The organism is Pseudomonas sp. GV105 (assembly GCF_003058185.1).
Lineage (GTDB): Bacteria > Pseudomonadota > Gammaproteobacteria > Pseudomonadales > Pseudomonadaceae > Aquipseudomonas > Aquipseudomonas veronii.
In genome coordinates this window covers 1-115343 of the sequence record NZ_QBUF01000018.1, presented here as the reverse complement: position 1 = coordinate 115343, position 115343 = coordinate 1, and the positions used below count along the sequence as shown (strand labels likewise).

The following is a 115343-nucleotide window of genomic DNA, read 5'->3' as shown; positions in this document are numbered from 1 at the left end:
CGAAGCCGACGCCAATCAACAGCTGCAGGACATCCGCAACGCCTTGATCCAACTGGCCGCCGACCTCAAGGCCCAGCAAGACCGCCAGCACACGCTGCACGCCGAACAACACGCGCTCGCGACGCGCTTGGGCGAGTGGCGCGCCCTGCACCCCGACCTGGACGACGCCGGGCTCAAGCGCCTGCTGGCCTTGGACGAGGCCCATGCCAGCGCACTGCGCCAGCAACTGCACAACAGCGAAAAAGCCGTCGAGCAAGCCCGGGTTCTGCTGCAAGAGCGCGAACAACGCCTGGCCGAGCACCAGGCGCTGCACAACGGCAACCTCGACGCCGAACAGCTGGACGCCCAACTGGCCACGCTCAACCAGCAACTGGCCGAGGGCGAAAAACACTGCGCCGAACTGCGCGCGCGGCAATCCGAAGACCAGCGCCGCCAGGACGCCAACCACGCCCTGGCCGAACAGATCACCAAGGCTTATGAAGAATGGCAACGCTGGGCGCGCCTCAACGCGCTGATCGGCTCGGCCACCGGCGACACCTTCCGCAAGATCGCCCAGGCCTACAACCTCGATTTGCTGGTACACCACGCCAACGTGCAACTGCGCCAACTGGTGCGCCGCTACCGCCTCAAACGCGGCGGCAGCATGCTCGGCCTGCTGGTGATGGACACGGAAATGGGCGACGAACTGCGCTCAGTGCATTCGTTGTCCGGCGGCGAGACGTTCCTCGTCTCCCTGGCGCTGGCGCTGGGCCTGGCATCGATGGCCTCGAGTACCTTGAAGATCGAGTCGCTGTTTATCGACGAAGGTTTCGGCAGCCTCGACCCGGAATCCCTGCAATTGGCCATGGACGCGCTGGACGGCCTGCAAGCCCAGGGCCGCAAGGTGGCGGTGATTTCCCACGTACAGGAAATGCACGAGCGCATTCCGGTGCAGATCCAGGTCAAGCGTCAGGGCAATGGTTTGAGCACCGTGGAGGTGAAGTGAGCGAGGCGCTGCTGTACTCGTTTCGCCGTTGCCCCTACGCGATGCGCGCCCGCCTGGCCCTGCGCTATTGCGGCGTGCCGGTGCGGATTGTCGAAGTCAGCCTCAAGGCCAAGCCGGCCGAGATGCTCGCGCTGTCGCCCAAAGGCACGGTGCCGGTGTTGAGCGTCGACGGTCGGGTGATCGACGAAAGCCTGGACATCATGCGCTGGGCCTTAGCGCAAAACGATCCGCAAGACTGGTTGCTACAGGGTGATCCCGCGGTGCAGGCGCTGATTGCCGAGAATGACCTGGGCTTCAAACATCACTTGAATCGCTACAAGTATGCCGAGCGCTACCCGGAGCGGCCGATGGAAGCGTATCGGGCCGACGGTGAGGTGTTTTTGCAGAAGCTGGAGGCGTTGCTGGCTGACCGTGCGTATTTGCTCGCCGATCATCCAAGCCTTGCGGATATGGCTGTGGCGCCGTTTGTGCGGCAGTTTGCCCATGTCGATCGGGAGTGGTTTGCGCGCACCTCATATCGACGGGTGCAGGCGTGGTTGCAGTGGTTTCTGGACTCGCCGCTGTTTATCGCGGTGATGGCCAAGCCTGAATCTGCCTGAATCGATGTGGGAGCGGGCGCGCCGGCTCCCACAGGGCGCTCAGTACTGGGTTTTGTGATCCAGTGCGGCGTAGAAGTTGGCACTCTGTTGCAGGTATTTCTGGGTGTAGGCGCTGGTGCTGGATTGTTTGCCGATGATGTTCACGCTGGCCGCAGCTGGCAGTGCAACAGTGGCGGAAACAGCGGAGGCGGCGATGATCGAGAAGAGATTGAAGTTCATGTCGGTAACCCTTGTGTTCGTTTGGTTGAGTGGCCGGGGAGGCCTTGGAACTCAACTTACGCCCGAGGGTTGGACCTTAGAAATGCTTTGAAACAGTAGCTGTTATTAATCGAATTAATAAAGAGGATCAGGCCCCGCTGTGCGGGGCCTGTGGCTTATTGACGCACCAGGAACTTGAGGTCGCTGGGCGCATCGATCGGTAGTTTTTGCACGGTTTTGCCGAGCAGGCCGGTGTGTGGATCGCGTTCGATCACCACGATTTCATTGCTTTTCTGGTTGGCGACCAGCAGGAACTTGCCGCTCGGGTCCAGGCTGAACTCGCGCGGATGGTCGCCGTCCACGGAACGGCGCTGCAGTTCCTTGAGATGCGCGGTCGCCGGATCAATGCTGAACACCAGCAACTGATTGGCGGTGCCGCGATTGCTCACGTACAGGAACTTGCCATCGCTGGAAGCATGCAGCGCCGCGCCGGCCTTGTCGGACACCGGTTGCCCGGCGGCGAAGTCCACCAGCTGGGTTTGGTTGAGCGTGCCGTCGTGGTAATCGAACACCGCGACCTGAGCGCTCATCTCGGTGGTCAGCCAGGCATGCTTGCCGTCCGCGCTGAACAGCAAATGCCGCGGGCCGCTGCCCGGCGGCAAAGGCACCGATGCCGGGTTGGCCGGGGTCAGGGGCTGCTCAGGGTTGGCCTTGGGATCGTAGCGGTAGGCAAACACCTTGTCCGCGCCGAGGTCCTGCACAAACACATACTTGCCATCCGGCGCCGGCACCACCGAATGCACATGGTTGGACGCCTGGCGTTGCGGGTTGACCCGGCTCGCCGGGTGCCCGCTCAACTGCACGGGCGCCGCCAGTTTGCCTTGGGCGTCCAGCGGCAGAATCGCCAGGCTGCCGCCCGGGTCTTCAAGCACCGAATAGTTGGCGACGAACAGGTAGCGGCCATCGGCGGCCACGCTGGAATGCGTCGGCTCGCTGCCCAGGCTTTGAACCTGATTGATCAGCGTGAGCTGATGGTTCTGCGGGTCGATGCGGTAGCTGCTGACGCGACCGACCGCGTCCTGTTGGCCGGGGCCGTTTTCATTGACGACAAACAGATGCTGCTGGTCCTTGGAGACCGTCAGCCAGGACGGGTTGGCCGTTTTTGCCGCCAATACCGGCTTGCCCTGGAACCGCCCGGTGCGGCTGTCGAATTGCAGGCGATAGATCCCTTCGCTGCTGCCGGCGGTGTAGCTGCCGACCAACAGTTCATGGGTGTCGGCCGGTGCGGCCTGTGCCGACATCGCCCCGACGCTGCCCGCGATCAACAAGGGCCAGAATTTACGCATCAGCATCCGCTTCATCCTCTTCATTATTATTGGCGGTGATTGCGCTCATGCAGACCAGACGGTGCTCGCCCACATCACCGGTCAGCGTCCAGCTTTGCAGAGTCTCATCGAAGACCGCGGCCTGCAGCTGTTCCAGACTGAAACTCCAGCGTTTTTGCGCACGGCCATCCATGGCGATGATCAGCAGCTTTTTTTCATCCAGTGCGAACTCGAAGGCATGCAGCCCGTCGATTTCAAGCATGTCGCTGGTGGCAAGGACGGCCGTCAAAGTAGTAGTCATCACAGTCTTTCATCAGGTTCAAAGGGCTAATGATAGGCCACTTTGCCGCCAGGACCTAAAACCATAACCGGCTACCGCATCGGCGCCACACCGCGGATTACCGTGCAAGGGCACGTCTTTATTCAACGTAAAGGAATACCCATGCCAGACCGCAATCCCCCCCTCGCCGCCGACCCGCTGCGGGAAGCGCTTGAAGCCCAGTTTCTCAAGCGTCCGACACTGCGCGCAGTCACCGCGCAGATGCTGGCGCGCAACCTGGCGGAGAAATATCCGCCGTTGACACACCCCCTCGCCGACCTGCGACTGGCCGTACCCCGTGACGGTGGCGGGCGGGCGTTGCTGCCGTTGCTGGAGGTCGCGCTGAACCATCTCGCCGACGGCAGCTTTCCCGATGTGTCGACGCGCCACGGCCTGGATAGCTACTTGAGCGATGCCAGCGGCACGCGGCTCGGTTATCCGGCCAATGGCGCCCACGCCTATGATCTTGACGTCATCGAAGCCGTCATTCGCGAACTGCCGTCGCTGCTGTTTATCGGCTTCCAAGACGCCATGGCCACCTATTGGGGCGAAGACAGCGACGCCGGCGGTAGCCGCTGGAAATGGCTGGCCGACGTGCTGCAAGGCACGCTGCTCGACGCCGCCGCACGCCACGCCCAACCGCTGGACATCCTCAATACCCTGGCGCGCTACCCAGACCGTGCCACCCGCGCACGCCGCCCGGCCCCCGACAACGCGATTCATGCCTATACGCTAGAGGCGCACCTGACGCGCGCAGGCAGCCTGCTCACGCTGCAAGCGAGCGACCTGCTGGTGGTGTGCCGCGAGCAGGTGTTGCTGTGCCGTCTGTCCGGCGCAATCGAGGCCTACCCTGACCTGGACGCCTTCGGCCAGGCCTGGGCCGACCACCTGCAACAGCGCTTCAGCGTCGACAGCATCACCTGGCAGCAGTACGAACCCGACGGCAATATTTTCGAGGTCCAGGCCGCGCTGATCCTCAACCAGCAATTGGAGGACCTGGCCGCCCTGCAACTCCCGGCCAACAGCACGGTGCAGGCCTTGGAACAACAGTTTGCCGCCATCACCCAACCGGCGCGGTTTTTCGCCAGCGCCCGCGGCACGGCGCTGGTCACCCTGGCGTCCCTCCAGGCCGCCCTGCCCGACTGGCTGCAACGCGCCAGCGCCGCCGACCGCCTGGCTTACCGCGAATGCCTGCTTGAACAGGCCGGGATCAAGCGCCAGACCCTCGGCGATTCCGACTTCGATGGCCTGGAAACCCTGCATAGCTATGCCGCCGAGCACTTGAACCATCAACTGTGCCTGGATCGCGCTGTCGCCCTGGGCGGCCAGCGTACCTGCAACGACGCGGCACGCGCTGCCGGCTACCGGGCCGACGAGTTGACCCTGACCTTTCATGTCGCGGTGGGCAGCCTTGCAGGTGGTTACCTCGCGCCGGTATCCATGAGCCTGGTGGACCTGGCGCTGAAGAACCTGTCGGGAAGCCCCAGAGGCCGCATGACGCTCAGCCATCGCAGCGGCCGGGCGCTCGAAGCGTGGTTGACGCCCGCCTACGTGCTGCAACTGGTCCAGCGTGTGGACATCGGCAACAACTATCCCGCCTACCTGCGCCGGGAACTGATGGGCGACACCGCCGCCGCGCGCAAACGCCAGCGGCTGTTCAACCAACAGCGGCCCCTGCACCTGAAAACCCAGGCGCTGGAGCACGCGCTCCGCGGCGAAGCCGGCCTGACCGCGCGCGGCGCGCGCTGTGTGCGGGCACTGCTCGCAACCAACCCGCTGGCACGCCGGGTCGATGGCGACGAAATAGTCATCCGCCCCCTGGCCTTTCTGCGCACGCCGGCAGCCACGGCGGACGTGGCGCAGAACATGTTCATCATCGAACCTCTCGACACCCGGCTGGGGCCGCACCTGCTGTACCGTCCGGCCTATCGCGACGCGCTGCTCGAGTTCAGCAGCCGCGAACACCTGCTGGCGGCCATTGTGCAACCCGGTGCGCTACAGGACAGCGTGCTGACCTGGCTGCCCGACCCGGCCAGGGCGATCTACAGCAACGGCGGGTTCAGCCAGCCGCACATCCTGCGCATCGGCATCGGTTCGGAGTTCGACCGGCTGCCCGAGGTGCCCAAACCCGCAGAATTGGCGCCAGCCGGCGATGCGAGCGGCGACGAAATCCTGCAAGCGCTCAACCACGGCAGCCTGATGGACTATCTGTTCGGCTGCGAAACCCGCCAGTTGCTGGACCAGGCCGAGCGCGAATCGACCTCGAATGCGCAAAGCCGCTGGGCGTTGATCCTCGAAGGCATGCAATTGGGCTTCAACACCTTGTTGATGGCCGTGCGCGGCCCCCTGGCGACGATCGGCTGGCTGATCCAGGCGACGCAAAGCCTGACCCAGGACCTGCCGGCACTGGAGAGTCCTGACCCTACGGCGAAAGAGCTGGCGTGGGTCGACCTGCTGCTCAACATCGGCATGCTGCTGGTGCATCAAGGCCCCCTCAGCGCGCACAGTGCCAGCCCGCCGCTCGACGAACAGCCCGTCACGCGCACGCCCTTCCGACGCCCGCCCGGCCTGGCAACCCGCCATGCAGCGGCGGTCGAACGCGGCGTCATCGGCCTGCCCAGCGAACCACCCGGCGGTGGCCGCACGCCGTTGGACTTCGACCATTCGTTGGCCGGCGACACCGCCGCGGCCGCGCTGCTGGAGAAACTGCGCGCCGTCAACGTGCCGTGGCCCGTGCCCGCTCCCGCGCCACTCGACACCGGGCCTCACCAAGGCTTGTACCGCATCAACGGCCTGTGGCATGCCTCGGTGGCCGGGCTGTTATTCAGGGTCAGCATCGTCCCGGGTTTTGCTGACGTGTTCATCGTTCATCCGCAAAAACCCGAACATCCCGGGATTTTGCTGAGAACCGATGGCAACGGCCATTGGTCGCTGGACCGCGGGCTCAAACTGCTGGGTGGCGGGCCCAAGCGCCTGGCCGCCTTGCGCGAAGAAAACCTGCGCAAGAAACAAGAAGTGCTCGCCCGGGTGCAAGTGCTCAGTGAAGACATGCAGCACCTGATGGCGCCATTCCAGGCAGCGAGCACGCAGATATCACCCGCCCTGGACGCCTTGGTCAAACAACGCAAAACCGCGCAGTTGGTGTGGAACCTGCTGCAAAAAGCCAGCGACCAGCAAAGGCCCGCCCTGGAAACACGGCATCAGCGCGAAACCCTCAAGCATCAGCAATTGCGCACCGAATTCCAGATTCTGCTGGAGAACCTGGAATTGCTGTTTGCCCAATCACTGGCCCCGCGCCTGGAGATGGTCAAGCTCGGCGTAGAACTGGAAAAAGTCGGCGGCGCCGGCGTGCATGTGCATGACCGCGCAAAAATCCTCAAGACGGTCTGGGACCAACAACTGTTTATCCACGAGATGCTCCTGGGCCGGTTGAATGCCATGCGCTTTTCCGGCGCGGGCGAACCCATGGCACGAATGGCGCGCCGCATGTTCGTGAATAACTTGCTCGGCGACTCGACGGTCTACGACGAATACGTGCGCAACGCCACCGAGTCAGCAAACATCCGCCAGCACATGGCCGAGGTTTCCGTTGCGATGGAAACCACCCTGGAACAGCTGGAAAACGATTCGCTGGCGGGGCGCACGATACGCCAGGAGTTGCTGGCACAGATCGAATACCCGCAGAACTTTTTCCCCGACAACCTGCGGCTCAACGCCCTCGACTACCTGGCCGTCAGCAGCGTGGAGATGACCGATGTACGCCTGCCACCGCAGGAAGAGCTGTACGTCAAACGCCTGGAGCAAACCGACCTGAGCGCGGCGCTGCTGTCTCACGTCGAAGTGCGCAGCAGCACCGAATACACCCTGGTCGAACAACGGCAGGTGTACGAGAGCGTGCTGAAAAAGTACCGCCGTTATGAAGAGGCGATCCGCGTACTCAAGGCGCTCAACCCGAGCCGCCTGCGCCCGCAGGCCGAACGTCTGCTGGCGGGCCTCGAATACGCCCAGGCGCTGGCGAACAGCGAGCTGGAATCGGTGGTGCGCAAGCAGGAAGCGTTGGAGGTGGTGCTGCCGCTGTCGAAAACCCTGCGCGCCAAGGCGCCGACAAAGCGCGTGTTCAAGACCCGCAAAAAAGAGTATTTGATCGGCGAACTCAAGCCGGCCGATGCGCAGAACGCCGAGGAGCACTTCACCCTCACCGATACGCTGACCGGTGAAGCCGTTGCCTCTTTCAACAAGCACGCGGACGGCTGGGCGACCACCGCCGAACCGCCTTCCCAAGCCCCCACGCAGCCCCCGCGAGGCCGCACGCTGGCGACCCTCAAAGGTTTGGCCCAGACGCTGATCGAACAGCGCCGCGACATTGAACGCGTCATTACCGCCGACCGGCAAAAGCTCGATTCGCCGCGCACACGCCAACAGGTCAACCCGGGCGACTGGGATGAGCTGCTCAGCGGGCACGCGGACAAGCTCACCGCGCTGGCCGAGGAAATCCAGCGCGACCACCTCGACAAACCCTCGGCCCAGGACCTGATCGACGAGTACCAGGCCCAGGCCCGCGATATGCTGCGGCTGGCGGAACGGGTGTGCAGCGAGGGCTACAAGCGTCAATGGCCGACCCAGGAGAGCCTCGAGTATCTGTGGCAACACCAGCAGATCGATATCAACCTGACCAGCCTGGCCGACCCGCAACGGCCGACCCTCAGTGGCGATTTCTTCACCGAATACGCGGTGTATGACAAAGCGAAAAAACCGCCGACGGTGCTGTGGTATGCCCACTTCCATTACGCCAGCGCCGACGCCCCGCCCGCGCGCTATACCCGCGCCCATCTGAAACTGGCGGAGCAGCGCAAATACACGCAGAAGGATTTGCTCAAGCAACACGTCCAGAGCAGCTTGCGCAACCCCCAGGAGCCGGGCGCCGAGCCGATCAGGCGGATTGTCTACGTATTGATCACGCCGCCGGTGGATCAGTTGTTCCTGGCGATCGCGCCCATACCGCGCGCAACCCGGTGAGCGCAGTGTGACGTTGCAGGTGGGGGCGCAACCGCCCCCACCGCTGCACTCAGTGGGCGAACAGCGAATTGCCTTTCTGCCCGGCCAACTTCTCCGGTTTGATCAGGAACCGCGCCAGCGCCGGCAGCAGCCACAGCGCGCCGAACATGTTCCACAGCAGCATGAAGGTCAGCATCAGGCCCATGTCGGCCTGGAACTTGATCGCCGAGAAGATCCAGGTACACACGCCGATCGCCAGGCACAACCCGGTGAACAGCACCGCCTTGCCTGTGGACTTGAGCGTCTGGTAGTACGCCTCTTGCAACGGCAGGCCAGCGCGCAGGAAACTTTCCAGACGGCTGTAGATGTAAATGCCGTAGTCCACGCCGATGCCCACGCCAAGGGCCACCACCGGCAAGGTCGCGACCTTGACGCCGATGCCCATGAACGCCATCAGCGCGTTGCCCAGCACCGAGGTCAGCACCAGCGGCAGCACGATGCACAGGGTCGCCGCCCAGGAGCGGAAGGTGATCATGCACATGGTCGCCACGCACAGGTACACCAGGATCAGGATGGTCAGCTCCGACTCCTTGATCACCTCGTTGGTGGCGGCCTCGATCCCGGCGTTACCGGCGGCGAGGATGAACTCCAGGCCGTCCTTGTTGTTTTCCTTGGCGAAGTCCTGCACCGCATGCACGGCGCGGTCGAGGGTTTCGGCCTTGTGGTCGTTGAGGAACACCAGCACCGGCGCCAGGGAGCAGTTGTTGTTGTACAGGCCATCGGCGCGGGCGATGGAGTTGTTCAGCACATCCGGGTTGCGCGACAGGGTTTCCCATTTCAGGTTGCCCTCGTTCATGCCCTTGATCATCTGCTTGGACACGGTCACCAGCGAGATCGCCGACTGCACGCCCTCGGTGTTCTGCATCTTCCACATCAACTGGTCGATGGGCGCCATGGCTTCATAGCGCGAGCAGCCTTCGGCCTTGGTCTTGACCATCACCACCAGCACGTCGGAACTGGTGGAGTAGTTGTTGATGATGAAGTTGTTGTCCTTGTTGTAGCGCGAGTCCGGGCGTAGCTCCGGCGCGCCCTGGTCCAAGTCGCCGATCTTGAGGTGCTGGCTGTACCAGAGGCCGCCGCTGAACGCGACCAGCGCCAGGGCGACGGAAATCGGCGCGACCTTCGGGTTGGCGAAATTCGACAACAGGCGCCAGAACGGGTGTTCGCGATTCGCGTCTTTCTTGCTCCTGGCCACGGCGCGCTTGCTGATGCCCGCGTAGGAAATCGCCACCGGCAGCAGGATCAGGTTGGTAAACACGATCACCGCCACGCCGATGGACGCGCCGATGGCCAGTTCCCGGATCACCCCGATGTCGATGATCAGCAGGGTAATGAAACCCACCGCATCCGCCAGAATCGCGATCATCCCCGGCAGGAACAGTTGCCGGAAGGTACGCCGTGCGGCAGTCAGCGCATTGTCCGCGTCGCTCGATTGCAGGGCGATACCGTTGATCTTCTGCACGCCGTGGGAAATACCGATGGCGAAGATCAGGAACGGCACCAGCATCGAATACGGATCGAGCCCGAAGCCGAAGAAGTGCATCAGGCCGAGTTGCCAGACCACCGCCACCAGCGTCGTGCTCAACACCGCGACGGTGCTGCGCAGGCAGTTGGTGAACCACAGCAACAGCACCAGCGTGATGACGAAGGCAACGCCGAAGAACAACACGACCATCACCAGCCCGTCGATCAGGTCGCCGACCTTCTTGGCGAAACCGACGATGTGGATCTTGACGTTGGGGTTCTGCGCTTCGAACTTGGTGCGGATCTTGTCTTCCAGTTCATGGGAGAACTGCCGATAGTCCAGCGCCAGCAACTTGCCCTGGTCCTGCGGGTCCGGGTAGGACTCCAGCAGCGGGATGTCGACGATGCTCGACTTGAAGTCGTTGGACACCAGGCGCCCGACCTGGCCGGACTTGAGCACGTTGTTGCGCAGTTGATCGAGGCTTTGCGGCGAGCCGTTGTAGCTCTGCGGGATCACTTCACCGCCGGCGAAGCCTTCCTCGGTGACTTCGGTCCAGCGCACGCTGGGGCTCCACAGCGACTTGAGGCCCGAGCGGTCGACGCCAGAGATGTAGAACACCTCGTCGTTGATCTGCCGCAGGGTCTCCATGTAGTCCTTGGTGAAGATGTCACCGTCCTTGGCCTCTACCGAGATACGCACCGTGTTGCCCAGGTTGGCCAGGTCGTTGCGGTGTTCCATCATCTTTTCGATGAAGGGGTGCTTGAGCGGGATCATCTTTTCAAAGCTGGTGGAGGGGCGAATCAACGTCGCCTGCCAGAACAGGAAAATACTCACCAGCAGGCAGATGACGATCACTGCCGGGCGGTTGTTGAAGATCAGGCGCTCAAGAAAGGTCGCTTTATCGTTGTGATGACTGCTCATTCTTTCCCCGCCTTCTTATTGTTTTGTGGGTTCGGCGCCGGTTGGCGTAGCAACACGAACACCCCCCTGCCCGACCAGAATCAAGTTGCCATTGCCCGCCGCCGTCACCGCCGAGAGTGAAATACGGTCCGGGCGATTGAATACGCTGAAGGTCTGGCCGTCGTCATGGCTGACCACCACGCTGCCGCCGTTACCGACCACCACCAGCGCGCCGTCATCGAGCAAGGTCGCCCCGGACAAGCCGAACTCCAGGGCGCCGCGCGCCGCATTCAGTTCGACCTGCTCCCAGGTGCTGCCGAAATCCGTGGAGCGGTACAGGTTGCCACGCAAGCCGTAGGCCAACAGGGTGTGCGGCTGGGCGGTGCCGATCACGCCGAACAGTGAACCCTCGTAGGGGCCTTCGAGTTTTTCCCAGGTCTGGCCGTCGTCGCTGGAGCGGAACATGCTGCCCTGCTCACCGACGATAAACAGGCCGGCGTCCTTGATCTGGGCAATAGCGTTGAGGTGGAACTGGTCTTCGTTGTCGAGGCGTTCGCTGACGTCTTCCCAGGTTTTACCACCGTCGGTGGTTTCGATCAGCGCCCCGTAGGCGCCGACGGCCAGGCCGTGGTTGGCGTCGTTGAACCAGACGTCGAGCAACGGCGCTTCGCGCTTGAGGTCCTGGTATTGCTGGGCCCAGGTGGCGCCGCCGTCGACGCTGGCGAGGATCTGCGCATCGTGGCCGACGGCCCAGCCGTGTTTGTCATCGACAAAAAACACCGCCGTGAGCAGTTGGCGGGTGGGGACTTTGGCTTGGGTCCAGGTGCTGCCCTGGTCATCGGAATAGAGGATGTGCCCGCGATCACCGACCGCCACCAGGCGCGAGCCCGCGTGGACCACGTCGATCATCAGGCCCTTGGCGGCCTTGGGGGATTCAATTGCAAACACCGGCTGTGCGGCGGTATCGCTGGCTGCCAACAGCGGTGGCGACAACGCGGCACCGGCCAGCAACGAGAGCGCTGTGGCCAGCAACGCAACCCTGCGTGCGGCGCGTGGGCGGCAAACAACCCAACCCATGACAGGCTCACTCATAGACCTTTCTCCCATTTATTATTGTTAGGTCGTCTTACCTTCCCGGGCTCTGAAACCTGCAATCTAGAGCGCCTGGAGGAAGTAGGGGCCATCCTATCGGGCTTTCGAATCGTCTGACAATCGGCGCTACGTTATCTTTTGTTAACTGGCGGCTTTTAACCCTGCGCTGAATATAACCACATCAACTGCAATGATATCGCCGCAGAAATGAATTATTTTTTCCACATATTGAATTATAAGAATTTATATTCCATTAATGGCCTCCCTGAAAACAATAATCCAAAGGAGCACGGCTATGCGCAAACTCGGAATCGGCCTGATCGGCACAGGCTTCATGGGCCGCGCCCATGCCCTGGCGTTCAATAACGCCCGCACGGTATTCGAGCTGCCGGTCAGCCTCAAACTGGCCGCCCTGGCCGATGCCGACACCGAACGCGCCCAGCGCTGCGCCGATGCCTGGGGATTTGCCCAGGCCCATGGCGACTGGCAAGCGCTGGTCAACGACCCCACGGTCGATGTGGTAGCGATCACCACACCGAACCATTTGCACTACCCCATGGCCATGGCCGCGCTCGCCGCGGGCAAGGCGGTGTACTGCGAAAAACCGCTGGCGGTCAGCCTGGCGCAGGCCGACGCCATGCGCCACGCCGCGAGTGCGGCGGGCGTGGTGACGCGGGTCGGCTACAACTACCAGCACAACCCGATGATCGGGTGGGCAAAGCAGATCATCGCCAACGGCGAATTGGGCGAAATCATCAGTTTCCAGGGTGAGTTCAGCGAAGACTTCATGGCCGACCCGGCTTCACCCTGGTCGTGGCGCTGTGAGGTGGAACATGCCGGTGGCGCCCTGGCAGACCTGGGCAGCCACTTGCTGTCGATGGCACGCTATCTGGTGGGCGATGTGGTCAGCGTATGCGCCGATACGCAGACCGTGCATGCACAGCGCCCCGCCGTCAAAGGCGGCGACACACTCAAGTCGATTGCCGTGGACGACCAGGTACACGCCCTGCTGCGTTTCGCCAACGGCGCGCGCGGCACGGTGAGCAGCAGTTGGCTCAAGCACGGTTACAAGAACCACCTGGCGTTTGAAATCAGCGGGACGCAAGGCTCATTGGCCTTCGATCAGGAGCGCTTGAACGAACTGCGCCTGTGCCGCAAGGGCCAGGACGGCTTCCAACGCCTGCTGGCCGGCCCCGCCCTGCCCGGCTACGCGGCGTTCAGCCCGGCCGCCGGCCATCAGTTGGGCTACAACGAATTGAAGACGCTGGAAGTGCACGAGTTGATTCTGGCAGTGACCGGCCAGGGCGCGGACGGCAGCGACTTCGACGCGGCGTGGGCGGTCGAGCGGCTGGCGACGGCGATTCGCGTGGCGGCTCGCGAACAACGCTGGGTCAATGTGAACTCGGTCTGAAATGTGGGAGGGGGCTTGCCCCCGATGGCGGTGGATCAGTCGATAGGCTCGGTGACTTCAACTCCGCTATCGGGGCAAGCCCCCTCCCACATTTAGATCACCTAGAGATTCAAGTTAGCGCAGCGCGCGGAGCAGCACCTTGCCCACTGTGGTCTTGGGCAGCTCGGCGGTTTCCTTGGGCCGCGTGGGCGGTCGAGCGGCTGGCGACGGCGATTCGCGTGGCGGCTCGCGAACAACGCTGGGTCAATGTGAACTCGGTCTGAAATGTGGGAGGGGGCTTGCCCCCGATGGCGGTGGATCAGTCGATAGGCTCGGTGACTTCAACTCCGCTATCGGGGGCAAGCCCCCTCCCACATTTAGATCACCTAGAGATTCAAGTTAACGCAGCGCGCGGCGCAGCACCTTGCCCACCGGGGTCTTGGGCAGCTCGGCGGTTTCCTTGGGCCGCGTGGGCGCTCAAGCGGCTGGCGACGGCGATTCGGGTGGCGGCTCGAGAACAGCGCTGGGTCAATGTGAACTCGGTCTGAAATGTGGGAGGGGGCTTGCCCCCGATGGCGGTGGATCAGTCGATAGGCTCGGTGACTTCAACTCCGCTATCGGGGGCAAGCCCCCTCCCACATTTAGATCACCTAGAGATTCAAGTTAGCGCAGCGCGCGGAGCAGCACCTTGCCCACTGTGGTCTTGGGCAGCTCGGCGGTTTCCTTGGGCCGCGTGGGCGGTCGAGCGGCTGGCGACGGCGATTCGCGTGGCGGCTCGCGAACAACGCTGGGTCAATGTGAACTCGGTCTGAAATGTGGGAGGGGGCTTGCCCCCGATGGCGGTGGATCAGTCGATAGGCTCGGTGACTTCAACTCCGCTATCGGGGGCAAGCCCCCTCCCACTTTTAGATCACCTAGAGATTCAAGTTAGCGCAGCGCGCGGCGCAGCACCTTGCCCACTGTGGTCTTGGGCAGCTCGGTGCTGCGAAACTCCACGTACCTGGGCACTTTGTACCCCGTCAGGTATTCCCGGCAATGGGCCAGGATCTGTTCCTGAGTCAGGTTCGGGTCTTTGCGCACCACGATGATCTTCACCCTCTCGCCGGTCACGCCATCTTCCACACCGATTGCCGCCACTTCAGCAACGCCGGGGTGCAGCGCCACCACGTCTTCGATTTCATTGGGGTACACGTTGAAGCCCGAGACCAGGATCAGGTCCTTCTTGCGGTCGACCAGGCGGATATAGCCGCGCGTATCCATCACCCCGATATCGCCGGTCGACAGCCAGCCCTCGGCATCCAGCACCTCGGCGGTTTCCTTGGGCCGCTTCCAGTAGCCCTGCATCACCTGCGGGCCGCGCACTTGCAATTCGCCCTGCTCACCGAGGTCAGCCAATTCGCCGTCTTCGCGCATGAAACGCACCCAGGTCGACGGCAAGGGCACGCCGATGCTGCCGGTGAATTCCATCTCGCGCATGCGGAAAATGTCGATGGGGCTGATGCTCACCACCGGCGAACATTCGGTCAGCCCGTAGCCTTCGATGATCGGCAGCCCGGTGACTTCCTTCCAGCGCTTGGCCACCGCCGTGTGCGTGGCCATGCCACCGGCGATCACCATGCGCAGGTCGGAAAAGTCCCGCGCACAGAACTCCTGGTTCTCCAGCAAGCCGTTAAACAACGTGTTGACCCCGGCAATCCCGTTGAAGCGCTCCTTGCGCAGGATCATCTGCACGCGCTTCACGTCCCGTGGGTTGGCGATCAGGATGTTGCGCCCGCCCAGGCACATGAACATCAGGCAGTTCACCGTCAGGGAAAAGATGTGATACAGCGGCAACAAGGTGACGTTGGTTTCCTGCGTGTCCTGGTCCAATTGGTTGCCGACCCAGGCCTTGGCTTGCAGCAGGTTGGCGATGATGTTGCGATGGCTGAGCATCACGCCCTTGGCGTCACCCGTGGTGCCGCCGGTGTATTGCAGGAAGGCCAGGTCGTCGAGGTGCATGTCCACCGGGAAATGGGTCAGCGCCCTTCCTTGCTTGAGCGCCTGATTGAAGCGTACCGAACCGCGCAGGTTGAACCTCGGCACCTGTTTCTGCACGCGGCGCAGGATGAAGTTCATCGCCGCGCCCTTGAAGGTGCCGAGCAAGTCGCCGATGGCCGCCACCACCACGCGCTTGACGCTGCTGCCGGGCATGGCTTTTTCCAGGGTGTGGGCGAAGTTCTCGAAGATCACCACCGTCTCGGCGCCGCTGTCCTTGAGCAAATGCTTGAGTTCATGGGCGGTGTACAGCGGGTTGACGTTGACCACCACCGCACCGGCCAGGATCGTTCCCAGCAGGCAGATCGGGTACTGCAAGCAGTTGGGCATCATCAGCGCCACGCGGTCGCCGGTCTTCACACCCTGGCCTTGCAGCCAGGCGGCAAACGCGATGCCCTGCATGTGCCAGTCGGCATAGGTCATTTCGGTGCCGATGCTGACGTAGGCCACCCGTTCGCGGAATTTTTCCAGGTGCTCCAGGAACACCTCGCGCAGCGACGGGTAGTCCTCGATACCTGCATCGATGTCCGCCGGGACGCCAGGCAGGTAGGCGTTCAACCAGATGCGTTCGGTGTGTTCCAGGCTGATAGCGTTCATGGCAATTTCCTTGTTGTTGTTTTGGATAGCGCTACTTTTCGACGATGGCGGTAATGCCCAGCCCACCCGCCGCGCAGATCGAAATCAGGCCGCGCCCGCCGCCACGCTCGTGGATCGCCTTGGCCAACGCTGCCAATTGCCGGCCCCCGGTGGCGGCGAAGGGATGCCCGCAGCCCAGGGAGCCACCGTTGAAGTTCATCTTGGCGCGGTCGATGGTGCCCAGCGGTGCGTCCAGCCCCAGCCGTTCGCGACAGTAGTCGGCGTCTTCCCAGGCCTTGAGCGTGCAGAGCACCTGGGCGGCGAACGCTTCGTGGATCTCGAAGAAATCGAAGTCGGCAAAGCCCAGGCCCTCACGCTTGAGCATGCGCGGCACGGCATAGGCCGGCGCCATCAGCAGGCCTTCGCTGCCGTCGACAAAGTTCACCGCCGCGGTCTCGCCGGTGCGCAGGTAGGCCAATACCGGCCAGCCGTGTTCGGCGGCCCACGCTTCACTGGCCAACAGCACCACCGAGGCGCCGTCGGTCAGCGGTGTGGAGTTGCCCGCCGTGAGCGTGCCGTTCTGGCGGTCGTAGGCCGGGGACAGGCTGGCGAGCTTCTCCAGGCTGGTGTCGGCGCGCAGGTTGTTGTCCCGCGCCAGGCCGCGATAGGGGCTGATCAGGTCGTCGAAGAAACCGCGTTGATAGGCGGCATCCAGGCGCTGGTGGCTGCTGAGGGTCAATTCATCCTGGGCCAGGCGCTTGATCTGCCAGCGCTTGGCCATTTCTTCGCAGTGCTCGCCCATCGACAGACCGGTGCGCGGTTCGCCATTGCGCGGCAGCAGCGGCTTGAAGAACATCGACGGACGCACCTTCAGCAGCGCCTTCACCTTGTCGCCCATGGCCTTGGCGCGATTGGCCGCAAGCAAGGTGTGGCGCAGCGCTTCATTGAGGCCGATGGGCGCGTCGGACGTGGTGTCGGCGCCACCGGCGATGCCCACGTCGATCTGGCCGAGGGCGATCTTGTTCGCCACCAGCAAGGCCGCTTCCAGGCCGGTGCCGCAGGCTTGTTGCAAGTCGTAGGCCGGGGTTTGCGCAGACAGCGTGGTCGATAACAGCGACTCACGCGCCAGGTTGAAATCCCGCGAGTGCTTGATCACCGCGCCTGCGGCGAACTCGCCCAGGCGCTGGCCGTGCAGGTTGTAGCGGTCGACCAGGCCTTGCAGCGCGGCCACCAGCAAATCCTGGTTACTGTCGTGGGCGTACACCGTGTTGGAGCGGGCAAACGGAATGCGGTTGCCGCCGATGATCGCCACGCGGCGGGTCGGGGCCGGGTTGAAGCTGTAGTCATTCATTTAAGGCGCTCGTTCCAGATAAAAAGCCCGCGCATGTGCGGTTTGTCACCGGCGAAGTTGCGCACTTCGAACTCACGCCGCGGGCCGCTCACGGGGCGGCGCCACAGCGCGACCTGGCCGGGCAGGAAGATCGGCAGCTTGAAGTCGCAGTGCGCTTGCGCCTGATCCAGGCCGCCCGGCGGTTGCTCGGCGGCCAATGCGCGGCCCAATGTCCACATGCCGTGGGCGATGGCGCGGCGAAAGCCAAAGAGTTTTGCGCCGATCAGCGAGGTATGAATCGGGTTGAAATCCCCCGAGACCTTGGCAAACCGCCGGCCCAGGTCGGCGGGCAGCACCCAGCGCTGGGTGCGCAACAGGCCTTCTTCCTGCAAGGGCAGCACGTCCGCCCATGGCTCACCCACCGGGTTATTCACGTCACGCCGCAGGTACAGGCTGTCGCTTTCCCACAGCAGCGCGTCCGCACCGTAGGCCCGGGTGGCGATGCTCAGCGCCTGGCCCTTGGGGTGCGCCACCCAACGCTCGCAATACACCTCCAGGCGCAGGGCCTGGCCTGCGTGCAAGCGCTGGTGCTGACGAATGCGATTGGCCAGGTGGACCATGCCGCTGGCCGGGTACGGGAAACTCGGCCGGGTCAGCAGCATCAGGTGCAACGGGAACGCCAGCACCTGCGGGTGGGACAGCGGCACGCCCTGCTCATGCCGGAAACCACAGGCGCGGCCATACGCGGCGATGCCGGTGGCCGACAATTCCACCGCCGAACGCACCAGACGCGCCTTGGGCAACTCAGGCGCGCCGTCGAGCTTGGGTTTGCGCAAGGCGCGCAGGCCGTCCAGCAACAACTGGGGCTGCGACGGCGGCGGGTCGATGATCTGCGTCACGTAGTCCATGGCTCAAGCTCCCAGCAGGCTTTGGCCGCACACGCGCACGACTTGGCCGTTGACGCCGCCGGACGCCGGGTGGGCCAGCCAGGCGATGGTCTCGGCCACGTCGATCGGCTGGCCGCCCTGGGACAGCGAATTCATGCGCCGCCCGGCTTCGCGGATCAGCAGCGGGATCTTCGCGGTCATCTGGGTTTCGATGAACCCCGGCGCCACCGCGTTCACCGTGACCTGCTGCGCCGCCGCCAACGGCGCCAGGCCGTGGACCAGGCCGATCACCCCGGCTTTGGAAGTGGCGTAGTTGCTTTGCCCGAGGTTGCCGGCGATGCCGGAAATCGACGACACACAGACGATACGCCCGCCCGGGTTCAGGCCCTGGCATTCCAGCAGCGCGTGGCTCAGTTGCAACGGCGCTTGCAGGTTGACCGCCAGCACATTGCGCCACGCCGCTTCGGTCATCTTGGTGATGGTCTTGTCGCGGGTGATCCCGGCGTTATGCACCACCACGTCGAAGGCGCCGGATTGGCTGACATGGGCCTGCAACAGCGAGGCCGCATCTGCTGCGGTAATGTCCAGTGGCAACGCCGAGCCACCGACGCTGGCGGCGGCATGTTGCAGCGCGTCCTCGGCTTGGGGCACATCCACGCACACCACATGGGCGCCGTCGCGGGCCAATACCTGGGCAATCGCCAAGCCGATGCCACGGGAGGCACCGGTAACCAGCGCGCGGCGGCCGGCGAAGGGGGTGTCCCAGTTGACCGTGACAGGGCCGTCCAGCGGTTTTTCCAGGCGCACCACTTGCCCCGACACATAGGCCGAACGACGCGACAGAAAGAAGCGCAGGCTGCTGTCCAGGGCGTCTTCGGCCCCCGGCGCGACGTAGATCAATTGCACGGTGATCGCCCGGCGCAGTTCCTTGGCCAGCGAACGCACCAACCCTTCGAGGGCGCGCTGGGCGATGGCCTGGGGCAAATCCCGACAGTCTTCGGGAGCAGTGCCGAGCACCACCACGCGGCCATGCTGGGCGAGGCGCTTGGCGTTGGCGTGGAAAAATACGTAGAGCTCATCGAGTTGCTGCAGGTCGACGACGCCAGTGGCATCGAACACCGCGCCCTGCACCTTGACCGTAGACGGCGCCTTGAGGGTCGCCGCAGTGGCGGCAACCGTGTCGGTGGCGCTGAAAATCTGTTGCACTTGCACAGCCAGGCGCCCTGCCCCCGCGACGATCACCGGGTTGGCCAGGCCTTGCTGGCCACGGTGATGACGTTGCAGCAGCAACGGTTGCGGCAGGCCGATGGCCTGGGCCAGGCGTCGGCCCCAGGGAGAATTGACGAACGATAGGTAGCTGTCACTCATATAAACATCCACTCACGATGCGGTATCGGTATGAACGCCCGAGCCATGTAGGCGCGTTCATTCAGTGCCACTCAATTGACCGAAGCATTCTCGCCCTGGCTGGTACGACGCTGGGTAGACGGTTGCAACACGTGCTTACGCTGCTGCAACGCCTCGAGCAGACCGAAGTCCTGCGGGAAGTCGTCGACCTGGATGCCGTGGTCGGCATATTCCACATAGCGCGCGAGCAAGGCGTCTTCATCGCTGCTGATCAAGTCCAGCGCCCGCGCCTTGACGCGCCAGGCGGCAAAGGCCGTGGCGGCGATCGGCATCGCTTCGAGCAAGCCCTGTTTGATCGCAGGCTTGAGCCGTGCTTCGATCAGCTCCACCTGCGGCAACAGGCGGAAAGCCAATTCGCCGTAGGCCAGCTTGTCGATTTCCGGACGTGGGATATAGGAATTGGCCAGCAAGCGCTCACGGGTTTCGCCGGGGGTCTGCACCACATCCGCCACCTGGGCCAACAGCCGGTCCGAGGGTTTACGCAGGGGAATACCGAACGGAAAACTCAAGCCGCGCACCACCGCCGCAGCGGCTTTCGACGGATAGTTATCGAGTGTTTCGGCGAGGGCTTCATGGGCGCGCAGCAACGCATCCTGGGCCGACCAATGCACCAGCGGCAAATCCGCCTGGGGCCGGCCGTCATCTTCAAAGCGCTTGAGCACGCAAGACAAGATGTACAACTGCGAAAGAATATCGCCCAGGCGCCCGGTGATACTTTCCTTGCGCTTGAGCGCACCGCCGAGCACACCCATGGAAACGTCCGAGATCAAAGCCAACACCACCGACAGTCGATTGGCCTGACGGTAGTAGGACGCCAACGCCGGCTCGGTCTTGGCGGGTGCGGAAATCAGGCGCCCGCCAGTGAGCGAATGCACTGCGGCGCGCACCGTATTGGCCAGCACAAAGCTCATATGGCCGAACATTGCGCTGTCAAACGCTTCAAGCGCCTTGCGCCGATCGGGGTTGCGCGCCGCTTCCATCTCGCGCAACACATAGGGATGGCAACGGATCAGGCCCTGACCAAAGATGATCAGGCAGCGGGTCATGATGTTCGCGCCTTCTACCGTGATCGCAATCGGGCTTTGTTGATAAGCGCGGGCCAGGAAGTTGTTGGGGCCCATGCAGATGCCCTTGCCGGCGACGATGTCCATGCCGTCGTTGACGATCACCCGCGCGCGCTCGGTGACGTGGTATTTGGCGATGGCGGAGATCACCGAAGGTTTCTCGCCGGCATCCAGCGATGCCACCGACACCTTGCGCACCGCGTCGCAGGCATACAAATGCCCGGCCATGCGCGCCAACGGGGCCTGCACGCCTTCGAACTTGCCGATGGGCAGGCCGAACTGTTTGCGCATCGCCGCATAGGCACTGGTGCCGCGTACTGCGACCTTGCCCAGGCCGACGTTGGCCGACGGCAAGGAAATCGCCCGACCGGCCGCCAGGCATTCCATCAGCATGCGCCAGCCGTTGCCGACCTGTTCGCGCCCGCCGATGACCCACTCCAGGGGAATGAACACATCCTTGCCGGTGGTAGGACCGTTCTGAAACACCGCGTTGAGCGGCCAGTGCCGACGACCGCTGTTCACGCCCGGATGGGAGGTTGGGATCAACGCGCAAGTGATGCCCAGCGAACCCGGCTGGCCGAGCAGACCTTCCGGGTCTTGCGCACGAAACGCCAGGCCAAGCACTGTGGCAATCGGGCCAAGGGTGATGTAGCGCTTGTCCCAGGTCACGTTGAAACCCAGCACTTCCTCGCCTTCGTGCAGGCCTTTGCAGACGATGCCCAGGTCCGGAATCGCCCCAGCGTCGGAACCGGCATACGGGCTGGTCAGCGCGAAACACGGGATGTCTTCGCCACGCGCCAGACGCGGCAGGTAGTAATTGCGCTGGGCATCGGTGCCGTAATGCAGCAGCAATTCCGCCGGGCCCAGGGAGTTGGGCACCATCACCGAAATCGCCGCCGCCGAGCAGCGTGTCGACAGCTTCATCACCACTTGCGAATGCGCGTAGTGGGAGAAGCCTTTGCCGCCGTACTGCTTGGGAATGATCATGCCGAGGAAACCGGCGTCCTTGGTGTACTGCCAGCCCTCGGGGGACATGTCTTGCCAGACCTGGGTGGTTTCCCAGTCGTTGGCGATGTCGCACAGGGTTTCGACTTCGTTGTCGAGGAAGGCTTGCTCCTCGGCGCTCAGGCTGGCCGGCGCGGCTTGCAGCAGGCGCTGCCAGTCGGGTCGGCCGCTGAACAGTTCGGCATCCCACCACACGGTGCCGGACTCGATGGCCGCGCGCTCGGTGTCGGACATTGCCGGCATAACTGTACGAAATAGGCTCAGAGCCTTGCTGGTCAACAGGCGGCGACGCAGCGGTTTGATTGTCATCAGCAACGCGGGCAAGACCACTAGCAGCGCCACGACGGTGGTGCCGAAAACGGCGACCGCGTTGAACAGGTAGCCGGCCGCCAGCCAGGCCAGGCCGGCGCCCAGCCAGTGGACAGCGGCGGCTTGTCGATACGCCAGGGCAATCGCGGCTGCGAAACCCACCAATAACCAGATCACCATGGGGATACCTCTACTCGATTCAGGGCGTGGCGAACGCGCGGATCAGTCGAAATGACCTGCGGTGCAAAACCACGCTACAAACTCAGAAAACCAGATTAAAATTTTATTTTGAAATTTTTATTTAATGCTTTGATGAAAACATTCGAAGCTGAGCGAGTCAGCCGTGTTGAGCCCATGTGAAAGAGAGTGGAACGGGTCGCCTGCGCGACCCGTCGATGCCATGCTGGGACAAACCGTGCAGAAAGATGCGCTGACTGCTCGTTTCCAGCGTCGCGGCAAGGCTAAAACGATGAATCAGAACTCGTAGGTTGCCGACATGCTGACCACTTCACCCTTTGCTTCAGACTTGCCATCCAGCGAACCACCACCAAGGCGATCCACATTCTTGGTTTTGAGGTTGACGGTTTCCACGAACTGCCGAGAGTACGCCCCATCAATGCTCAACCCAGGAATCGCACGGATCTTGTAGCCAAAGCCCAAGGAAGCGAACGTCCGATCACCATCCGGAATACGCGGGTCACGCGTGGAGTTACGGGTTGGCGTCTGGTCAAAGGCCACGCCGGCGCGCACGGTTAAATCATCGGTGAGTTTGTAGTCTCCGCCGAGCGAGTACATCCATGTGTTTTTGTAGTTATAAGGAATCGACACAATGGTGCTGCCATTGGACTTCAAGGTCAGGTCCTTGAACGACGACCACTCGGTCCACGTGACGCTCGCACCCAAACTCAAGCGATCAGAGAACTGATGTACCCAGTCAATGGATGTATTGGCCGGGATGTCCAGTTGCGTCGTAGCGTTGGCGCCACCGGGATAGAGGTGCAAGCCCGGGTATGCCAATTCCACCAGGGTTTTGCCATCAACCACCGGTGTGGTCATCAACGCTTCCGATCCCGGATCGGCGTAGATATTGTATTTGCCCTCCAGTTTGTTCTTGATTTTGGCGTGGTAATTCAGGCCGAGCGTGTCGAATTCCGTGGGTTTCCAGACGACACCGGCAAACCAGCCAAGGGAGTTGTTGTCCACCTTGACCCGCATCAGCGCATGCCCCATGCCTGCCGGAAATGGAATACCCCCCAACCCTGGCGACTGAGCGGCGGCGGCATAGAGATCGACGTTCTGACTTACAAAACCTTTGGTGTGCTGAAGAATGGTACCGCCACCCACGGAAAACTGATCATTGACCTTGAACGACAGAGAAGCGGTCAAGCCAACCGTTTCGATTCGGGTATCCACGGCAAAATCACGGCCTTTCCAGTCCGGGTCCCAAGTCGTGCGTGCGCCCATGGGCACCACTTGGCTCAGGCCAAAACTGAACCGGTCATTGATGGGGATCACCATGAAACCGGTAGGCACCCAAGCCTCGAAACCACCCTGGCCACCGTCCCCGGTGCGGTCGTGATAGACCGGCGAAAAGTTTTCATCAAGGGTGGTATCCGACATCGGACGGCCTGAATAATCGTAAGCCGAGCCTTTGTACTTGATGTTGATGTCCGCGTAGTTGATGGTGAATTGCGAGATGGTTTTATCAATGAACGCCATCGCCGCCGGGTTATTGAACGCCGATGATGGATCGTCCTTGAACATCGAACCACCACCGAATGCCCGGCCCCACCCGGCTGTGTTAGCGGTAGGAGTCATGAAGCCACCTGCCTGAGCCGCCCCTGCTGCCACCAGACATCCCAGCAATGTCAGGCCGATGAATGCGTGTGCCTGCTGTTTCTTATTATTCATGCTCCACTCCTTATTGTTTTTATCCGTAACGCTCAGCTGATACGTCGGGCTTTTGCGCAACAGACGCCTCTGACGAGGCGCCTGCCTTTGCACGGGTGATCAGTCCGTTGTTCTTATTGCATGTGCAGAGTCGGCGCCTTGACGGACAACGACTGAACAGCACAACTGCCCGAGAGCGACTGGCTGGAAGTCGTCGAGAGCGTTTGAGTGACTTCATCCCAAACCAGATTCAGCGTGCCTGGGCCACAGTTGGAAGGCGGGAAAGCAACGGTCCAGCCAACATTGGTCACAGTAGCGGTGCCCTTTTTGGTGACTGGGTCGTAACTGGTTGCGCTTAATACCCAACCTGGAGACGGAATGTTCTTCAGGACAGGCAAGCCACAGAGTCCGCCGCCAGAGAGAGTTGCCGCAGTGATGGTGACCACACCGCTAGTCACCGTGCCGCCAAAAGTGACTCCGCACGTGATAGGGGCGCCCGCAGACGAAGGAGACGTCACCACAATGGTGCCGGCACTAGTAGTGAAAGGTCCCGCAGGCGTGATCGTCGCCGCGTTGGCCATCGAAGCCGCGCCAAAGCACAGAGCAAGCGAAGTTGCACAAACGAGGGTTTTCAAACTTTTCATTATTTTTCCTCACATGTTATGGCGAGTCATTCGCCAGGGGTAATGGCCATGAACGAGAGGTCACGGAGAAACTGCAGAACTTCCCTTTCCAGCCAAATTTCAATTCAATTACCGCTGCAACTATCGGATATATCTATTCGACAACTTTGAAGTTGGCCGGCATCTTGATCGACACCGTCTTGATCTTGCAGTCTTCGCCAATCGGCACATTGACGGCTTCCAACTTGCCGGTGGCGTTATCCCAGGTGCCGTCGGCCGTGGAAGGGCCGCACTTGCCGCCCAGGCCGAAGGCGTGGACGTCCACGCTGATCTTCGACATCGAGCCGCTTTGGGTGTCTTTGGCCACCAAGATCCACGGCAGGTTGATCGCTTCGACCCGGCTGCACTTGAGGCCGCCGTCGAATTCGACCTTGTCGACATTGACGGACGAACCGTCGGCGGCAACCTTGCCCGCCACCTTGATGGTGCAGTCGGCACTGATCAGCTTGCCTTTGGAAAAACTGATGGGCCCTTGGGCAGTAAACGCACTACCGGCAGGTTCAATACGGGCAGCCTGGGCTTGCTGATAGACAATCAGACCCAATGCCGCCAATAAGATATGGGCGGTGAACTTGGCAGGTGTTTGCATGGTGAACGTCCTTCCCTTGCTTTTATTTTTTTGGGGTCAAACAACTCTCTTGCAATGAAATCGATAAACGCTGGGCGATAAGAAACCGCGCGAGACAAAGATCCCGAGCACGCCAGGTAACTTTTTCAGTTCATCTCAGAACGTTTTGCTATTGCCGCCGTATTGTTTCAGATAGTGCAGACGCTTGGACGGTTGAAGATTGGTCAGGGTGATATCCCCGGCATAATGCCTGAGCACCCGATGGTCCATCCGTCGTCGCCACAAATACGGCACGTAAGCCCAGACAATCATGCTTGCATAACCGTAGGGAAGTTGCGGCGATTCATCGAAGTGACGCAACGATTGATAACTGCGCGTCGGATTGGCGTGATGATCGGAGTGCCGTTGCAGTTGGAACAGAAAGATATTGGTCACGATCCGGTTACTGTTCCACGAATGTCGCGGCGAGCAACGCTCATAACGGCCGTTGGGCAACTTCTGGCGTTTAAGGCCGTAGTGTTCGACGTAGTTCACCACTTCCAGCAGCGAGAAGCCGTAGATGCCCTGGATGATCAGGAACGGAATCACCGCCGCCCCCAACCAGGCAATCATCGCGCCCCACAACACCACGCTGTACAGCCAGGCGCTGAGCACGGCGTTTTTCCAGTGCCAGGCCGGCAGGCCGAGTTTGCGCAGGCGTTCGCGCTCCAGGTTCCACGCCGAGCGGGCGCTGAACCACACCGAGCGCGGCAGGAAAGCCCAGAAACTTTCCCCCAGCCGCGAGCTGGCCGGATCTTCCGGGGTGGCGACACGGACGTGATGGCCCCGGTTGTGTTCGGTATAGAAGTGCCCGTAGAACGTCGGCGCCAAAGTGACTTTGGCCAGGAACACTTCCAGCGGCTTGGGTTTGTGCCCCAACTCGTGGGCGGTGTTGATCGCGATGCCAGTCGCCGCGCCCGTGGACATGGCCATGCCCAGGTACGTGAAGGCACTGACCTGGCCGTGCAGTTGGGTGCGCGAGGTGAGATAGGCGGCCGTTTTCGCCAGCCAGCTCGAAGGTTCCAGCGCGGCGGTGGCCTGGAGCAAACCGCCGTTGATGATCCAGTCGATACCGCCGGCAGCCAGCCAACCGGTGATCACCACCGAAGCGATGACGAACAGCACGCCGGTGTAGATGATCCAGCGGTAGTAGCGTTGCGATTCGAGGTGGTTGACGGCGGACTCGGGCGGGTTACTCACGTCTTCGCCCAACAGGCCATCGATCAGCGGGATGAGGCCGAAGATCACCAATACGCCAACCCACCACAGTTGTTGCACGCCGCTGGTGATTGCCAGTGTGCCGGCGAGTAAAGGCGTTGCCAGGGGCAGGATGCCGAGCCACCACAGGTGGCGTTTGCCGTCGGCCCAGACCTGCGGGGTGGCCAGGGTCTGATTCATGGCAACCTCCGGACGGGGCAGGTGCAAAACAGGTTCAAGGAGCGCGGAAGGCTCCGGGAAATCAACCATGCGATAAAAGACGTTTTTTTCATTGTTATTCGCTCTTAGGCATTTCAAAAATCATTTCAAAACAAACATTGAAATATTTTTTTAAATAAATAACGCGGAATCGTTAGGTCGTCAACTAGTTTATCGAGCCCTTTTTTGCGTGACCGAGCAGTCTCTTTTTCAGCTGGCTGGTCAGGTGTCTAGAGCGCGCATTGACGCCGTTGTGCCGCGACTCGGATGGCCCGATTATTTGTTCGCCAGGGCCAACGGTGGATGCAGGACGGTGGTGTTTTGCGGTGATCGGGCCCGTTTGGCCACCTGTTCCACCACCGCCACAACACGCTCCGTCGCGGTGATCGGCAACATATGGCCGCGCCCCTCCACCAGTTGCAGCTTGAGGCCGGGCACCCGGCTCGCGAGGGCCTGGCCGTGCTTTTGAAAGTCCAGCACCTTGTCCTTTGCGCCGTAGATCAAGCCGATGGGCAGGGTCAGTTGCGGGTAGCGCTTGACCATGCCCGGCAGGTGATTGTTGACCTGGTTGATCTCGGTGGAGGCCGCATAGAAGTTGGCCGGGCGCATGCCGAGCAGCCCGCCGCCGCGTGTGGCGAAGTCCGCTGGTGCAGGATCGGGGGCGAACACGCCCTTGACCACCGAGCCTTTGGTCAGCAGGCCGATCGGCATCGTCAGCGTGTGCGACAGCCAGCGACGCAGCCACGCCGGGCGCACCGCCAATGACAGGAACACCAGCGGCAACAGGCGCTGGGGATGGGTCAGCGGTGCCACCAGGATCAACCCGGAGACCGCGTGGGGATGGTCGAGGGCCAGCGCCAGGGCCACCGCGCCACCGAGGGAATGCCCCAGCACCAGCGGTCGATCCAGGCCCAGCGCCTGGATAAAAGCCGCGATTTGCCGGGCCTGGGCCGGCAGGTCCGCCGCCGTGCCGGGATGCCGGGTCGAATAGCCCGAGCCAGGCCGGTCGAGCGTGATGACCCGGAAATGCTCGCGCAACTGCCCCGACAAGGCGTAGGTCAGGTTGCGACTGCTGCCCATCAGCCCGTGAATCATCACCAGCGGTGGGCCCTTGCCCTCGTCGAGAAAATGAAAGCGCTCGCCATCGACGTCCACAAAGCGCCCGTTACTTGGAACGGCCGCTTCGATGCGCCGTGTCATCCAGGCACTGAAGCCCCATGCCACCACGCTCGCACCGACCAGCACACCCGCAGCAATAACCCATTCGACAGCCATAGCTCGGTCCTCTGCTTCCCTGCTGCCGACCGCCCGACCGGAATTGATCAAGGCCTCAGCCATCGCCCACACCCTGGACCTAAACTTCGTGCATACCGTCGCACATGAGGAGCCAGGGACTAGCCTAGGCGATATTTTCAGGTAGATTATTTAAAATCTTTTTTAAAATAAGTAATTCAATTTTCCTTTGCAATGGTGTTCTATCTAAAAAGACAAAACAAAAACAGGAGCACATCCGATGCCCACGCAGGCCCGCCTATGAATGCCCACAGTGATTCCATCGACATCGCCATCATCGGTTCAGGCTTCGCCGGCCTGTGCATGGCGATCAAGCTCAAGGAAGCCGGCTTTAGCGACTTCTTTATCGCCGAACAGGCCGCGACACTCGGCGGCACCTGGCGCGACAACCACTACCCTGGCTGCGCCTGCGATGTGCAGTCCCACGTCTATTCGTTTTCGTTTGCGCCCAACCCGGACTGGACCCGCCAATTCGCCGCGCAAGCGGAGATCCGCGCCTACCTGGAGCAATGCGCCCGACGTTTCGCGCTGGCGCCGTATCTGCGCTTCGGCATGGGCCTGCAACGTGCGGTGTTTGATGAGCAGCAACAACGCTGGCAACTGAGCTTCAGCAACGGGCGCCAGGTCAGCGCGCGGGTGCTGGTGTCGGGCATGGGCGGCTTGTCGCGCCCGGCGCTGCCGGATATCCCGGGGCTGGACAGCTTCAAGGGCCAGCGCTTTCACTCCCAGCAGTGGGACCACGCCTATGCCCTGAAGGGCAAGCGCGTGGCGGTGATCGGCACCGGCGCCAGTGCCATTCAGTTCGTGCCGCAGATTGCGCCGCAGGTCGCTCATTTGGACCTGTTCCAGCGCACCCCGCCATGGATCATGCCCAAGCCCGACCGAGCGATTTCCCGCGTTGAGCGCTGGGCATTCAAGCACCTGCCCTTCACCCAACGGCTGGTGCGCGGCGCCTTGTATTGGGCGCTGGAAGGCCGCGTGGTGGGCTTTGCCCGGCACCCACGGCTGATGAAGATGGTGCAGAAAGTCGCCCTGCGCCACTTGCACAAACACGTCACCCGCCCTGCCCTGCGCAAGGCGCTGACGCCGGACTACACCCTCGGTTGCAAGCGCGTGCTGATCTCCAACGACTATTACCCAGCGTTGTCGCGCAGCAATGTGCAGGTGGTGACCGACAGCGTGCTGCGCATCGAAGCCGATGGCGTGATCACCGCCGACGGCGTCAAGCACCCGGCCGATTGCCTGATCTTCGGCACCGGGTTCCAGGCCACCGACCCGCTGCCCCGCGACTGCATCATCGGGCGTCACGGCGTCGACCTGATGGACGCCTGGCACGACGGCGCCCATGCCTACAAAGGCAGCACGGTGCCGGGCTACCCGAACCTGTTCCTGATCATCGGCCCCAACACCGGCTTGGGGCATAACTCGATGATCCTGATGATCGAAGCCCAGGTCGCTTACATCCTCGATGCGCTGCAACAAATGCAGCGCCACCGCATTGCCACAGTGGAGGTCAAACCCGCGGTGGAACAAGCCTACAACCACCAATTGCAGGACAAACTCACGCGCACCATCTGGAACACCGGCGGCTGCCGGAGCTGGTACCTCGACCCTCGCACCGGCAAGAACACCACCCTGTGGCCCGGCTCAACCTGGCGCTTCAAGCAGATCACCCGGCATTTTGCGCTCAAGGATTATGTCGCCAGCATGGCACCGATTGACGCGGCGCCCCGCGCAATGGCTGCGCCACATTCCACCGCAGAAGGGAGCCTGTCATGAAGTCATTCAACGGCCGCGTGGCGGCGATCACCGGCGCGGCATCCGGCATGGGCCGCGCATTGGCCCTGGCCCTGGCGCGCGAAGGTTGCCACCTGGCGCTGGCGGACAAGAACAGCCAAGGCCTGGACCAGACCGTGGCGTTGATTCAAACCGCCACCCTGGCGCCGGTGCGGGTGACCACCCAGGTGCTGGATGTGTCCGACCGGCACGCCATGCAAGACTGGGCGGCGCGTTGCGCTGCCGAGCACGGCCAGGTCAACCTGATCTTCAACAACGCCGGAGTGGCGCTGTCGAGCACCGTCGAAGGCGTGGACTACAGCGATCTGGAATGGATCATCGGCATCAATTTCTGGGGCGTGGTGTACGGGACCAAGGCCTTCCTGCCGTATCTCAAGGCCAGCGGCGACGGCCATGTGGTCAACACGTCCAGCGTGTTCGGGCTGTTTGCCCAGCCCGGCATGAGCGGCTACAACGCCAGCAAATTCGCGGTGCGCGGCTTTACCGAAGCCCTGCGCCAGGAGTTGGACCTGCAACGTTGCGGCGTTTCGGCCAGTTGTGTCCACCCCGGCGGCATCCGCACCGATATCTGCCGCAGCAGCCGCATCGACGCCAACATGACCGGCTTTTTGATCCACAGCGAACAGCAGGCCCGCGCCGATTTCGAAAAGCTGTTCATCACCGACGCCGACCAGGCCGCCAAAGTGATCCTGCAGGGCGTGCGCAAAAACAAACGCCGCGTGCTCATCGGCCGCGATGCGTATGTTCTCGACCTGCTCACCCGCTGCCTGCCGGCGGCCTATCAAGCGCTGGTGGTGTTCGCCAGCAAGCGCATGGCCCCCAAACGCCCAACGCCGCTGTTTGACAGCAACGACGAGAGCCGTCTCTGAACAGGAGCAAGCCCCATGCTACCGATCCGTCGCGATATCCGCTTTGCCTTGCCGGCCGAACGCATCAAGGACTGGCACGAACAAGGTCCGTTCATCACGCATTTTTTCAATGCGTTGTCGCTGCTGTTTCCCCAGGGCGAGCTGTTTTTCATGGACAGCGTGCGCCACTACCGCCAACGCATCGATGACCCGGCGCTGAAACAGGAGATCCAGGGTTTTATCGGCCAGGAGGCCATGCACAGCCGCGAACACCTCGCCTATAACGACTTGCTGCAAGCCGCAGGCCTGCCGGCACATCGCCTGGACCGGCGCCTGAAATTCTTCCTCGACCTGCAGAAAAAACACCTGCCGCCGGCGTTCAACCTGGCGGTGACCATCGCCCTGGAGCATTACACCGCGATGCTCGCGGAAATCCTCCTGAGCGACCCTTCGCGCTTCGGCGATTCACTCAAGGGCTACCAGCAGATGTGGTACTGGCATGCCCTCGAAGAAACCGAGCACAAGGCAGTGGCGTTTGACGTGTGGAACCGCGTGATCAAGCCGGGCCCCCTGCGCTACCTGCTGCGCACCGGAAGCATGCTAACCACGACGCTGCTCTTCTGGCTGGTGGTGTTCGACTTCCACCTGCGCCTGCTGATTGCCGACCGCAAGGCCGGCGGGCATGTGCAAGGGTTCTGGCGCATGCTCAAGTTTTTGTATGGACCCAAGGGCGTGTTCCCGCGGATGCTGCGGCCGTGGCTGCACTACTTCAAGCCGGGCTTTCATCCGTGGGACCACGACAACCGTGCGCGCCTGGCGAGGATCGAGGGCTTGGTCGAAGAGATCGAACAGACCCAGCGCGAATACCGATCGGCCCAGGCCTAGACCCGCCGCGCACGCAACCTGGTACAGCACCACGACCACCCTGATCGCCGTGGGTGCTCGGGTCGGCGTCGAGGCGCACGCCGCCGACGCCGAATAACACACAGCGCGCCCTCGCGGCCGGCGCGCAGCCCCTCGAAGACAGGGCCGGGAACACACCGGCCAACGCCACACATGACCAGGCGCGGCACGAAAAGCCGTTGCGGTCGCCCAGTTGATTTTTCAGGTTTCTCAGCACGCTCATGTGCGCGCTTGCGCTTTAGCGACGGAACTTTCTGATAAAAACCAGCCCCTAAGCCTGTTTCAAGATGTAATATCTGCGACTTTTTCAGGGTTCCCGGATCGCGCAGCAAGGGGAACACGCTGAAATCGCCAGCAGCAAGGAGCTTGGCTTGAGATGCAACACAAACGGTCTAATACTATGCACCCACTGATGTTTAACGCACTGCTGTGGTTATGTGGGGTTGCCTTGCTCTACCTGGCCAAGGCGGTTATGGAGCTGTTTTTAGGGCCGATCAGCGAAACCTGGATCGACCTGACGCTGGTGCTGACCGCGTACCTGTTACTTTTCGTCCTCGACCCCATACGCACCCGGATAAACCGCCGCATGCGCAAACGCGCCCGGCGTAGACAGGCTTGCCAAGACACCGGCGCAGATGCCTGACTTTTTTTCGAGGAACCCACCTGTGTCCCAACCCGGCGATACCCATCAACTCGCGCTGGACCGATTTCTGCAGGCACACCCGGATGTCCTCACCCAACTGGACACTCTGAACCCGCTGGCCGCCCAGGCCAAAGGCGAAACCCTTGCGCAATACCGCGCCGAACGCCTGCATGAGGCGTTCGAAGCCGAAGCCGAGCGCCTGGGGCTGTTTGCCTGGGAGCTGACCCTCAAGCTGACGGCCGAATCCGCCCAGGCATTCGAAGCGCAACGCCTCGAAGTGCATAAGGAAGTGGCGCAGATGGCGGGGATGAGCTGGGACGAATACTGCGAGTTGCATGGCGTGAGCGGCTGACGCGGCACGCCCCATGCTGGTTTTATCGCCTCACACCATCGCCAGCGGATGCTTGCGCTTGGGCGCTCCGAACACCCGGTCGATGGCGTCGAGGTCGTGTTCGTCCAGCACCAGTTGAGCGGCGGCGGCGTTGAGCCGCACATGCTCTTGCGTGACGGCCTTGGGGATGGCGATCATCCCGTCCTGACGCACTACCCAGGCCAGCGCGACCTGCGCGGGCGTCGCCTGATGCCGATGGGCGATCTGCTTGAGGGTCGGGCTGGACAGTAATTCGCCGCCTTGCGCGATCGGACAGTAAGCCATCAACGGCAAGTGATGTTGTTGCCACCACGGCAGCAGGTCGAATTCGATGCCGCGCTCCTGGATGTTGTAGAGCACCTGGTTGGTCGCGCAGGCCGGTGACGCAAGTTCCTGCAGGTCGGCCACATCGAAGTTGGAAACACCCCAGCGGCCGATCTTGCCGGCTTCGCGCAAGCGCTCGAACGCCTCGACGGTTTCTGCCAGCGGGTACTGACCGCGCCAGTGCAGCAGGTACAGGTCAATGTAATCGGTGCCCAGGCGCTGGAGGCTGGCATCGCACGCGCGCGGTACGCCCCGGCGGCTGGCGTTGCGGGGGTAGACCTTGCTCACCAGGAACACCTGCTCGCGCTTGCCGCGAATGGCCTCGCCGACCACGCTTTCGGCGCCGCCTTCGCCGTACATTTCGGCGGTGTCGATCAAGGTCATGCCCTCGTCGATACCGCACTGCAACGCCGCGACTTCGGCGCGGCGCCGGTCCGGGTCTTCGCCCATGCGCCAGGTACCCTGGCCGATGACAGGGACCGGAACACCGGCCAGATCGATGGTTCGCATGACAACCTCCTGATGCGTTCGCGGGTTAACAGTGTGGCATTCACCGGACAAACGGGTTCAATCGAAGTATGGTTGCCTTTTGCCAAATCGCCGGAAGGGCCTGCAATGCTGTTTGTCGTGATGCTCGGGGGCAAGCACCCACGGGCCAGGATCGAAGTCCATGACGTGGTATTCGCCGTGGCGGATACGCTGGAAGCCACCTACCCACAGTTACGCGATGCCTGGTTTGGCAGCCCCAAGGGCGTGCATATCGATTCGTGGATGGCGGTCGATGGCGTCGACGGTTGGAAAGTCGAACTCAGCCACCTGGCACCCCAGGCTGGCGCGCAGCGCCTGTACTTCATCAACCTGGGCGGCTACGAGACCAACCGCTTTGGCGAGGCGCATCACTACCTGCTGGTGGTTGCCCGCGACAAAAAGGAAGCGACGGGCAAAGGCAAGCAACAGCTGCTGCGTCACTGGTCACAGGCCCACACCGACGGCGTGCTGGACATCGACGACTGCCTGCCCATCGATCTGGCCGACGGCCGTTACCTTCACCTCGTCCAAGCCCCGCACCGGCCGGTGCTCCAGCAGAACGACTACATTGTGCTGGCGTGAACCGGCTTTAGCCGCTCCGCCGACGCTCAACCGCCGGCACCGGATGAACCGCTGCCGGAACTCAATTTACCCTATGGGCACATAGACGATGCCCTGCATGATCGGCTCCACGCTCCCGGTCAACACCACGCCGCCCTGCCCGTCCCACTGCACGGTGACTGTGCCGCCGTCGCATTGCACCTCGACGCGGTCGTCGAGCAAGCCGCGGCGAATCCCATTCACCACCGCGCCGCAGCAGCACGAGCCGGACCCGAGCGGCACGCCGCCGCCGCGCTCCCAGATCCGCAGGCGAATATGCCCACGATCGATGACCTCGACAAAATGCACATTGGTCCTGGCGGGGAACAGCACGTGGGTTTCCAGGGCCGGGCCCAGGGTTGCCACGTCGACAGCGCCGAGGTCCGCGACAAAGAAGGTGCAATGGGGGTTGCCCATGCTGCACGCCGCCGGGTCGCCTTCGAGGGGCAAGTACAGTGTGTCCATCGACTCGGCCAGCGGCACCGCGGCCCAGCCCAGCGATGGCGCGCCCATATTCACCGACACCCGCTGCCCCGACTCACGCACACAGGTCAGCAAACCGCGGTCGGTACGCAGCACGATGGAATCGGTGCCGGCTTCATGCATCAGCCGCTCGGCCACACCGCGCGTAGCGCTGCCGCAGGTTTGCAGGGGCGTGCCATTGGGGTTCCAGAATTTGATCCGTGCGGCAGCGTCTGCGCAATCGAGCACCACCGCCAACTGATTGAAGCCGATGCCGGTGTGGCGATTGCCGAGACGGCGAGCGACCTGCGCGCTGATCGGATCATCCAGACCACGGCGATCGATGATGAGGAAGTCGTCGCCGTGGGCGTGCATCTTCACGAAAGGCAGCGTCATGGCGTGTGCTGTGGGCGGTGACAAATCAGAGCACGCTCCCCATGGCTTTCATCAACACGGGGTCACGCCCGTAGATATCGGGCGCATACACCAACTCGCCCTGGCGATCCACTTCCACGGTCCAGTACCCGAGCAACACCGGCACCGGCGTCGCCAGGCGGAATTCATGGGTCACGCCGGTGGCCAGCAATTCATCGGTGCGAACGCGCTCCGCCGGGCTCACCAGCAGGTCGCGCAGCAGCAACGGTTGTTCGACCCGCACACAACCCGAGCTGAACGCACGCGGGCCTTTGGTGAACAGCGGTTGGCTGGGCGTGTCGTGCAGGTACACCGAGTACGGGTTGGGGAAACGCAGCACGATCTTGCCCAGCGGGTTGCGCGGGCCGGCTTCCTGGCGCAGCAGGATGTTGCCAGGGCGGGCCCAGTCGATGTGTTCGGGCGCCAGCGGGCGGCCCTCGGGGTCGAGCACTTGCAGGTTCTGCTGGCGCAGGTATTCGGGGTTGAGGCGGATGGCCGGGAGTTTGTCCTCGCGCATGATGGTGGGCGGCACGGTCCAGGTCGGGTTGAGGGTCAACCGGTTGATGCGTGATTTGAGCAGCGGTGTCTGGCGTTCGGCGCGGCCGACCTGCAAGCGGGTTTGCCACACCGGGATGCCACTCTGATAGACACTCAATTGCGCGGCGGCGACGTTGACCACCACGCCTTCGGGCTCCAGGTCCTGGCTCAGCCAGCGGAAGCGCTCCAGGTTGATGCGCAACTGTTCGCGGCGCACCGCCGGGCTGATGTTGAGTTCGGCCACGGTGCCGGCGCCGATCACGCCGTCGGATTGCAATGAGTGACCGACCTGGAAGGCCTTGACCGCCTTGACCAGTTCGTCGCGGTACAGCTTGCCGTTGTCCTTGGGTTCGCTGGCGAGATAACCACCACGGTAGAGGCGCCGCGCCAGTTCCGGCACGCGCGGGTCTTCCATGCCGGGGCGCAACAGCGGCCCGCCGGCGACCGCGTCCCAATGCGGTAATGGCTGCTTACGCAGCGTGGAATAGACGTTGCGCAGGCTGCGATATAAATCCGCGCTGGGCCGGGCCTGGTCGAAGGCTTGCGCCATGTCGTGCAGCCCGGTGGCGGCGAAGGCCAGCACCTCGGTGTCCAGGTCGCGGGTGGGCGGCTGGAAATGCCACAGCGGTTCGAAGCGCGATTGCTGCAGGCGTCCGTAATGCAAATCCTGCAGGGCTTGCAGGTACTGTTCGCTGCTGCCGATATCGCTGCACAGCACGTTGTCCGTGGCGTTCGCCGGGGGCAGGCTATAGTGGGTGGGGTCCAGGCCGTCGTCGGCCAGCATCAGCAACTGCGCTTGCAGTGCCTGGCGGCGTTCGGCGACCCACAGCGGCACATCGCCCTGCTGCCGATAGAACGCCTGCAGACGCGCCAATGTCGCCGCGTCGATGCGCGACGCAAGGCTGGGGCACACGCTGGGCAACTGCGCGAGGGCCTGTTGGACCGGGCTGGCTGGAATCACCGGTAACGTGCCCATCGGTACTTCGTCGGCTGTAGCGACCAGCGGTGCAACGAGCAAGCAAATGCTCAAGTAACATGCGTGTTTTTTGAACAATAGCTTTGCTCCAATCCACAGTGGGGGGATGTACTGTAGATGCTGACTTTTATGTGCCGCCTCGGCCTGATGACCTTGACCGTGGCTACGCTGAGCACCGTTGTGCTCGCCGCCGACGGCAACCCTGTTTCCTTGTATAGCAGCCTGGCGCGCTCGGCTCCAGAACTCAATCCTACTGTACTCAAAAGCGCGCTGAACGCGGTGCAGTGCGCGGTCAATAATGGTGAAGAGCGTTCCGAGCGCCTGGCCGTGATTGACTATTCCCAGCCTTCGACCGCTCGTCGGCTATGGATTTTCGATTTACGCAAAAAGACCCTGGTGCTGCGCGACCTGGTGGCCCACGGTGCGAAGTCCGGGGAAAACTTCGCCACCCAGTTCTCCAATCGTGAAGGCAGCCACCAGTCCAGCCTGGGCCTGTTCCGTACCCAGGAAAGTTACCTGGGCACCCATGGCTATTCGTTGCGCATGGACGGCCTGGAGCCTGGCTTCAATGATCAGGCGCGCGACCGTGCCCTGGTGATTCACGCCGCCGACTACGTCAACCCATTGTGGAGCAAGCGCGAAGGCCGTATCGGCCGCAGCCAGGGCTGCCCGGCAGTGCGCCCGCAGGTGGCGCGCCAGGTGGTGGACAAACTCAAGGATGGGCAGTTCATGTTCTCGTGGTACCCGGACCAGCGCTGGTTGAAGTCTTCGACCTACCTCAACTGCAAACCCCAACAGGTGGCGAGTAGTCGTACAATCCGTGGCGGTTAGCCTGTCCCCACCGATAAAGAGAGCGTCGCATGCTTCTACATAAGTCCACCTGGATCGAGATCGGGCAGTTTCTGGAGCGCAGCCGCACGGTGGTGATCCCGATCGGCTCGAATGAGCAACACGGCCCCACCGGCCTGCTGGGCACCGACTGGATGTGCCCGGAAATCATCGCCCACCAAGCGCAGCTACACGCAGACATCCTGATCGGCCCGACCTTCAATATCGGCATGGCCCAGCACCACCTGGGTTTTCCCGGCACCATTTCACTGCGCCCTTCCACCTTTATTGCCGCGATTGGCGACTGGGTGCGTTCGCTGGCCGGGCATGGTTTCGAGAAGATCCTGTTTCTCAATGGCCATGGCGGCAACATCGCCACGATCGAAGCGGCGTTTTCCGAGCTGTATGCCGCCGCCAGCTTCGCCCGCCAACCGGCCGGGTTTGCGCTGAAACTGGTGAACTGGTGGGATCTGGAAGGCGTCAACGAGCTGGCTCACCGGCAGTTCCCGGTCGGCCACGGCAGCCATGCCACGCCGTCGGAAATTGCCGTGACGCAATGGGCTTATCCGGAGTCGATCAAGTCTGCCGATTATTCGCCGCAGATCGCCAACACCGGGCCGATCCGTGAAGCGTTGGACTTCCGTGCGCGCTTCCCCGACGGGCGCATGGGCTCGGACCCGGCCCTGGCGACCGTGGAGAAAGGCGCTGAGTTGGTGGCGTTGGCGGCTCAAGGGTTGGTCAAGGTTGTCGACAGCTTCAGCCACGAAGCAACCCCTTGAGCCAACCCTCGCGCCCACCGAGTTATGGGTGGCCTGCGGTTACTTGCACTCTTGCGCCGTCAATTCCAGGCGCGACGGCGTGATGGTCGACGCGAGCGGCTTGCGCTCATACAGGAACACCTTGGTGCCGTCCTGGCTCTTGTAGGCCTCCAGTACATCATCGGCGGCAACCTTGCTGGTCAACACCACCTTGGCGTGGCGCGAATTCTGCGTCACGGTCGAGGTGAGGTTGTGTTTTTCAAGCTTGGGCAACACGCATTGCATATAACCTTCGGGGGTCTTGGCGGTATGCAGGGTCAATGTCGGAGCATTCGGAGCGGAAACACAACCGGCCAGTAACAAAGAAGCGACAGCCAGGGCCGGGGCAAAAAAAGAGCGCATAGAAATCCTGAATATATAAAAGGAAAAGTTCACATCAACCCGCTCGGACTAATGCCTTGAGCGACGCATCAAATTGTTTCAAGGCATCGAGCTGTACATCGCGCTGCTGCTCGATCTGCGCGGCAATCTCCGGGGCCGCCTTGTCATGCGCCCACACCGACGGCACCTGCTTCTGCACCGAGCCTTCGGCCTTGGCGATGTACTGCAGGTCCGCGTCATAGAAGCGCGCGATAAAATGCGCCTCGACCAGGTCGTTACGCGGGGTCAACAGTTGGTTATGGGTGTCGAGCATCACCACCACATCGGGGTGAGCCTGCACGAGCGCATCCAGCGTGTCGTAAACGGTCACCGACAAAAACGTGCCTTGCAACGAATTCATCAACCAGTCAATCGCCAACTCCGGGTCGGAACTGTTGACGAACGCCGCACGGATGCGCCCATCAAGGGCATCTCTGGCGCCATTCAAGGCTGTGGCGTGGTAGCGTTCAAGGTAGCTGAGGTTGTCGACCGTATTTTCGCTGTACAGCACCCCCACTGACTGCTCGTGCCGCAGCGAGTCTACGCTACCGCCGAGTGACAGCAAATGGCCTGTACGCAGTTCATCGGCGATTACCGGGTTGATCATGACCACAGTGCTCATCATCAGGGTCATTAAAGCCAGTTGAATAAACGTCCTCATCGCGCGATTTCCTTGAACTGCGTCTCGATGGGGAGATTTTCCGCCTTTGTGGAAAAAACAGAACTTGCAATCTTTGATGCTGACTATTATCTGAATCAATAGTGCTTACATAAAATCTATAAGGACCACGCTATGAAACCCCACCAGAAAACCTTCGACCGCATCCGCGAAGCCGTATTGCCGGATTTTCGCGATCGGGTCGCCGATTACCTGGTTGTCTATGAAGACGTGCTGCTGGACGAGGCCGCCGACCCGGACCAGGCCTACGCCATCGCCCAGCAATTGCTCGGTTACCTGCGCGGTTTGAACACCACCCGCGTGCTGGGCATGGCGGACTGGGAAGAGCTGGACCGGCGCGTCGCGCAGGAATGGCCTAAAGCGCGGGCCTTGGCAGATTGACCCATTCCTGCACCGATGGCCGCTGCCATTGGCGCTGCGCATAGCTCACCAAGTCGGCCGGCACAGGGTCGCCGTTGAGGATCAGGCGGTTGAGCATCACCGCCAGGTCCACATCGGCAATTGACCACTCCCCGAACAAGTACGCCGGATTCCCCGCCAACAGCACCTGCGCCGCACCGATCAAGCGATGGGCGGCAGCTTCGGCCAATGGCGACAACGGCGGCATCTTCTGCCCATAGAACACCACCAACGTCGAACGCTCCTGGCGAATCGGCAGCAAATCGCTGCGCAACCACGCCTGGACCTGCCGCGCCCGCGCCCGCTGCTTCGGATCGGCCGGGTACACCGCCGTTCCGGGGTAGGCCTCGTCGAGGTATTCGCTGATCGCCGAGGACTCCGACAGGGAGAAATCGCCGTCCACCAGCGTCGGCACGCGTTGGGTCATGGACAGTTGGGCAAAGCCCGCCGTCTGGTGTTGCGCGGCGTCGAGGTCGAGGGGCACGGTGTCGAACGCCAGGCCTTTTTCGCGCAGGGTGACGAACACCGACATCGCGTAGGGGCTGGTGAACAGCGAATCAACGTAGAGGCGCAGCGCAGCTTGGTTCATGGTGGATCTCCTTGAGTGAAACCCCACGCTACGAGATCGGCGGCGATAAAGACAATGCGCAGTTTTTATGGGGGCATTCCCCGGCGGAATAGCGCCTCAACCGGCAAACCCGCCCTGCTCCAGAAAGGCCCGTTCCGCCTCCGTGGTCGTCCTGGCCAGCACCTCATTGCGGTGGGGAAAGCGCCCGAAACGTTCGATGATCCGCGCGTGTTCCTTGGCCCAACGGTAAGTGTTGGCATCCAACTGCTGGTTGAGGAGCAGGGAGCGTTGCTGGTCTTGCGCGTCTTCGGAATGTTCAAACGGCAGATAGCAAAACGCACGCAATGCCGGTTCGACCAATTGATCCAGCCCGGCGTCCACCATGCGCCGCGCATACAGGCGCGCCAACGGGTCCGTGGCAAACATATGCGCCGTGCCGCGAAACGCGTTGCGCGGGTACTGATCGAGCAGGATCAGCAAGGCCAGCGCACCTTGCGCCGAGTCCAGCCAGCCCTCCAGCTCACGCCGCGCCGCTTGCAGATGAGTTGCGTTGAAGGTGTCGCGAAACGCCGCGTCGAACGCGGCGTCTTTGGCGAACCAACGCTTGGGGCCGGCCTGCGTCCAGAAATCGACGACGGTGTGCGGGGTGTCGTTGTGTGGCTTGCTCATGATCAGCCTCTCCCGATGCCAGGCGCGAACCTGTTCGCTCTCGATGACTTCGCGCAGCGGCGCGCGCATGCGTTATAGGATAACATTCGCTTTTAATCCTGCCCTTGTGATCCACGCCCATGACCGACACTGCTCCCCTGCGCCAACGCCTGCTTTCCATCGACGCCCTGCGCGGCCTGGTGATCCTGTTCATGCTGCTGGACCACGTGCGCGAAACCTTCCTGCTGCACCGTCAGGTCAGCGACCCGATGAGCCTCGACAGCACCGAGCCCGCGCTGTTTATCAGCCGTACCCTCGCCCACCTGTGTGCGCCGGTGTTTGTGTTGCTCACCGGGCTGTCCGCCTGGTTGTACGGGCAAAAATACCAGGGCCGTGGCGATGTGTCGGCCTTTCTGTTCAAGCGCGGGCTGTTCTTGATCGTGCTGGAGTTCAGCCTGGTCACCTTCGCCTGGACCTTCCAACTGCCGCCCAGCGTCATCTACCTGCAGGTGATCTGGGCGATTGGCCTGAGCATGATCGCCCTCGCCGCGCTGCTGTGGTTGCCGCGCCCGCTGCTGATCAGCTTGGCACTCGTGATCATGGCCGGGCATAACCTGCTGGACGCGCTGCACTTCGCTCCAGGGACAGCGCTGCAGACTGTGTGGGCGCTCCTGCATGAGCGTAGTTGGATCGAGGTGTCCGATCACCTGCGATTGCGCATCACGTACCCGGTGTTGCCATGGATCGGTGTGATCGCGCTGGGTTACGGCCTGGGCCCATGGTTTGCCACGGCCATGGCGCCTGCCCTGCGCCAGCGTTACCTGTTGCGGGCGGGATTTGGTGCATTACTGGGGTTCGTGGTGTTGCGAGCGGCCAATGGCTATGGCGAGCAGCCGTGGCACGCGTATGACAGCGGCGTGCTGACGTTGATGAGCTTTTTCAATGTCACCAAGTATCCGCCGTCGCTGCTGTTCCTCGCGTTGACGCTGGGCATTGGCCTGTTATTGCTGCTGGCGCTTGAACGCGTGGGGCAGCGGCGCTGGATCGGCGTGCTCGCGGTATTCGGCGCAGCCCCGATGTTCTTTTATCTGTTGCACCTGTATGTGCTGAAGATGCTCTATGTCGCGTGCGTGGCGATGTTGGGCCTCAACCATGGCGCCTACTTCGGCTTCGACGGTGTTGGCGCGGTATGGCTGGTCGCGCTGCTCTTGCCGATGGCGCTGTATTGGCCGGTGCGCTGGTTTGCCGGGCTGAAGGCGCGGCGGCGGGATGTGGCGTGGCTTAAATACCTGTGACCGGTCACTGCGCCTGCGGTGAAAGGGCGCAAGCGCCCTCCCACCTTGTCAGGCCGTGTTACGCCAGTTCGGCGCGCAGTTGCCGCGCCGCCGCGACCATATGGATCAGGGCCGCTTCCGTCTCCGGCCAGCCGCGCGTTTTCAAGCCGCAGTCGGGGTTCACCCACAAGCGTTCTGCCGGAATGCGTTTGGCGGCCTTGCGCAGCAGGTTGGCCATTTCCGAGGCGTCCGGCACCCGTGGCGAGTGGATGTCATAGACGCCCGGGCCGATGTCGTTCGGGTAGGCGAAAGCTTCGAACGCGTCCAGCAGTTCCATGTCCGAGCGCGAGGTCTCGATGGTGATCACGTCGGCATCCATCGCCGCGATGGACTCGATCACATCGTTGAACTCGCTGTAGCACATGTGCGTATGGATCTGGGTTTCGTCACGCACGCCGCAGGCGCAGAGGCGGAACACTTCGGTGGCCCAGTCCAGGTAGTGCTGCCACTGCGCCTGGCGCAACGGCAAGCCTTCACGGAACGCGGCTTCATCGATCTGCACGATCTGGATGCCGGCGGCTTCCAGGTCGACCACTTCGTCACGGATCGCCAGGGCGAGTTGACGCGCCTGCACTTCACGGCTCACGTCTTCACGCGGGAAGGACCACATCAGCATGGTCACCGGGCCGGTCAGCATGCCTTTCATCACCTTGCGGGTGAGGCCTTGGGCGTAGCGGATCCACGCCACGGTCATCGCCTGCGGGCGGCTCAGGTCGCCGAAAATCACCGCCGGTTTCACACAGCGTGAACCGTAGCTCTGCACCCAGCCGAAGCGGGTGAAGGCGTAGCCGTCCAATTGCTCGGCGAAGTACTCGACCATGTCATTGCGCTCGGCTTCACCATGCACCAACACGTCCAGGCCGAGGTTTTCCTGCACCTCAACGGCGTGACGAATCTCGCTGTGCATCGCCTCGACGTATTCGGCTTCGCTCAACTTGCCTTGTTTGTAGGACTGACGCGCCAGGCGGATCGACGCGGTTTGTGGGAACGAACCGATGGTGGTGGTCGGAAACAGCGGCAACTTGAGACCGGCGCGTTGTGTCTCGATGCGCTGGGCAAACGGCGACTGGCGCTGGCTGTCCTGAGCGGTGATTGCCGCCACGCGGGCTTGCACCGCCGGTTTATGAATGCGCGGCGATGCGGCACGGGCCGCCTGTACGGCGCGGCTTTCGGCGAGTGCGGCGAGCACATTCGGCGCGTCGGGCTGGTCGACGGCCTGGGCCAGCACGGCCACTTCGGCGCACTTCTGGACGGCGAACGCCAGCCAGCTTTTCAACTCGTTATCGAGCTGGTCTTCACGGCCCAGGTCGACCGGGCTGTGCAACAACGAGCAGGACGGCGCCACCCACAGGCGATCGCCCAATTTTTCATGGGCGTGCCGCAAGGTGGCCAGGGCATTGTCCAGGTCGCAACGCCAGACGTTACGCCCGTTGACGACCCCAAGGGACAACACCTTATAGGCCGGCAGGCGGTCGAGAATGGTCGGGTACTGCTCCGGTGCGCGCACCAGGTCGATGTGCAGGCCATCCACCGGCAGGTTGGCGGCCAGGCCGAGGTTTTCTTCCAGGCCACCGAAGTAAGTCGCGACCAGCTTTTTCAGCGGGTCACGCTGGATTAGGTTGTAGGCACGCTCGAAGGCGTTTTTCCAGGCTTGCGGCAGGTCGAGTACCAGAATCGGCTCGTCGATCTGCACCCACTCCACGCCCAGGTCAGCCAAGCGCTGGAAGATCTGGCCGTACAGGGGCAGCAGGCGGTCGAGCAGCTCGAGTTTGTCGAAATCGCCGCCCTTGGCCTTGCCCAGCCACAGGTAGGTCAGCGGGCCGATCACCACAGGTTTGACGGTGTGCCCCAGGTCAAGCGCCTCCTTGACCTCGTCGAAGAGCTGGTCCCAGCCGAGGTGGAAGTGCTGGTCGACGCTGAACTCAGGCACCAGGTAGTGGTAGTTGGTGTCGAACCATTTGGTCATTTCCTGGGCGTGCGCCCCGCCGCAGCAATTGTCACTGACGCCACGCGCCATGCCGAACAAGGTCTGCAAGGTGGCTTTGCCATCGGCCGGGCGAAAACGCTCAGGGATCACACCGAACATCAGCGAATGGGTGAGTACCTGGTCGTACCAGGCAAAATCGCCGACGGGCAACAGCTCGATGCCAGCCTGTTTTTGCAGGGCCCAATGTGCCTTGCGTAAATCGCGGCCGACAGCGTGCAGGCCGGCTTCGTCGAGTTCGCCCTTCCAAAACGCTTCCTGCGCTTTTTTCAGTTCACGATCGCGTCCAATGCGCGGAAATCCGAGGGAATGAGCGACTGCCATGACTTACAACTCCACTGTAGGTAGTAATGGCAGCCATTGTCGGCAGATGACGATAGTGAGACAAACTCATTTTATTCCTGATGATCACAAGATCTACTCATGTTAATACCGCGCTCACGGCGCCTGAACACCTGACCCTTGTAGGAGCGAGCTTGCTCGCGAAGAACCCAAGTGCGCCGCGTACCGTCAGGCAGCCCGCATGATCGTTGGCGTTCTTCGCGAGCAAACTCGCTCCTACAGGCTGTTACATCAATGGAATCGAATAGCTCACGAACAGCCGATTCTGATCCTGGTCCCGCGCGACCTCACTGCGCGACATACCGTTGCGCCAGCCGAACCCGACGTTCTTGAAGGTGCCGCTCTGCACCACATAATCCAACGAGATATCCCGTTCCCACTCGCTGGCGTTGTTCCCGCTGGCGGTGAGGATATGGTCGCCTTTCAAATACATCATCGACGCCTTCAAGCCCGGCACGCCCAACGCCGCGAAGTCATAGGCGTACTGCGCAAAGGCCGTGCGTTCGCCGGCCTGGATAAAGGTTTGCACCGTCCGGTCGGTGTAGAGGTACAGGCTGGAGCCGCCCTCCCCTTTGTTCACCAGGCCGCCCTGGTTGAGTTGGGCAAAGTTGCTGTCATCGGACACTTGCTGGTAACCGGCGGTAATCGCGTGAGACCCCAGGGAGTAGATGAAGGCCGCACTCCAGGTGTTGTTGTCGATTTCACCGCTGCCGTTTTTGGTATAGCCGCTGAACTTGTAGCCTTCGGCGCGCCCGGCGGCGCTGCTGTTTTTGCCGTCGGAGGTGGTCTTGAAGTAACGCAGGTCGGTTTTCAACGAACCGTAGTCGCCCAGCGGCAATACATGAATCAAGCCGGCAAAGTGTTGTTGGTAATAGTCTTCGAGGTTGGCGTAGTAGTACTGGACCATCAGGTCCTTGGTCAGTTGGTAGTCGGCACCGGCGTAGGTGAATTTATTGCTTTCCTGGGTGCCGCCCGCCGCCGCCAGGCCGCTGCGGTCGCTGGAGCCGCGCCCGGTGGTGTGTTGAAGCTGACCGCCGATCAGGGTCAGGTTGTCGATGTCTTTGCTGGTGACCTGCCCGCCTTCGAACGATTGCGGCAACAGGCGGCCATCGTTGCTCACCAGGATCGGCAGGTTCGGGCGCAGGTAGCCGTAGCGCGCTTCTGTCTTGGCGAAGCGTGCCTTGGCGGTGGCGCCGCCGCGAGCCCAGTTGTCCACGGCCTTGCCGTCGTCGGTAGGGATCATCGAGCTGCCCACATGGCGCCCAGCGCTGCTGTCGAGGGTCATGCCAAGCATGCCGACCGCGTCCAGGCCAAAGCCAACGGTGCCGTCGGTGAAGCCCGATTGGTAATTGAGTATGAACGCCTGGCCCCACTCTTCAGTCTTCGACGGTGCGGCGCTGCCGTCACGGTTGTCGTTGTTGAAGTAGAAGTTGCGCATGCTCAAGTTGGCTTTGCTGTCGCTCAAGAAATCGGCCGACGCCAGGGGGCTCAGGGCGATGCCCAGGCTGCCGGTCAATAGGCTTAATACATTCAAAGTAGCTTTCATCAGGACGAACTCCGGCGCGGAATCCAAGTTCCGGGCGCTAAAAATGGACAGCAGGAAGCACACGGCCACACGTGAGTTGGCCGTTGCGTTAACTAACGTTCAGTTACTTGGTTGGGTGAAGTGAACCTCCGTAAAACCTCAGTCAATCAATCCATGAGCGTCATAAAACGGATATGGCCCCGGGTAGTCCCCGAATACGCCGTTGTGGCTGACCAACCCTTGTTGCGCATCCCAGCGATGCAACAAGTAACCCGCCGGTTCCAGGTTGAAATGCGCCGGTGCGGCGTCTTGCAGGTCCAGCACGATCTGATGGGACGTGCCAGGGCATACACAGCTCAAACTGCCGCCGAAACGCCGCTGCATCGACCGGTGCAAATGCCCGCACAGCAAGCGTTCCACCTGCGGGTGGCGCGCCACGACGGTTTCGAGGGCGGCGGCATTGATAAAGCGCTCGCGGTCCATATGGCCGATGCCGCTGATAAACGGCGGGTGATGCAGGATCAGCACGGTCGGCGCTTGCGGACGCAGTGCCAACTGTTGGTCGAGCCACTGCAACTGGCTGTCCAGCAGTTGGCCGCCATGGCCGCCGGGGATGGTGGAATCGAGGCCGATCAGGCGCAGGGGGTGGGCGTCGACCACCCAATCCAACGGGCCCGCCGCCGAACTCGGCAAGTAGGTGTGATCGCGGAACGCATCCAGCAATGGCCCGCGCGTGTCATGGTTGCCGGGCACCAGGTAGCAAGGCATGTGCAGGCGCGCCAGTTCAGGGTGCAGCACGGCGTATTCATCGGCGCGGCCGAAGTCCACCAGGTCGCCGCTGATCACCACGATATCGGGGCGCGGGTGACTGGCGTTCAGATGGTCGACGGCACGGCGCAGCGCGCCCAAGGTGTCGACCACGCCGTAAGTCAGGCGCTGGCCGGCTTTAAGGTGCAGATCGCTGATCTGTGCAACAAGAAACGGACGGTTCACAAGGCAACTCTCACGCATTCAGGGTGAACAACATGTGCGGCGCGATGGCCAAGGCAATCGGCGCGCCGACGGCGTACAGCTGGTTGTCGCTGCTGTCGACCAGCAACGGTTGCGGGCCGCCGACATCCACCAGCAGGCGGCTTTGCGCGCCCTGGAAAAACTGCGCCAGCAGATGGCCGTGCAGATGCCCTTCGTGTTCCATCACCCGCAAGTGTTCGGGGCGGCAGTACACGGTGCCGGGCAACTGCGCTGCATGCCACGGCAATTCGCCGCCGCAGACTTTCAAACCATGGGGCGACGACTCAATGACCTGGAAGGCATTCAGGTTGCCGACAAAGCCTGCGACGAAGGCGTTGGCCGGCTTCTGGTAGATGTCCCGCGGGCTGGCCAGTTGCGCGACGCGGCCGTGTTCCATCACCAGGATGCGATCCCCCAGGGCCATGGCTTCGCCCTGATCGTGGGTGACAAACACCGAGGTGATACCGAGGCCACGCAACAGTTGATTCAACTCACTGCGCAGGCGCTCACGCAATTGCGCATCGAGGGCGGCCAGGGGTTCGTCCAGCAACAGCACCTTGGGGCGCGGCGCCAACGCACGGGCCAAGGCCACGCGCTGGCGTTGCCCACCCGACAGTTCATGAATGCTGCGCTTGCCGTGGTGTTGCAAACCGACCAGTTCCAGCAGTTCCTCGCAGCGCTTGTTGCGCTCCGCTGGCGACACGCCGCGAATCTTCAGGCCATAGACGATATTCCCGGCCACATCCAGGTTGGGAAACAGCGCATAGTTCTGGAACACCATGCCCACATCGCGACGCTCGATGGGCAGGCGCGTGACCTCCTGGTCGCCAAAGAACACCTGGCCCACATCCGGGCGTTCCAGGCCGGCGATCAAGCGCAACGTCGTGGTTTTGCCACAACCGGACGGGCCGAGGATGGCCAGGGTTTCGCCGCCTTCGACGGTCAGGTCCAAGTCATGCACGGCGACGGTGCCGTCGGCGAACGCCTTGCGGCAACCTTGCAGGCGGATAGTGATAGCGGTCATCGACGCTCTCCACGGGACAAACGGGCACTGATGGCCTGCAACGCAATCAGCAGCGGCACGATCATCAGCAAAAAGATAAGGGTGTAGGCGCTGGCGATTTCCAGGCGCGCCGAGGCGTAGCTGTCGGCCAGGCCCACCGGCAGGGTCTTGGTCATGGGCGTATGCAGCATCCAGGTCAGGTTGAATTCACCCAGCGACAAGGTGACCACCATCAGCACACCGGCGAGAATGCCTGCCCGGCAGTTGGGCACCACCACGCTGAAAAAGCGCTTGATGGGACCTGCCCCCAGGCTCGCCGCCGCCTCCTCCAGCACCGGCAGTTGCTGGCGTTGCATCACCGCCATCACCGGGCGCACCAGGAACGGCAAGGTGAACAGCACATGGCCGACCAAAATGAACAGCCAACTGCTGCGAAACGCGCCGAACTGGCCGTAGGTCAAGAGTAAGGCCAACGCGCTGGCCAGCCCCGGCATCGCCACCGGCAGCACCATCAGTTCCTCGAAGGCGCGACTGAAGCGATTGTTCATGCACACCAGGGCGTAGGCCGCCGGCACGCCGATCACGCAGACGCACACCGCGCAGGCCAGGGCCAGTTGCAGCGACAACCACACCGTCGGCGAATAGGCCTGCCAGACCTGAATCAACCAATCGAAGGTCAGGCCACTGGACAGGCCCACAAAGAAATTGCGCGTGAGCCCGGCCAGCAACGACATCAACACCGGCACCAACATGAAGGCGCACACCAGCAGGGTAAACAGCAGTTGCATCACGAACAGCGATGAGCGCTTCACAGGACAGTCCCCGCGTTTTTCACCCAGCGCCGGGTGAGCAGCAACACTGCCCAGGTCAGCGCGCCCAACACCACGGAAAGCGCCGCGGCGACGGCAAAGTTGGCGTAGTTGGTGAACACGTTGTAGATCGCCACCGGGGTCACGTTCAGCCGCGTGCCCAAGGTGAACGCCGTACCGAAGGCGCCCATGGACGTGGCAAAGCAGATCGCCCCGCAGGACGCCAACGCCGGCGCCAGGCCCGGCACGATCACATCGCACACCACGCGCCAATGCCCTGCGCCCAACGAGTGCGCGGCTTCTTCCAGGCTGCGGTCGAGGCTTTCGCAGGCGGCCATCACCGTGAGGATCACCCGCGGGATCGAGAAGTACAGATAGCCGATAAACAACCCGGCCAGCGAGTAAGCGAAGATCCAGCGCTCACCGGCCAACTGCAGGCCCAGGGACGCCAGCAGACCCTGGCGCCCGGCCAACAGGATCACCAAAAAGCCCACCACGACACCCGGGAATGCCAACGGAAACGTCAGCAACGCAACCAGCGCCGAACGCCCGAAGAACTGCTGGCGCGCCAGGAATACACCGCTGATGCCGCCGATCAGTAACGCCACGAGTGTGACGAACACCGCAAGCGCACAGGTTTGCGCCAGGCTGCCTAGATACTGCGCGCTGCTGAGGACCTGCCAGTAACCGCTGCCGTTGCTGTCGCGGCTCTCGGCGCCGAGCACCATCAGGTGCGCCAGCGGCAACAGCCAGAACGCGAGCAGCACCGCAAAGGCCGGGGCCAGGGCCCAGGCGGTATGTCTTGCCGATGCGGCCACTTACTTGACCTCGTTCAGGTAACGAGCGGCAAAGGCTTCCTGCACGGCAGCCATTTTCTGGTAGTCCACCACGCCGGCGCGGGCGTAATCGCTGTCGGGCAGGAACTGCGCGGCGACTTCGGCCGGCATCTGCACCGGGCGTATCGGGCGCAGGTAAGCCTTCGCCCACAGCGCCTGGCCGGCATCGGACAACACGAAATCCAGCACTTTTTCGCCATTGGCGCGGTGCGGTGCGTTGGCCACCAGGCTCATCACGTAGGGCACGCTGATGCTGCCTTCCTGGGGAATCACGAACGCGACGTTGGCGTTGTCTTTGTAGCGTGCGCGGTAGGCGTTGAAGTCGTAGTCCACCAGGATCGGCAACTCACCGGACAACACCCGCGCATAGGCGGTTTGCTTGGGCACGATGGGGGCGTTTTTCGCCAGTTTCTGGAAGTAGTCGATGGCCGGGGCGAAGTTGTCCAGGTCGCCGCCCAGGGCGCGGTTGATTGCCACCGCCGACACGTAGCCGACGAAAGCGCTGGACGGGTCGAGGTAGCCGACCATGCCTTTGTATTCAGGCTTGAGCAGGTCGGCCCAGCTTTGCGGCACCGGCAAGCCACCCAGCGCATCGACGTTGACCATGATGCCCAAGGTGCCGGAGTGGATCGCGAACCAGTGGCCGGTCGGGTCTTTCAAGCCGGCGGGAATCTGCTCCCAGCCTTTGGGTTTGTAGCCATCGACCACCTCGGCCTTTTGCGCCTGCAGGCCGAAGGTCACGCCGTAATACACCACGTCGGCCACCGGAGCGGCTTTCTCCGCCACCAACTGCGCCAGGGACTGGCCGGAGTTCTTGTTGTCCAGCGGCACCTGCACGCCAGTGCTGGCGGCGATGGCCTTGAGCTGGGTGCCCCAGTCGGCCCAGTCCGGCGGGCAGTTGTAGCAAATCGCCGTGTCGGCGGCCTGGGCCAGGCTGGCCATGCCGCACAGCAGCACGGCGGCCAGGGTTTTACTGAATACGCGCATCAAGGGTCTCCTCATGGGGTTGAGTGCTTTCACCCGGCCGGATATGGCAAGGCAGGCAATGGGAAATCGGGGCGTTGCCGGCGATCTGCGCCAGCAACTGGTCAATCACGGTGCTGGCAAGCAAGGCGATGGGCTGCACCACGCTGCACAGCGTCGGGTGCATCTGGGTGCCGAGGGCGATGCCGTCGAAACCCATCACTGACAGTTGCTCGGGTACGTTCCAGGCGTTGCGGCGCAGCTCGGCGATCAGGCTGATCGCCAGGAAGTCGTTGGAACACACCAGCGCGGTCGGGGCATCAGGGCCGTTGAGAAACGGAGCGATGGCGGCGAATTCGGCCTGGGTATGGGCCGGCATTTCGATCACCGGGCGGGGTTGGAGGCCATGCTCTTTCATCCCATCGCAATAACCGGCGTAACGCAGACGTGCGCGGTCGGACTGCAACGCGGGGCCGGCGACCATGCTGATGCGCCGGTGCCCCGCTTCGAGCAAATAGCGCGTTGCCTGGGCCATACCGGCGCGGTTGTCGACGGACACCGCGCTGTAGTCGGGGTTGCTGGGTTGGTGGTAGGCGAGCACGAACGGCGTCTGCTCGGTAGCCAGGCTGTGTAGCACGCTGTTGCTTTCGGCATCCGTCACCGTCAGCACCAGACCGTCGACGCGCTGGCGCAGCAACTCTTCCACCACAATGCTTTCGCGCTCGCTGCTGTAGTCGGTGGTTGCCAGCAACAGGCTGTAGCCGCGCAAACGGGCCGCTCGCTCCATGGCCTGCAATTGCTCGGCGAAGACCGGGTTGAGCAGATTGGGCACCACCACGCCGATCAGGTTGGTGGTTTGCAGGCGCAGTTGGCGGCCGAGCAAGTTAGGCCGAAAACCCAGCTCGCGGGCAGCGGCGAACACCTGTTCGCGGGTCGCCGGGCGTACCTGGTCGGGAGAGGCAAAGGTGCGGGCAGCGGTCGCACGGGAGACCCCGGCCAGCCGTGCAACGTCTTTCAAATCAGTCATGGTCACTCGCTTGAGATCGATCTCATTGGCGAGGACATTAGCGGCGCAATGTGGCAGGAACGTGGTGGACAGATGACGGTTTGATGTCAGCGCCCTGGACACACCGCGATCCGAATGTGGGAGGGGGCTTGCCCCCGATGGCGGTGGATCAGCTGGCCTATCGGGCGTCTGACACAACGCTATCGGGGGCAAGCCCCCTCCCACATTGGGTCGATGCATGCCGTTGGAGAGTCATATTCCGGGGCTATGCTTGGAAACCCGACGCGCAAAATCCGCCCGCTAACCTTTCGATCTGCTCCAAGTGCGGGCACAATGCGTGTCCTTTTTTGGCAGGCACCGCCGCAGGCTCTCAAAAATGATCAAAACGCCGTACTACCTCATCGATAAACAGAAACTTCTGATCAACATGCAGAAGATTGCTTACGTGCGCGAACAGTCCGGCGCCAAGGCGTTGCTGGCGCTCAAGTGCTTTGCCACCTGGTCGGTGTTTGACCTGATGCAGCAATACATGGACGGCACCACGTCGTCGTCGCTGTATGAATTGAAGCTTGGTCGCCAGAAATTCCAAGGCGAGGCGCACGCCTACAGCGTGGCCTGGGCCGACGATGAAATCGAAGAGATGCTGGAAAACTGCGACAAGATCATCTTCAACTCCATCAGCCAACTGCAGCGTTTTGCCGAACGTAGCGAAGGCAAGACCCGCGGCCTGCGCGTCAACCCGCAGGTGAGCAGTTCGGATTACCTGCTGGCCGACCCGGCGCGTCCGTTCAGCCGCCTGGGCGAATGGGACCCGGTGAAGATCGAAGGCGTGATCGAGCAGATCTCCGGTTTCATGTTCCACAACAACTGCGAAAACGACGACTTCAGCCTGTTCGACAAGATGCTCGGCACCATCGAAGAACGCTTCGGCGCGCTGCTGCACAAGGTCGAGTGGGTCAGCCTCGGCGGCGGCATCCATTTCACCGGTGAAGACTATGCCGTGGACGCATTCTGTGCGCGCTTGAAGGCGTTCTCCGAGAAGTACGGCGTGCAGGTGTACCTGGAACCCGGCGAAGCGGCGATCACCAACAGCGCCTCGCTGGAAGTCACCGTGCTCGACACGCTGTACAACGGCAAACACCTGGCCGTGGTCGACAGTTCCATCGAAGCCCACCTGCTGGACCTGCTGATCTACCGCCTCAATGCCAAGCTGGCGCCGAGCACGGGTGAACACACCTACATGGTGTGCGGCAAATCCTGCCTGGCCGGGGACATTTTCGGCGAGTATCAATTTGATCGTCCGTTGGCCATCGGCGATCGGCTGTCGTTCATCGACACCGCGGGCTACACCATGGTCAAGAAAAACTGGTTCAACGGCCTGAAAATGCCGTCCATCGTAGTGAAACAACTCGACGGTACAGTCGAGGTGGTTCGTGAATTTGGTTACGACGACTACCTGTCCAGCCTTTCGTAAGCTGGCGGATAAAGGAGAGATAAAGCAATTGAAAAAGAACGTTCTTATCATTGGTGCAGGAGGTGTCGCCAAGGTGGTGGCCCACAAGTGTGCGCAGCACAACGACGAACTCGGTCGTATTGCTATTGCGTCGCGCAACATCTCCAAATGCCAGGCCATCATCGACAGCGTCAAGGCCAAGGGTAGCCTCAAAGTACCCGCCGACATCCAAGCCTTCGCGCTGAACGCCCTGGACGTGGAAGCGACCAAGGCCCTGATCCGCGAGACACAATCGCAGATCGTCATCAACGTCGGCTCCGCCTTCCTCAACATGTCGGTGCTGCGTGCCTGCATCGATACCGGCGTGGCTTACCTCGACACCGCCATCCACGAAGAGCCGGGCAAGATCTGCGAGACCCCGCCGTGGTACGGCAACTACGAATGGAACCACCTGGAAGAGTGCAAACAGAAGAACATCACCGCCATCCTTGGCGTGGGCTTCGACCCGGGTGTCGTCAACGCGTATGCCGCGCTGGCGCAGCAACAGCATTTCGACCGCATTGATTCGATCGACATTCTCGACGTCAATGCCGGCTCCCATGGCAAATACTTCGCCACCAATTTCGACCCGGAAATCAACTTCCGCGAATTCACCGGACAGGTGTGGAGCTGGCAGAACAGCCAGTGGACCAGCAACACCATGTTCGAAGTCAAACGCACCGACGACCTGCCTGTGGTCGGTTCGCAGAACCTGTACCTGACCGGCCACGATGAAGTTCACTCGCTGTCGAAAAACCTCGACGTGCCCAACGTGCGTTTCTGGATGAGCTTCGGCGAGCATTACATCAACGTGTTCACCGTGCTGAACAGCCTCGGCCTGCTCTCCGAAAAGCCGGTCACCACCGCCGAAGGCCTGCAAGTGGTGCCGTTGAAAGTGGTCAAGGCCGTGCTGCCCGACCCGTCTTCGCTCGCCCCCGGCTACACCGGCAAGACCTGCATCGGCGACCTGGTCAAAGGCACCAAGGATGGCCAGCCGCGCGAGGTGTTCATCTACAACGTGGCCGATCATGAAGAAGCCTACGCCGAGACCGACAGCCAGGGCATCTCCTACACCGCCGGCGTGCCGCCGGTCGCCGCTGCGCTACTGGTAGCGCGTGGTGAGTGGGATGTGAAGCGCATGGCCAACGTCGAGGAACTGCCGGCTGAGCCGTTCCTGAAAGCGCTGGACGTGATGGGCTTGCCGACTCGGATCAAAGACGAGCACGGCGATCGGGCCTGGGATGCGATTGCCTGACAGGCGATAGCAGACCGAACCAAAATGTGGGAGGGGGCTTGCCCCCGATAGCGGTAGATCAGTCACAGCTGTATTGACTGACACACTGTAATCGGGGGCAAGCCCCCTCCCACATTTGGATTCGTGATGCTTCCTGCACACACGGGAGCGGCCTCAAAACACCGACCACCCAATACGCTCACTCAACAATTCCAACGCCTTGATCCCCGCCAGCGAATTCCCCGCCGCGTTCAACTCCGGCGACCACACGCACACCGTGAACTGCCCCGGCACCACCGCGACAATACCGCCGCCGACCCCGCTCTTGCCCGGCAAACCCACGCGATAGGCAAAGTTCCCCGCCTCGTCATATAGCCCGCTGGTGGCCATGATCGAGTTGACCTGCTTGGTCTGGCGCGCAGTCAGGATCTGCTCGCCGTTGTGGGCACTCACCCCCTCGTTGGCCAGGAAACTGAACGCCCTGGCCAGGTCCAGGCAGCTCATCTGCAACGCGCAGTAGTTGAAGTAGCTGTGGAGCACCGCGTCGACGTCGTTATGGAAGTTGCCGAACGACTTCATCAGGTAGGCCATGGCCGCGTTGCGCGCGCCGTGTTGCGCTTCCGATTCGGCGACGACGCTGTTGACCAGGATCTGCGGGTTGCCCGACAGGCGCCGCACAAAGTCGCGCATCGACAGAATCGGCACGGCAAAGCGTGACTGGTTGATATCGCAGATCACCAGCGCGCCGGCATTGATAAAGGGGTTGCGCGGGCGGCCGCGTTCGAATTCCAGCTGCACCAGGGAGTTGAACGGTTGCCCCGAGGGCTCGTGGCCGAGGCGCTCCCAGATGGTTTCGCCGCCGTGGTCGATGGCTTGCACCAGGCTGAACACCTTGGAAATACTCTGCACCGAGAACAGGGTATCGGCATCTCCGGCGCAGTAGGCTGCGCCGTCGTTGCCGTACACGGCGATCCCCAGTTGATCGGCGGGCACGTCAGCCAGCGCGGGAATGTAGTCGGCGACGTTGCCGAGGCCGATCAGTGGACGAACTTCGTCGAGAATCGACTCCAACAGCGCCTGCATGTCTTGTCCTGTCATCGTTCTTTGAATCAGTGGTAAGCGGGGCGCGGAGGATACTTCAATGCGCTCGGCAGTCCCACTGGCGGGAGGCGGTGTATGGCTTAGAAATACGTTACATCCGACACCTGCTCATCCAGCACATCCCGCGCCAGCGCCCACGCCTGGTCATTGGACGCCACCATCAGCAGCGGATAACCCCAGGCATTGCCAAACGTCGCGGCGAACGGCTTGAGTGCCCGGCGCTTGGCCGCGCAGGGCTCCACCTGGATCATGCCTTTGACATACGCACGCAGGGCCTGCCGGTGTGTCTTCATCCAGTGCGAGGCGTGCTCGCGCTCTTCGTAGGAGTGCGCGTGATTCAGTTCATCCAAGGCTTTTTCATACAGCAACACAAAAGATTGCTGACGTGCCAGCAGGCCTTCGAACATCACGAAGCTGTCCTGCGACCCGCCTTCATTCGGCGCATCAAAAACGATCTTCACCACGGGAAATGCTGAACTGTCGAGTCGCATGGCAGAGTTCCTTAATGAGAGGGAGTCTCACTATAAGGCTGGCGAAGCTGGACGGCATTGCACAGAATAGCCAGAATGTTTCGCAATTCAGCCAAGCTGCGAGCTCACCATGAAACGCCATCGCCTGGACCTGCATGATCCGTTGTTAGCCAAGGATGCCGATCTGGTCCCGCGTGCGGTGGTGGCCGTGAGCGCGACCAGTACGTCCGAGCGTTGGGAGCACGTTCAGCACACCCACCGCAAAGGCCAGTTGATGTACACGCTGCGCGGGGTGATTCATTGCGAAATCGAGGCCGGCATCTGGATTGTGCCGCGCCAGTGTGCGCTGTGGATTCCCGGCGGCATGCCCCACGCCGCGCGTGGCGCCGGCGAAGCTGAGTTGTATTGCCTGCTGATCGACCCGGAGGCTGCCGGCGCCCTGCCCTCGCAATGCTGCACCCTGTCGGTATCCGGCCTGTTGCATGAGTTGATCAGCAAGGCGGTGAGCTTCCCGCAGTTGTACGACGTGAACAGTGCGCAGGGGCGTTTGATCGACACGCTTTTGGACGAGCTGGCCCAGGCGCCCATCGAAGGCCTGCACCTGCCGATGCCCCAGGACCCGAGGCTGCGTCGCCTGGCCGACAGCTTGCTGGCCAACCCCGGCGACAAGGCCACGCTCGGCCAATGGGCGGCGCGCATCGGCATGAGCGAGCGCAGCATGACGCGCTTGTTGCTGGAGGAGTCAGGCCTGAGCTTCGGCCGCTGGCGTCGGCAGTTGCATGTGATCCTGTCGTTGCAACGACTGGCCAGGGGCGAAAGTGTGCAGCGGGTCGCCCTGGACTTGGGCTATGAAAATGCCAGCGGTTTTATCACCATGTTCCGCAAGGCCGTGGGCCAGCCGCCAGCGCGCTACCTGGCGGGCCGTGCCGGGGTGTCGACGTCAACCGAGGCCCCGGCGGCCATCGCATTGCACTCGATCCAGGCGCCCGATCAGCGCTGAACCGGAATGCGGATATCACCGTCCCGGCACTGGGTTTTCACACTCTTGGGGCAGCCGGCAAAACGCAGTTCCTTGCTCAGACACACGCGCACTTCGGACAGCACCTTGCCCTTGCAGATCACCGCCACGCCATGGTTGCCCATGGCCGGGTTACTCTCGCGAAAGAGCGCCTCGATCTCCCGTGCCTCCAGGTGACCCGGCACGTTGAATGGCTGCAATTGCTGCGGGATCTGCACCGTGGCCAAGGCCGCATCGGTGGCTTGCAGGTAACGCGTGGCTTCCAGGCCGCTGCAGGTGCCATGTTTGGACCATTCATGCTTGAGCAATGCCTGCGTGGGGAATATCAACGCGCCTTTGGCCAACTCATCCGCCGACAGCCGCGACTGCGTATCGCACGACGCCGGCCAGCCACCCCGCGCGTATTGCGGCCATAGCCCATGCAATACAAACCCGTAGCCTTTGCCGCTGCATTGCTCGTTGTTCGGGTGCGCCAGGCAGAACGTCGGCGACCACGACAGCGACAGCACATAAAAATCAAAGTCCCCCGCCGGCCGTTGCTCACGTGGCGCCGCCTGCGTCGCCATGCTTGCCAGTACCCACCCCACGGCCAGCCAGGCTGCCTTGTATTTCATCCGTCTGTTCCTTGAAAAAAATAAGCCCGCATTGTGAGTGCAGGCCAGGGTCCGGCGAAAGTGGTGAATGCAACGCCGGCGCCAGGAAAACTACTCAGGATGATAGGGATTGCGTTGCAGCACCTTGTCCAGAATCCGGTCGGTCTTCAATGCCTCGATCGCCAGCGAGGGGTGCTCGGCTTCGCCGCGAATATGGGCGTTCATGCCCAGCACATGGTGCCACTGGATATGCGTGTGGCAAGGCACCTCCAGCACTTCGTCGACCGCCCCTTCAAGCCGCAACGGCTGGTCGTCGAACACCGCAAACGTGATCCGCCCCAGGGTGCCGATCAGCTCGACGCGATCTTCACGGCGGTCCGCGACAAAGTTCCAGCAGCCCATGCCCAGCGCGCCGGAGCTGAAAGTCCAGCAGGCGGTCACCGCGTCTTCCGCCGCATACTGTCCGGCCTGTCGCGCGGTAAACCCGGCAACCTCGACAATGTCGCCGGCCAGGTACTGGAACAGATCAAAGCCGTGGCTGGCCAGGTCGGCAAAGTAGCCGCCGCCGGCAATGGCCGGGTCGGTGCGCCAATTGGCGGCACTGGTGTCTTCGACGGCTGGCGGCTTGCACAGGGACCAGGTCAGGTGACGCAGTTGGCCGATGCGTCCATCGCGCAACCAGTCGCGCACTTGCTGGAAGCGCGGCAGCGAGCGGCGATAGTAGGACACAAACAAATGCAGCCCGGCACGTTCGAAAGTGCGCTGCATCAATGCGCCCTGCTCGGCATTCAGCGCCATGGGTTTTTCGACACAACAGTGCTTGCCGGCGGCCGCGACCATCAGGCTGTATTCGAGGTGGCTGTCGGGCGGTGTAGCGATGTACACCGCGTCCACCTCAGGGTCGTTGATCAGTGCCTGGGCGTCGGTATAGAAACGACCAATGCCGTGGCGTGCCGCATAATCGCGCACAGCCTCTTCGCGGCGCCCCATCACGGCCACCAGGGCCGAACCTGGCGCTTTGTAGAAAGCAGGTCCACTCTTTAACTCAGTGACGCTGCCACAGCCGATCATGCCCCAACGTACCGTCTTCATCTGCTCCCCTCGTGCGTTGTCGTCAATCGACCAGTATCTATATCCTCACGCAGATGCGCCACCACCACCCAGCATGACATTTGCATTACACTTTTATGACAGACATCTCGCTGCGGGGCACAGACGATGAAAATACGCGCAACGGTGATTTGCGAACACGAGGGGCATATCCTCTTCGTGCGCAAAGCCAGATCTAAATGGGCGTTGCCGGGCGGTAAGGTCGAACGCGACGAGCGCCCGGTAGGCGCCGCCGAACGGGAGCTGGAAGAAGAAACCGGGTTGAACGTCGACGGACTGCTGTACCTGCAGGAATTGAAGGCGCGCGACACGCTGCACCATGTGTTCGAGGCGTCGGTGGTGAACATCGCGCAAGCACGGCCGTGCAACGAAATCATCGATTGCCGCTGGCACGCCTACAGTGCGATGGACGAGCTGGACACTACCGATACCACCCGGCACATCGTCAAATCCTTTCTGCGACGCCTGTAGTTCCGCGCTCTGTCCGGCGGCCTGTGCAGATTCTGCGTCGGGGCGCTTCACTCGAATGTGCTCAGGCAGGTTATCGACTTGCTCGCCACCGAAATCGGTAATCTCATCCAGCGAGTTGGATGGAACAGTGTGATGCTCGAGTTTGTCGAGAACATCGACGAGTTGCTGTACCAAGCCAAGCACAATGGTCGGATGCGCGCGGAGCTTGTTGATGCCGACAACAAATCCCAGGCAAAAAAAATCCCAAGTAGCTGATGGAAACTTGGGATTTAAAAAATGCATAAACCGTGGGAGGTGAACGCCCGGCTATAGTACCGATTGCCTAATCCCGTAACAAGATGGTTTTAATCCTTTCGTCGGAATAAAACAATCGTAAGTCCTTCAATAACCACACATTTATCAAGGTAGGGAGGTATATAAGTGCCACTTTTTGGTGCAAATACCATCGCGACTTTGAAGTACTATTTCCCTTTATAAAGAAGGGTTATCAATCGATCTCGGCGTCAGACTTTTCGACGACTGTCCGCTCAACTGTTTGCACGTATTGCTAAGTTCAATCCTGTTTGCCGACGCGGCACTGGCCACGCGCTCCACTTGCCTGCAGAGAGCCAGGTACTCGACGGTCTGTTCACGCTGGCGGTCGACTTTGGCATTGAGTTGTACGAAATAGATCCCCAGCAACACCGCAACGCACAACACCGCGACTGCGAAGTAGCGCAAGCTGTCGGGCGACCGGGGCTCCGGAGGGGTCATCATTTTAATGCGCCCTGCTCTTCCGGCAGCGAACGTCGGCGATCAGGAACAGCGCGGCGACATCATCCGACGTCGCCCCGGGAAAAAGCGTTTGCATACCAGCCTCCTCAATGACGGGGCAATTGTATGCAAATAGAAACACTGAGATTGTCGTGGATTTGTAAACCGCGCTGCTCGACCAGCAAGAAGCGCCTTATTTGCGCGCCACTTTGTAGCGCACGCAATCCTGATAGAAACTCTGGCGAATCGCCTCGGGCTTGAGCCGTGAACGGCTGTCATAGGTCTGCTCGGTGATTCCCATGGCCATCATCCGCATCCATGACTTGTTGAACTTGATGGTCTGGATCTTCTGCCGCGCGGCATACAGTGAAACGCCCGACAGCTTGAGTTCCTGTGCCCTGGCGGCCGTGCCCGCGCCCCAACTGCACATGTACTTGTCGCCCTCGCGCAACTCCCGCGCCTGTACGGCAGCCGCGCCGCCGGCCAGGGAACAGGCGATCAGCATGATTCCTACATTGCGCATTTGCTTCCTCACCTAACCAGCTGAAAATAAAAGCGATTCTGGCGAGAATTTTGTTACAAAGGGGCCACTAAATTGCCTTATCGCACGGATTGAAGGATCGCCACAACGCGGGCTCAACTCGCCGGCCGATATCTGGAAACCGGGCGGCAAGACGAGTGGTTTTATTTGCGCGAACGATGACGGGCGGTCTCGCAATCGGTCGGATCGACTTTTTGGGTAGCCCTTTCAATTGCTTTTTCGCGGGATTTTCCCTGGGTGTGTCAGCCCCTTCTGATTTTTCCAGCCGTTCGTCCAGCGTCTTTTTTCCGCGGCAGACTCCGACGTCTTACCCTTTGCCGAGACGTCACGGATGACTAACGCTTCCCACATTGCCTTTATCACACCTGAGCTGGATGGCATGCATCAACGCCGGGCCGAGTATCCCCAGCAGGTCAACGCCGGGTATGGCGCACTGGATTCGCTGAGGCTGACCGATGCCGCACTGGACGGGCTCCTGCCGTTCGAATGGACGCGGTGCTATCACCCCCGTGCGGTGGATGTGGACTGCGGATTGGGGGTTTGCTGGAGCCACTCGCTGGCGCATCGGCTGACGCTGACAGACGCCTCGGCGGTGTGGATCGACCATGAGCACCGATCGACCGCCCTGCCCTTACCGACCGAGGCGCGACCGACAACCGGCAATCGCCAGGCCGACGCCGCGATCTACCTGGGGGCGCCGCCGGATGAGCTGGTGCTGTGCCAGGCATCGCGCTTCTACCACTTCTGCCACGGTGTGCTGACCGCGATCAGCGATGCCTACGGCAACCGGCTGCGAATTGTCCGCGATGTGTTGGGGAACATTGAACGCCTGGATAACAGTGTCGGTCGCTCGCTGTTTTTCCGTTATGAGCGCGGCCACTTGGTGGCCCTCGATTACCAGGTTCAGCGGCCCGCGGGCGGTGCGGCAGGGGATTGGATGACCGAACAGACCGTGGTTTCCTACACCTATGACGACATTGGAAGACTGGTTTCGGCGACCAATGCCGTAGGGGAAAGCGAGACCTATCGGTACGACGAGCAACACTTGATCCTTGAACGCCAGTTAGCCGGCGGCGCGCGCTTCTTTTGGGCTTGGGAACGAGCTGGCAAGGCGGCGCGATGTGTCCGGCATTGGGCGAGTTTCTTGCAGATGGACACGCGGTATGCCTGGGGGGACGACGGTAGCGTGACCCTTCACAACGCCGATGGGAGTCAGGAAACCTATGTTCATGCCCCGCAGGCACGGCGGGTGCAGCGGGTGGGTCCGGATGGCGCCAAGCATTTCAGATCCTATGACGACAAGGGCCGTCTCACAGTCGAGCAAGACCCCCTCGGCGCGGTAACGGCGTATCAGTACGACGACGCTGGATGCTTGGTCGCTTTTTTTCCGGGGGAAGATGAGCCAACGTCCTACGAGTATGACAATGGATTCTTAAGAGTTGTACGTCGTGGCCAGGCAGTTTGGAACTACGCGCATAACGACCAAGGCAATGTCATTCGTCAGACCGACCCCGATGGCAACGTTACCGACTATAGCTACAACCAGTATGGCCAACTGATCGGGGTATGGTTTCCCGACCATAGCTGCCTGCGGCGGTGGTGGAATGAGCGTGGGCAGTTGCTTGAAGAACACTGGCCAAACGGCAGTGTGAAGCGCTATCGCTATGACGATCTCGGTCGGAGGGTGGCGCAAGAGGACAAGCATGGGGTGGCGACCCAGTACCAGTGGGATGGTGTCGGACGATTGGTTCGTGTGGTCATGCCCGGCGGTGGCACGCGGGAATACAGCTACAACCCCTACGGAAGAATCACCGCCGAACGCGATGAACTGGGGCACGTCACTCGCTACGAATACACCGACGGGCTGCCCCTGATCAGCCGCCGCATCAATGCGGACGGTAGCCAGGTCAACTACCGCTACGACCACGTGCGATTGTTGCTCGCCGAAATCGAAAACGAAGTCGGCGAAATCTACCGCTTCGACTATCACCCCAACGGCCGGCTCCAGCAGGAAATCGACTTCGACGGCCGACGCACCGCCTATGCCTACGACCTCAACGGTCACCTGCTGGAAAAAACCGCACACGGCACCGACGGCAGTCAGCTCGTCACCCGTTACCGGCGAGACCACGCCGGCCGGTTGGTCAGGAAAACCCTGCCCGATGGCGGCATTGTTGAATATACCTACGACCGCCAGGGCAACCTCCTCAGCGTCGACGACGGCTACCGCCCCCTTACCTACGAATACGACCCGCAAAACCGCCTGATCGCCGAACACCAGGGCTGGGGCACACTCCGTTATGGCTACGACGCCTGCGGCCGACTCAAATACCTGCGCCTGCCAGACAACAACCAGCTAGGGTTCAACCATGACAAGGGCGGCCACCTTGCGACCGTTGAACTCAATGGCGCGCTGTTGACGTCTCACCTGTTCGACGCCGGCCGAGAACACCAACGCGCCCAAGGCAAACTGCTCAGCAGTTACCAATACGATGAGCATGCACGCCTGTTCAACCATGGCATCTGCGATATCGAAGGCACTCGCTACCGCCGCCAGTACAGCTACGACAAAGCCGGCAACCTCAGGTACTTGCTCGACACCCGCAAAGGCGAGCACCGCTACCACTACGACACGCTAAACCGTCTGGTCCGAGCTGATCATTCCCAGGCCGCACAGGAACGCTTCGCCTACACGCCGGCGGGTAGCCGTCTGACGCTCCAGGATGACCGCCACTACGACTACGACGCCTTTGGCAATCTCATCCGCGAACGGCGTGGCCAGGCCCACTCTGTCGTTACCGAATACCGCTACGACTGCCAGCAGCGTCTGATCGGCCTCACCCGCCCCAACGGCCAAACAGTCCACTACCGCTACGATCCGTTTGGTCGCCGCATCAGCAAAACCGTCGCCGGCACGACCACCGAGTTTTTCTGGCAAGGCGACAGACTGATCGCCGAGCACCACGCGCAACGGCATCGCAGCTACGTCTACGAACCCGACAGTGTCCGCCCACTGGCCCTGCTGGAAGGCTTCGGCCCACAGCACACCACGCCTTTCCACTACCAACTGGATCACCTTGGCACCGCGCAGGAACTCACCACGCCCGACGGCGAAATCGTGTGGTCCGCGCACTACCGCGCCGATGGCCGGATCACGCGATTGGACGTCGAAAAAATCGAAAACCCGCTGCGCTTCCAAGGTCAATACTTCGACCGGGAAAGCGGGCTGCACTACCATCGCCACCGCTACTACGATCCGGATAACGGTCGCTGCCTGACGGGTGGGCAGGATCAACGCCTATCGGTAAGCGCCCAACCCCACGGGGCGGGTCTGCAGGCGGGTGAACGCTCGCGGCGCGATCAGGCGATCAACTCCACGCCACCACCAACAACCCGGCGCCCAACAACAGGCACAACGGCGAATAAAAATACGTATCCCACCGTGCAAACCGCGAACCACCGACCTTTTTGAAAAAACCCACCAGCTCCGAATCGCCGATTGCCCTGGCAAACATGATCACGGCAATCGCGCTGATGCCCCATTGCAATGCGCCATGGGACACCGGCGAAAAATACAGCCCGGCCCGCAGGCAAACGAGCAAGGCGATTGCCACCAGGCCCATCGCCACCAGCAAGGTGCCCAATGCCGAAGGCTTGAACGCCAGGCGGGGGCCGCTGGCGAATTCGCCGGGAAGTTGAGGGATGGCGGCGAGGCTGCCGAGCTTGCCACCGGCGGCCCAGTACAAATGCACCATGCTGACAAAGGTGAAAATACCGACGATCCATCGTGCGACGATAAAGCTCATGGCGGCCTCTCCCGGAATTTGTGCGAAGTAGGATAGTCCCCCTGAGATTTTTTGCAGGCATTTCGTCGGCGGCCGATGGTAAAGTGCCACCCCATGAAAATCACCCGTGCCGACCGCTCGCTCATTGCCTGGATGCTCTACTGCAGCGTCCTGTTCAATGTGTTCGCGTGCAGCATTGGTCATGGGCAGATGGTGGGCATGCAGCTCAACGGCATCGGCGGGCAGTTCTGTACCGTCGACCCACGCACCCAGGCGCCCAAGCCGTCCACCCCCGCCGATGAAAGCCTGCCGACGCTGTCCAAGGCGTTTGGTTGCCCGCTGTGCTCGACCGGCGGCATGGGCCCGGCGCTGAACTCCAGCCTCAACGTCGCGGTGTTGCCGCAACCCCACGCACCGCCGCCGGCTATCGTACTGGCGGCTGACATTCCTGCCCGCTTCACCTGGCCCACGGCCCGCCCACGGGCGCCGCCCGCCCTCGCCTGATCCTCGCGCTTTCTGATCTGCACTGACACCGTTTCCGTAAGGAAGTACGGGCGACTGTGCGTTGTTTTCAAGCAGGTTTTTCAGGATTCAAGCATGAAACATTTACCTCTGTTGGCAGGCCTGTTCGGCTGCCTGCCAGTCTGTGCCTGGGCGCTCGAACTGGCCCCGACCACCATCGATGGCGAACCCTCCCACGAACCCGGCCTGGCCCTGGACCAGTCCAGCGGCGTGGCATCGCGACTGGGGTTGAGCGTGCGCGAAACGCCCGCCTCGGTGGCGATCGCCAACCGCAATGACATCGAGCGCCATGGCGCCAAGACGTTCCGGGATGCAGCCAATACCTTGCCCGGTGTCAACGCCAGCGCACCGCCGGGGTTTGGGGGTTTTGTCTCGTATCGTGGGTTTACCAGCAGCCAGATCACCCAGATGTTCAACGGCATCAACGTCGCCACCGGCCTGGCCCGGCCGGTGGATGCGTGGATCTATGATCGGGTGGAACTGGTCGGCGGCCCCTCGTCCTTGATCAACGGCGCTGGCTCCGTGGGCGGTTCGCTGAACTACGTGACCAAGCTGGCCACCCGCGAAGAACAGGCCGCCGAAGGCCAACTGACCTACGGCAGCTACGACACCGCCGGCATGGCATTCGGCCTGAACCACGCGCTGACCGACCCCAGCGCCGACGTGCAGCATTACGCACGCCTGGACGTCAGCCGCAACACCAACCACAGCTACATCGACCGCGACCAGCGCGACGCCTGGAGCGTAGCGTTTTCCCTGCTCAGCGACCTTACCCCCAACCTGTCCCATACCCTGGCCCTGGAATACCAGGACGAACATGAAGACAGCCCGTACTGGGGCACGCCGGTGCTGAACCCCAAGGCCGGCGAGCTGAAGATCGATAAACACAACCGTTTCAACAATTACAACGTCGCCGACGGTCGTTACGAACAGCGCACGCTCTGGGCGCGTTCGATCATCGACTACCGGATCAACGACAGCACCACGCTGAAAAACACCCTGTATCACCTGGACAGCCAGCGCGATTACCGCAACCTGGAGACCTACCAGTACAACGCCGACAACAGCGCGGTGAACCGCTCGACCGCGTACCAGGTGCGTCATCAGGGTGAGCAGAATGGCAACCAGTTCGAGCTGCGCCACGACGACCGCGTCTTCGGTCTCGCCACCACCTGGTCCGGCGGTTTCGAATACAAGGTCAACAGCACGACCAACAGCCCGCTGAGAGCCGTAGGCAACAGCACGGTCGATCCTGACCATTACGGCCCGGGGTACTTTTACGACATCCCTGGCACCCGACCGGGCTTTATCAGCGACAAGACCAACGAGGTCACCACCAAAGCGCTGTTCGTGGAAAATCGCCTGGGCCTGACCGATAAACTGACATTGCTGACGGGCCTGCGCTACGACGCCATCGACCTGGATGTCACCAACCATGGCGCGATAACCGCCAGCAGTCCACGGCACTTCACGCGCAGTTGGGAGCCGGTGACCGGGCGCGCGGGCCTGACCTACCAGTTCATCCCGACGGCCAACGTGTACGTGCAATACAGCACGGCCGCCGAACAGCCGAGTACCACCACCCAGGTATTCGACGTATCGACCGGCAAACAGTGGGAGGTGGGCAGTAAATTCGATTACCTGGACGGTCGCGGTTCGGCCACCGTCGCGGCTTACAAAATCGAGCGCAAGGACTTTGCCGTCACCGACCCGCTGGACCCCACCAACAGCATCCCGGTAGGCGCACAGTCGTCCAAGGGCATTGAGTTGGCCAGTTCGTTGCGCATCACGCCGCGACTACTCGCCGAAGGCAACTTCGCCTGGGTGGACGCCGAGTACGACGAGTTCAACGAAAAAATCGCCAGCGGCGCGGTGGTCTCGCGCAAGGGCAATACGCCGACCAATGTGCCCAAGCGCGTCGGCAACCTGTGGCTGACCTATGATTTTTCCGAGGATTGGCAAGGCGGCGTGGATGCGCGGTATGTGGCCCAGGTGTATGCGGATAACGCCAACACCCAGACAGTGCCGGCCTACACCCTGTTCGGCACATTCCTGCGCTACAAGGTGGACGCCCACACCTCGGTGACCGGCCGCGTGCGCAACCTGACCAACGAGGTGTATGCCGAATTTGCCCATGTGTCGCCGGCGTATTACCTGGGGTCGCCGCGCACGTTTGAAGTGGCGGTGCAAACCCGCTTCTGAGGCTGGAATGCTAGCCAATGTGAAAGCGGGCACACGCTGACAAGCCCGCTTCCACATTCTTGCCCCGCGTTCTGCCGCAGGATGGGACGCTATTTCAGGCTGGCTTCAACCTTCTGTGCCACATCCTCCGTCAACCAGGCCTTCCACACATCAGGATGCGCCTTGAGAAACGCCAGCGCGACGTCCCGTGGCGCGGTGTGATTCTCGCTCATGGTCGCCAAGGCTTTGTTCAGCGGCTCGATCGGGAACTCGACTTTCTCGAAGAACCCGACAATCTGCGGATGTTCTTTCTGGAACGGCGTGGACACGCCGATACTCAACTTGGACGCCAAAGACCGTGTCGGCTTCGGATCGGGATTGTCCGCATCCGTCAGCGTCTTCCACGCCTCGGCATCGAACGCCGGCTCTTCCAGCTGGATCAATTTGTAGCGCCCCATCAAGGGCGTCGGCGACCAGTAATAGAACAGCACTGGCTTACCGCGACGAATCGAGGAAGTTATCTCGGCATCCAACGCCGCCCCCGAGCCACTGCGGAAGTTCACATAGCTGTCGTCCAGGCCGTAGGCCTTGAGTTTCTGTTTGTTGACCACTTCCGAGGTCCAGCCAATGGGACTGTTGAGAAAGCGCCCTTTGCCTGGGGATTCGGGGTCCTTGAACACGTCCTTGTAACGCGCCAGGTCCGCGACACTTTTCAGGTCTGGTGCCAGGGGCTTAAGGCCTTTGGCGGGGTCGCCCTTGACCACGTACTCCGGCACCCACCAGCCTTCGGTGGCGCCCTTGACCGTATCGCCCACCCCGGCCACCTTGCCTTCGGCCTCGGCCTTGACCCACACCGGACTGCGGCCTGCCCATTCTTCGCCGATCACCTGGATGTCATTCTTCGCCAGGGCGGTTTCCAGGGTGATGGTGGTGCCGGGCAAGGTGTCGGTGGGCAGGTCATAGCCCTTCTCGACGATATAGCGCAGCACTTCGGTGATCAGACTGCCGCTTTCCCAGTTCAGGTCGGCGAAATGCACAGGCGCCTGTGCAGCCGAAACCGGCAACGAAGCCACCGACAGACTCAGGCTCGCCAGGGACGCCGCCAACAGGGATCTCAATCCTTTCATGCCTTTGCACCTCACGTGTTCGCTGCAATAACGGACGGCTTGGCCGCCACTGCGCGAAGCCTCTGAATAGTTAAGTCAACTCAACTGTAGTAGAGGTTCCGGGAGATAAAGGCTGTTTGCTGTACGAGCGGGTTATTCGCTGGCCTTGAAGGTCACCAGTTCACCCTTGCGCCACTTGGCGGCCTTGCCGGTCACGGCCTTGAGGGTTTTGGTCAAGCCTTCCTGCAATTGTTCGTTGGCGGCAAACACCAGCATCACGCTGTGACCTTCCTTGAACACAATGCCCTGGCCTTCGGCCGAGGAAACAAAGGCATAGTCGCCCAAGCCATACACCGTCAACTTGATATCGCGGAACTTCAATTCAAACTTGCCACCTTCGCGACTGGGCAATACCGCGGCACGAAAATGATCACCGACCTTGAGTTCAAGGCGTTGTTTGTCATCCACGACCAATGCCGATTCAGTATCGATCTCGGCGATATAGATGCCTTCCGGTGTCTGTTCAGTGATGTAAACAAAACGGGATTGAAACTGCTTGACCAACTTTGCGCGCAAATCACCCAGCACGAATAACGCGTGCATATCCAGATTACTGACTGCCAAGGAAACGCCCCCAGATCAAAAAAAGCACTGTCCGCCGAAACGGGCAGCACAAAAAAGCGGCCATACCGGCACGCTGACACAACGCATTGATTAAAAACCCTGAAAAAACGCCCCTGCGGTGCCATAAGACTAATACAGGCATACACGACGAGCCTTATGCAGGCCATCGATCTTCACAGCAAATCACAGGTTTAACAGCCCGAGAAGACGGGTCGACCAGCTTCAGAGAATAACCCAATTAAAAAGCGCAGTTTCCGACAACCTGCACAAAACAAAACATCTGGAATGGAACCGAGAACCGATTGCCGACGACAATATTAAAACAGCAACACGGGTCAAAACCACCCGTTCCGCTGCTGGCGGGCCAACCAGATCGATCGACAGGAGCTGACCATGCAACGACGTCAACACAACGCTACGTCTTCCAGCACTCACTCATCCTATCAAGACGAGCGCCAATACTACTGCTTGCACAGCCATGATGGGTACTCAAACTCCGTGCTTTATCAAGTTGTACCGGCCGGACGCAACTTCTTTCATATTCTGGAAGTCACCAGCGGCAGGATCAAAGGCTTTCGCAGCAACCATATCCGCGCCTGCGAACTGGCAAAAACCCTCGAGGCCGCCCTGCACGCCCCGCACGGCGGGATCGTTTCGTCACCTGGATGACTTTACCGCGCCGTCGCCCCTCAACAACTGCCATACTGGCCCGTCCATTGAAGTTTGCCCCGTGCGGGTCAGGTTTCATCAGTGCAGTTACCTTGAAGGGAAGGTTATACGTGACGGAATTTGATATTGGCGAATTTTTTATCCATGGCGAAGCCAAGGAAGTAGACGGAGAATTCCAAGCAGTTATCGTAATGCGTGCCAAGCCCCCCTTGACCACGATCACAATGCACCAAGTGGAAAAAGATCGTTGGTTCAAGACCGCGGACGCCGCCGCCGTCGCGGCAAAAGAAGCCGCCAGGGCCCTCAAGACAGCGGTGGACTCAGGGGCGTTGACCTCCTGAGAATCCGATAGAACTCTACTGCGCGACAAGCCTCCGATGCATACCCCCCCAAAACCGGCATGGAGAACGATATGGATGCGCCAGTACCAACCCTTGAAACCCTGTTTGATCAACTGGGCCTGGATTCCACCCCGAAGGACATCGACGCGTTTATCGCTGCCCATCCTTTGGCCGACGACGTCAAGCTGATCGACGCGCCCTTCTGGACGCCCCAGCAGGCTCAGTTTCTCAAGGAAGAACTTCGGGAAGACGCTGAATGGGCGATGGCCGTGGATGAACTGAACCAGCGTCTGCACCAAGCGCAATAACACCCCTCAATGCAGGCTGTCTGACTGTTCCATGCGCAACAGTGCTTGCCAGGCGGCCCTGCACTCCTCGGCTTCATCACGGCTGGCGAAGGCGGTGCCACGCTGCTCACCGTTGAGCAGCACGACCCAACAAGCCTTCTGACCCAACGCACGCAGGGTTTCGGGTACGCCACTGCCAATCATCACAGCGACATCGACTTTGTTTTGCATGGAGCTTCTCCGCAACAATCGTTAGCTAACTAACAACGGCGGCCATGCTACGTTTTTCCTACCCTCAGAAAAAGCTATCCTCTGGATAGCTCTATTGCGCAAACAGCAACAATCTCTAGTGCCTGGCCTTCGTGCCTTCGGGTTTATAGCCCAGGCGCAACCCGCCCCAATGCCGGCCCTTGACCATGATCGGCACCGACAAGTCGTGCATCAACTCACCGGTATCGCGGGTGTAGGTCTGCAACAGTACCGCTTGCTGATGGCTGCCACAGCGAATCCCGGTACGGTCGTCGAACTTGCGCTTGGTGCGATTCTGTAACGCATCCACCTGTACATCGCCGGTCAAGGGTTGGGAAAACGCCTTGTTGTGTGTCGGCACATACCCCTGTTGCGTACAGGCGATGGCAAATACCAAACCTTCGTGTCGCGGCAGCAGCGCCTCTTGAATCGCCGGCAAAACCTGATCGGTGTAGCTGTCAAAACGCGTGTGGTACTTGCTGGGGTGGGTGTTGGGGATCGCCGCGTAGTTGCGGTCGAACAGATCCTCCAGGCTGACGCGGTTTTGCAGTACATCAGCCTCGAACTGTTCGGCGATGCGGCTCGCGCCTTCGCGGGCGAGGTCGTAGACGCGCTGGTGATAGTCATCCAGCCCGACGGCGGCCAAGCGTTCGCTGATGGTTTCGGCCTGCCCTTCCATTTGCACGGCGGCATCGGCCAGTTGACGGGTTTGCTCGTCGCTCACCGTCAGGTCGCTGCGCATTTGCTCCACGGCATGGAACAGGCTGTCGAGTTGCGCCCGATTGGTCTCGGTGCCTTGGGCGATTTCGTTGACCTGCCCTTCGACATCCGCGGCCAGGCTGGCGATGTTCTGCAGTTGCTCACCGGCATGCTCCACCTGCTCCACGCCGGTGTGCAGGTCCGCCGACAGTTGGCGAATCTGCTCCACCACCTGGCCGGTGCGTTGTTGGATATCGGCCACCATCACCCCGACTTCCTCGGTGGCGGTAGCAGTACGGCCGGCCAGCCCGCGGACTTCATCGGCCACCACGGCAAACCCGCGCCCATGCTCGCCAGCACGCGCGGCTTCGATGGCGGCGTTCAAGGCCAGCAGGTTGGTCTGGCTGGCGATGGACTGGATCACCAGGGTCACCCGCTGGATTTCCTCGCTGCGCTGGCTCAGGGCTTCAATCATCTCGCGGCTGGCATTCGCGCGCTGGCTGAGTTGGTGCATGCGGGTGATCGACTGGGCCAGCACTTCGCGGCCCTCGGTACTGCGCTGATGCGCCTGGCTGGCGGCGCCCAGCGCCTGGTGACTGAGTTGGGAGGTGACTTGTTCGGTGCCGATCATCACTTCGGCGCTGTTGACGATCTGCTGGGCAGCGCTCAACTGCGACTGCAGGCGCGCAGCCAGTTGCTTGACCGAATAGGCCACGCCGGCCGCCGACAATGCGTTATGGCTGGTGGTATAGGACAGGTCGCGGGTCAGGTCGCCAATCGCATCGACCGCTTCGGACGGCGCCGCGCTGGGCGTGCGTTTTTTCAGACGGGGCAGCCAGATCACCAGCAAGGCCAGTGTCAGGCAGAGATAAATCGGCAGGCTGGCAAACGCAAGGCCGAGCAGGACCAGCACCACGGCGGTGCTCTGCAAAAGCGGCGTCAGCCAGCCGGGCAACCCGCGCACCACCGCGTGCGGTGGCACTGCTGCGCCCATCAGAGATCCGTCTCCAGCCATCTTCGTCACCCCACTGCTTGTCATTATTGTCTCTGCATTAAACGCCACTATCAGGCCATTATCTATGGGCCTTTAGTGGGGGAGCTTGCAACAGATCAATATAGCGGGCGTAACGGATATTTTCCCTGGGGAGCGCAGTACTCGCCCCCCAGCTTCAGCGCATCAGGCTTGACGCTGGTGCTTGTCGATCTGCTCGTGGCGCTCTTGCGCTTCGATGCAGTACTTGGTGGTCGGACTGATCAGCAGGCGCTTGAGGCCGATAGGCTCGCCGCTGTCATCGCACCAGCCAAAGGAATCTTCCTTGATGCGCTCCAGTGCGCGCTCCAGTTGCGGCAGCATGCGCTGGTCGCGATCAATGGCATTCACCAACCAGGTGCGCTCTTCTTCCACGGAGGCGGCATCCGCCGGGTCGGCCGGGGTGTCCAGGCTCTCAATGGCGATGCGGTTCTGTTCAATGCGCTCGTGGTGTTCCACTTTCATGTCTTGCAGCAACTGCTCGAAAAAAGCGTGCTGTTCGGCATTCATGTAGTCATCCGCCGGCATGGCCAGCAACTTTTCCTTTGTCATTGATTTCTCTATAAAAAATACGTGCATTAAGGCGAATAAGGGAGCGTTCCGGTCAACCTCTGCAGGTCTCGGAAAGGCGCCATCCATTCCAAGCGCCACCCGGCACTCAATTTACGAGGGGCGGCAGTCTAAGGCCGACTTGAGGGCGCAGCAACTGAAAAGACAGGCATTTTTTCCAAGATAACCCCCAAAGGCACCAGGACGGGCTTGGCGAATGGTCATCGGAGTGCGTTTATAGCAAGAAATTCAGTGTTGTGGAGCTATATAGAAGACAAACGGTTGGATCTGACGAATACAGGCCTGAATGTGGGAGGGGGCAGGCCCCTCCCACATTTTGCACTGCGTCAGCGTTTTAGCTTGCGCTTGTTGCGATATTGGTCGATCACCACCGCCGCCACGATAATCAGGCCCTTGATGATGTCCTGGATATACGCGTCGACCCCGACAAAGGTAAACCCGCTGGCCATCACCCCAAGGATCAGCGCGCCGATCACGGTGCCGGTGATGCGCCCTACTCCGCCGGCCAGGCTGGTGCCGCCGATCACCGCGGCGGCAATCGCATCCAGTTCGTAGGACATGCCCATGCCGGCCTGGCCGGTGGCGGCACGCGCCGAGGCCACCACACCAGCCAGGCCCGCCAGGAGCCCGGCGATGCTGTAGACGATGATCAGGTGGCGCTTGACGTTGATCCCCGAGGTGCGCGCCGCCTGCATATTGCCGCCGATGGCGTAGGTGTACTTACCGTACTTGGTGTAGCGCAGGGCGATATGGAAGATCACCGCCACCACCAGAAAGATGATCACCGGCATCGCGCCATGCCCGATGGCCGTGTAGGAATCCGAGAGCATGCTCACTGGCTGGCCTTCGGTGTAGTAACGCGCCAGGCCACGGGCCGACACCATCATCCCCAGCGTTGCGATAAACGGCGGGATACCGGTCACCGCGATAATGCTGCCGTTGATCGCGCCCGCCAGCAGCCCCACGCCGAGCCCCGCCACCACCGGAATCCACACCGGCAGGTCGGTCAGGGACGGAAACACCGCACGGGAAAAATCAGATGTTTGCGCAAGACTGGCAGCGATCATCGCCGATAATGCCAAGACCGAGCCGGAAGACAAGTCGATCCCGGTGGTGATGATCACCTGGGTCACACCGATGGCCAGCAGGCCGATGATCGACACTTGCAGGATCATCAGCACCAGGCGCTGGGAGTTCATCAGGAAGCTCTGGTCTCGCACGATCCAGCCAAACAGCTCAAACACCAGGCCGATGCCGATCAACACCAGGAAGATGCTCAGCTCGGTGGGCAAGCGCCGACGGTGCTTGACCGCTGCCGTGGCAGGCTTGTTGTCTGTTATTGCGTTCATAGCCAATCACCTTTTTATTCTATGGCGCAGGCCAACCGCAGGCCCGCGCGGCTGTTCGTCAGTGGACCGCGGTCATACCGGAGGCCAGCTGCATGACTTTTTCCTGGGTCGCGTCTGCACGGTCCAGGGTGCCCATCAGTTCGCCTTCATGCATCACCATCACCCGGTCGCTCATACCCAGCACTTCAGGCAGCTCCGAGGAAATCATGATCACCGCCATGCCCTCGCTGGCGAGGAACGCAATCAAACGGTAGATCTCGGCCTTGGCGCCGACATCGATGCCACGGGTCGGCTCGTCGAGGATCAACAGGCGCGGGTTGGTCATCAGCCAGCGCGCCAGCAGGGCTTTCTGCTGATTGCCGCCGGACAAGGTGTCGATGCATTGCTCCAGGGACGGGGTTTTCACCCGCAGCTTCTTGCACATGTCTTCGCACAGCGCACGCAGGGCTTTCTGCTGGATAAACCCGTTGCCCGAGTAATGCGGCAACACCGCCATTTCCATGTTTTCCAGGACCGACAGGCACGGGAACAGCCCGCTGAGCTTGCGGTCTTCGGTCAACAGCGCAAAGCCTTTGTCGATGGCCATGTGCGGGTCGGTGATACGCAGCGCCTTGCCATCGAGGGTTATCTGCCCGCGAGTGCTTGGGCTGATGCCGAAAAGGGTTTCCGCCACGTTGGTGCGGCCCGAGCCCATCAGCCCGGCGATGCCGAGGATCTCGCCGGCATGCAGGTCGAACGAGACGTTGTTGAACACGCCGTCCAGGCCCAGGTCGCGCACCGACAGCAGCAACTCGCCGATGGGCGTTTCGCGCACCGGGAACAACTGGCTCAGTTCACGGCCGACCATCATCGAGATCAGGCTGTCGCTGTTCATGCTGTCGGCGCGCTGCAGGCCGATGTACTGGCCGTCGCGAAACACCGCCACTTCATCGGCGATGGCGAACACTTCATTCATCTTGTGCGTGATGTAGACGATGCCTTTGCCCTGGGCCTTGAGGTCGGCAATGATCGAAAACAGGTGGGCGACTTCCTTCTCGGTGATGGCGGACGTCGGCTCATCCATGATCAGGATGTCGGAATCGTAGGACACCGCCTTGGCAATCTCGACCATCTGCCGCTCGGCGATGCTCAGGTTGCCCACCTGCTCCTCGGGGTCGAGGTTGATGCGCAGGCGGGCGAGCAATTGGGCGGTGCAGCGGTGCATTTCGCGGTGGTTGACCATGCGCAGGCTGTTGAGCTGCTCGCGGCCGATCCAGATATTCTCGGCGATGCTCATGTGCGGCATCAGGTTGAGTTCCTGGTGGATCATCGCGATCCCGGCCTTTTGCGCGGCCAGCGGCGTCTCAAACACAATCGGCTTGCCGCGCAGGCGGATTTCCCCGGCGTCGGGCTGGTAGATGCCGGCGATGATTTTCATCAGGGTCGACTTGCCCGCGCCGTTCTCGCCCATCAGCGCCAGCACCGAGCCTGGGCGCACACGCAGTTGTACATCGGCCAGGGCCACCACACCGGGAAAGCCTTTGCTGATGTTGAGGATTTCCAGCAGATACGGTTCTTCCAGCAGCGACGGCTGGATACCGGGCGGCTGCGAGACAGTGGCTTGAGCAAGCATAGGGCGGTACTCCATCGACAGGGCGGGCACGACCGCCCTGCCGGCTTATTGTTGTGATGTAAGGGCTACTTGAAGTCTTTGACGTTGTCCGGGGTGATCAGCTTGAACGGGATGACAATGTTCTGCTCGATCGCTTCCTTCTTCGCCATCTTGCGCGCCGCCTCCACCGAGCCGACTGCCTGGCCCTTGGCATCCTGGAACACCGACACGGTCATTTCGCCCTTGGTGATCGCATTCAAGCCGTCCGGCGTGCCGTCGACCCCTGCAATCAAGACGCTGCCCGGCTTGGTGCCGGCCGACTTCAACGCCATGGCCGCGCCAATCGCCATTTCGTCGTTGTTGGCCAGCACGGCATTGAATTCGCGGCCCTGGGTCAACCAGTCGTTGACCAGGGTCATCCCGCGGTCACGCAGCCAGATGCCGGTCTGTTCCTGCTCGATCTTGATCTGCGGGTACTTGGCCAGGACTTCTTTGATGCCCTTGGTCCGGTTGGTGGTGGAGTTGTTCGCCAGGTCACCGAGCAGGATCACCACCTTGCCCTTGCCCCCCAGTTTTTCGGCGATGTACTGCATTTGCAGCCTGCCGGCCTCTTCATCATCGGAGGTCACGGCCGCCACGCCTTTGGGCAGGTCTTTCTGGTCAGGTCGGCGGTTGACATAGACCAGCGGAATACCCGCCTCGAGCGCTGACTTGCTGATCCGCGCCGTGGACGCCGTGTCCACCGGGTTGACGATGATCGCGTCGACCTTCTGGCTGATGAAGTTCTCGACCTGGCTCAATTGCTTGACCACGTCGGCGCGCGCGTCTTCGAACTGCAGTTGCACGCCATCGCCCTTGGGGTAGGCCTTGGCTTGCTTGTCCATGTACTCACGCACATTGGTCAGGTAGGTGTCATCGAACTGCGACATGCTCACGCCGATCTTCAGATCGGCAGCCATGGCAAAACCGCTGGCCAGCAGCAGGGACAACGCCAGCGCGGTAAAACGGATCGGGGTCTTCATGAACGGTCTGTCTCCACTTTCTTGTTGGTTTTTTGGACGTTGCGTTTTTCAGAGCGAGGATGACGGCAGGCGGACGAGCGGTGCTCCCGGAATGCAGCACACCAGGGCGCCTTGGTTTTCGACGCACAGCACGTTGAGGAAGGAGAAGTAAAACGGCCGGGTGCGGGGCAGACCGCGTGGCGCAAGGGCTGGGCGTAAAACTCGCAGTACAGCGTTGAAGATTTTCATCTGACGGTACCTGGTTGTTTTTGATCTTGTTTTTGTTGAGTCGTCGGGATCGAGTCCGGAACGTACTTTATGCAACCTGGAAAAGACTTTATTGGAAAATAATTTCTATATCAACCTGTTTTAGAATTTTATTCTATTTTTGTCGAAACCACCTGCTGGCGCTCGGCGCTCAGGCGTGCGGCGTCCAATATCCTTGTGGTTTCCAGCGCCTCGTAGGCGTCCACCGGCAGCGGCCCCTGCCCTTGCACGGCGGCCTGCCACTGGCGATAGAACTGGGTCCAGCAACCTTTTTCCGACGGCACACGCTCGCGCTCGGGGCCTTGTTCGAACCAGCCCCAGCGGCGGTGCTCCTCGGCCCCCCAGTGCTCGCCCTCGGTTTTGGGCGACTTGCCGGCCATCAGTGCGTCTTCCTGGCCGTCCAACCCGTCGACGGTGTAGCAACCCAGGGTGCCGCTGACCCGCAAGCGCGGTGCCGGGCTGTTCTGCAAGGCGTTGCCCCACAGGTGGGAAATCACCCCGTTGGCGTGGGTCAGGGAGACAAAGAAGCCGTGGTCGATGCTGGGGTGTTCGGCGCTGTAGTGCAGTTGCGCGAAAACCCGATCCACCGGGCCGAACAGTTGCAGCGCCTGATCCACCAGATGGCTGCCCAGGTCGCGCAGCCAGCCGCCGCCGCTGGCATTGCCCACCGATTGCGGGCTGAAACGCTCGACGCGGGATTCAAACCGGGTGACAGCGCCGAGGGCGCCGGCGTCGATCAGTTTGCGCAAGGTCAGGAAATCCGAATCCCAGCGCCGGTTCTGGTAGACGCTGAGCAACACGCCCTGGCGTTCAGCCGCGGTGATCAGCACCCGGGCCTGCTCGGCGTTGGCGGCGAAAGGTTTATCGCTGACCACGGCGACGCCGTGCTCGATGGCCTCCAGCACCAGCGCCGGGCGACCTTTAAGCGTGGTGGAAATCACCAGGGCGTCAACGCCGGCCTCGACGATCTGGCCGATGCTGTCAAAGGCTTTAACCCCTGGAAGATCAGTGCTCAATTGCTGACGGCGCTCGGGTGAACGAGTCACCACACCAACAAAAGTAGCGCCGGGCAGGGTTGCAATCAGTGGCGCATGAAAGAAGCGCCCTCCGTGGCCATAGCCGACCAGTCCAATTCGCATACATTCACTCCTTTATTGAAGTGCACACCCAATCCAACTGTGGGAGGGGGCTTGCCCCCGATGGCGGTGGACCAGATCCAGATTCATTAGCTGACCCACTGCTATCGGGGGCAAGCCCCCTCCCACATTGACCGCGTGTTAGCCGTAGAAGGCAGGGTTGCAGTCAGTGGCGCATGAAAGAAGCGCCCTCCGTGGCCATAGCCGACCAGTCCAATTCGCATACATTCACTCCTTCATTGAAGTGCACACCCAATCCAACTGTGGGAGGGGGCAAGCCCCCTCCCACATTGACCGCGTGTCAGCCGTAGAAGCGCGGACGCTCAGGCAGGCTGACTTGGACAATTTGCCCACTGCCCTGCGCTTCAATACACGCATCCGCCGCGACCGCCGCTGCAAACCCATCCCACGCCGACGGCCCGCCCACTTGCCCGGCGCGCACGCTGTCGATGAACGCCTGCAACTCGACGTCATAGGCGCCGATAAAGCGGTCTTTCCAGTCCATCAGAATCGCATTGGACAGCTTGGCTTCGCTGCGCAATTGCACCTGCGACGGCTCCGGCAGCTTGGCGATACCGGTCTCCCCCACCACTTCGCACTGAATGTCGTAGCCGTACTGGCAGTTCACAAACACTTCCACATCGATGCGCGTGCCCTTGGCGGTTTCCAGCAGCACGATCTGCGGATCGCGCAGATGGGCCAGGGCCTTGCTGGTCTTGCGCGGGAACACCACTTGCACCGACACATAGTCGTCGTCGAGCAGCCAACGCAACACATCCAGCTCGTGGATCAGGGTGTCGGTGATCGCCATGTCGGTCTTGTAGTTCTCGCCCACCCGCGGGTTGCGGTGCGCGCAGTGCAGCATTAGCGGCTCGCCGATCCGGCCGCTGTCGATCACCGCTTTGAGGGCGCGATAACCTTCGTCATAGGGGCGCATGAAGCCCACTTGCACCAGGCGCTTGCCGTGCGCCACTTCGGCCTCGACGATCCTGCGACAGCCTTCGGCGGTGACCGCCAGGGGTTTTTCGCAGAACACCGGTTTGCCCGCCTCGATGGCGGCGAGCACGAATGCCTCATGGCTCGGGCCCCAGGAAGTGACAAGAATGGCTTCGACCTGAGGCGAACGGATCAGCGCATGGCCGTCCGGATACACCTCGGCGTCCAGTTTCAGATCCGCCACCACCTTGGCGGCCTGCTCCAGGTCGATGTCGGTCACCGCCACCACCTGGCTGTTGAGCAAGGTCTGGCTGCAACGACGAATATGGTCCCGGCCGATAGCGCCCGTACCGATAACACCCAGCTTCAACGACATACATTCACTCCTCTTGTTATTAGTACTGCCGGGCCTTGGCCAGCTGTTCATTGAGTTTTTTCGCCGCCGCGTTGGTGCGTTCGCTGGTGGAGACCTGCGCCACACCCACCCGCCACCACGACAGGTAGCCGTGGATCATGGTCTTGGGCAGCACCTTGATATCGATCAGCGTCGACACCGTTTGCGTGCGCGCATCGGCCAGCGCCGCTTCGAGCTGTTCGACGCTGCTGACCTTGTAAGTCTTGCAACCGTAGGCCGCCGCACTCATGGCGAAATCCACCGGCACCAGGCCGCCGTCGAGCTTGCCGCTCTCGGGGTTGCGGTAGCGGAACTCGGTGCCGAAGCTGTCCATGCCGTTGCCGATCTGCAGGTTGTTGATGCAACCGAAAGCCATGTTGTCCAGCAGCACCACGTTGATCTTGCGGCGCTCCTGGATCGAGGTGGCCAGCTCCGAGTGCAGCATCATGTAGGAGCCATCACCGACCAGCGCATAGACCTCGCGCGTCGGCTCGGCGAGTTTCACGCCGAGGGCGGCGTTGATCTCGTAGCCCATGCACGAATAACCGTACTCGACGTGGTAAGTGTTGACGCCCTTGCTGCGCCAGCTGCGCTGCAGGTCGCCGGGCAGGCTGCCGGCGGCGGCGACGATAATCGCGTCGTCGGCCAGCGCCTGGTTGAGCACGCCGAGGACCCGGCTTTGGGTCAGGCACGAACCGGTCAGCTCGATAAATTCGCGCAGCACGCCGCGGTCGAGGTGGTCGTCGACCTCGGGGACGAAGTCGTCACCGGCGTATTCCAACTGATGCACCCGGTCGACTTCAGCATCCAGTTGCGCCCTGGCATCGCGCACCTGCTCGCCCCAACCGGCGCGATAATCGCCCAGCGCTGCGGCCAATGCCTCAAGGGCGACTCGTGCATCCGCCAGCACTTGCACGCCATCGAGTTTCAACGCATCGCCGGGGCTGATGTTGAGGTTGAGGAACCGCACCTCGGCGTGCTTGAACAACGACTTCGACGACGTGGTGAAATCGGTGTAGCGCGTGCCGATCCCGATGATCAGGTCGGCCTCGGCGGCCAACAGGTTCGCGGCCAGGCAGCCGGTTTCGCCGATCCCGCCGACGTTCAGCGGATGGCTGGACAGCACCGCGCTCTTGCCCGCCTGGGTTTCGGCGAAGGGCATCTCGAAGCGTTCGGCAAATGCCTGCAGGGCCGCATTCGCCCCGGAGTACTTGACCCCGCCGCCGCAGATGATCAACGGCTTGCGCTTGCCCTCGAAGGCCGCCACAGCATCGCCGATCATCGCCTCGGTGGGCGGGCGCCGGTCGAGGCGATGGACACGTTTTTGCAGGAAGTAATCCGGGTAATCCCAGGCCTCGGCTTGCACGTCCTGCGGCAGCGCCAGGGTGACGGCACCGGTTTCGGCCGGGTCGGTGAGCACGCGCATGGCGTGGATCGCCGCGCTCATCAATTGCTCGGGGCGGTTGATGCGGTCCCAGTATTTGCTCACCGAACGGAAGGCGTCGTTGGTGCTGATGCTCAGGTCATGGAACTGCTCGATCTGTTGCAGCACCGGGTCGGGCTGGCGGCTGGCGTAGACATCGCCAGGCAATAGCAGCAACGGAATGCGGTTGGCCGTGGCGGTCGCGGCAGCGGTCAGCATATTCGCTGCCCCCGGGCCGACCGACGCGGTACACGCGTAGATCTTGCGGCGCAGGTGCTGTTTGGCAAACCCGATGGCGGCGTGGGCCATGCCTTGCTCGTTGCGGCCCTGATGCACCACCAGGTCGCCGCTGTCCTGCTCCAGCGCCTGGCCCAGGCCGAGCACGTTGCCGTGGCCGAAAATGGTGAACACCCCGGCCACGAACTTGCTCTGCACACCATCAACTTCGATGTATTGGTTATCCAGAAATTTCACCAGGGCCTGGGCCATGGTCAAACGAGTGGTGGTCATGTCGCGCCCCTTAAAGGTCCAGCAGCCAGCTGTGCTGCGGGTCGTTATGAAAATGCCAGGCGCGCTTGGGGCCGGCCATTACGTTGAGGTAGTAGGACTCGTAGCCATACGGCACGCTCACCGGGTGGTAACCCTTGGGCACCACCACCAGGTCGCTGTTTTCCACGGCCATGGCCTCATCGATGCTGCGGTCGTCGGTGTACACCCGCTGGAACACGAAGCCCTGGGGCGGGTTGACCTGGTGGTAATAGGTTTCTTCGAGAAAGCTCTGGTGCGGCAGGTCGTCGGTGTCGTGCTTGTGCGGCGGGTAGCTCGACGAATGCCCGGACGGCGTGCGGACTTCCACCACCAGCAGGGAGTGGGCGGGCTCGCTGTCGGGCAGGATGTCGCACACGTAACGGGTGTTGGCGCCTTTGCCGCGCACGCTGCGCTTGCACTGTTCGGGGCGGATCAAGCGCGGCGCGAAACCCGTCGCGCCAGGCGCGGCGCAGACCGCGAGCTGCACGTCGCTCAATGCCGTCACCTGGGCGTCGGTGCCCGGCGGCAGGTAAGCGGCAAAGGGCGATTTGTCTTCAAACACCGACTGACGATCGCCGAGGTTCTGCCAGTTGAACCCCTCGCCTTCGATCGTCACCCGGCCGCTGAGCAGCACCAGGCACAGCTCCTGGTCGCCGGCGGTGACTGGCAGGGTTTCGCCCAGGCTCAGGCGGTAGGCGGCAAAGCCGACGTAGGCCAGGCGGCCCGCTTCGAGGGCGACCATGGTTTGCCCGCGCTTATTGCTCTTGACCAGCAAGCTCATTGCCCCGTCCTCTCGTTCAGCAGCGCACGCAAGGTGTCGTAACCTTTTTTCGCATAGATATAGCTCGGCGCGACAGCCGGGTCCTGCTCGGCTTCGACCACCAGCCAGCCTCGGTAATGCGCGGCCAGCAGCACGTCGAGCAACGCGGCAAAGTCGATATCGCCGTCACCCGGCACGGTGAAGGTGCCGTTGACGATGCAGTCGGGGAAGCTCCACATCTGGTTGCGCGCCAGTTGCACCACTGCTTTGCGCACGTCCTTGAAATGCACATGGCACACGCGGTCGATGTGCTTGCGCAGTACGTCGAGGGGTTCACCGCCACCCATGTAGCAATGGCCCGAATCGAACAGCAGGCCGACTTCGGGGCCGGTGCGGCGCATCAGTTGATCAATGTCCTCCGGCGATTCGACATAGGCGCCCATATGGTGGTGGTAGGCCAGGCGCACGCCCTGGGACAGAGTAAAGCGCGCCAGCTCGGTGAGCTTGTCGGCGTAGTCCTGCCAGGCCTGCTCACTGTGGAAACGCGGGCGTTCGATCAGGCGGATGCGGGAGCCCTGGATCGAATCGGCCACTTCGCCGTAGACCAACACCGTGGCGCCATTGTGTTTGAGCAACTCGACGTGAGCGGCGATGGCTTCGATTTCCTCCGCCACCGACCGCTGGGCCAGACGGCTGGAGTACCAACCGGAGACCAGCGCCAGGTCGTAGGGGCGCAACACATCGGCGACGCCCTTGGCGTCCTTGGGGAATTTGCCGTTGAGTTCAAAACCCTCGTAGCCGATCTGCTTGCCTTCGCTCAACGCCGTGCTCAGGGGCGTTTCGCCGCCCAGGGCCGGCAGGTCGTCGTTGCTCCAGGAGATCGGGTTGATGCCAATTCGGATTGCGGGCATGGCTGCACCTTTATTATTTTCAGGTATCACTGAGATCTGCATTATGTGGGAGGGAGCTTGCTCCCGATGGCAGTGTGTCAGGCAACACTTCTGTAACTGCACCACCGCCATCGGGAGCAAGCTCCCTCCCACATTGGATTACATTTCAAATTAAGAACTGCGTTCAGCCTCTGGCACTGCACCAGGCACTGATCAATTGCTCGAAAGTGGCCCGGACTTGGCGGATCAGGGTCTCGTCATCAATCTCCCCCGCCATCCACGCGCGACTCGGCTCCTGGAAAATCGTGCGTCCCACGGCAAAACCACGGCAGGTGCGACTCTGGCTGGCTTGGCGGAAGCCCTCGGCCAGGCACTCGGCCGAGGCATTCAGGCCCAGCAGCACCACACCGCGGCAGTACGGGTCGCGTTCCTCGATCAGTTCGTCGAGTTTTGTCCAGTCCTCGGCCGACTGTGCCTCGATTTTCCACCACGCCGGGTAGATCCCCAGGTTGTACAGGCGCTTGAGGCTGCGGTAGAGCACATCGGGGTAGGTCGAGGGGTGATCCTTGGGCGGGATGACTTCCAGCAACAGTTCATGCCCGCTGACCAGCGAAGCCTCGTACACCGCCTTGAGTTGCGCTTCCTGTTCCAGACGCAGCAGCGGTTCGTCATCGGGGTGGTATTGCACCAGGCATTTGATGATTTGCTCCTGGGGCCAGGCGATCAGGTTGCTGCCGATCGAGCGGCCGTGTTCGAACGCCAGGGGCCGCGAGTTCTGCACCTCCACCGGGCGTGCGATCCACCAGCCGCGACCGCTGGCGGCGTTGAGTGCGTCCTGGCCGAAGCGCTGGTCGGCGAGCAAACCGACATCGGCCTCGATGCCCTGCCCGCGCAGCGTCTTCTCCACGCGTTCGACGGCCTGGATAAACAGCTGCTTGATCGTGCTGATGCGGCTCGGGTCCTGGCCGCCGCGTTGCGCCAGGTCGACCAATTGCCAGCGGTGGTCGAAGGCGAACACGAACAGTTGCTTCCAGGCCTTGCGTGGCACCGTGACCCGATGCAGGCGCTGCAGGGTCACGTCTTGATCGGGGCGGGTGATCGGCACCGGGCTGTTGAACAGGTAATCCAGTTCGGCCGGCGTCGGCATGGCCGGTGCGCAGGCGTGGCGCGACACCACCAGGCCGCCGCAGGCATTGGCCAACTGGCTGCATCGCGCGTCGCTGGCATCGTTCAGCCAGCCGCTGAGAAAGCCCGCCATGAACGCATCGCCGGCGCCCAGCACGTTAAGCACTTCAACGCGCACGCCGGGGTAGATCGCACCCTCTTCTAAACGGGCCGGGATCGCGCCGTGGATCACCGTGCAGCCCTGCGGGCCGAGCTTGACCACCAGGGTCGCCGGGGTCAGTTCACGGACGGTGCGCAGGGCGCTGAGCAAATCTTCACTGCCGCCGGCGATCAGGAACTCTTCTTCAGTACCGACGATCAGGTCGAAGCGCGGCAGGATGCTCTGCACGTGCTGGCTGACGCTCTGGTCGGCGACAAACCGGGTTTCGCCATCGGCCTTGCCCGCCAGGCCCCACAGCACCGGGCGGTAGTCGATGTCGAGCACGCGCTGGACGTTGTGTTTGGCCGCGTAATCCAGGGCCTGGACGCTGGCCTTGTACACAGCGTCGGTGGAGAAATGCGTGCCGGTGATCAGCAGGGCCTTGCTCGAGGCGATAAAGGCTTCGCTGATGTCTTCGGCGCGCAGGGCCATGTCGGCGCAGTTTTCGCGGTAGAACACCAGGGGGAAGGTTTCGCGGTCCTTGAGGCCCAGCAGCACCAGCGCGGTAAGGCGTTGCGGGTCGACCTTGATGCCGCTGACATCGCAGCCTTCACGGGCCAGGGATTCCGTCAGGAACCGGCCCATATGGTCGTCCCCTACCCGGCTCAACATCGCCGACTTGAGGCCCAGGCGCGCGGTGCCGAAGGCAATGTTGGCGGAAGAACCGCCGAGGTACTTGGCAAAGCTGGACACATCCTCAAGCCGCGCACCGACTTGCTGCGCATAGAGGTCGACGCCCAGGCGCCCGAGGCAAATCAGATCCAATTGACGCCCACTGGCAAAACGAGTCTGGCCCATGCTGGCTCCTGTTATTTTTATCAGCCTGCGTTGTGCCGCCGTGGCGACGGCACACGCTCTTGGTGGGAGCAGACTAGAACGTTCAGCGAGCCCAATCAATATTTATTCCATAATTATTTTTGGTAGAATATTTTTTCCAATACGTCAGCATAGGGGCACGCCAGCGACAGTGCATCGTTTCAGCCGTCCATTCGCTGGCGCATGCTGGGGTATTTTTTTGCGCCTACCCTGTAGACTTGCGCCCACTATCAGCGCACCAGATGAACCCGCCAGAAGGATTGCCCATGTCCCGCACCGATCAGCCGGCCACGCCCGAGACCGCTTCCCACGACACTCTCGCCAGCCCTGCGATCAATGCCGAACGCCTGTTGCAGCTGATCACCGACGAATACGAAAGCCTGCCACGCCAGCTCAAGCGCATCGCCAGCTACATGAGCCAGCAGAGCGACCGGATCATGGTCGACCGCATCAGCGACATCGCCCGCGAATGCGAAGTGCATCCGTCGGCCATCGTGCGGTTCTCCCAGCGTTTCGGCTTCAGCGGGTTCAGTGAGATGCAGGCGCTGTTTCGCGAGGCGTACACCCACAAGACCACGCCGGTGCAGAACTATCAGCAGCGCATCCGCAGCATGATCGCCAACAAGTCGCAGAAGGCCAGCGGCGGCGACCTGGCGCGCGAGTGTGTCAATGCCACGCTTTCGGGCATCGAGCGCCTGGGCCTGGAACTGGATGACGCGGCGTTCGAAAAAGCCGTCGACCTGGTGGTCAACGCCGACAACATCTACGTGGTTGGCGTGCGCCGTTCGTTTGCGGTGGCCGATTACCTGGTCTACAACCTGCAGCACACCAACAAGCGCATCCACCTGATCTCAGGCCTGGGCGGCAGCTACCGCGAGCAGATGCGCAGCGTGCGCGCCAATGACCTGGTGATCGCCATCAGCTTCACGCCCTACGGCAAAGAAACCCAGCACTGCCTGCGTATCGCCCAGCACCACCAGGCCAAGACCCTGATCATTACCGACAGCAACCTGTCGCCCCTGGCCAAGCGCGCGAACGCAGTGCTGTTGGTCAATGAAGGCTCGTCGTTTGCCTTCCGTTCCTTGAGCGCCACGTTGTGCCTGTGCCAGGCGCTGTTCATTGCGGTGGCGTATCGCCTGGAGTTGAAGGTGGATGAGATTCATGAGCAGGTGGGCTTCGACGACTGACTCGCCAGGGATCTGAGGCGCGGGCTTGTTCGCGCAGAGCGTTAACGATGACGCCCGAGCGCCGCGTCCCCGGGCGCAGGCCAGTCATTGCACAAGGGGACTGACGACTTGGGCTTGATCAAGCCTCAAACCTACTCGGAAATATCAAAATTCACCTTCACCGCAAACGGCGTCTCCTCGTTCCTCTGCACCATGCAATCCACACTGCCCACTGTACGCCCGGTCTCAGGCAAGGCAGTAAATTCAAGGCTGCCACTGATGGAATGGGCAAAACCGAAAGAGTTGATTCGGCCAAATTGAACTTGCACTTCCTTGCTGGTGGCCAGGTCAAACGCCATACCCTTCGCCTCTTCTCTCACCACAATCAGCACCAGATTCTGAACCCGTGAAAGATCGTCATATTGGCGACCGATTACCTGCCAGTAAGTAAACGTGCTTACAACCTTCCTGAGACTCACTTCCGTCGCGTCGAACTCAGGCGCCGGCATCGGCCCGCCGGGTACTGACCCGCGCATATAGCCGGTGCCGGTGATCTGCGGTGTGCACATTCGCGAACTCAAGCCGATCAGGTTAATCACGCCCTGCGTGATTTCAACGTCCTTGCTGCCATGCTTGGCCGAAAAACTGAACGTGCCGACCAGCCGGTCCTGTGAGTCAAGGGACAGACTGAGACTCCCTGTGAACGCTACGTAGGGTGCACTGCCGAGGTTTTCGTGCGCCCAATAAGTGCCCGTGGCCTGACTTCCAAGGGAATACGTTCGCTCCTCGCCATCGTCCAGGACGTCCGAAACAACAAAATCGAAGCCGAGCCGCTCGTTGATATCGGGGCCGATTTTTTCGGTCGCACTGATGTACAACTTGTTATCCAGGAAATACATCATCATCTGATCGGCGTCTCCTTGAAAGGAATGCTCGGGAGGACTGACCTGAGGGTTATTGATCTTGGCGGTAAAACTTCCTGTTGTCTGGTTCATGGCTACGCCCCTTGAACATGATTGGTCGACTCACGCTATTTGCTTCGAGCGAGGGCGTAAACTGTCAAATCTCACAGGTTTAAAAACCACGGTTTTAATAACGATAAATAACCGACCTGCGGGGGCTGGCGCGCCAGGCGGGGTTTATGAAAACTGTGTCAGTTTTGCCAACATGAAGTTTTATTTAGGAAGCGTTCAGCCATTTCTTGGCAAAATGCCCACACTTCTAGTGTGAATCGCTCACCAGGTAATCCTATGACCCGCATTTTGACCATCGAGGATGATGCCGTAACGGCCCGCGAGATCGTCGCCGAGCTGAGTAGCCATGGACTGGACGTAGATTGGGTGGACAACGGCCGCGAAGGCCTGGTCCGCGCCGTGAGTGGTGATTACGATCTGATCACCCTCGACCGTATGTTGCCGGAACTCGATGGCCTGGCCATCGTCACCACCCTGCGCACCATCGGCGTGTCGACGCCGATCCTGATGATCAGCGCGCTCTCCGATGTCGACGAGCGGGTGCGCGGCCTGCGCGCCGGTGGGGATGACTACCTGACCAAGCCGTTCGCCTCCGATGAAATGGCCGCCCGCGTCGAAGTGCTGCTGCGGCGCAAAAGCACGGTCAAGGAATTCGAAACCGCGCTGCGCGTGGCCGACCTTGAGCTGAACCTGATCAGCCGTGAAGCCAGCCGCGCCGAGCAGCCGCTGAGCCTGCTGCCCACCGAATACAAACTGCTGGAATTCCTGATGCGCAACACCGGGCAGATCCTGTCGCGGATGATGATCTTCGAGGAAGTCTGGGGTTATCACTTCGACCCCGGGACCAACCTGATCGATGTCCACATCGGTCGCCTGCGCAAGAAGATCGATCCACCTGGCCTCACGCCGCTGATCCGCACGGTACGAGGTTCCGGGTATGTCATTGCTGAACCCCTCTAAGGGCTGGCGTTCCTCCAGCAGCCGCTTGCTGGCGCTGTACAGTTCGCTGTTCGTGGCTTGGAGCTGCATCCTCATGGGGGTGCTGTATTACGAGGTGTCCGGTTACCTCAGCGACCTCTCGCGCCATTCGCTGATGCAGCGCCAGCACCTGTTCCAGCGGTTCGACGGCGAAGAACTGTTGGAAGCCCTGACCACCAGCATGACCTTCGACATGAAGGGCGTGGACGCCTATGGTCTGTTCGATGAGCAATTTCGCCCATTGAACGGACCGATCCAGGCGATACCGCCCGACTTGCCCCTGGACGGCAAGATCCACGCCCTGGCCAATTGCGTCGATTCCGACGACCCGAAACTGCCCAAAGACAGCTGCGACGCCGTGGTCACCCACACCGCCGATGGCCGCTGGCTGGTGCTGGTGCGCGCCAACGGTTCGCTGTTCGGCGTAACCCGGATCATCTGGCACGCGCTGCTGTGGGCGGTGTCGCTGACCATCATCCCCGGCGCCGCCGGCTGGCATTTGCTGCGCCGCCGCCCATTGCGACGGATTCGCGGGATCCAGGCCAGCGCCGAGGCCATCGTCGCCGGCGACCTCACCCATCGCCTGCCGCTGTCGAACCGGCGTGACGAACTGGACATGCTCGCCGCCATCGTCAACGCCATGCTCGACCGCATCGAGAAGCTGATGAACGAGGTCAAAGGCGTGTGCGACAACATCGCCCACGACCTGCGCACCCCGCTCACCCGCTTGCGCGCGCAGCTCTATCGCATCAAGCAACAAGCCGAACACGACTCGGCCCACGCGGTGCAACTGGACGACGCCATCGCGGAAACCGACACGCTGATGGCGCGCTTTCGCGGGTTGTTGCGGATCTCGGAACTGGAAGACCACCAACGCCGCTCGGGCTTTCTGGTGATGGACCCACTGCCGCTGCTGCGCGAACTGCACGACTTCTACCTGCCCCTGGCCGAGGAAGGCGAACTGCAACTGGTGCTCGACACCCCGCCATCCCTGCCCTGGATCACCGGCGACCGGGCCTTGCTGTTCGAGGCCCTGGCCAACCTGCTGAGCAACTCGATCAAGTTCACCCCCGCGGGCGGCGAAGTGATTTTGCGCGCGGTCAACGATGCGGGCAGCACGCGTATCGAAGTCCACGACTCCGGCCCCGGCATCCCAACAGCGGAACGCAAGGCAGTGTTCCAGCGGTTCTATCGCGTGGATGAAAGCGACCAGCAAGGTGGGTTTGGGCTGGGCTTGTCGATTGTCGCGGCGATCATCAATCTGCACGGTTTCAAGCTGGACGTCGGCACCAGCCAACGCGGCGGTGCGCGGTTGGTGCTGGAGTGTCGCCAGCAACTGATGCCCAAATAAACCAGACACGACACCGATCGAAACGGTGGGAGGGGGCTTGCTCCCTCCCACATTGGGTGTCGGTTGCCCGATCGATCAGGTCAAGCCGGGAAGTTGGCGCGCAGCGCCTCAAGCCCACCGCGGTACACGCCGGCAAACAAAGCTTCCACCGCCTCGTCGGTGATGCCCGGCACCGGGGTGAACACGCCCGACCACGTCACCTTCGCCGACGACTCCGTCAGGGCTTCGACCCGCAACGTCGCCAGGTAGGCACTCACCGGAAACGGCGACTCCTCGATGCTGTAGCTGTAAGTGCGGGCCACGTTATCAAAGGTCTGCAAGCGCTCCACCACCACGCCGCCATCGGCGGTCTTCAGGTGACGCAGGCGCCCGCCGTCGCCCGGCTTGCTCTCGACGATCAATGGCAGCCAGTCCGGCAGCGCGTCAAAACCGCCGACCAATTGCCACACCTGATCGGCCGAAACCGGAACTTCAATGACAGAAGAAGCTGTAGGCACAATCAATACTCCAGACAATAAACAATTCAGATCGCCAGATCTGTCGCACCGACAGTTGCTGGCGACCGGGGTTGAACAATGTACGCCAGCCGATTCGTCACTTCACCCCCTATTCGTGGCGCGATGGATGCTCGAGATTGACGCCATGCCGTACCGGACCACTGAAATCATCTGCGTGCCTGGACGGCCCGCAGGGCGCAAAAACACCGATGCTAACGCACAGCCACTCGTTCTGTACCTGTTAGAAATGACAGTTGTAACGCCCCCATCTCCAGCGTTTACTGGTACGCAACGGCGCCTGTCCATACGGCACCGACAGGTAAACACTCCAGGGAGGGACTCATCATGCCGCGTTATTTCAAAACCTCGATCACTGCGCTGACACTGCTCGGCGCCTCGCTGCTGTACGGCTATGGTGTAACCGCCAGTGCCGCCACATACGTCGACTCGGGCAGTGCGGCCGGGGCGCAATGTTCAACCAGTAGCGTCAACGATAGCGCACAAGCCGTGGGCAATTGTTCATCCGCTACGGTCAGCGCCAACAGCAATCCTTGGTACGCCGCATCGCTGAGCGGCCCTCAACAGGTCTTGCCGCCGCTGGTGAACGGGCAACCGTGCAGCGTCGAGGCAATCGCTAACAGTGGCTGGATGCTGGGAAGTTGCGCCAACGCCGCCAATCTCAGTTTTGCCGTATTCTGGAATGCAGCGACGCCCAGTGGCCTGCCGACGGCGACGGCCCCCTTGCCTGGCACCTTGCTGTTTCCCCTGCTGCGACCCGCCGATGTCCAGACCGTGCCCACCGCCCTGAACCTGCTAGGCGCGGCCCTGGCTCAAAGCATCAGCGCCACGTTACAGGCAACCGTGGTGCTGTATACCCCGGGCAATGCCACGCCCCAACGCGTTTCCAACTATGGCGACAACTGTGCCGGGATCGACGTGAACAACACCTTGATCAACGGCTATCCCAGTGTCGTCATGAACTGTCCGGGGGCCAATGCCACGCCCAAACCCACCGTCGCCACCTGGAACGGCAGCAGCTACGTGTTGACCGCGCTGGCCAGCCCCTCCGGCGCCAGCTATTGCTGGGCGGTGGGCATGAACGATCAGCTTCAGGTGGTCGGTACCTGCGTGTTCAGCGGCGCTACCGGCGATGTGCCGCAAACGGCATTCTGGGGAACACCCAGCAGCGCGCCCCTGCTGCTGACCATGCCCCTCAATGCGCAGAATTACGCGGTGTCGATCAACAACCCCGGGCATATACTCGCGTATGGCAGGGACCCGTCGGGTTTCGAGAAAGCACTCTTTTGGCCAGACCCCACCAACTCGTTCAGCGTGCAGTCGATCCAGCCGCTGCCTGGCAGCGCCCAGACCAACGCGGTGGGTTTGGCGGATAACGACACCGTCGCCTTGAACAGTTTCGATGCCAACCAATACCCCAGCGGCGCCTACTGGGACGGCGTCAACGGCACCGTGGAGATCAACCCTCTTTTGGACGGACGGATGAGCCGGCTGGAGGGCATTACCCGCTCCGGGGCGATCGTGTATGGCACAGCAACCGATTCCACGCTCAACTACAGGGCCGTAGGCGCAACCTTGCCATGACGAGGAAAAGCGGTTTTCCTTGCAGCCTTAGGTGCGGCTCAATCCAACCGCCCCCATGCGGCGGCAGCTCATCACTGCAGGGTCTCCCGCAACCGATACCACAGCATCCCCAACGCCAACAACGGCGAGCGCAAGACCTTGCCGCCCGGAAAGGTCATGTGCGGCACCTGGCTAAACACCTCCAGGCCCTGGCTGTGCCCGGCATGGATGGCTTCAGCCAGCAGCCGCGCACACCAATGGCTCACGTTCAGCCCATGGCCGGAATAGCCCTGGGCATACAACACGTTCGGGTACTGTTTTAGCCGCCCGACCTGGGGAAAGCGATTGGCGGTGATGCCGATCTTGCCGCCCCACTGGAACTCGATCACGGTATTGGCCAGTTGCGGGAATACCTGGAGCATCTTCGGTCGCATATACGCGGCGATGTCCTGCGGATCACGCCCCGAATAATGGCAGGCGCCGCCGAACAACAGGCGTCGGTCGGCGGTCAGTCGGTAGTAGTCCAAGCCGACTTTCTGGTCGCACAGCGCCAGGTTCTGCGGGATCAATTGCTCGGCCAGCCCTTCCGTTAACGGTTCGGTGGCGATGATGTAGCTGCCGGCAGGCAGTACCTTGCCGCTCAAGCGCGGCTCCAACGCCTCCAAGTGTGCATTGCAGGCCAGCACCAGGTTGCTGGCACGCACCGTGCCGCCGGCGCAGCGTACCTGCACGGTGTCGCCGTGGAGCAGTTCCAACGCTGGGGTGTGCTCGAAAATCCGCACCCCCAGGGACTCGGCGACCCGCGCCTCGCCCAACACCAGATTCAATGGGTGCAGGTGCCCGGACCCCATGTCCACCAGGCCGCCGGCATAGACCTGCGAGCCGACGACCTGGTGCATATCCTGCGGACCCACCACACGGACCTCATGGTTGTAGCCCTGCGCCAATAGGCGCTCCTGCTCGCCCTTGAACGCGGCGAACTGCGCCGCGGTATTGGCCAGTTCGCAAAAGCCCCAGCGCAGGTCGCAGTCGATACCCTGCGTGCGAACGCGTTCACCCACCAACGTGACCGAATCAATCCCGGCCCGCTCCAGATAACGCACGCCCTCCTCGCCCACATACTTGGCAAAGCCCGACACGTCGTGGCCGATGCCGCGAATCAATTGCCCGCCGTTGCGCCCGCTGGCGCCCCAACCGATGCGCCGCGCCTCCAGCAGGATCACCGACAGCCCGCGCTGGGCCAGTTCGATGGCGGTATTGACCCCGGTGAACCCACCGCCGATCACACACACATCCGCGCTCAAGTCGGCGGCCAAGGCCGGACGCTCGGGCATGGCATTGGCCGAGGCCCGGTAATAGGACCGGGCGTGGTCGTTCGATTGGATCATTTGTCGGTCTTCACTTTGCTCCAGGCGCGGGTCATCAGGCGCATGGTCGCCGGGGTCGGCGTGGTGGAAATATAGAGTTTGTCGAGCACGGCCTGGGACGGGTACACCTCAGGGTTGTTCACCAATTCCGGGTCCATGAAGGCATTGGCTGCCGGGTTGGCGTTGGCATAGCCGACCGAGGCGCTGACTTTGGCGATGACTTCAGGGTCGAGCAGGTAGTTGATAAACGCGTGGGCTGCTTTCGGGTTGCTCGCATCGGCGGGGATCGCCAGCAGGTCGAACCACAGGTTGGAGCCTTCCTTGGGAATCGAATAGGCAATGTTCACCCCGTTCTTGGCTTCCTTGGCGCGGTTGGCGGCCTGGAACACGTCGCCGGAATAACCGAACGCCACGCAGATATCGCCGTTGGCCAAATCCGAGATGTACTTGGAGGAATGGAAGTAGGTGATGTAAGGCCGCAGCGTCAACAGCTTGGCTTGCGCCTGTTTGTAGTCTTCAGGGTTCTCGCTGCGCGGGTCCTTGCCCATGTAGTTGAGGATCGCCGGGAACAACTCATCCGCCGAGTCGAGGAAGGCCACGCCGCACTGGTTGAGCTTCTTGAGGTTCTCCGGCTCGAACAGCACCGCCCATGAATCGATATGGTCGATGCCGAGCACCTGCTTGACCTTGTCGACGTTGTAGCCGATGCCGTTGGTGCCCCACAGGTACGGCACCGAGTGCGCGTTGCCCGGGTCGTTTTTCTCCAGCAGCTTGAGCAGCTTGGGGTCGAGGTTCTTGAAATTGGGCAACTGCGCGCGGTCGAGCTTGAGGAACGCGCCGGCCTTGACCTGGCGCGCCAGGAAGTGGTTGGACGGCACCACCACGTCATACCCGGTGCGCCCCGCCAGCAGCTTGCCCTCCAGGGTTTCGTTGGAGTCGAACACGTCGTAGATCACCTTGATCCCCGTCTTGGCCTGGAAGTCGGCCAAGGTGGTTTCACCGATGTAGTCGGTCCAGTTGTAGACACTGACCGTCGGCTCCGCCTGCGCGGCGCTGCTGAATGCCGCCACCAGGGCCAGCGGGAGAAGTTTTTTCATCAGACGCATATCGACACCCCTTTATGATTGTTTAGACGCTCAACAGCAGGAACTCACGCTCCCAGGAACTGATCACCCGCTTGAAATTCTCATGCTCGGCGCGTTTGACCGCGACGTAGCCGCGCACGAATTTGTCGCCCAGGTATTGCTTGACCGTCGCGCACTCCTCCATACGCACCAGCGCATCCTCGAGCGTGATCGGCAGGCGCAGGTTGCGCCGCTCATAGGCGCGGCCTTCCACCGGCGCGCTCGGCTCGATCTTTTCGATCATGCCCAGGTAGCCACACAACAGGCTGGCGGCGATCGCCAGGTACGGGTTGGCATCCGCGCCGGGCAGGCGGTTTTCCACGCGCATGGCGTCGGGGTTCGATGTCGGCACGCGCAGGCCGACAGTGCGGTTTTCTTCGCCCCATTCCACGTTGACCGGCGCCGAGGTGTCCGGCAGGAAGCGGCGGAACGAATTCACGTTGGGCGCAAACATCGGCAGCAGCTTGGGGATGTACTTCTGCAGGCCGCCGATGTGGTGCAGGAACAGCGTGCTCATCTGGCCGTCGGCGTCGACGAACACCGGCTTGCCCGTGGCGATGTCGACCACGCTCTGGTGCAGGTGCATCGCGCTGCCCGGCTCGTCGGCCACCGGCTTGGCCATGAAGGTCGCGGCCACATTGTGCTTGAGCGCGGCTTCGCGCAGGGTGCGTTTGAACACGGTGATCTGGTCGGCAAGATCCAGGGCGTCACCGTGGCGGAAGTTGATTTCCATCTGCGCCGGGCCGTCTTCGTGGATCAGTGTGTCGAGGTCCAGGCCCTGGGCTTCGCACCAGTCGTAGACGTCTTCGAACAGTGGGTCGAACTCGTTGGCGGCGTCGATGGAGAACGACTGGCGACCGGTTTCGGCCCGCCCGGAGCGGCCGACCGGGGTTTTCAGCGGCAGGTCCGGGTCATCGCAGCGCTGGGTCAGGTAGAACTCCATTTCCGGCGCGACAATCGGCTGCCAGCCCTGCTCGGCGTAGAGCTGCAACACCTTTTTCAGCACGTTGCGCGGCGACAGCTCGATGGGGTTACCCTGCTTGTCGAAGGTGTCGTGGATCACGATGGCGGTCGGTTCAATCGCCCATGGCACCACGTAGGTGGCGTGGGCCACCGGGCGGCAGACCATGTCGATGTCGGCCGGGTCGAGCAGGTCGTAGTAGACATCGTCGTCGACAAAGTCCCCGGTTACCGTTTGCAGCAACACACTTTCCGGCAGGCGCATGCCTCGCTCATGCAGGAACTTGTTGGTGGGCGCAATCTTGCCGCGTGCGATGCCAGTCAAATCACTGATCACGCATTCGACCTCGGTAATCTTGTGTTCTTTCAGCCAGGCGGACAGCTGATCGAAGGGGGCGTTCATAAGGACCTCGTCATGGGTGGGAGACTGCACCGGCTTGTACTCCCGGCGCATTGAGGTCTATCTTGGGCTCGCCGCGCCACGGCATCTATCCACTTTGCTCCGAACACAACGCACCAATAGAGTGCGAGCAGGTTCCCCCCATGACACAGGCAACCGCTTTGCGCGTACAGGCCTTCACCACCGGTGATGTGGCCGCTCAATGCCGTGCGACACCCGGCTGGGTGCAGCACTACCAGCAGATGTCCCCCGGGCATTTTGCCGGGCAGATCCGCTACCTCGACCTGCACGGCGTGGAGGTCTACGAAGAGAGCATGAACACCCGGGTGGAGCAGCATTTCAACGCGCCGCCGGGGGCCCTGGCGTTCTGTTTCGACGGCAGCGACAACGCGCTGTACCTGCTCAATGGCGAGAGCCGCAACACCTGGATCACCCCGGAGAACTACCGTGAAGTGGCGGTGGTATTCGGGCCGCAGTTTGTGCAGCGCCATCGGTTGGATGTGGCGAAACTCGAAGGGTTGTTCATGGCGCCGCTGACCTGCCAGCAGAATGCGTTATTCAGCCGCTGGCTCAGTGGCACGCTCACACGGTTGTCCGGCACCACCGACCCGATCAGCCGCGATGCCCTCACCCAGCAGTTGCTCGACGATTGCCTGTTCATTCTCGACAACGCCTGCGTATGCCTGGACCGCCAGTCATTGCAGCGCCGCAGCGAAGAGCGCCGGCTGATGACGCGCATCGGCGAATGGGCGGTCGATGCACCGGATGACACCGTCAACCTGCTGGAGCTGGCGCAGATCGCCGGCGTGCCGTTGCGCCAGTTGCAACAAGGCTTCAAGACCTACACCGGAATGAGCCCGGCGCAGTGGTTGCGTTTGCGCCGCTTGAACGGGGCGCGGCGGGAGTTGTTGAGTTCAGCCGCGGCCACAGTGGCGCAAGTGGCGATGAACTGGTCGTTCTGGCATTTGGGGCGGTTTTCCAATAGCTACCGGGCGTTGTTCAAGGAGCTGCCGAGCGAAACCCTCAAGCGCGCCGTTTGAAACGCACTCTAAATGGTGGGAGGGAGCTTGCCCCCGATGGCAATGGGTCAGTCACCAGGAATATTGACTGAGACACCGCTATCGGGGGCAAGCCCCCTCCCACATTGAGATATTCGTCGGCCTGAGATCAGCGGTAAGCGGTCGCAATCCGTTCGCGTTTGGTGGCATTGAAAACTACTCGTTACCCTCCCACATTGGACTGCATCAAGGCTGGGAGTTGAGGAAGGTTGCCATCAACGGGTTAACCCGCTCCGCCGCCTCCAACTTTTGAAATGCACTCTAAATGGTGGGAGGGGGCTTGCCCCCGATGGCAATGGGTCAGTCACTAGGAATATTGACTGAGACACCGCTATCGGGGGCAAGCCCCCTCCCACATTGAGATATTCGTCGGCCTGAGATCAGTGGTAAGCGGTCGCAATCCGTTCGCGTTTGGTGGCATTGAAAACTACTCGTTACCCTCCCACATTGGACTGCATCAAGGCTGGGCGTTGAGGAAGGTTGCCATCAACTGGTTGACCCGCTCCGCCGCCTCCAACTGCACCATATGCCCCTGCCCCGGCAGGATTTCCACCTGGGCCTCGAGCCCCTCGGCATGTCTGGCCGGGATGATTGCGTCGTCGCTGCCCCAGATCACCAGGCTTGGCTGCTGCCCGACAATATTGCGCAGATCCAGGCGCTGCCGCCCGCCCTCGAACAGCTGGGCATTGAGCTGGCGCAACGCTTGATCCACGCCTTCGAGGCGCTTGAACTTGAGCATGTCCTCCAGCATCTGCCGCGTGACCAGCGCCGGGTCGCTGAACAGTTGAATCAAGTGCGGCTTGAGCGCGTTGCGGTTAGTCGCGTCGGTGAAGCCGTGCAAGTAGTCCGCGTTGATCTCTTCGCCGAGCCCGGCGCTGGCGATCAGGGTCAGCGAGGCGACCCGCGCGGGGGCCTGGCGCGCCACGGTCAGGCTGACCAGGCCACCCATTGAGTGGCCGGCCAGGTGGACGCGGTCGAGCGCGAGATGATCGAGCAACGCCAGCAGCGCCTGGCTCAACTCGTCGGCATCGCCGCTGCGCAGTTGCTTGCCCGACTCGCCATGGCCCGGCAGGTCCAGGGCGATCACCCGGCGCTGCGCCGCCAACCCCGGGTGGTTGAACAGCCAGTTGTTCAAGTCGCCGCCAAACCCGTGGACCAGCACCAACGGCGTGCCGCCCTCACCGAGGTCGAGATAACGCAAAAGCCGCCCGCCCACCTCGACTTTCTGCGCGCTGGGCCCGGACGCTTGCGCCTCGGCCGCACTCGACACGAAGCTGGCCTGGAAACCCTCGATTACCGCATCAATCTCGGCTTCCGTGGCCTCGCCCTCCACCACGATCCCGAGCAGCCCGCCCACCGGCAAGGTCTCGTCGCTCAGCGCCAGCACGCGGCGCAGCACGCCACTGAATGGCGCCTCGACGCTGCTGGAGATCTTGTCGGTCTCCACGTCGAGCACTTCCTCGCCCTTCTCCACCCGGTCGCCCGGCTGTTTGAGCCAGACATCCACGCGGCCTTCGGTCATCGACAAGCCCCACTTGGGCATGGTCAAGATATGGATCATGCGGCAGTCCTCTTATCGGCGATCTTCAACACCGCGGCTTCGATCTTCGCTGCGTTGGGGATGTACAGATCCTCCAGCGCATCGGAGAACGGCACCGGCGTGTGCGGCGCGGTGACCATTTCGATCGGCGCGCGCAAGAACGAAAACCCGCGCTGCGCGACCAGCGCGCTGATATCGGTGGCGATCGAGCAGCGCGGGTTGGACTCGTCGATCACCACCAGGCGGCCGGTCTTCTCCACGCTTTCCAGGATGCTGTCTTCGTCCAGCGGGCTGGTGGTGCGCAGGTCGAGTACTTCGCAGTCGATGCCTTGGCGCGCCAGGTTGGCAGCGGCTTCCAGGGCGATATGCACCATGCGCCCGTAGGTGACCAGGGTCACGTCATTGCCTTCGCGCACGTAATTGGCTTCGCCGAAAGGCACGGTGTACAGCTCTTCCGGCACTTCGCCCTGCAGGCTGTAGAGCATCTTGTGTTCGAGGAAGATCACCGGGTCGTTGTCGCGGATCGCCTGGATCAGCATGCCCTTGGCGTCATAGGGCGTGGCCGGGCACACCACTTTGAGGCCGGGGATGTGCGTCCACATCGAGGTGAGCATCTGCGAATGCTGCGCGGCGGCGCGCAGGCCGGCGCCGTACATGGCGCGCACCACCAGCGGCGTGGCGGTCTTGCCGCCGAACATGTAGCGGAACTTGGCGGCCTGGTTGAGCAACTGGTCGAGGCAGCAGCCGAGAAAGTCGACGAACATCAACTCGCACACCGGGCGCATGCCACGGGTGGCCGCGCCGACCGCCATGCCGACGTAACCGATTTCGGACAACGGCGCATCCAAGACGCGGTCGGGAAACTCCGGGTACAGGCCCTTGGTCACGCCGAGCACGCCGCCCCAGGCATCCTGCTCGCCGGGGGAGCCGGTGCCGCCGGACACGTCCTGGCCGATGATGAACACACTCTGGTCGCGACGCATTTCCTGGGCCAGGGCTTCGTTGATTGCCTGCTGATAACTGATTTTGCGAGCCATGATCAATTCTCCACGGATTATTTTTGTAGTGGGTGGCGATTAGCGGTAAGCGACGTAGACATCACTGAGCAGGTCTGCGGCCTGGGGCTTGGGATCGGACTTGGCCAGGCGCACGGCGTCTTCGATCAGTTGCGCGACCTCCGCGTCGATGCGCTCGAACTGCGCCGCATCGAGCCAGCCTTCGGCGCTGCAGCGTTGGCGAAACAGCACCAGGCAATCGTGGGATTCGCGCAGGTTCTTCACTTCGTCGGGGCCGCGATAGGTTTGCGCGTCGCCTTCGAAGTGGCCGTAGAAACGGCTCAACTTGACCTCCACCAGCGTCGGCCCCTGGCCGCTGCGCGCACGTTCCACGGCTACCCCCAGGGCCGCGTGGACGGCGAAGAAATCATTGCCGTCGACGATCACCCCCGGCATGCCGAAGCCCACGGCGCGCTCGGCGATGTCTTTGCACGCTACCGACCAGCCCGAGCCGGTGGCTTCGGCGTAGCCGTTGTTTTCAGCCACGAACAGACACGGCAGTTTCATGATTGCGGCCAGGTTCATGGCCTCGAACACCGCACCCTCGTTGGAGCCGCCGTCGCCGAAAAACGCCACGGCCACGCCCTGGCTGCCCTTGAGCTTGGAGGCCAGCGCCGCCCCGGCCGCCAAGGGCGCGCCGGCACCGACGATGCCGTTGGCGCCGAGCATGCCTTTCTCTTGGTCGGCAATGTGCATGGAACCGCCCTTGCCGCCGCACACCCCGGTTTTCTTGCCGTAGATCTCGGCCATCATGCCGAACACGTCCACGCCCTTGGCGATGCAGTGGCCGTGGCCACGGTGGTTGGAGGCGATGCAATCTTCATCGTTGAGGTGGGCCATGACCCCGGCGGCGCTGGCTTCCTGGCCGGCATACAGGTGGACGAAACCTGGGATCTCGCCAGTGGCGAATTCCACGTGCAGGCGTTCCTCGAAATCGCGGATGGTACGCATCACAGTGTAGGCATGGAGCAGTTGATCAGTGGACAGGTGAGTGGACATCTTGTTGTTCTCCAGGTTGTCTCGACACACAAAAGGCTGGCTGCAGCCAGTTGCAAGACCTTCAGCACAGCCTGTGCCAACGTCTCGAAAAACCTCGCACAGGCTTGATCCAGAGCAGTACCACGCAGTTGTGCGGCGGCGACCGCCAACCACAGAATGAGACGCGCCATTGCAACCTGCCCGTGGCGTGCGCGGCCGGATGAGACGCTGCGTCTCACACCGGGCAGTTGGTCAGGCCGCCCTTGTCCCCCTGCGCGCATGCGCGCTTAATGGCGGGCATAACAACAAAAGATCGAGAACCGGAGGCCTTATGCTCGCCGCGAACTCCAAAGACCATGTCGACTGCGTCAGTCGCGTGGTCCGCAATGCCGATCGCCTGCCCCAGGCTCCGGTGCCGTCGCTGATTTTCGATTCATGGCGCCGTTCCATGGAGCAACACCACCTCGACCCTGGCTCGCTGCAAGGGCCACGCATTCTCAGTGAACCGCTGCTCAAGGAATGCCGTGAGCGCGCCGAACTGTTCATGCACATCGCCAGCGAAGAAGTCGGCCAACTCCACCACCGCGTGCGCCATGCCGACTACTGCGTGATGCTTACCGACGCCCAGGGCCAGACCATCGACCACCGCGTGGACACGGCGATTCGCACCGATTGCCGCAAGGCCGGCCTGTACCTGGGCACCTGCTGGTCGGAAGCCGAAGAAGGCACCTGCGGCGTGGCCACGGTGCTGACCAGCAAGGCTGCCGTGACGGTGCATAAGCGCGATCACTTTCGCGCGGCATTTATCGGGCTGACCTGCTCCGCCGCGCCGATCTTCGACCCCCAGGGCAACCTGCTGGGGGTGATGGACGCCTCGGCGCTCAAATCTCCGGATGACCGGCGCAGCCAGCATCTGGTACGGCAGATGGTGGCGCAGAGCGCGCAAGCCATCGAAAATGCCTTCTTCATGCACAGCGCCCGTCAGCACTGGGTGCTCCAGGCCCACAGTACGCCCGGCTATGTCGACAGCCAGCCCGACCTGCTGCTGGCCTGGGACCAGGATGGGCGCCTGCATGCGTTGAACAGCAAGGCGCGCCAGGCCCTGCGTCGGCGCTTTGGCCAGGTGCCGGCGCATATCGGCGAGGTCTTCGACCTGGATGCGTTGCGCGCGGTCACCGATCAATCGGCGCAACAGCTGCACTGGCTGGGCGAGCCCGGCGCATTGCATGTGCGGGTCAGCGCGCCGCGGCGTAAGCCGGCGCGTCCAGCGAAGGCCGTAAACAATCAGGTCGACCCTCGGGTGGAAGAACACCTGCGCCTGGCCTTGCGGGTCAAGGACCGCAACCTGCCGGTGCTGGTGCAGGGTGAAACCGGCGCCGGCAAGGAAGTCTTCGCGCACCAACTGCATGAGCGCAGCGCTCGTCGCGACGGGCCCTTCGTGGCGGTGAACTGCGCGGCGATCCCGGAAAACCTCATCGAAAGCGAGCTGTTCGGCTATGTCGCCGGGGCCTTTACCGGCGCGTCGAACAAGGGCATGCCCGGGCTGTTGTTGCAGGCCGATGGCGGCACGCTGTTCCTCGATGAAATCGGCGATATGCCGCTGGCCCTGCAGACGCGCTTGCTGCGGGTATTGGCCGAAGGTGAAGTGGCACCGCTGGGTGCGGCAAAAACCCGTGCGGTGGATATCCAGGTGATCTGCGCCAGCCACCGCGACCTGGCGGTGCTGGTCAGCGAGGGGCGCTTTCGCGAAGACCTGTACTTTCGCCTGGGCTGCGCACGGTTCTGCCTGCCGCCCTTACGCGAGCGCAGCGACAAGCTGGCCTTGATCAATCGGCTGCTGGAACAGGAGGCGCACAGCGGCGCAATCTCCGTGGGCATCGGCCCCGCCGCGCTGGAGGTACTGCTCGGCTATGCCTGGCCGGGCAATGTGCGGCAACTGCGCCATGTGCTGGCGTATGCCTGTGCGGTGTGCGACGGCGGCACCATCCAGTTGGCTGACCTGCCCGTGGAGGTGCGCGGCGAGCAGATCGAGGCCGACGTGGAAGAACGTGTCAGCCCGGAACGCCAGGTGGTGCTGGATGCACTGATCCGGCATCGCTGGAAGCCGTCGCCGACGGCCCAGGCGCTGGGGATTTCGCGGGCGACCCTGTATCGCCGGGTCAACCAACTGGGCATCGACATGCCGGGCAAACATATCTGACCCAGCACCGTCAAACATGTGGGAGCGGGCTTGCCCGCGATGGCGGTGTATCAGCCACCGATGCCGTGACTGAACCGCCGCCTTCGCGGGCAAGCCCACTCCCACCTTTGAACCGCGTTATCGGTACACAATCCCACCATCGATCAACGGCGACTGGCCGGTCATGTAGTCCGCATCCGGCCCCGCCAGGTAAGACACCAGCCCGGCCACATCCTCAGGCGTTTCCGCACGGCCCAGGGCAATCCCGTCCACATACTTCTTATAGGTCGCACCGACTTCGGCGCCGGTAATCTCGGCCATGCGCTTGTCGATCTCGACCCACATATCGGTGCCGACCACGCCCGGGCAATAAGCATTGACCGTAATCCCGGCGCTGGCCAGTTCCTTGGCCGCCGCCTGGGTCAGGGCGCGCACGGCGAACTTGGTCGCCGAGTACACGCCCAGCAGCGCAAAACCTTCATGCCCGGCGATCGAGCAGGCGTTGATGATCTTGCCCTTCTGCTTGAGCGCCTTGAACTTCTTGCCGGCGGCCTGGATGCCCCACAACACGCCCTGCACATTGATGCCCAGGGTGCGCTCGACCTGCTCGGGGCTGACGTCCAGCAGTGAATCGATCTGCGCCACCCCGGCGTTGTTGACGATGATGTCGAAACCACCGAGGGTCTGGTATGCGTGTTCTACGGCGGCCACCACTTGTTCGCGCTTGGACACGTCGGCGATGAACACCGAGGCCTTGCGCCCTGCCGCGACGATTTCAGCAGCCACGGCTTCGAGCTTGGCGCCATTGATATCCACCAGCGCGATATCGGCACCGTCCCGTGCCAGGCGCAGGGCGATGGCGCGGCCGATGCCCTGCCCGGCGCCAGTCACCAGCGCAACTTTTCCAGCGATGAGGTTTCCAGCGGTACTCATGACGACCTCCTGCAACGATGAGAGAAGCCTCGTCTATCGCAGATGCACGCCAGGGCTGTCGAGGCGCACATGAATCGGCGTGCGCGCTGAGACCGGATGTCTCAATGCGCGAATCCTTGTAAATGCGCGCACTTATGCCTAGCTTATGCGCCCCCCGTCCTGCGCTTTAAGGCCTTGCCCCATGGTTCTGCGTTTTCGCCCCGTCGTCACGTCACGTTTCGCCCTCGGCCTGCTGCTCAGCGGTGGCATCGGCAGCAGCCTGGCTGCGGAAATTGAACTGCCGGCGGTACAGGTCCAGGGCCAGGATGAGTCCGGTTATCGCAGTGAAACCGCCTCGGTCGGCGGTTTCAATGAAGCGCCGCTGCTGGACACTCCCGCCTCGATCAGCGTGATCAACGCCGCCCTGATCAAGGACCAGCAAGCCCGCCTGCTCAGCGAAGTGCTGCGCAACGACGCCTCGGTGGGCGATAGCTACGCGCCGATCGGCTACTACGAAAACTTCGTGGTGCGCGGCTTCTCGCTGAACGCGGCGAGCAGCTACAAGATCAACGGCCGCACCATCACCGGCGAGCAGAACGTCGCCCTGGAAAACAAACAGCAGGTGGAAGTACTCAAGGGTCTGGCCGGCCTGCAAAGTGGGATCTCCGAGCCCAGCGGCGTGATCAACTATGTGACCAAGCGCCCGCAAGACGTGCGTTCGGTGACGGTGTCCACCGACGACCGCGGCAGCGGTTATATCGCCACCGACGTCGGCGGCTGGTTCGGCAGCGAGCGGCAGTTCGGCCTGCGCGCCAACATGGCCCATGAAGACCTCAATTCCTACGTGGAACACGCCAACGGCCAGCGCGACTTCCTGTCCCTGGCGTTCGACTGGAACATCAGCCCCGACGCGGTGCTGCAACTGGATGCCGAATACCAGAACAAACAACAGCGCTCGGTGCCGGGCTACCAACTGCTGGGCGGCAGTGAAGTGCCCCACGATGCATCGCCGAAACAGCTGCTGGGCCATCAAAGCGGTTCCAAGCAGGTCGGTATCGATTCGCTGAACCTCAACGGCAAGTTCGAATACCGCTTCAGCGACCAGTGGAAAGGCAGTGTCAGCGCGGCGCGCAGCAAGGTGGTGATCGATGACTACAGTTCGTTCGCCTGGGGCGGCGACACGAACGGGGTCGGAAACTACTTCGGCTCAGACGGCAACTACGACATCTACGACTACCGCAGCCCCGACGACACCCGCCGCGACGATGAAGTGCAGGCGACCATGACCGGGCTGTTCGACACCGCCGGCCTGGGCCATGAATTGACCTTCGGCACCAGCGCGTTTCGCCGGGTGATCGACAAGCGCAAGGCGGTCAACGAGTACATCGGCAGCGGCAATATCAATCAGGACGCGCCGACGTTTGCGCCGACCAACGTACCGCTGAACGACAGCCATCGCACCCTCGACAGCCGCCAGTACGGCGTGTTCGTCACCGACCGCATCCGCTTCAACGAGCAGTGGCAAACCCTCCTCGGCGGTCGCGAAGTGCGCCTCGATGAACAAGCCTTTGACAGCAATGGTGACCAGGCGCGCCACACTCAGCAATATGTGTTCCTGCCCCAGGCCTCGCTGATCTATAAGCCGATTGAAAACATCTCGCTGTACACCAGCTACAGCAAGGGCCTGTCCCTGGGCGGCACGGCGCCGTGGTTCGCGAACAACGCGGACGAGACCCTGGCCCCGACCGTGTCGCGACAAATAGAAGCCGGCGTGAAATACGACTGGCGCCGCATCAGCTTCGCCGCGGCCGTGTTCCAGACGCGCCAGGCCTACCAGTACGCCAAGCCAGATGGCGCCGGGAGTTTCACCTACGTGCAACAAGGCGAACAGAAGAACACCGGGCTAGAACTGTCGGCGAATGGTTGGGCCACCGACCGCCTGCAGATCGCCACCAGCGTCGCGGCGATTCGGGCGCGGGTCAGCGGCAGCGGCACGCCGGACTACGAAGGCCACCAGGCGATCAACGTGCCCAAGCTGCGTGCCAGTGTCTACGCCGACTATGCGCTGCCGTGGGTCAACGGCCTGGCGGTCCTGGGCGGCGTGCAATACAGCGCCAAGAAGTACGCCAACCGCAGCGGCAACGTCGAGGTCGGGGACTATGCGGTGGTCAACGTCGGCAGCCGTTACACCACCAAAGTCGATGGCTATGAAACGGTGTTTCGCCTGAGTGTCGACAACCTGTTCGACAAACGCTACTGGCGCGACGCGGGCGAGTACATGGGCGATGACTACCTGTTCCAGGGCGCGCCGCTGACCGCGCGCCTGAGTGCCTCGGTCAACTTCTGACCGCGCACGGCCCCGGGCTTACTTGGGCATCTTGCGAAAGCCCACCGCCAGGCGGTTCCAGCTGTTGATGGTGGCGATGGCGACGCTCAGATCGACCTGTTCCTGGGGGCTGAACTCGGCGGCGAGTGCGTTGTAGTCTTCGTCTGCGGCGCGGGTCTGGCTGACCAGGGTCAGGCTTTCGGCCCAGGCCAGGGCGGCGCGTTCACGCGGGGTGAAGAACGGCGTTTCGCGCCAGGCCGACAATGTGTACAGGCGGCGTTCGGTCTCACCACCCTTGCGCGCATCGGCGGTGTGCATATCGAGGCAGAAGGCGCAGCCATTGATCTGCGACACGCGCAGGCGCACCAGTTCCAGCAGGGGCAGTTCGATGGACAGTTTGCCCACTGCGGTTTCCAGGGCGAGCATGGCTTTCATGGCGTCTGGGGAAGCGGTGTAGAAATCGGTACGGGGTTGCATGGTAGAGCTCCTGAACACTGGAAATTGGTGGCCAGATTAGTCAGCGCAGCACTCAGGAGAAATAGCCAATTCCGGCAAAGATCAGGTAGCCAATGTGCCCACGGGCTCAGCCCCTCAGCGCGGCAGCGGAATCACGCGCAAAGGCCGCACCGATTTGTAGGAAAAGCTCGAGTAGATCTCTTTGACGCACGGCAATGTCTGCAACACCTCCCGCGCGAATTCGCCAAACGACTCCAGGTCCTTGGCCACCACTTCCAGCAGGAAGTCATAGCGCCCCGAGACGTTATGGCAGGCGACGATTTCCGGAATGTCGAGCAAGCGCTGCTCGAACGCCCGCGCAATTTCCTGGGTATGACTCTCCATCATGATGCTGACAAACGCCGTCACCCCATAGCCCAACGCCTTGGGCGACAGGATCGCCTGGTAACCGCTGATCACCCCGCTCTCTTCCAGGTTCCTGACCCGCCGCCAACACGGGGAGGTGGTCAGGGACACGCGCTCGGCGAGCTCGGCCACGGTCAAGCGGGCGTTGCCTTGCAGTGCGTTTAAAAGCGCCTTGTCAGTGCGATCCAGACTGAGGGGCATAACGTGCCTCTAATCATTATTTTTAGGAAGGTTTCATCCCATTGCGCGGGATTTGTCAGCAAATATTGCAAAGTTCAGCTGTGGTTATGAGCATAGCATTGTAGGAAATAAGGAGTGTCCGACATGAACAATAAACACAATGCATTCGGCTTTTCCACCCGTGCCATCCACCACGGTTACGACCCCAAGGACCACCACGGCGCCCTCGTACCGCCGATCTATCTCAGCGCCACGTTCGCCTTCCCCACCGCAGAATACGGCGCCGCGTGTTTTGCCGGTGAAGAAAGCGGGCACTTCTACACACGCATTTCCAACCCGACCCTGGCCCTGCTGGAAGCGCGCATGGCGACCCTGGAAAACGGCGAGGCCGCCGTCGCCTTCAGTTCCGGTATGGGCGCGATTGCCGCCACCTTCTGGACCCTGCTGCGCCCCGGCGACGAGGTAATCGTCAGCCAGACACTCTACGGCTGCACTTTCGCCCTGCTGCACCATGGCATCGCGGAGTTCGGCATCAAGGTGCGCCATGTCGACCTCACCGACCTGGATGCACTGCACGCCGCGCTGTCCCCGGCCACGCGCATGATCTACTGCGAAACCCCGGCCAACCCCAACCTGCAACTGGTCGATATTGCCGCCGTCGCTACGCTGGCGCACCAGCAGCCCAACGTCATCGTGGTGGTCGATAACACTTACTGCACGCCGTACCTGCAACGGCCCCTGGAGTTGGGCGCCGATGTGGTCGTGCATTCGGCCACCAAGTACCTCAGCGGGCATGGCGACATCACCGCCGGCATTGCGGTGAGCAACCACGCACTGGCGCAGCGCATTCGTCTGCAAGGGCTCAAAGACCTGACCGGTGCGGTCATGTCCCCGCAGGACGCATCGCTGCTGATGCGTGGCCTCAAGACCCTGGCCCTGCGCATGGACCGCCATTGCAGCAACGCCCAGGCAGTGGCCGAAGCCTTGCAGGCCCACCCCGCCGTCGAGCGCGTGACGTACCCGGGGTTGCGCTCATTTCCCCAGTACGAACTGGCGGCGCGGCAGATGCGGATGCCCGGCGGGATGATTGCCTTCGAGCTCAAAGGCGGGATCGCGACCGGCCGGCGCTTCATGAACGCACTCAAGCTGTTCAGCCGCGCGGTCAGCCTGGGCGATGCCGAGTCCCTGGCCCAACACCCGGCGAGCATGACCCACTCCACCTACACCCCGCAGGAGCGGGCAGCCCACGGGATCAGCGAGGGGTTGGTGCGTCTGTCGGTCGGGCTGGAGGACATCGCCGACCTGCTGGCGGATGTGCAGCAGGCTTTGACCAAGTGTCTGCGGGCTGCGCCGCGTGCGACACAGGTGGTCGAGCATGCGATGAAATAGCGCTCAGTCCACGGCCACCGTGGCCTCGCCGCAGGCCCCTGTCTGCGGCACCAGGTGAATATCCACGCGACGGTTCGCGGCGCGCCCGACGTCGGTTTCATTGCTGGCAATCGGCTGACTGGCCGCGAAGCCCTGGACGGCAAAGCAACTGTCGGCGATGTCGCCCATGCGCTGCATCCAGTCGCGCACGGCAGAGGCGCGGGCATGGGACAGCGCCAGGTTCTGTTCGACGGAACCGGTCGCGTCCGTATGCCCGGCGACCACGATCAGCCAGCCGGGTTGGGCTTTGATGTCGACCAGGGCATTGATCAGCACCTTGGCCGAGCCTGGCTTGAGCGTGGCACTGCCGGCATCGAACAGCGACAGGCTGTCCAGTCGAACGGGGTCGGGCATAAGGGGTTCAGTGCCTGGACCGGCCAACCACATGCGCCAACCGATCCCTGCGAGCAAGGCAACGATCAGCGCCCCGAGCAGCCCCCACAGCGCGATGCGTGGCCGGCGCGCCACCACTGCGGGTGGCGGCAGGATCACCACGGGGCTCACCAGCGCCGGCGCCGGCAACCTGAGCGGCGCGAGCATCGTGCCGTCCGGCGCGGGGCTTTGCTCCAGGCGCTGGATCAAGCCGCCGACCTGATAGCGCAGGGCGTGCAGCGGTTGTAGAGGGTGGTCTAGATGAGCCCGCAAACGCACCTGCAAACGGGCCAACTCAAGGTCCAATTGAACCAGCGCGGGCACGCCGTGGGCGGTCATCGCCCGGCTGCGCAGCACCAGTTGCAGTTGCTCGAACAACCATCCCAGCAAGTCCACGCGCGCCGACGCCATCGGCGGCCACAGGCGCACCCACTCACCGCCCAGCGCCTCGATCAACGCCACACCTTGGGTGATGCCCTCGACCCCATGACGCTGGCCGCGAGCCAAGGTGTAAAAGCACGCGCTGTGCAACTCCGCGCCGTTTTGCTGGAACAGCGCAAGGCAGCCTTGCTCGACCTTGGCCCAGTCCACATCCGGGCAGGCGGGATGGCTGAGCTTGGCCAATTCCTCGCGCAAAGCGATGAACTCACTGAAGCCGCGCGGATCACCGCCGACTTGAATACGCATCTCAAACAACGCCGTCATCGGGTTTCCCTTGCGTTATCGGTTCAAGGCTTCGACAGGTAATGCTGTCGCTTCAAGTGACGCACCAGCACCCGGCCTTCGGGTGTCAAGCGGGTACCGAAGGTCACGTGCTGCCCATCCTTCAATTGCATGTCCAGGGCGTACTCCAGATGCCCCGGCAGCACCTGGGGCAGCAGCTCGATGGTGATCGCCGCCAGACGCGGCTCGTACTTGAGCAACGTGTCGGTCATGACGCCGATCAGGCCTTGGGCCGTGGCGGGCAACCCTTGCAGGATCAGGCCCATGTCCGGCAGCCCGTAATCCGGCAGATGGCTGAGCGCGCCCGCTCGGCTGTTGAGGATGCGCTGCAGGTTGTCCAGCACCGAGAGGGTGTGCTGGTCCGCCTCGCAGACCCGCTGCAGGTCCAGTTCACCGGCGAAATTCTGCAACAGGCGTTCGTAGAGCGAAGGGGTGTACTCGGTCATGGCTCAATCCTTCGTCAATGGGCGCAGGATCAAGCGGTTATCGCCCAGTTCGATCACCCGTGCGCGATCCGGGTCGAGGTCGTCACGCGTCAATGTCAGGCGCCAGCTGTTCTGCCGGGTATCGGGGTCGCGAAACAACGCCACCAACGTGACAAACTGCGCGTCCTTGTCCATCGGCACGTTCAGCTGAGCGCCTTCTTCGGGCTTTACCACCACCGAGTGTTTGTCCAGTAACGCACGCGCGAGCAAGCGCTCGTCATCGCCCAGCAGGCCTTCGTAGGTCGCCAGCTCCACCGCCTTGCTGTCGCGCAATTGGTAAACCCGCACCAGGGTCGGCACCGACAACGCACGCATGTCCGTGGCATCGGTGTTCAGCGCCGTGCGCGCGCTGAAATCCAGATGCAGGGTGTTGACCTGCTTGTAGAAGATCGCCTTGGCGGTGGATGCCGTGCCATCCGCCACGGTCTGGGCCAACCCACAACCGCCGAGCGGTAGCGTGAAAGCCGCCAGCAGCACAAGATTAAAAACGGTACGCGACATGCTGTGTCTCCCTGTTGCGCGGGTTAATCGAAAGGCCTTGGTAGCGCCCCAGGTTGATCGTGAGGGTCTCGTGTTCCGTCGTGCGCCAGGCGCTGTCTCCCAAGCCCAGTACACCGGTCATGCCGAGCCGGAGGGTGGCCAGCCCCAACACCGGCGCAGGCAGGCTGTGCAACGGCAGCGACAAGCGCAGTTTCGCCGTGCAACGCCACCCCAGGTAAACGCGCAACAGCACCCGCAGGTCGCGGTGTAGCTGGCCGTCGGGGAGCCAGCCACGGGCTTCCTGGGCGTGCTCGGTATAGAGCGTCAGACCGAACTGGCTGTTGGCGTCGCGGCCGATACGCCCCAGCGGCGTGCCCTGGGCCAGGCTCACCGGACGTTGCCGGGCCAGGCTCACCGGACGTTGCCGGGAGAGGCTGGCCGGCGCCGCCAACGTAATGTTCTGCGGCCAATGCGGAGTCACCTGCACCTGGGTGTCGGGGGCGAGCAATTTGACCAGTGCGACGATGCCTTGTGCATTCCGCGTGGGCAGGCGCATCACGCTGAGCAAGGCCAGAAAGCGCGAGACCGGCGTGGCGACCTGTTGCGCGGTGCCGGGAATGCCCAGGCCGATCAGGCCCAGCAGGCATTGCGAGGTGGCATCGGTGCCACCCGCTTCGAACGTCGCCGGGTAGGAGTACTTGCGCCAGATCCGGTAGAACTGGGTGAAGATCCGGTGATTGAACATATCCAGGAAGGCTTCCAGCGCTTCATGCCCCTCCCGACGCTGCGCGATGTCATCCAGGTACACGGTCGGCATCGGCGAATCGACCCCGTACAACCCAAGCAAGCGCGTGCGTACCGTCGCCGCTCGCTCCGGGTGCGCTTCATCGATTTCAATCGACTTCAACTCGCCGGCCGGAAAGCCCATGCCCGGATCGGGCCGAAAGCGCACGGCGTCATCCGCCGGGTGCGCGGTGCTGCCCAGCGGCGGATGGTCGGGCAAGGCCTGTTCCAGCAACTGGCAAAAACGCTGCAGATTGGCCTCGGCCACCTGGCCCTGTAAGGCATCCAGCAAACCGCTGGCTTTCAGCCGGGAATACGCTGACTGTGATTCTCGTTCCATCGCAGGCACTTTCCAGTAGGTTGCAGGATCAGCGTGAGCTGGGTGTACACATGAATGTCGGCATACAAGGCGAAGAAGCGATTGAGCATCTCGCCGAACAGGCTGATGTCGCCCTCCCCTGAAAAGCCGTTGGCATCGAGGGTGATCTCGATATCCACGCCGCGTAGCAAAAAGCCTTTCTCGAAACGTTGGACCAAGTGATGACGGACCTCGACGATCGCCGCCAGACGACGACGGTTGAGTTCGCTGCCCGTCCAGTCGTACAAGGCCAATGTGCCGCGCAACACCTCGGCGTTGTCGAGCATCGGCAGGAAGTTCGAGCCCAGGTGGCTCAGCACCCGCCAGTGAAAGCGGTCGCGGTTCGGTGGGTAGCACGGCAAGCTCGGCGCACACAGGTTGCGCACCCGCAAACCGGCCTGGGGGCTTTGCACCAGCGTGTCGAGCACGGTGCTTTGCAGTGCCTTGCGCGGCAATTGGCCGTGGGTGCCGGTCAGTCGCAACGACAGGCTTTCACGCGTGCGCAGGCGGTCGCTGTCGAAGCCCTCGCCGCCGAGGATCAGCCAGGTGTCATGCAAGCCATTGGCGGCGCGCTTGAGGCGCGTATGGAAGTAGCGTTCGGGAGCCTCGTCACGCAGCATGCCGCCTTTGTGGCGAAAGCTGCTGAACGGCACATAGTCCTGGCGCTCGGCGTTTCGCGAGGCGGTCACGCGGTCCACCGAATAGATCTCGGTATGGCCGTCCTGCAAACGCATGGGGCGCAGCAGGTAGTCGCTTTGCAACGGTGCCAGGGTCAGCGGATCGGCCTCCAGCGCGAACAGGTTGATCACCGGCACCGCATGCAGGCGGATATGCTCGCGGCTCAGGTCGAAATCGGCCGGCCAGGGTTCGCGCAACACCACTTCAAGCTCGAACCAGGCGGCGTCGGGAGCAATCTGCAGGTGCTCCAGGCCACACAGGGTCACGAACATGAATTTTTCGCGGAAACTGAAATACTCCAGCAATAACTGATAACCGCTGAACGCACTGTCGCCCTTGGGCCACAGCCGGTCTTCATCGGCAAACCCCTTGGGTGCAAAATGCCCGGCGACCGGCTGGCGTTCGGTCTGGCCGGGCCAATGCACGAACATCGCTTGCACATTCAGGGTCAGCGCCTGATGCAAAGCACTGGCCAAAGGGGCTTCGGCATTCAGGTACAGCGGCACGCGACTCAGGTCGATCTGGCTCCAGTCGGTCAACGCGCCGCAGGCAAAACGCAGGCGCAACACGGAGCGACCATCCGGGGCGAAGCCGCGCCCGACCGAGGCCAGGGCCAGCGGGCGCAGGGCCAGGTCCTGGGTGGTGGTGTAGCGGCAACGGGTACTTTGGGGCCCGATGGGTTGCGACAGCACTTCAAAGCCCTGCGCGATCATCTCGCTGTGCTTCATCTGCGCCAGTTCCGGCACCAGTTCGACGATCGACAGCGACGGGATGGTGCGCAGGTAGTGTGGCCAGAGCAGGCTGACCAGGCCTTCGGTCAATTCCGGCAGGTCATCGTCGAGTTTTTCCCGCAGGCGGCCCATCAGGAACGCGAAGCCCTCGAACAGGCGCTCCACATAGGGGTCTTGCGCCCCCGGTTTGTCCAGGTTGAGCTGTGCCGCCCGATCCGGGAAGGCCTCCGCGAATTCCTTGCCGGCCTCGCGCAGGTAGCGCATTTCGGCATCGAAATAGCGCAGTGTGAGATTGTCCATGTTCACAGAACGACTCCTGATAGATAAGGGTTAGCCGCACAGCACGGCGGCGCGTACCGGGTCGATGGCGACCAGCGCCGCCAGCAGGGTTTCCATGCGCCGCGCCAGGCAGGGTTTGTCGGCGTCGTTGCGTTGGGCTTTCACGCGCAGCAGCTTGAGCAGGCGCGCCTTGACCTCGAAATGCAGCGCCGGCTCCCAGTCGGCCAGGGCCTGGCGTTGCGCGGTGGCGTCCAGTTCCCCCAGCAGGTGAATGGCCAGGTCGCTCTTGCCATGCTGTTCGGCCACCCGCGCCATCAGCAAGCGCAGCAGCCAGCGCTGGCGCCCGCTGTCGATACCGGGCCGCGTAGCCAGCCACGCCAGCGCGTGATCCACGCCGTCGCTGTCGGCCTGGGCCACGGCCTCACCTTCCAGGGACAAGATGTCCGCATCACTGCTGGCCACGGCCGCCGAGGGTACGGGCAGCCATTGCTGGGGTTGGTTGCCGCTGACGTGCTGGGCAATCCATTCGCGGGTGGTTTCGTCGGCGAACGGGGTGCCGTCACTCCAGCACAGCACCTCCAGGCCCGGCAGGCGCTCGAGGAACATGCCCAGGTCACGTTTGGTGATAGCGGCCCAGCGGTCCTGCGGTGCGGGTTGTTTGCTCAAGGCCTGATACAGGTACCATTGCAGGTCGAGCCAGAAATGGTTCACGCCTTCGGCATACATCCGCTCGACCTGTTCGATCAACTCCGCCCAGTTCTGTTGCAGGTACAAACGCTTGAGCTGTGCCCGATAGTCTGCACGCGGCGGCGCCAGGCGCGTGTTGCCGTTGACCTCCTGAGGCGGCGTCTGATGCACGGTGTCCCAGCGCAAGCTCTTCATCAGTCGGTGAGCGGCCAGCCAGCCCAAGGGTTGCTCGCGCAGGTAGCTCGCCAGGGCCCGGCCGCTGTCCAACAGGTCCCGCCCGGATTTGATCATCGTCGGCGGCGACGCGTTGGCATGCACAGTCGACTCAAGGCTGGCGGTGTGTTGCGGGACCAATGCGTCCATCCCGCCGGACTGCGCCAGTCGCGCCGACAATGCCGCGTACAGCGGCTGCAGATCCGGACGCTGCTCCGGCGCCCACCCACTCAAGCCGCGCTCCAGCCAGGCGAGCGCGGCGGCGGTGCGCTCGGCTTCGGCCTTGACCACTTCCGGGTACAGCGACAGCGTGTCCAACACCTTGCCACTGGCCAACCATTCCAGGGCCATCTTGCGGCTGTTCGGACGGCTGGGCAGCACCGCGTCGGCAAAGCGCTCCACCAGCGCGGCCAACAGACTCAAGCCATCCGCCAAGCCGAGTTCGCCGTCTTTGTGCAAGCGCGCCCACAGGTAGTACGTGGCGACGCGCAAGTCCTTGCAGCGCTGGGTCAGCAGCTTCTGCGCCAGTTGGGCAACCTGCTCGGCATCGGCACCCGACAGTTTGTTGACTTCTTCGCGCATGCGTTGGAAGTCATCGTCGTAGCCGGGGTCGTCGCCGACGGGGGATTCGGTGCTGATGGGGTGTAGCCAGGGTTGCCAGTGGGCGGCGTGTTCGTGTGCGACAGACAGTGCGTCACGCTCCCCAAGGCAGCGGGCGATCAAGGCGCGCAGGCTCATTCGGACCCCTCGCTCACGCCAGCGGGCTGTGTTACACCCTCATGCTTGCCGCGCGTCTGCACACGCTTCTGGAATGGATATAGATGCTGACGCAGAATGCCGTCCGGCAACGGCTCGCCAAACACTCCGTAGCGCGTTGGCCAGTCCTTTGCGGGCAATTTGAATGTTCCAAACACCCTATCGATCAGCGGCAGGTGAATCGCATAGTTTTTGTAGCGGTAGTCTGGATGACGGGCATGGTGCCAATGGTGGTAGCGTGGAAGTACCAATACGTATTCCAGCCAACCACCTTTGATGCACACATTGGCATGAGCCAGCACCGCCCGGACGCCGACCAGCACCACATAGGCATTCAATGCCTGCGCAGAAAAGCCCAGCAACATCAGCGGCATCAGTACGGCGGTGCGCGTCAATAGCACTTCGACAAAGTGGACACGCGAGCCGGCCAGCCAATCCATCGCCGTACTCGAATGGTGTACTGCATGGAAGCGCCATAACCACGGCACCGCATTCTTGGCATACAGCTTTTCCAGCGGAATAAAGACCGCCGCGGAGATGAGGAGCACCAATCCGAGCAGTAGCAGGCTACGCGCCAATTGTTCGTTGTAAACCTTGCGCAGTTCGGTCGTGGTCAGCCACTCGGGAAGCAAAAAACACAACACGGCCAGCAGACTCAACAGCCCGAGCGCAGCGCAGATATAACCGCTGATACGCCCCTCGCCGAATTTGAACGGAGCGTGGCCATGGTCCCGAAGATACGTTTTAATTTTTTGCATTACACATCCTTTGTATCCAATACCTGTTAAGGGTGTTCCTTGGTTACGTCAGCGCGCCGATGGAACAGTGATTCACCGGAGTTCGAAACTCCCGTTCTGCGCATAGGGTTCTTCTGCGGCGCCCTCATTGAGAAATATCTGTTGCGGCAACCTGAAATCACGCAGCTTGAGCAACGCCAGCGGCCCCGCATCCAGTTCGGTGCGCAGGTGCCACGTCAGGTTCAGGCCGTCGGGCGCCTTGAGGGCCAGGCGGTAGCGGCTGTTGCCGTCGTCCAATGGCGTGACTTGGGCGTTTTCCAGCAGGCGGATCAGGCCCCAGGTGCCGGGGTAGTCGCCAAATAACCGCTCGCCGGCATGCACGCTGGTCCAGCTGAGGCTCACGCCGGGATAGTCGCTGCGTCCCGGCCAGTTGAAACGCTGCCAGCTTTCTTTCTGGTTGAAGTACTGGTGCCGGTCGCCGTTGAGGATGAAGGTGGTTTGCACCACGTCGCGCACGGGTTTGCCTTGCAGTTCAAAGCTC

At 62.1% G+C, this 115343-nt stretch carries 103 protein-coding genes (1 of these 103 running past the window's edge); 33 read left to right on the top strand and 70 right to left on the bottom strand.

The window, feature by feature from the left end; all coding sequences use genetic code 11:
* A protein-coding gene (locus tag C8K66_RS27700; RefSeq protein ID WP_108526574.1) for an AAA family ATPase crosses the window boundary here: on the top strand, positions 1-985 show its 3' portion. 2654 nt of this gene lie to the left of the window's left edge; only the last 985 of its 3639 coding nucleotides appear in the window; its start codon lies off the left edge, out of view; its stop codon occupies positions 983-985.
* Entirely contained in the window at positions 982-1584 is a 603-nt protein-coding gene (locus C8K66_RS27695) for a glutathione S-transferase (protein WP_108526572.1), read from the top strand. Before C8K66_RS27700 ends, C8K66_RS27695 begins: the two co-directional genes overlap by 4 nt.
* A gap of 39 nt (positions 1585-1623) precedes the next feature.
* Here the strand turns inward: C8K66_RS27695 and C8K66_RS27690 are convergent, their stop codons facing one another.
* The 3 genes from C8K66_RS27690 to C8K66_RS27680 all read right to left on the bottom strand — a co-directional run bounded on the left by C8K66_RS27690 (position 1624) and on the right by C8K66_RS27680 (position 3408).
* On the bottom strand, positions 1624-1803 hold the full coding sequence (locus C8K66_RS27690; RefSeq protein WP_046383659.1) for a hypothetical protein: 180 nt from the start codon (positions 1801-1803) through the stop codon (positions 1624-1626).
* A gap of 155 nt (positions 1804-1958) precedes the next feature.
* Positions 1959-3134: a lactonase family protein gene (locus tag C8K66_RS27685; protein ID WP_108526570.1), complete on the bottom strand. Its 1176-nt coding sequence runs from the start codon at positions 3132-3134 to the stop codon at positions 1959-1961.
* A complete protein-coding gene (locus C8K66_RS27680; protein WP_046383661.1) occupies positions 3121-3408 on the bottom strand; it encodes a DUF5629 family protein in 288 nt (95 codons plus the stop codon). Before C8K66_RS27680 ends, C8K66_RS27685 begins: the two co-directional genes overlap by 14 nt.
* Before the next feature lie 141 nt (positions 3409-3549).
* Between C8K66_RS27680 and C8K66_RS27675 the strand changes: the two genes are divergently transcribed.
* Positions 3550-8442 carry a DUF6543 domain-containing protein gene (locus tag C8K66_RS27675; RefSeq protein ID WP_108526568.1) on the top strand — a complete coding sequence of 1631 codons (4893 nt, stop codon included), beginning with the start codon at positions 3550-3552 and terminating at the stop codon, positions 8440-8442.
* A gap of 49 nt (positions 8443-8491) precedes the next feature.
* Here C8K66_RS27675 and C8K66_RS27670 read toward each other — a convergent pair whose 3' ends face one another.
* Positions 8492-10867, bottom strand: a complete 2376-nt coding sequence (locus C8K66_RS27670) for an RND family transporter (protein WP_046490929.1) — start codon at positions 10865-10867, stop codon at positions 8492-8494.
* 15 nt (positions 10868-10882) lie between these two features.
* Positions 10883-11923: a YCF48-related protein gene (locus C8K66_RS27665; protein ID WP_169865359.1), complete on the bottom strand. Its 1041-nt coding sequence runs from the start codon at positions 11921-11923 to the stop codon at positions 10883-10885.
* A gap of 310 nt (positions 11924-12233) precedes the next feature.
* Between C8K66_RS27665 and C8K66_RS27660 the strand changes: the two genes are divergently transcribed.
* Complete coding sequence (locus C8K66_RS27660) at positions 12234-13349, top strand: Gfo/Idh/MocA family protein (RefSeq protein WP_108526566.1); 1116 nt, start codon at positions 12234-12236, stop codon at positions 13347-13349.
* A 906-nt stretch (positions 13350-14255) separates the two neighbouring features.
* Here the strand turns inward: C8K66_RS27660 and C8K66_RS27645 are convergent.
* The 10 genes from C8K66_RS27645 to C8K66_RS27595 form a co-directional block, all read right to left on the bottom strand.
* Positions 14256-15959, bottom strand: a complete 1704-nt coding sequence (locus tag C8K66_RS27645; RefSeq protein ID WP_108526560.1) for an AMP-binding protein — start codon at positions 15957-15959, stop codon at positions 14256-14258.
* A gap of 31 nt (positions 15960-15990) precedes the next feature.
* A complete protein-coding gene (locus C8K66_RS27640) occupies positions 15991-17289 on the bottom strand; it encodes an acetyl-CoA C-acetyltransferase (protein WP_108526558.1) in 1299 nt (432 codons plus the stop codon).
* On the bottom strand, positions 17286-18176 hold the full coding sequence (locus tag C8K66_RS27635) for a MaoC/PaaZ C-terminal domain-containing protein (RefSeq protein WP_108526556.1): 891 nt from the start codon (positions 18174-18176) through the stop codon (positions 17286-17288). The genes C8K66_RS27640 and C8K66_RS27635 overlap by 4 nt, the downstream gene beginning before the upstream one ends.
* 3 nt (positions 18177-18179) lie before the next feature.
* Positions 18180-19523 carry a 3-oxoacyl-ACP reductase gene (locus C8K66_RS27630; RefSeq protein ID WP_108526554.1) on the bottom strand — a complete coding sequence of 448 codons (1344 nt, stop codon included), beginning with the start codon at positions 19521-19523 and terminating at the stop codon, positions 18180-18182.
* Between the two features lie 71 nt (positions 19524-19594).
* On the bottom strand, positions 19595-22120 hold the full coding sequence (locus C8K66_RS27625) for an acyl-CoA dehydrogenase (protein WP_108526552.1): 2526 nt from the start codon (positions 22118-22120) through the stop codon (positions 19595-19597).
* A 294-nt stretch (positions 22121-22414) separates the two neighbouring features.
* Complete coding sequence (locus C8K66_RS27620; RefSeq protein ID WP_057004669.1) at positions 22415-23851, bottom strand: outer membrane protein transport protein; 1437 nt, start codon at positions 23849-23851, stop codon at positions 22415-22417.
* 113 nt (positions 23852-23964) lie between these two features.
* Positions 23965-24474: an alkane oxidation protein activator PraB gene (gene praB / locus C8K66_RS27615; RefSeq protein WP_164887053.1), complete on the bottom strand. Its 510-nt coding sequence runs from the start codon at positions 24472-24474 to the stop codon at positions 23965-23967.
* Positions 24475-24607: 133 nt separating this feature from the next.
* On the bottom strand, positions 24608-25102 hold the full coding sequence (gene praA / locus C8K66_RS27605) for an alkane oxidation protein activator PraA (RefSeq protein WP_017846505.1): 495 nt from the start codon (positions 25100-25102) through the stop codon (positions 24608-24610).
* A gap of 135 nt (positions 25103-25237) precedes the next feature.
* On the bottom strand, positions 25238-26518 hold the full coding sequence (locus C8K66_RS27600; protein WP_046383671.1) for an alkane 1-monooxygenase: 1281 nt from the start codon (positions 26516-26518) through the stop codon (positions 25238-25240).
* A 294-nt stretch (positions 26519-26812) separates the two neighbouring features.
* Positions 26813-27811, bottom strand: coding sequence for an alpha/beta fold hydrolase (locus tag C8K66_RS27595; RefSeq protein ID WP_178087554.1), 999 nt, complete (start codon positions 27809-27811; stop codon positions 26813-26815).
* A gap of 258 nt (positions 27812-28069) precedes the next feature.
* On the opposite strand from C8K66_RS27595, the gene C8K66_RS27590 reads away from it, so the two are divergent.
* From C8K66_RS27590 to C8K66_RS27570, 5 genes are all read left to right on the top strand, one after another.
* Positions 28070-29608 (top strand): NAD(P)/FAD-dependent oxidoreductase, encoded by a 1539-nt coding sequence (locus C8K66_RS27590; protein ID WP_057004672.1) that lies wholly within the window; start codon positions 28070-28072, stop codon positions 29606-29608.
* Positions 29605-30495 (top strand): SDR family oxidoreductase, encoded by an 891-nt coding sequence (locus C8K66_RS27585; protein ID WP_017846509.1) that lies wholly within the window; start codon positions 29605-29607, stop codon positions 30493-30495. Before C8K66_RS27590 ends, C8K66_RS27585 begins: the two co-directional genes overlap by 4 nt.
* Before the next feature lie 15 nt (positions 30496-30510).
* Positions 30511-31359: a metal-dependent hydrolase gene (locus C8K66_RS27580; RefSeq protein WP_046383674.1), complete on the top strand. Its 849-nt coding sequence runs from the start codon at positions 30511-30513 to the stop codon at positions 31357-31359.
* A 430-nt stretch (positions 31360-31789) separates the two neighbouring features.
* The gene (locus tag C8K66_RS27575; protein WP_226927611.1) at positions 31790-32020 is read left to right on the top strand and encodes a hypothetical protein; all 231 of its coding nucleotides are present in this window, start codon (positions 31790-31792) and stop codon (positions 32018-32020) included.
* Between the two features lie 22 nt (positions 32021-32042).
* Entirely contained in the window at positions 32043-32372 is a 330-nt protein-coding gene (locus tag C8K66_RS27570) for a DUF6388 family protein (protein WP_046383675.1), read from the top strand.
* Between the two features lie 30 nt (positions 32373-32402).
* On the opposite strand, the gene C8K66_RS27565 is transcribed toward C8K66_RS27570, so the two are convergent.
* Positions 32403-33224: an aldo/keto reductase gene (locus C8K66_RS27565; protein ID WP_017846513.1), complete on the bottom strand. Its 822-nt coding sequence runs from the start codon at positions 33222-33224 to the stop codon at positions 32403-32405.
* Between the two features lie 105 nt (positions 33225-33329).
* Between C8K66_RS27565 and C8K66_RS27560 the strand changes: the two genes are divergently transcribed.
* A complete protein-coding gene (locus tag C8K66_RS27560) occupies positions 33330-33824 on the top strand; it encodes a DUF1543 domain-containing protein (protein WP_057004674.1) in 495 nt (164 codons plus the stop codon).
* 66 nt (positions 33825-33890) lie between these two features.
* On the opposite strand, the gene dapF is transcribed toward C8K66_RS27560, so the two are convergent.
* Together dapF and C8K66_RS27550 are read right to left on the bottom strand one after the other, a co-directional pair.
* On the bottom strand, positions 33891-34700 hold the full coding sequence (gene dapF, locus C8K66_RS27555; RefSeq protein ID WP_108526548.1) for a diaminopimelate epimerase: 810 nt from the start codon (positions 34698-34700) through the stop codon (positions 33891-33893).
* A 25-nt stretch (positions 34701-34725) separates the two neighbouring features.
* Positions 34726-36309 carry a murein L,D-transpeptidase gene (locus tag C8K66_RS27550; RefSeq protein ID WP_108526546.1) on the bottom strand — a complete coding sequence of 528 codons (1584 nt, stop codon included), beginning with the start codon at positions 36307-36309 and terminating at the stop codon, positions 34726-34728.
* Between the two features lie 39 nt (positions 36310-36348).
* Between C8K66_RS27550 and C8K66_RS27545 the strand changes: the two genes are divergently transcribed.
* Both C8K66_RS27545 and C8K66_RS27540 read left to right on the top strand, forming a co-directional pair.
* A complete protein-coding gene (locus tag C8K66_RS27545) occupies positions 36349-37062 on the top strand; it encodes a murein L,D-transpeptidase catalytic domain family protein (RefSeq protein WP_017846517.1) in 714 nt (237 codons plus the stop codon).
* Between the two features lie 29 nt (positions 37063-37091).
* Entirely contained in the window at positions 37092-37838 is a 747-nt protein-coding gene (locus C8K66_RS27540; protein ID WP_017846518.1) for a creatininase family protein, read from the top strand.
* A gap of 39 nt (positions 37839-37877) precedes the next feature.
* Here the strand turns inward: C8K66_RS27540 and C8K66_RS27535 are convergent, their stop codons facing one another.
* Together C8K66_RS27535 and C8K66_RS27530 are read right to left on the bottom strand one after the other, a co-directional pair.
* Complete coding sequence (locus C8K66_RS27535; protein WP_046383680.1) at positions 37878-38219, bottom strand: hypothetical protein; 342 nt, start codon at positions 38217-38219, stop codon at positions 37878-37880.
* A gap of 34 nt (positions 38220-38253) precedes the next feature.
* Positions 38254-38898, bottom strand: coding sequence for a hypothetical protein (locus C8K66_RS27530; protein WP_057004679.1), 645 nt, complete (start codon positions 38896-38898; stop codon positions 38254-38256).
* Positions 38899-39030: 132 nt separating this feature from the next.
* Here C8K66_RS27530 and C8K66_RS27525 point away from each other — a divergent pair, with 132 nt between their 5' ends.
* Positions 39031-39297, top strand: a complete 267-nt coding sequence (locus tag C8K66_RS27525; protein WP_017846521.1) for a hypothetical protein — start codon at positions 39031-39033, stop codon at positions 39295-39297.
* Here the strand turns inward: C8K66_RS27525 and yfcF are convergent.
* On the bottom strand, positions 39272-39904 hold the full coding sequence (gene yfcF, locus C8K66_RS27520) for a glutathione transferase (protein ID WP_017846522.1): 633 nt from the start codon (positions 39902-39904) through the stop codon (positions 39272-39274). The genes C8K66_RS27525 and yfcF overlap by 26 nt on opposite strands.
* A gap of 96 nt (positions 39905-40000) precedes the next feature.
* Positions 40001-40552, bottom strand: a complete 552-nt coding sequence (locus C8K66_RS27515) for a DUF924 family protein (protein ID WP_057004705.1) — start codon at positions 40550-40552, stop codon at positions 40001-40003.
* Between the two features lie 119 nt (positions 40553-40671).
* On the opposite strand from C8K66_RS27515, the gene C8K66_RS27510 reads away from it, so the two are divergent.
* Positions 40672-41826, top strand: coding sequence for a DUF1624 domain-containing protein (locus C8K66_RS27510; RefSeq protein WP_108526544.1), 1155 nt, complete (start codon positions 40672-40674; stop codon positions 41824-41826).
* Positions 41827-41884: 58 nt separating this feature from the next.
* On the opposite strand, the gene metE is transcribed toward C8K66_RS27510, so the two are convergent.
* From metE to C8K66_RS27470, 8 genes are all read right to left on the bottom strand, one after another.
* Entirely contained in the window at positions 41885-44173 is a 2289-nt protein-coding gene (gene metE / locus C8K66_RS27505; RefSeq protein WP_108526542.1) for a 5-methyltetrahydropteroyltriglutamate--homocysteine S-methyltransferase, read from the bottom strand.
* Positions 44174-44417: 244 nt separating this feature from the next.
* Entirely contained in the window at positions 44418-45737 is a 1320-nt protein-coding gene (locus C8K66_RS27500) for an OprD family porin (RefSeq protein ID WP_046383684.1), read from the bottom strand.
* Positions 45738-45875: 138 nt separating this feature from the next.
* Positions 45876-46709, bottom strand: a complete 834-nt coding sequence (locus tag C8K66_RS27495) for a phosphodiesterase (protein ID WP_046383685.1) — start codon at positions 46707-46709, stop codon at positions 45876-45878.
* Between the two features lie 10 nt (positions 46710-46719).
* A complete protein-coding gene (locus C8K66_RS27490) occupies positions 46720-47751 on the bottom strand; it encodes an ABC transporter ATP-binding protein (protein ID WP_046383686.1) in 1032 nt (343 codons plus the stop codon).
* Entirely contained in the window at positions 47748-48542 is a 795-nt protein-coding gene (locus C8K66_RS27485; protein WP_017846529.1) for an ABC transporter permease, read from the bottom strand. The genes C8K66_RS27490 and C8K66_RS27485 overlap by 4 nt, the downstream gene beginning before the upstream one ends.
* Complete coding sequence (locus tag C8K66_RS27480) at positions 48539-49357, bottom strand: iron ABC transporter permease (protein WP_017846530.1); 819 nt, start codon at positions 49355-49357, stop codon at positions 48539-48541. The genes C8K66_RS27485 and C8K66_RS27480 overlap by 4 nt, the downstream gene beginning before the upstream one ends.
* Positions 49358-50362, bottom strand: coding sequence for an ABC transporter substrate-binding protein (locus tag C8K66_RS27475; RefSeq protein WP_017846531.1), 1005 nt, complete (start codon positions 50360-50362; stop codon positions 49358-49360).
* Positions 50346-51365, bottom strand: coding sequence for a LacI family DNA-binding transcriptional regulator (locus C8K66_RS27470; protein ID WP_046383687.1), 1020 nt, complete (start codon positions 51363-51365; stop codon positions 50346-50348). Before C8K66_RS27470 ends, C8K66_RS27475 begins: the two co-directional genes overlap by 17 nt.
* 355 nt (positions 51366-51720) lie before the next feature.
* On the opposite strand from C8K66_RS27470, the gene C8K66_RS27460 reads away from it, so the two are divergent.
* Together C8K66_RS27460 and C8K66_RS27455 are read left to right on the top strand one after the other, a co-directional pair.
* Positions 51721-52818, top strand: a complete 1098-nt coding sequence (locus tag C8K66_RS27460; protein ID WP_079444044.1) for a carboxynorspermidine decarboxylase — start codon at positions 51721-51723, stop codon at positions 52816-52818.
* Positions 52819-52846: 28 nt separating this feature from the next.
* The gene (locus C8K66_RS27455) at positions 52847-54091 is read left to right on the top strand and encodes a saccharopine dehydrogenase family protein (RefSeq protein ID WP_017846534.1); all 1245 of its coding nucleotides are present in this window, start codon (positions 52847-52849) and stop codon (positions 54089-54091) included.
* A 153-nt stretch (positions 54092-54244) separates the two neighbouring features.
* On the opposite strand, the gene glsB is transcribed toward C8K66_RS27455, so the two are convergent.
* Together glsB and C8K66_RS27445 are read right to left on the bottom strand one after the other, a co-directional pair.
* Positions 54245-55153 carry a glutaminase B gene (glsB, locus tag C8K66_RS27450; protein WP_079444045.1) on the bottom strand — a complete coding sequence of 303 codons (909 nt, stop codon included), beginning with the start codon at positions 55151-55153 and terminating at the stop codon, positions 54245-54247.
* A gap of 98 nt (positions 55154-55251) precedes the next feature.
* The gene (locus tag C8K66_RS27445; protein WP_017846536.1) at positions 55252-55662 is read right to left on the bottom strand and encodes a hypothetical protein; all 411 of its coding nucleotides are present in this window, start codon (positions 55660-55662) and stop codon (positions 55252-55254) included.
* Positions 55663-55771: 109 nt separating this feature from the next.
* Here C8K66_RS27445 and C8K66_RS27440 point away from each other — a divergent pair, with 109 nt between their 5' ends.
* On the top strand, positions 55772-56641 hold the full coding sequence (locus tag C8K66_RS27440) for a helix-turn-helix domain-containing protein (protein WP_108526540.1): 870 nt from the start codon (positions 55772-55774) through the stop codon (positions 56639-56641).
* Here the strand turns inward: C8K66_RS27440 and C8K66_RS27435 are convergent.
* Positions 56632-57273, bottom strand: a complete 642-nt coding sequence (locus tag C8K66_RS27435; protein ID WP_017846538.1) for a ribonuclease T2 — start codon at positions 57271-57273, stop codon at positions 56632-56634. The two genes, C8K66_RS27440 and C8K66_RS27435, sit on opposite strands and share 10 nt — an antisense overlap.
* A gap of 90 nt (positions 57274-57363) precedes the next feature.
* Positions 57364-58344: a Gfo/Idh/MocA family protein gene (locus C8K66_RS27430; RefSeq protein WP_057004684.1), complete on the bottom strand. Its 981-nt coding sequence runs from the start codon at positions 58342-58344 to the stop codon at positions 57364-57366.
* A 126-nt stretch (positions 58345-58470) separates the two neighbouring features.
* Between C8K66_RS27430 and C8K66_RS27425 the strand changes: the two genes are divergently transcribed.
* Both C8K66_RS27425 and C8K66_RS30915 read left to right on the top strand, forming a co-directional pair.
* Complete coding sequence (locus C8K66_RS27425) at positions 58471-58833, top strand: NUDIX hydrolase (RefSeq protein ID WP_046383693.1); 363 nt, start codon at positions 58471-58473, stop codon at positions 58831-58833.
* Between the two features lie 78 nt (positions 58834-58911).
* A complete protein-coding gene (locus C8K66_RS30915; RefSeq protein WP_156179961.1) occupies positions 58912-59088 on the top strand; it encodes a hypothetical protein in 177 nt (58 codons plus the stop codon).
* A gap of 691 nt (positions 59089-59779) precedes the next feature.
* On the opposite strand, the gene C8K66_RS27415 is transcribed toward C8K66_RS30915, so the two are convergent.
* Positions 59780-60109 carry a hypothetical protein gene (locus tag C8K66_RS27415; protein WP_026139966.1) on the bottom strand — a complete coding sequence of 110 codons (330 nt, stop codon included), beginning with the start codon at positions 60107-60109 and terminating at the stop codon, positions 59780-59782.
* Positions 60110-60458: 349 nt separating this feature from the next.
* Here C8K66_RS27415 and C8K66_RS27410 point away from each other — a divergent pair, with 349 nt between their 5' ends.
* Positions 60459-63599, top strand: a complete 3141-nt coding sequence (locus C8K66_RS27410; RefSeq protein ID WP_371928172.1) for a DUF6531 domain-containing protein — start codon at positions 60459-60461, stop codon at positions 63597-63599.
* On the opposite strand, the gene C8K66_RS27405 is transcribed toward C8K66_RS27410, so the two are convergent.
* A complete protein-coding gene (locus C8K66_RS27405) occupies positions 63496-63933 on the bottom strand; it encodes a DUF3995 domain-containing protein (protein ID WP_046383694.1) in 438 nt (145 codons plus the stop codon). The genes C8K66_RS27410 and C8K66_RS27405 overlap by 104 nt on opposite strands.
* A 93-nt stretch (positions 63934-64026) precedes the next feature.
* Between C8K66_RS27405 and C8K66_RS27400 the strand changes: the two genes are divergently transcribed.
* Together C8K66_RS27400 and C8K66_RS27395 are read left to right on the top strand one after the other, a co-directional pair.
* On the top strand, positions 64027-64416 hold the full coding sequence (locus C8K66_RS27400) for a DUF2946 domain-containing protein (protein WP_108526538.1): 390 nt from the start codon (positions 64027-64029) through the stop codon (positions 64414-64416).
* Positions 64417-64509: 93 nt separating this feature from the next.
* Positions 64510-66636 (top strand): TonB-dependent siderophore receptor, encoded by a 2127-nt coding sequence (locus tag C8K66_RS27395; protein WP_108526536.1) that lies wholly within the window; start codon positions 64510-64512, stop codon positions 66634-66636.
* Between the two features lie 89 nt (positions 66637-66725).
* Here the strand turns inward: C8K66_RS27395 and C8K66_RS27390 are convergent, their stop codons facing one another.
* The gene (locus C8K66_RS27390; protein ID WP_046383697.1) at positions 66726-67742 is read right to left on the bottom strand and encodes an ABC transporter substrate-binding protein; all 1017 of its coding nucleotides are present in this window, start codon (positions 67740-67742) and stop codon (positions 66726-66728) included.
* A gap of 132 nt (positions 67743-67874) precedes the next feature.
* Complete coding sequence (locus C8K66_RS27385; protein WP_017846547.1) at positions 67875-68324, bottom strand: hypothetical protein; 450 nt, start codon at positions 68322-68324, stop codon at positions 67875-67877.
* Between the two features lie 414 nt (positions 68325-68738).
* Here C8K66_RS27385 and C8K66_RS27380 point away from each other — a divergent pair, with 414 nt between their 5' ends.
* The 3 genes from C8K66_RS27380 to C8K66_RS27370 all read left to right on the top strand — a co-directional run bounded on the left by C8K66_RS27380 (position 68739) and on the right by C8K66_RS27370 (position 69663).
* Positions 68739-69014 carry a hypothetical protein gene (locus C8K66_RS27380; RefSeq protein ID WP_081610137.1) on the top strand — a complete coding sequence of 92 codons (276 nt, stop codon included), beginning with the start codon at positions 68739-68741 and terminating at the stop codon, positions 69012-69014.
* Positions 69015-69124: 110 nt separating this feature from the next.
* Positions 69125-69355: a hypothetical protein gene (locus C8K66_RS27375; protein ID WP_017846549.1), complete on the top strand. Its 231-nt coding sequence runs from the start codon at positions 69125-69127 to the stop codon at positions 69353-69355.
* A 71-nt stretch (positions 69356-69426) separates the two neighbouring features.
* Positions 69427-69663 carry a DUF2789 domain-containing protein gene (locus tag C8K66_RS27370; RefSeq protein ID WP_017846550.1) on the top strand — a complete coding sequence of 79 codons (237 nt, stop codon included), beginning with the start codon at positions 69427-69429 and terminating at the stop codon, positions 69661-69663.
* A 6-nt stretch (positions 69664-69669) separates the two neighbouring features.
* Here the strand turns inward: C8K66_RS27370 and C8K66_RS27365 are convergent, their stop codons facing one another.
* The 13 genes from C8K66_RS27365 to iolC form a co-directional block, all read right to left on the bottom strand.
* A complete protein-coding gene (locus C8K66_RS27365; RefSeq protein WP_057004685.1) occupies positions 69670-69873 on the bottom strand; it encodes a hypothetical protein in 204 nt (67 codons plus the stop codon).
* A 115-nt stretch (positions 69874-69988) separates the two neighbouring features.
* The gene (locus C8K66_RS27360) at positions 69989-71221 is read right to left on the bottom strand and encodes a methyl-accepting chemotaxis protein (protein ID WP_371928173.1); all 1233 of its coding nucleotides are present in this window, start codon (positions 71219-71221) and stop codon (positions 69989-69991) included.
* A 546-nt stretch (positions 71222-71767) separates the two neighbouring features.
* The gene (locus tag C8K66_RS27355) at positions 71768-72172 is read right to left on the bottom strand and encodes a TraR/DksA C4-type zinc finger protein (protein ID WP_010564800.1); all 405 of its coding nucleotides are present in this window, start codon (positions 72170-72172) and stop codon (positions 71768-71770) included.
* 344 nt (positions 72173-72516) lie between these two features.
* Positions 72517-73539 carry an ABC transporter permease gene (locus tag C8K66_RS27350; protein ID WP_017846553.1) on the bottom strand — a complete coding sequence of 341 codons (1023 nt, stop codon included), beginning with the start codon at positions 73537-73539 and terminating at the stop codon, positions 72517-72519.
* A gap of 58 nt (positions 73540-73597) precedes the next feature.
* Positions 73598-75151 carry a sugar ABC transporter ATP-binding protein gene (locus tag C8K66_RS27345; RefSeq protein WP_057004686.1) on the bottom strand — a complete coding sequence of 518 codons (1554 nt, stop codon included), beginning with the start codon at positions 75149-75151 and terminating at the stop codon, positions 73598-73600.
* A 65-nt stretch (positions 75152-75216) separates the two neighbouring features.
* Entirely contained in the window at positions 75217-76152 is a 936-nt protein-coding gene (locus C8K66_RS27340) for a sugar ABC transporter substrate-binding protein (RefSeq protein WP_017846555.1), read from the bottom strand.
* A 48-nt stretch (positions 76153-76200) separates the two neighbouring features.
* A complete protein-coding gene (locus tag C8K66_RS27335) occupies positions 76201-76380 on the bottom strand; it encodes a hypothetical protein (RefSeq protein WP_079444050.1) in 180 nt (59 codons plus the stop codon).
* 128 nt (positions 76381-76508) lie between these two features.
* Complete coding sequence (locus C8K66_RS27330; RefSeq protein ID WP_057004688.1) at positions 76509-77537, bottom strand: Gfo/Idh/MocA family oxidoreductase; 1029 nt, start codon at positions 77535-77537, stop codon at positions 76509-76511.
* Positions 77538-77835: 298 nt separating this feature from the next.
* Complete coding sequence (locus tag C8K66_RS27325; RefSeq protein ID WP_017846557.1) at positions 77836-78846, bottom strand: Gfo/Idh/MocA family protein; 1011 nt, start codon at positions 78844-78846, stop codon at positions 77836-77838.
* A gap of 19 nt (positions 78847-78865) precedes the next feature.
* The gene (gene iolD, locus C8K66_RS27320) at positions 78866-80797 is read right to left on the bottom strand and encodes a 3D-(3,5/4)-trihydroxycyclohexane-1,2-dione acylhydrolase (decyclizing) (protein WP_046383702.1); all 1932 of its coding nucleotides are present in this window, start codon (positions 80795-80797) and stop codon (positions 78866-78868) included.
* A 10-nt stretch (positions 80798-80807) separates the two neighbouring features.
* Complete coding sequence (gene iolB / locus C8K66_RS27315; RefSeq protein ID WP_017846559.1) at positions 80808-81596, bottom strand: 5-deoxy-glucuronate isomerase; 789 nt, start codon at positions 81594-81596, stop codon at positions 80808-80810.
* Positions 81593-82486: a myo-inosose-2 dehydratase gene (gene iolE / locus C8K66_RS27310; protein WP_046489005.1), complete on the bottom strand. Its 894-nt coding sequence runs from the start codon at positions 82484-82486 to the stop codon at positions 81593-81595. The genes iolB and iolE overlap by 4 nt, the downstream gene beginning before the upstream one ends.
* Before the next feature lie 163 nt (positions 82487-82649).
* On the bottom strand, positions 82650-84587 hold the full coding sequence (gene iolC / locus C8K66_RS27305) for a 5-dehydro-2-deoxygluconokinase (RefSeq protein WP_108526534.1): 1938 nt from the start codon (positions 84585-84587) through the stop codon (positions 82650-82652).
* A 284-nt stretch (positions 84588-84871) separates the two neighbouring features.
* Here iolC and C8K66_RS27300 point away from each other — a divergent pair, with 284 nt between their 5' ends.
* Entirely contained in the window at positions 84872-85792 is a 921-nt protein-coding gene (locus C8K66_RS27300) for a MurR/RpiR family transcriptional regulator (RefSeq protein WP_108526532.1), read from the top strand.
* Between the two features lie 131 nt (positions 85793-85923).
* Here the strand turns inward: C8K66_RS27300 and C8K66_RS27295 are convergent, their stop codons facing one another.
* Positions 85924-86766 carry a hypothetical protein gene (locus C8K66_RS27295; protein WP_132849965.1) on the bottom strand — a complete coding sequence of 281 codons (843 nt, stop codon included), beginning with the start codon at positions 86764-86766 and terminating at the stop codon, positions 85924-85926.
* A gap of 255 nt (positions 86767-87021) precedes the next feature.
* On the opposite strand from C8K66_RS27295, the gene C8K66_RS27290 reads away from it, so the two are divergent.
* Together C8K66_RS27290 and C8K66_RS27285 are read left to right on the top strand one after the other, a co-directional pair.
* On the top strand, positions 87022-87705 hold the full coding sequence (locus tag C8K66_RS27290) for a response regulator transcription factor (RefSeq protein WP_003219726.1): 684 nt from the start codon (positions 87022-87024) through the stop codon (positions 87703-87705).
* Positions 87683-89074 (top strand): HAMP domain-containing sensor histidine kinase, encoded by a 1392-nt coding sequence (locus C8K66_RS27285; RefSeq protein ID WP_079444054.1) that lies wholly within the window; start codon positions 87683-87685, stop codon positions 89072-89074. Before C8K66_RS27290 ends, C8K66_RS27285 begins: the two co-directional genes overlap by 23 nt.
* Before the next feature lie 80 nt (positions 89075-89154).
* On the opposite strand, the gene C8K66_RS27280 is transcribed toward C8K66_RS27285, so the two are convergent.
* Complete coding sequence (locus tag C8K66_RS27280; protein WP_108526528.1) at positions 89155-89571, bottom strand: SRPBCC family protein; 417 nt, start codon at positions 89569-89571, stop codon at positions 89155-89157.
* A 345-nt stretch (positions 89572-89916) separates the two neighbouring features.
* Between C8K66_RS27280 and C8K66_RS27275 the strand changes: the two genes are divergently transcribed.
* Positions 89917-91173 (top strand): hypothetical protein, encoded by a 1257-nt coding sequence (locus tag C8K66_RS27275; RefSeq protein WP_057004695.1) that lies wholly within the window; start codon positions 89917-89919, stop codon positions 91171-91173.
* 71 nt (positions 91174-91244) lie between these two features.
* Here C8K66_RS27275 and C8K66_RS27270 read toward each other — a convergent pair whose 3' ends face one another.
* The 3 genes from C8K66_RS27270 to C8K66_RS27260 are packed head-to-tail and all read right to left on the bottom strand — an operon-like array spanning position 91245 to position 95006.
* On the bottom strand, positions 91245-92540 hold the full coding sequence (locus C8K66_RS27270; RefSeq protein ID WP_108526526.1) for an FAD-binding oxidoreductase: 1296 nt from the start codon (positions 92538-92540) through the stop codon (positions 91245-91247).
* On the bottom strand, positions 92537-93625 hold the full coding sequence (locus C8K66_RS27265) for a polyamine ABC transporter substrate-binding protein (protein ID WP_079444059.1): 1089 nt from the start codon (positions 93623-93625) through the stop codon (positions 92537-92539). Before C8K66_RS27265 ends, C8K66_RS27270 begins: the two co-directional genes overlap by 4 nt.
* 22 nt (positions 93626-93647) lie before the next feature.
* Positions 93648-95006, bottom strand: a complete 1359-nt coding sequence (locus tag C8K66_RS27260; protein ID WP_046383711.1) for a glutamine synthetase family protein — start codon at positions 95004-95006, stop codon at positions 93648-93650.
* Between the two features lie 140 nt (positions 95007-95146).
* Between C8K66_RS27260 and C8K66_RS27255 the strand changes: the two genes are divergently transcribed.
* Entirely contained in the window at positions 95147-96043 is an 897-nt protein-coding gene (locus C8K66_RS27255) for a helix-turn-helix domain-containing protein (RefSeq protein WP_046383712.1), read from the top strand.
* 475 nt (positions 96044-96518) lie between these two features.
* Here the strand turns inward: C8K66_RS27255 and C8K66_RS27250 are convergent, their stop codons facing one another.
* The 3 genes from C8K66_RS27250 to C8K66_RS27240 are packed head-to-tail and all read right to left on the bottom strand — an operon-like array spanning position 96519 to position 99655.
* A complete protein-coding gene (locus tag C8K66_RS27250) occupies positions 96519-97622 on the bottom strand; it encodes an acetoin dehydrogenase dihydrolipoyllysine-residue acetyltransferase subunit (protein WP_046489018.1) in 1104 nt (367 codons plus the stop codon).
* The gene (locus C8K66_RS27245; RefSeq protein ID WP_017846572.1) at positions 97619-98638 is read right to left on the bottom strand and encodes an alpha-ketoacid dehydrogenase subunit beta; all 1020 of its coding nucleotides are present in this window, start codon (positions 98636-98638) and stop codon (positions 97619-97621) included. Before C8K66_RS27245 ends, C8K66_RS27250 begins: the two co-directional genes overlap by 4 nt.
* Positions 98639-98677: 39 nt before the next feature.
* A complete protein-coding gene (locus tag C8K66_RS27240; RefSeq protein ID WP_046383715.1) occupies positions 98678-99655 on the bottom strand; it encodes a thiamine pyrophosphate-dependent dehydrogenase E1 component subunit alpha in 978 nt (325 codons plus the stop codon).
* Between the two features lie 310 nt (positions 99656-99965).
* Between C8K66_RS27240 and C8K66_RS27235 the strand changes: the two genes are divergently transcribed.
* Positions 99966-101834 carry a sigma-54-dependent Fis family transcriptional regulator gene (locus tag C8K66_RS27235; RefSeq protein ID WP_108526524.1) on the top strand — a complete coding sequence of 623 codons (1869 nt, stop codon included), beginning with the start codon at positions 99966-99968 and terminating at the stop codon, positions 101832-101834.
* A gap of 117 nt (positions 101835-101951) precedes the next feature.
* On the opposite strand, the gene C8K66_RS27230 is transcribed toward C8K66_RS27235, so the two are convergent.
* On the bottom strand, positions 101952-102746 hold the full coding sequence (locus C8K66_RS27230; protein WP_017846575.1) for an acetoin reductase: 795 nt from the start codon (positions 102744-102746) through the stop codon (positions 101952-101954).
* 181 nt (positions 102747-102927) lie between these two features.
* On the opposite strand from C8K66_RS27230, the gene C8K66_RS27225 reads away from it, so the two are divergent.
* The gene (locus C8K66_RS27225) at positions 102928-105072 is read left to right on the top strand and encodes a TonB-dependent siderophore receptor (protein WP_108526522.1); all 2145 of its coding nucleotides are present in this window, start codon (positions 102928-102930) and stop codon (positions 105070-105072) included.
* Between the two features lie 18 nt (positions 105073-105090).
* Here C8K66_RS27225 and C8K66_RS27220 read toward each other — a convergent pair whose 3' ends face one another.
* Together C8K66_RS27220 and C8K66_RS27215 are read right to left on the bottom strand one after the other, a co-directional pair.
* Positions 105091-105528: a carboxymuconolactone decarboxylase family protein gene (locus C8K66_RS27220; RefSeq protein WP_046383718.1), complete on the bottom strand. Its 438-nt coding sequence runs from the start codon at positions 105526-105528 to the stop codon at positions 105091-105093.
* Between the two features lie 114 nt (positions 105529-105642).
* Positions 105643-106113 carry an Lrp/AsnC family transcriptional regulator gene (locus C8K66_RS27215; protein WP_017846578.1) on the bottom strand — a complete coding sequence of 157 codons (471 nt, stop codon included), beginning with the start codon at positions 106111-106113 and terminating at the stop codon, positions 105643-105645.
* A gap of 123 nt (positions 106114-106236) precedes the next feature.
* Here C8K66_RS27215 and C8K66_RS27210 point away from each other — a divergent pair, with 123 nt between their 5' ends.
* Positions 106237-107481, top strand: a complete 1245-nt coding sequence (locus tag C8K66_RS27210) for a methionine gamma-lyase (protein WP_108526520.1) — start codon at positions 106237-106239, stop codon at positions 107479-107481.
* Between the two features lie 3 nt (positions 107482-107484).
* Here the strand turns inward: C8K66_RS27210 and C8K66_RS27205 are convergent, their stop codons facing one another.
* From C8K66_RS27205 to C8K66_RS27170, 8 genes are all read right to left on the bottom strand, one after another.
* The gene (locus tag C8K66_RS27205; RefSeq protein WP_057004700.1) at positions 107485-108597 is read right to left on the bottom strand and encodes an OmpA family protein; all 1113 of its coding nucleotides are present in this window, start codon (positions 108595-108597) and stop codon (positions 107485-107487) included.
* A 23-nt stretch (positions 108598-108620) separates the two neighbouring features.
* Positions 108621-109061 carry a type VI secretion system baseplate subunit TssE gene (tssE, locus tag C8K66_RS27200; RefSeq protein WP_102618894.1) on the bottom strand — a complete coding sequence of 147 codons (441 nt, stop codon included), beginning with the start codon at positions 109059-109061 and terminating at the stop codon, positions 108621-108623.
* A 3-nt stretch (positions 109062-109064) separates the two neighbouring features.
* Positions 109065-109601, bottom strand: a complete 537-nt coding sequence (gene tssJ / locus C8K66_RS27195; RefSeq protein ID WP_046383722.1) for a type VI secretion system lipoprotein TssJ — start codon at positions 109599-109601, stop codon at positions 109065-109067.
* Positions 109582-110703 (bottom strand): type VI secretion system baseplate subunit TssG, encoded by a 1122-nt coding sequence (tssG, locus tag C8K66_RS27190; protein ID WP_108526518.1) that lies wholly within the window; start codon positions 110701-110703, stop codon positions 109582-109584. The genes tssJ and tssG overlap by 20 nt, the downstream gene beginning before the upstream one ends.
* Positions 110667-112436: a type VI secretion system baseplate subunit TssF gene (gene tssF / locus C8K66_RS27185; protein WP_046383724.1), complete on the bottom strand. Its 1770-nt coding sequence runs from the start codon at positions 112434-112436 to the stop codon at positions 110667-110669. Before tssF ends, tssG begins: the two co-directional genes overlap by 37 nt.
* A gap of 24 nt (positions 112437-112460) precedes the next feature.
* Positions 112461-114047, bottom strand: coding sequence for a type VI secretion system protein TssA (gene tssA / locus C8K66_RS27180; protein WP_108526516.1), 1587 nt, complete (start codon positions 114045-114047; stop codon positions 112461-112463).
* A complete protein-coding gene (locus tag C8K66_RS27175) occupies positions 114044-114823 on the bottom strand; it encodes a sterol desaturase family protein (RefSeq protein ID WP_082643840.1) in 780 nt (259 codons plus the stop codon). The genes tssA and C8K66_RS27175 overlap by 4 nt, the downstream gene beginning before the upstream one ends.
* Before the next feature lie 72 nt (positions 114824-114895).
* Positions 114896-115343: type VI secretion IcmF C-terminal domain-containing protein (locus C8K66_RS27170; protein ID WP_305891088.1), on the bottom strand; the 448-nt coding region annotated here is incomplete at its 5' end.

Bases quoted from the DNA above. Each gene is read 5' to 3' on its own strand.
- C8K66_RS27690 (WP_046383659.1), bottom strand. From the start codon at position 1,803: ATGAACTTCAATCTCTTCTCGATCATCGCCGCCTCCGCTGTTTCCGCC.
- C8K66_RS27685 (WP_108526570.1), bottom strand. From the start codon at position 3,134: ATGCTGATGCGTAAATTCTGGCCCTTGTTGATCGCGGGCAGCGTCGGG.
- C8K66_RS27680 (WP_046383661.1), bottom strand. From the start codon at position 3,408: ATGACTACTACTTTGACGGCCGTCCTTGCCACCAGCGACATGCTTGAA.
- C8K66_RS27675 (WP_108526568.1), top strand. From the start codon at position 3,550: ATGCCAGACCGCAATCCCCCCCTCGCCGCCGACCCGCTGCGGGAAGCG.
- C8K66_RS27670 (WP_046490929.1), bottom strand. From the start codon at position 10,867: ATGAGCAGTCATCACAACGATAAAGCGACCTTTCTTGAGCGCCTGATC.
- C8K66_RS27665 (WP_169865359.1), bottom strand. From the start codon at position 11,923: ATGGGTTGGGTTGTTTGCCGCCCACGCGCCGCACGCAGGGTTGCGTTG.
- C8K66_RS27660 (WP_108526566.1), top strand. From the start codon at position 12,234: ATGCGCAAACTCGGAATCGGCCTGATCGGCACAGGCTTCATGGGCCGC.
- C8K66_RS27645 (WP_108526560.1), bottom strand. From the start codon at position 15,959: ATGAACGCTATCAGCCTGGAACACACCGAACGCATCTGGTTGAACGCC.
- C8K66_RS27640 (WP_108526558.1), bottom strand. From the start codon at position 17,289: ATGAATGACTACAGCTTCAACCCGGCCCCGACCCGCCGCGTGGCGATC.
- C8K66_RS27635 (WP_108526556.1), bottom strand. From the start codon at position 18,176: ATGGACTACGTGACGCAGATCATCGACCCGCCGCCGTCGCAGCCCCAG.
- C8K66_RS27630 (WP_108526554.1), bottom strand. From the start codon at position 19,523: ATGAGTGACAGCTACCTATCGTTCGTCAATTCTCCCTGGGGCCGACGC.
- C8K66_RS27625 (WP_108526552.1), bottom strand. From the start codon at position 22,120: ATGGTGATCTGGTTATTGGTGGGTTTCGCAGCCGCGATTGCCCTGGCG.
- C8K66_RS27620 (WP_057004669.1), bottom strand. From the start codon at position 23,851: ATGAATAATAAGAAACAGCAGGCACACGCATTCATCGGCCTGACATTG.
- praB (WP_164887053.1), bottom strand. From the start codon at position 24,474: ATGAAAAGTTTGAAAACCCTCGTTTGTGCAACTTCGCTTGCTCTGTGC.
- praA (WP_017846505.1), bottom strand. From the start codon at position 25,102: ATGCAAACACCTGCCAAGTTCACCGCCCATATCTTATTGGCGGCATTG.
- C8K66_RS27600 (WP_046383671.1), bottom strand. From the start codon at position 26,518: ATGAATCAGACCCTGGCCACCCCGCAGGTCTGGGCCGACGGCAAACGC.
- C8K66_RS27595 (WP_178087554.1), bottom strand. From the start codon at position 27,811: ATGGCTGTCGAATGGGTTATTGCTGCGGGTGTGCTGGTCGGTGCGAGC.
- C8K66_RS27590 (WP_057004672.1), top strand. From the start codon at position 28,070: ATGAATGCCCACAGTGATTCCATCGACATCGCCATCATCGGTTCAGGC.
- C8K66_RS27585 (WP_017846509.1), top strand. From the start codon at position 29,605: ATGAAGTCATTCAACGGCCGCGTGGCGGCGATCACCGGCGCGGCATCC.
- C8K66_RS27580 (WP_046383674.1), top strand. From the start codon at position 30,511: ATGCTACCGATCCGTCGCGATATCCGCTTTGCCTTGCCGGCCGAACGC.
- C8K66_RS27575 (WP_226927611.1), top strand. From the start codon at position 31,790: ATGTTTAACGCACTGCTGTGGTTATGTGGGGTTGCCTTGCTCTACCTG.
- C8K66_RS27565 (WP_017846513.1), bottom strand. From the start codon at position 33,224: ATGCGAACCATCGATCTGGCCGGTGTTCCGGTCCCTGTCATCGGCCAG.
- C8K66_RS27560 (WP_057004674.1), top strand. From the start codon at position 33,330: ATGCTGTTTGTCGTGATGCTCGGGGGCAAGCACCCACGGGCCAGGATC.
- dapF (WP_108526548.1), bottom strand. From the start codon at position 34,700: ATGACGCTGCCTTTCGTGAAGATGCACGCCCACGGCGACGACTTCCTC.
- C8K66_RS27545 (WP_017846517.1), top strand. From the start codon at position 36,349: ATGCTGACTTTTATGTGCCGCCTCGGCCTGATGACCTTGACCGTGGCT.
- C8K66_RS27540 (WP_017846518.1), top strand. From the start codon at position 37,092: ATGCTTCTACATAAGTCCACCTGGATCGAGATCGGGCAGTTTCTGGAG.
- C8K66_RS27535 (WP_046383680.1), bottom strand. From the start codon at position 38,219: ATGCGCTCTTTTTTTGCCCCGGCCCTGGCTGTCGCTTCTTTGTTACTG.
- C8K66_RS27530 (WP_057004679.1), bottom strand. From the start codon at position 38,898: ATGAGGACGTTTATTCAACTGGCTTTAATGACCCTGATGATGAGCACT.
- C8K66_RS27525 (WP_017846521.1), top strand. From the start codon at position 39,031: ATGAAACCCCACCAGAAAACCTTCGACCGCATCCGCGAAGCCGTATTG.
- yfcF (WP_017846522.1), bottom strand. From the start codon at position 39,904: ATGAACCAAGCTGCGCTGCGCCTCTACGTTGATTCGCTGTTCACCAGC.
- C8K66_RS27515 (WP_057004705.1), bottom strand. From the start codon at position 40,552: ATGAGCAAGCCACACAACGACACCCCGCACACCGTCGTCGATTTCTGG.
- C8K66_RS27510 (WP_108526544.1), top strand. From the start codon at position 40,672: ATGACCGACACTGCTCCCCTGCGCCAACGCCTGCTTTCCATCGACGCC.
- metE (WP_108526542.1), bottom strand. From the start codon at position 44,173: ATGGCAGTCGCTCATTCCCTCGGATTTCCGCGCATTGGACGCGATCGT.
- C8K66_RS27500 (WP_046383684.1), bottom strand. From the start codon at position 45,737: ATGAAAGCTACTTTGAATGTATTAAGCCTATTGACCGGCAGCCTGGGC.
- C8K66_RS27490 (WP_046383686.1), bottom strand. From the start codon at position 47,751: ATGACCGCTATCACTATCCGCCTGCAAGGTTGCCGCAAGGCGTTCGCC.
- C8K66_RS27475 (WP_017846531.1), bottom strand. From the start codon at position 50,362: ATGCGCGTATTCAGTAAAACCCTGGCCGCCGTGCTGCTGTGCGGCATG.
- C8K66_RS27470 (WP_046383687.1), bottom strand. From the start codon at position 51,365: ATGACTGATTTGAAAGACGTTGCACGGCTGGCCGGGGTCTCCCGTGCG.
- C8K66_RS27460 (WP_079444044.1), top strand. From the start codon at position 51,721: ATGATCAAAACGCCGTACTACCTCATCGATAAACAGAAACTTCTGATC.
- glsB (WP_079444045.1), bottom strand. From the start codon at position 55,153: ATGCAGGCGCTGTTGGAGTCGATTCTCGACGAAGTTCGTCCACTGATC.
- C8K66_RS27445 (WP_017846536.1), bottom strand. From the start codon at position 55,662: ATGCGACTCGACAGTTCAGCATTTCCCGTGGTGAAGATCGTTTTTGAT.
- C8K66_RS27440 (WP_108526540.1), top strand. From the start codon at position 55,772: ATGAAACGCCATCGCCTGGACCTGCATGATCCGTTGTTAGCCAAGGAT.
- C8K66_RS27435 (WP_017846538.1), bottom strand. From the start codon at position 57,273: ATGAAATACAAGGCAGCCTGGCTGGCCGTGGGGTGGGTACTGGCAAGC.
- C8K66_RS27430 (WP_057004684.1), bottom strand. From the start codon at position 58,344: ATGAAGACGGTACGTTGGGGCATGATCGGCTGTGGCAGCGTCACTGAG.
- C8K66_RS27425 (WP_046383693.1), top strand. From the start codon at position 58,471: ATGAAAATACGCGCAACGGTGATTTGCGAACACGAGGGGCATATCCTC.
- C8K66_RS27415 (WP_026139966.1), bottom strand. From the start codon at position 60,109: ATGCGCAATGTAGGAATCATGCTGATCGCCTGTTCCCTGGCCGGCGGC.
- C8K66_RS27410 (WP_371928172.1), top strand. From the start codon at position 60,459: ATGACTAACGCTTCCCACATTGCCTTTATCACACCTGAGCTGGATGGC.
- C8K66_RS27405 (WP_046383694.1), bottom strand. From the start codon at position 63,933: ATGAGCTTTATCGTCGCACGATGGATCGTCGGTATTTTCACCTTTGTC.
- C8K66_RS27400 (WP_108526538.1), top strand. From the start codon at position 64,027: ATGAAAATCACCCGTGCCGACCGCTCGCTCATTGCCTGGATGCTCTAC.
- C8K66_RS27395 (WP_108526536.1), top strand. From the start codon at position 64,510: ATGAAACATTTACCTCTGTTGGCAGGCCTGTTCGGCTGCCTGCCAGTC.
- C8K66_RS27390 (WP_046383697.1), bottom strand. From the start codon at position 67,742: ATGAAAGGATTGAGATCCCTGTTGGCGGCGTCCCTGGCGAGCCTGAGT.
- C8K66_RS27385 (WP_017846547.1), bottom strand. From the start codon at position 68,324: ATGCACGCGTTATTCGTGCTGGGTGATTTGCGCGCAAAGTTGGTCAAG.
- C8K66_RS27380 (WP_081610137.1), top strand. From the start codon at position 68,739: ATGCAACGACGTCAACACAACGCTACGTCTTCCAGCACTCACTCATCC.
- C8K66_RS27370 (WP_017846550.1), top strand. From the start codon at position 69,427: ATGGATGCGCCAGTACCAACCCTTGAAACCCTGTTTGATCAACTGGGC.
- C8K66_RS27365 (WP_057004685.1), bottom strand. From the start codon at position 69,873: ATGCAAAACAAAGTCGATGTCGCTGTGATGATTGGCAGTGGCGTACCC.
- C8K66_RS27360 (WP_371928173.1), bottom strand. From the start codon at position 71,221: ATGATCGGCACCGAACAAGTCACCTCCCAACTCAGTCACCAGGCGCTG.
- C8K66_RS27355 (WP_010564800.1), bottom strand. From the start codon at position 72,172: ATGACAAAGGAAAAGTTGCTGGCCATGCCGGCGGATGACTACATGAAT.
- C8K66_RS27350 (WP_017846553.1), bottom strand. From the start codon at position 73,539: ATGAACGCAATAACAGACAACAAGCCTGCCACGGCAGCGGTCAAGCAC.
- C8K66_RS27345 (WP_057004686.1), bottom strand. From the start codon at position 75,151: ATGCTTGCTCAAGCCACTGTCTCGCAGCCGCCCGGTATCCAGCCGTCG.
- C8K66_RS27340 (WP_017846555.1), bottom strand. From the start codon at position 76,152: ATGAAGACCCCGATCCGTTTTACCGCGCTGGCGTTGTCCCTGCTGCTG.
- C8K66_RS27335 (WP_079444050.1), bottom strand. From the start codon at position 76,380: ATGAAAATCTTCAACGCTGTACTGCGAGTTTTACGCCCAGCCCTTGCG.
- C8K66_RS27330 (WP_057004688.1), bottom strand. From the start codon at position 77,537: ATGCGAATTGGACTGGTCGGCTATGGCCACGGAGGGCGCTTCTTTCAT.
- C8K66_RS27325 (WP_017846557.1), bottom strand. From the start codon at position 78,846: ATGTCGTTGAAGCTGGGTGTTATCGGTACGGGCGCTATCGGCCGGGAC.
- iolD (WP_046383702.1), bottom strand. From the start codon at position 80,797: ATGACCACCACTCGTTTGACCATGGCCCAGGCCCTGGTGAAATTTCTG.
- iolB (WP_017846559.1), bottom strand. From the start codon at position 81,596: ATGAGCTTGCTGGTCAAGAGCAATAAGCGCGGGCAAACCATGGTCGCC.
- iolE (WP_046489005.1), bottom strand. From the start codon at position 82,486: ATGCCCGCAATCCGAATTGGCATCAACCCGATCTCCTGGAGCAACGAC.
- iolC (WP_108526534.1), bottom strand. From the start codon at position 84,587: ATGGGCCAGACTCGTTTTGCCAGTGGGCGTCAATTGGATCTGATTTGC.
- C8K66_RS27300 (WP_108526532.1), top strand. From the start codon at position 84,872: ATGTCCCGCACCGATCAGCCGGCCACGCCCGAGACCGCTTCCCACGAC.
- C8K66_RS27295 (WP_132849965.1), bottom strand. From the start codon at position 86,766: ATGAACCAGACAACAGGAAGTTTTACCGCCAAGATCAATAACCCTCAG.
- C8K66_RS27290 (WP_003219726.1), top strand. From the start codon at position 87,022: ATGACCCGCATTTTGACCATCGAGGATGATGCCGTAACGGCCCGCGAG.
- C8K66_RS27285 (WP_079444054.1), top strand. From the start codon at position 87,683: ATGTCATTGCTGAACCCCTCTAAGGGCTGGCGTTCCTCCAGCAGCCGC.
- C8K66_RS27275 (WP_057004695.1), top strand. From the start codon at position 89,917: ATGCCGCGTTATTTCAAAACCTCGATCACTGCGCTGACACTGCTCGGC.
- C8K66_RS27270 (WP_108526526.1), bottom strand. From the start codon at position 92,540: ATGATCCAATCGAACGACCACGCCCGGTCCTATTACCGGGCCTCGGCC.
- C8K66_RS27265 (WP_079444059.1), bottom strand. From the start codon at position 93,625: ATGCGTCTGATGAAAAAACTTCTCCCGCTGGCCCTGGTGGCGGCATTC.
- C8K66_RS27260 (WP_046383711.1), bottom strand. From the start codon at position 95,006: ATGAACGCCCCCTTCGATCAGCTGTCCGCCTGGCTGAAAGAACACAAG.
- C8K66_RS27255 (WP_046383712.1), top strand. From the start codon at position 95,147: ATGACACAGGCAACCGCTTTGCGCGTACAGGCCTTCACCACCGGTGAT.
- C8K66_RS27250 (WP_046489018.1), bottom strand. From the start codon at position 97,622: ATGATCCATATCTTGACCATGCCCAAGTGGGGCTTGTCGATGACCGAA.
- C8K66_RS27245 (WP_017846572.1), bottom strand. From the start codon at position 98,638: ATGGCTCGCAAAATCAGTTATCAGCAGGCAATCAACGAAGCCCTGGCC.
- C8K66_RS27240 (WP_046383715.1), bottom strand. From the start codon at position 99,655: ATGTCCACTCACCTGTCCACTGATCAACTGCTCCATGCCTACACTGTG.
- C8K66_RS27235 (WP_108526524.1), top strand. From the start codon at position 99,966: ATGCTCGCCGCGAACTCCAAAGACCATGTCGACTGCGTCAGTCGCGTG.
- C8K66_RS27230 (WP_017846575.1), bottom strand. From the start codon at position 102,746: ATGAGTACCGCTGGAAACCTCATCGCTGGAAAAGTTGCGCTGGTGACT.
- C8K66_RS27225 (WP_108526522.1), top strand. From the start codon at position 102,928: ATGGTTCTGCGTTTTCGCCCCGTCGTCACGTCACGTTTCGCCCTCGGC.
- C8K66_RS27220 (WP_046383718.1), bottom strand. From the start codon at position 105,528: ATGCAACCCCGTACCGATTTCTACACCGCTTCCCCAGACGCCATGAAA.
- C8K66_RS27215 (WP_017846578.1), bottom strand. From the start codon at position 106,113: ATGCCCCTCAGTCTGGATCGCACTGACAAGGCGCTTTTAAACGCACTG.
- C8K66_RS27210 (WP_108526520.1), top strand. From the start codon at position 106,237: ATGAACAATAAACACAATGCATTCGGCTTTTCCACCCGTGCCATCCAC.
- C8K66_RS27205 (WP_057004700.1), bottom strand. From the start codon at position 108,597: ATGACGGCGTTGTTTGAGATGCGTATTCAAGTCGGCGGTGATCCGCGC.
- tssE (WP_102618894.1), bottom strand. From the start codon at position 109,061: ATGACCGAGTACACCCCTTCGCTCTACGAACGCCTGTTGCAGAATTTC.
- tssJ (WP_046383722.1), bottom strand. From the start codon at position 109,601: ATGTCGCGTACCGTTTTTAATCTTGTGCTGCTGGCGGCTTTCACGCTA.
- tssG (WP_108526518.1), bottom strand. From the start codon at position 110,703: ATGGAACGAGAATCACAGTCAGCGTATTCCCGGCTGAAAGCCAGCGGT.
- tssA (WP_108526516.1), bottom strand. From the start codon at position 114,047: ATGAGCCTGCGCGCCTTGATCGCCCGCTGCCTTGGGGAGCGTGACGCA.
- C8K66_RS27175 (WP_082643840.1), bottom strand. From the start codon at position 114,823: ATGCAAAAAATTAAAACGTATCTTCGGGACCATGGCCACGCTCCGTTC.